We start from the raw sequence: 110,225 nt of genomic DNA, 5'->3' as shown, positions 1-110,225 counted from the left end.
CCGCCCACCACGATCACCCGTTCCCCGGCGAACTCCTGGGGCCCCGGGTAGTTCGCGGTGTGCAGCTGTCGGCCGCGGAACGTCTCCTGGCCCGGGTAACGCGGCCAGAACGGCCGGTCCCAGGTTCCGGTGGCGTTGATCAGGGCCCGGGCGGACCGGGTGCCGGCCGAGGACTCGACCAGCAGCCGCCCGTCGGCGCCGTCGCGGACCGCCGAGACGTCCACGGGCCGCCGTACGCGCAGGCCGAAGCGGTCCTCGTAGGCGGCGAAGTATTCCCCGATCACCTCGGAGGAGGGCCGCATCGGGTCGGCGCCGGTCAACTCCATGCCGGGCAGGGCGTGCATCCCGTGGACCCTGCCGTAGGTGAGCGAGGGCCAGCGGAACTGCCAGGCCCCGCCGGGACGGGGCGCGTGGTCCAGGACCACGTGGTCGATCCCCGCCCGGGCGAGGTGGTAGGCGCTGGACAGCCCTGCCTGCCCGGCCCCGACCACCACCACGTCCACGTCTGCGTCCGCATTCCGCGTCACCACATTGTTCACGGTTCTACTAACTACGGGGCGTCGCCGGATCTTCCCCGCCCGGCCGGGCGCAGCGTCGCCCGCACCGGCCCGGCGGGCTGCAGGGTGAGCCCGGGGAACACCGGGGCCCGCCCGCTCCCGCTGTCCAGGTGGAACCGCTGTGCCAGCACCGCCAGTACGAGTGCGGCCTCCACCAGGGCGAACCGCGCGCCCAGGCAAGCCCGCGGGCCGCCGCCGAAGGGGAACCAGGCGTGTTCCGGCACCGGATGCGGGGCGTCCGCGTCCCACCGCTCGGGGCGGAACGCCTCCGGATCCGGGAACCACCGCTCGTCCCGGTGCATCGACCACGGGCTGGTCCACACCGCGGTCCCCGCGGGAACCGGCCGCCCGCCGATGCTCGCGCCCTCCGCGGCCACCGCGGAGATCAGCCAGATCGGCGGATAGATCCGCAGCGCCTCCTTGACCACCTGGCGGGTCCAGGGCAGCCGGTCGTAGTCCTCGTACGCCGGCAGCCGCCCGCCGAGCACCCGGTCCAGCTGCTCGGTCAGCCGGGCCCGCGCCCCGGGCGCCCCCGACAGCAGCTGCCAGGTCCAGGTCAGGGTGGTCGAGGTGGTCTCGTGACCGCCGATGTAGAGGGTGATCGACTCGTCCCGGAGCTCCTTGCGGGAGAGCGGTGCGCCGTGCTCGTCACGGGCGGCGAGCAGCCGGCTCAGCAGGTCGTCCCGCTCGGCCCCGGCCGCCGTGGCCGCCTCGTGCTCGGCTATGACGTGCGCGATCTCCCGGTCGAGGACCGCCACCGCCTCCCGCATCCGGCGCCGCCCGGGCGTCCGCACCCACGGCGGCAGGAACAGCGTGAGCCCCCGGAACTCGGCCCCCAGCTCCCGCTGGGCCGTGGCCATGGCCTCGCTGATGGGCGCCTCCCGGCCCGCGGCGTCACTCCCGAAGAGGGTGCGCACCGCGATCCGCTGGGTGAGGCCGGCCATCTCCCGGTGTACGTCGATCCGTTCGCCCTCGCGCCAGCCGCCGGCCAGCGCGTCCGCGCACTCCACCATCGTGGCGGCGTACGAGCGCACCTGGCGCGGCCGTACGGCGGGCTGGACCAGCGCCCGCTTGCGCCGCCAGTCGTCACCGGTGGCGACGACGACCCCCTCGCCGAGCAACTGGTGGAAGGCCCAGCCCAGTTCCATCGGCTTGAAGGTGCCCTCCACGGCACCGAGCAGCTCACCGGCGTGCTCGGGCCGCGAGACGAGCACGTTGCGCTGCGGGCCGAGCGCCCACGGCACCCAGTCGCCGTACTCGTCGCGCAGGGACTCGAAGAAGGCCAGCGGGTCACGGGCGAAGGCGGGCAGGTTCCCGAGCAGGGGCCAGGGGCGCGGCCCGCCGGTCCGGGTGCCCGGGCGCAGGGTCGAGGTCACGCAGGCATGGTGACAGCCGCCCCGACAGGGCACCAGGGGGCCGGCGGACCGCGCGTTGGAGCGGGCGGTCCGTCAGGCCGCGCGGCGCGCGGTCAGCCAGTCGTACGCCGCGTCCGCAGTGAACTCCCGCTGCCCGCCCGCGAAGAGGAGCCCGGCGTCCGCGAAGGCCGGATCGTGCGCGGTGTCCGTCACGTACGGGATCGCCACACACGCCATGCCCGCCGCGTGGGCGGCCCGTGCACCCGGCGCCGCGTCCTCGACGACCACGCAGTCGGCGGGCCGGGCGCCCAGCCGGCGGGCCGCCTCCAGGAACACGTCCGGGGCGGGCTTGCCGTGTGCGACCTCCTCGGCGGAGACCGCCGTCGTCAGCAGGGCGTCCAGACCGGTGCCGGCCAGCACCGCGTCGATCGCCTCGCGAGAGGAGCCGGAGGCCACCGCCATCGGCACGCCCTCGGCGTGCAGCCGCTCCACGAACTTCCGCATCTCGGGGAAGGCCTCGGTCCCGGCGCGGGCCAGCTCCAGGTAGGCGGCGTTCTGCTCGGCGAGCAGCTGCTCCACCGGCGCCCGGATCCCGTACCGGGCCTTGAGGATCTCCAGCGTCTCCAGCGTGCCGATGCCGATGAACCGGGAGTGCTGCTCCCAGGTGAAATCGGGAACCCCGTGCCGCTGAAGCGTGCGGCGCCCCGACTCGTAGTAGTTCGGCTCGCTGTCCACGAGGGTGCCGTCGAGATCGAATATTACGGAAATCATCCGTTACGCCCGTCCTGCCGGTCCTGTCCTGTCCCGACCATCCTGTCAGGATGTGCGGGCAGCCCGTCCCACGGACTCGACCAGCGGCAGCAGCCGGTGCGGTACGCGCTCGCGCAGGGCCACCTCCGTACGCGTGCGGACCACCCCCGGGAGCTGGATCAGCCGCTGGATCACGTCCTCCAGGTGCGCGTTGTCCCGGGCCGCCACCCGCGTCAGCAGATCCCCGCCGCCGGTGATCGAGAAGGCCTCGATGATCTCGGGCACGGCGGCCAGCGCGTCACCCACGTCGTCCAGGTGCCCCTGGGTCACCTCGATGTGCACGAAGGCCAGCACCGGATGCCCCAGCGCGGCGGGGGAGAGGACCGGCCCCGTCCCGGTGATCACCCCGGTGCGCTCCAGCCGGTCCAGCCGGGCCTGGAGCGTGCCGCGCGCGACCCCGAGGAGCCGGGCGTACTCGCGGACGCTGGTGCGCGGCTGCTCGATCAGCAGGCGCAGGATTCGTGTGTCGAGCTCGTCCACCGCCATGCCGCGACTGTACCAATGGCCCGGTTCACCCGGATCGTGCCCGCCCACCCGGCCGCCCGGCCGGCCGCCCACCCGGCCGCCCACCCGGACGGGGCGCCGTAAGTGTGATCGGGTGGAGGTACATCGGTTTTCCGCCGGGACACGTCATCCGTGGCGGCCGCCGAGACGATGCGCCTGACGGGCGAACGGCGGGCTGCGCCCGGCCGAGGCGGCCGCATCCGATCGCACGGCCGCACGGGAATCCCGTACGTGACCCACAGCGGCCCACACGGAGCGGAGAGAGCCATGACAGGTCTGAACTGCCTGGTCACCGGCGCCACCGGCTACATCGGCGGCCGGCTGGTGCCCGAGCTCCTCGACGCCGGACACCACGTCCGCTGCCTGGCCCGCTCCCCGGAGAAACTCCGCGACCACCCCTGGGCCGGACAGGCCGAGACCGTCCGCGGCGACGCCACCGACCCGCGCTCCGTGGCCGAGGCCATGCGTGGCATCGACGTCGCCTACTACCTCGTGCACGCCCTCGGCGGCGGCTCCGGATTCGAGGACCGCGACCGCGCCGCCGCCCGGATCTTCGCCGAGCAGGCACACGCAGCCGGGGTCCGCCGGATCGTCTACCTCGGCGGGCTGACCCCCGCCGGCATCCCCGTCCGCGAGCTCTCCCCGCACCTGCGCTCCCGCGCGGAGGTCGGCGAGATCCTCCTCGCCGGCCCCGTGCCGGCCACCGTCCTGCGCGCCGCCGTCATCATCGGCTCGGGCTCCGCCTCCTTCGAGATGCTGCGCTACCTCACCGAGCGGCTGCCCGTCATGGTGACCCCCAGCTGGGTCGGCACCCGCTGCCAGCCCATCGCCGTCCGCGACGTCCTGCGCTACCTCGTCGGCAGCGCCGCCATGCCGCCCGAGGTGAACCGGGCCTTCGACATCGGCGGCCCGGACGTGGTCACGTACGAGGAGATGATGCGCCGCTACGCCGCCGTGGCCGAGCTGCCCCACCGGCTCATCCTGCGCGTCCCGATGCTCACCCCCGGGCTGTCCAGCCTCTGGATCGGCCTCGTCACCCCCGTCCCGCGGGCGCTGGCCCGGCCGCTCGCCGAATCCCTGCGCCACGAGGTGGTCTGCGCGGAGCACGACATCGCCCGGTACGTCCCCGACCCGCCCGGCTCGCCGGTCGGGTTCGACCGTGCCCTCGCGCTGGCCCTGCGGCGGGTGCGGGAGGCCCGGGTGACCACCCGCTGGTCCTCCGCCTCCGTGCCGGGCGCCCCCAGCGACCCGCTGCCCACGGACCCCGACTGGGCGGGCGGCAGCCTGTACACCGACCGGCGGGAGAGGGACGTCGACGCCCCGCCCGGCGCGCTGTGGCGCGTGGTGGAGGGCGTCGGCGGCGAGAACGGCTGGTACTCCTTCCCGCTGGCCTGGTCCGTACGGGGCTGGCTCGACCTCCTCGTCGGCGGAGTCGGCATCCGCCGCGGCCGCCGCGACGCGGCCCGGCTCCGGGTGGGGGACTCCCTCGACTTCTGGCGGGTGGAGGAGATCGAACCGGGCCGGCTGCTGCGCCTGCGCGCCGAGATGCGGCTGCCTGGCCTGGCCTGGCTGGAGATGTACGCGGACCCCTGCCCCGAGCCCGGCCGGGCTCGGTACCGGCAACGGGCGCTGTTCCACCCGCGCGGACTGCTCGGCCACATGTACTGGTGGAGCGTGTCCCCCTTCCACGCCGTGGTCTTCGGCGGGATGGCCCGCAACATCGCCCGCGCCGCCGAGCGCCTGGAGCCGGGCCCCGCCGAAGACCCCGCATCCGCCGCGGCCCCCGTGGCCGAAGTACCGCACGACAGCCGTCCTCCCCAGCCTGACGCGGAGCGAGAGCCATGAACGTCGCGGTGGTCCTGTACACCTCCGACCTGCGCCTGCACGACCATCCGCCGCTGCGCGCGGCCCTCTCCTCGTGCGACCGGGTGGTCCCGCTCTTCGTCCGGGACCGGGCCCTCGCGGCCACCGGATTCGCCCCGCCCAACCGGCAGGCCTTCCTCGCCGACTGCCTGGCCGACCTGGACGCCGGACTACGCGAGCGCGGCGGCCGCCTCGTGATCCGTTCCGGTGACCCCGTCGCGGAGGTCTGCGCCCTCGTGCGGGAGACCGACGCCGACGAGGTCCACATGGCAGCCGGGGTCAGCGCCTACGCCCATGCCCGGGAGGAGCGGCTGCGCACCGCCCTCGAAGCCGAAGGCCGCCGGTTCCACGTGCACGACATGGTGGTCACCGCGGTCGCCCCCGGGGCGGTCACGCCCGCCGGATCCGACCACTTCGCCGTCTTCACGCCCTACTTCCGCCGCTGGGCCGAGCTGCCGCCGCGGGCCGTCACCGCGGCCCCCCGCACCGTCCGGCTCCCCGAGGGCATCGGCTCCGAGCCGCTGCCCGTGCGCGGCGCCCTCACCGGGGTCTCCCCGGGCCTCGCCAAGGGCGGCGAGACCGAGGCGCGCCGCCTCCTGGCGAACTGGCTGCGCTCCGGCATCACCCGCTACGAGGACGCCCACGACGACCTGGCCGGCGACGCCACCTCCCGGCTCTCCCCGCACCTGCACTTCGGCACCCTCTCGGCCGCCGAGGCGGTCCACCGCGCACGCGCCGCCGGCGGGCCGGGCGCTGCGGCATTCGTCCGCCAGCTGTGCTGGCGCGACTTCCACCACCAGGTCCTCGCCGCGCGCCCCGAGACGGCCGCCGAGGACTACCGCGCCCGGCAGGACCGGTGGCGCACCGGCCCCGCCGCCGAGGAGGAGACCGAGGCCTGGAAGGAGGGCCGCACCGGCTACCCGGTGGTGGACGCCGCGATGCGCCAGCTGCGCCACGAGGGGTGGATCCACAATCGCGGCCGGCTGCTCGCCGCGAGCTTCCTGACCAAGACCCTGTACGTCGACTGGCGGACCGGTGCCCGCCATTTTCTGGACCTCCTGGTCGACGGGGACCTCGCCAACAACCAGCTCAACTGGCAGTGGGCCGCGGGCACGGGCACCGACACCCGCCCCAACCGGGTGCTCAACCCCGTCCGGCAGGGCCTGCGGTACGACCCGCAGGGCAGGTACGTCCACCGCTGGGTGCCGGAGCTCGCCGGGCTCCCCGCCCCGGACGTGCACGAGCCGTGGCGGCTGCCGGGCCCGGAGCGGGCGCGGTTCGACTACCCGGAACGGCTGGTGGAGCTCGCCGACGGGCTCGACCGCTTCCTGCGGGGGCGGGGCACCGGGTGAGCGCCCCGCGCGAGCGGCCCGTCGTATCGTGAGCGGGTGCAGACCGTGCCGCAGCCCGAACCACCGCAGGACCTCCCGGCCGCCGCGCTCAGCACCGGAGCCGTCGCCCGGAGCCTGGGGGTCTCACCGACCACGCTGCGCTCCTGGGAGCGCCGGTACGCGATCGGCCCGGCCCACCGCGAGCACGGGCGGCACCGCCGCTGGACCCGGCAGGACATCGCCCGCCTGGAGCTGATGTGCCGGCTCACCGCGCGGGGCGTGCCCCCGGCCGAGGCGGCCCGGGCCGCGCGGGACGGAGCCCCCGCCGCCCGCGCCGGCGCCCGCCCGGCGGGGAAGGCACCGGGCGGGCCCAACTCCCTTCCGCTGGGGGAGGTCCGCCCGGAGTGCCGAGGGCTCTCACGGGCCGCCGTACGACTGGACGCGCCGGCCGTGGAGGAACTGCTGGCCGCGGCCCTCGCGGAACACGGCCTGGTCACCACGTGAGAAGAGGTCATCGCGCCGGCCCTGCACGCGGTGGGCCGCAAATGGGCTTCGGCGGGGGAGCGTTACGTGGATGTGGAGCACCTGCTCTCCTGGCACGTCTCCTCGGCCCTGCGCCGGATCCGGCAGGGCCCGGTAACCCAGGGCCACCGCGAGGACCACCGCCGCGGCGGGCAGCAGCAGGGCGCCCACCGTCCACCCGGCCCGGATCAGCAGGGCGCCGGTCAGTCCGCCCACGAACATCGCCAGCACCGCCACGGCGCGGGGCTCCCAGGCCCCCGTCCCGTATCCGAAGGCGCTGTCCCGCCCCAGGGCCGAGCTGCCGATCAGCGCGGTGATGGACCGGGTGACCAGGGTCGTCGGCACACCGGGCACGTTCACCCGCATGCTCGTCACCGTGCGGATGCCCATCGCCGCCGCCAGCATCCCGGTCACCGCCAGGTGTTCGGCGGTCGGGTGCCCGTACCGGGGCGTCACACCCCATCCGGTGGCCGCACCGGTCAGGAGCAGCGCGGCCTCCGCGTACAGGCCGAGCCCGACCCAGCGCCGCCCCCGGGCCTCCGCGGCCGACTCGATCCGCGCCCCGCACACGGCTCCGGCGGCGAACGCCGCCAGCGAGGCCGCCGCCGACAGCGCGGGCAGGTTCCCCGCCCGCGCGAGCCCGAACGCCAGGAAGAGCACGTTGCCCGTCTGCATCGCGGTGAACACCGGTCCGAGGGCGAGCAGGCTCACCGCCTCGATCAGCCCCGTGACCGCGGTCAGGACGATCATGAGCGCGGTCGGGGACGGCCGCACCGGGTGGGCACCCACGTTCATGAGGCCCGGCAGTGACACGCCCGCCCCGGTCCTCCGGCGCCGACATGCCGGAGGGTTTAGGGTCCGGAGGATGAGCGACCTGCTGCTGGTGAGGCACGGCGAGACGGCGTGGAGCGCGGACGGGCGGCACACCGGGCGCACCGACATCCCGCTGACCGCGCGAGGGGTCGAGGAGGCCATCTCCCTCGCTCCCTTCTTCCACGAGCAGCACCCGGCGCTGGTGCTGACCAGCCCGCTGCGCCGGGCCGTGGCCACTGCCGAACTCGCGGGGCTCACGGACGGAGTCACCGACCCCGACCTCTACGAGTGGGACTACGGCGGCTACGAGGGCGTCACCACGGCGGAGATCCTGCGGAGCACGCCCGACTGGTCCCTGTGGACCCACGGCGTCCCGCCCGGCGACGCGGCGCACCCCGGCGAGGGCGCCGCCCAGGTGGGCGCCCGCGCGGACCGGGCCCTGGCCCGGATCGCCCCGGTGCTGCGCGCGGACGGCGGGAACGTGGTGATCGTCGCCCACGGCCACTTCCTGCGCGTCCTCACCGCCCGCTATCTGGGCCTGGAACCCGAGGAGGGCCGGCTGTTCCTGCTGCGCACCGGCACGGTCAGCGTCCTCTCCACGGAGCACGGGCTCCCGGTGATCGCGGGCTGGAACACCCGCCCGTAGGGGGCATCCCGCCTCGCGCGGCGGCCGGGGGCGGGCGACGATGCGTACATGGCCGACGACGGTGTGAGCGGCGAGCGCAAGGGCGACGAGAACGGCAACGGCGGACCGGAGAACGGACTCGCGGAGCCGGGGCTCAAGGCCGACGCGATCGGGTTCCTCGACGCGCTCGTCATCGGCCTGAACTCCACCTCGCCCGCCTACTCCCTGGCTGCCGTCCTCGGGCCGATCGTGGCGCTGGTCGGGATCTACGCACCGGGCGTGATGCTGGCCTCCTTCGTACCGATGCTGCTGATCGCCGCCGCCTTCTACTACCTCAACAAGGTCGACCAGGACTGCGGGACCACCTTCTCGTGGGTCACCCGGGCCATGGGTCCCTGGGCGGGCTGGCTCGGCGGCTGGGCCATCACCATGACCGGCGTGCTGGTCATCGGCTCACTGGCGGACGTCGCCGTCCACTTCGGCCTGCTCGCCGCCGGGCTCGACAGCTGGGCCGCCAACGACGTGATCCGCCAGACCCTCACCGTCGTCGTGATCCTGGTCATGACGGCCATCTGCGTCATCGGCACCGAGCTGTCGGCCCACCTCCAGGACATCCTCATCCTGGCCCAGGTCTTCTTCCTGCTGACCTTCGCGGTGGTCGCCTTCTACCGCGTCTACGCCGGCACCAGCACCCTCGACTCGATCGAGCCGTCCCTCACCTGGCTCAACCCCTTCGGTGCCGGTGGCGCCGCGCTGACCGGCGGGCTGCTGCTCGGCGTGTTCATCTACTGGGGCTGGGAGTCCGCGGTCAACCTGACCGAGGAGGTCGAGAACTCCGCCACCGCGCCCGGCAAGGCCGGCATCTGGTCGACCGTCGTGCTGCTGGTGACCTACCTGTCCGTGGGCTTCGCCGTCGTCGCCTACGCCGGCACCGCCTTCCTCGCCGAGAACGCGGGCGAGGAGGAGGCCATCTTCGCCGTACTCGCCCACGAGGTCATGGGCGGCTGGGACTGGGTGGTGCTCCTCGCGGTCTGCACCTCCGCGCTCGCCTCCACCCAGACCACGATCATCCCCGCCTCCCGCACCGCCCTGTCCATGGCCCGCCGCCACGCGCTGCCGCCCGCGCTCGCGCACATCCACCAGCGGTTCAGGACCCCGGACGTGAGCACGTGGTGGGTGGCGGGCATCGCGATCGGCTGGTACCTCGTCGTCAACCAGATCAGCGAGAACGCGCTCCTGGACTCGCTGACCGCCCTCTCCCTGCTCATCGCCTTCTACTACGCGCTCACCGGCGTGGCCTGCGCCGTCTACTACCGCCGTCACCTGCTGGAGAGCGCGCACAACTTCCTGCTCATCGGCCTCGGCCCGGTCCTCGGGGCGGGGCTGCTCGGCTGGCTGCTCGTGGAGTCGATCGGCGACATGTCGGACCCGGAGAACTCGGCCAGCGGCGTCTCGTGGTTCGGGCTCGGTCCACCGCTGGTCATCGGGATCGCGATCGCCGTCGTCGGCGTCCTCGTCATGTGCTACTGGCGGCTGCGGGACCACACGTTCTGGCAGGAGCGGCGTGGCGTGGCCGACCCGGATCTCGTCCACGGCGTCCACGGCGTCCACGACGTCCACGGCGGGAAGAACTGAGGAGGCCCGATGTCCGTCGTCCTCGGCTACGACGAGTCGCCCGGCGCGGAGCGGGCGCTGCGCGTGGCACTGGAGGTCGCCACCGCCTTCGGCGAGCCCCTCGTCCTCGTCTACGGAGCGGCCGCCCCGGGCGCCGCGGGCGAGGAGTACCGGGCCCACCGCGAAGCCGTCCGCCAGGCGGGCCGCAGCGCCCTCGCGCACGCGGTCCGGGCCGCCGACGAAGCGGGCGTGCCGTCGGCGGTGGAGGTGGTCGACGAAAGGCCCGCGCAGGCGCTGCTCGACGCGGCCCGGCGCCACGACGCCCGCGTCATCATCGTGGGTACCTGGGGCGACAGTCCGATCCGCGGCGCCCTGCTGGGCTCCACCCCGCACAAGCTCCTGCACCTCTCCCCGGTGCCGGTGCTGTGCGTACCGACGGAGACGGCGACGGAGTACGGCGCGAGGTCATAGGCCGCCGCCTCCCGTCGTCAGGATGCCTCCGGGGTCACGGCGAGGGAGTGGAGGTAGCGCATCAGCGTCATCAGGACGTCACGGCTGGATTCGCGCTGCCGTGCGTCGCAGAGCACCAGCGGTACCGAAGCGGGCAGGTCGAGGGCGCTGCGCAGGTCCTCGACGGGGTGCTCGGGCGCGTCGGGGAAGGAGTTGACGGCGACCACGAAGGGCACCCCGCGCTCCTCCAGCCGGCCGATCACGTCGAAGCTGACCTCCAGGCGGCGCGTGTCGACGAGGACCACCGCACCCAGCGCGCCCTCGAACAGGCCGTTCCAGAGGAACCAGAAGCGCTGCTGGCCGGGGGTGCCGAAGAGGTACAGCACCAGCTCCTCGTTGATGCTGATCCGGCCGAAGTCCATGGCCACGGTGGTGGAACTCTTGCGCTCCACGCCCGCCGTGTCGTCGACGCCGACCCCGGCCTGGGTCATCGTCTCCTCGGTGGTCAGGGGCCGGATCTCGCTCACCGAGCCGACCAGGGTCGTCTTGCCGACCCCGAAGCCGCCCACGATCACCACCTTGACCGCGGCGGCGGCCGTGGCCGGCAGTACGTCCTCGCGCCGCGGCCCGGCGGGCCGCTCAGAGCTTTCGAAGTCCATCGATCACTGCCTCAATCAATGCCAGGTCGGGGAGTTGGGCGCGGGCGACGGGTGCGCGGGAGAGCACCTGGCCCGCGGTGATCAGATCGTCGACCAGTACGGTGACCACGCTCACCGGCAGGCCGAGATACGCGGAGATCTCGGCCACCGAGAGGGGTGCCTGACACAGCCGCATGATGGCCGCGTGCTCCGGCTGCATGCCGGGCCTGGGACCCGACCTGGCGACGATCAGCGTGACCAGGTCGAGGCCGGTGGGAACTAACGGTCCGCTGCGACCGCCCGTGATGACGTAGAGCCGCTCGGGACTGCCGTCTTCCCAGTCGTGGCCCGGGTCGCTCACGCGGTCTGCCTGTCGCTGCGCGGCGGGCTGCTGAGGTGCTCTCCGATCCGCGCCACGAGGTCACGCATCCGCTGGCCCATCAGCCCGGCGTCGACGCCCTCGTCGGCCAGCACCGCGAGATAGGCTCCGGCGCCGGCCGCCATCAGGTAGAAGAACCCGCCGTCCATCTCGATCACGACCAGCCTCATCCGGCCGTTGCTGTTGGGGAGTTCGGAGGCGACCGCGCCGGCGAGGCTCTGCAGGCCGGCGCACGCGGCGGCGAGCCGGTCGGCCGTGTCGGTCTCCGCGCCGTACTGGGCCATCCGCAGGCCGTCGGCGGAGAGCACGATGACGTGCCGGGTCTGCGGAACGCTCTCGGCCAGGTCCTTGAGCATCCAGTCCATATTGGTCTGCTGCTGACTCACGGCTGTTCCCCCTTGCTCGCCGAGGCCGGCGAGACGTCTGCTGTGTTCTGGCTTGCGCCGGCCTGGCTGTCCCCGGACAGGCCGCTCTGGAAGGCGGCCAGCCACATGCCGGGCTGTGCTTCGGTCTGCGCCGGGACGGCGGCGGTCCGCTCGACGGCCGCGGGCTCGTCCGGTGCCGTCGCGCGGGTCTTGCGGCGCCGCTGCGGCAGCCCGTTCGGTGCCCGCTCGGTCACGACCGGCACCTCTTCCTCGGTCACCGGGTGCCGCGGGCCCGTGGCCGGGCGCGGAGGCTGCGACGCCTGCGACGGTGCGGAGGCCGGCTCAAGGGCCGCCCGGGGCCCCGACGACGTACCGATGCCGTGGGCGACGCCGGTCGCCGTCGAGACGGTGGTGATCAGGTTCTGCGGGATGACGAGGACGGCGCGTACGCCGCCGTACGCCGAGGAGCGCAGCGACACCCGGAAGTCGTACGCCTGCGCGAGCCGGCCGACCACGGCGAGGCCCAGTCGGGGAGTCTCGCCCAGGTCCGTGAGGTCGATGCCCTCCTGCGCCTCGCGAAGCATGCGCTCGGCCCGCTTGCGGGCCTCCTCGGTCATGCTCAGGCCGCCGTCCTCGATCTCGATGGCGATGCCCGAGTTCACGTCGACGGCGGTCAGATGGACCTTGGTCTGCGGCGGGGAGTAGCGGGTCGCGTTGTCGAGCAGCTCGGCCAGCGCGTGGATGAGCGGCTCGACCGCGGGGCCGACGACGGCGACCTGGGAGACGGAGTGGAGCTCCACGCGCTGGTAGTCGATGATCCGGGACATGGCGCCGCGCAGCACGCTGTACAGCGGCACGGCCTTGCTCCACTGGCGGCCGGGCCGCGCACCGCCGAGCACGGCGATGGAGTCGGCGAGCCGGCCGATGAGCGCGGTGCCGTGGTCCAGCCGCAGAAGATCGCCGAAGACGGCCGGGGTCTGGCCGTGCCGGTCCTCCATCTCCCGCAGTTCCTGGGCCTGTTGGTGCACGATCGCCTGGACGCGGCGGGCGATGTTCACGAAGGCCCGTTGCGCGGAGTCGCGCAGGTCCTCCTCGGCGATCACGGCATCGAGCACCGAGCGCAGCACCGCGTGGTGGGCCGCCCTGAACTCGGGTGTCAGCCCGGGCTGGTAGGTGCCCGGGTCCTCCAGGGACGTGAGCACGTCCTCGGGGAACTCGCCCTTGCGCAGGCGCGCCACGACATCGGGCAGCAGCGTCTCGGCCAGCCGTACCGTCTCGGCCTGCTGCCACCACAGCGCCTCGTCCTGGGCGGCGACCCTGGCCCGGAGCGCCGTCACGGCCTTGCCGCGCCGGGCGGCCTCACCACAGGAAAGCGCGACGGCGACGAAGGCCGCGGCACCGACCCAGGCCACGGGGGTGCGCGCGGGCGCGGACACCAGTGCCACGGCGACCGCCGACAGCGCGGCGGTCAGCAGGGCGGGCAACGCCCATACGACGGGTGAGGTGGGCCCTGGACTGCCGGGCGACGATCCCTCTCGAACCATGAACCCTCAAACGATCGAAAGCGAAAGATCATTGGACAACAGCCCGGGATCTTATCTGCTCTGTGTACGAGCCTTGACAACAGGTCATGATGCGGACGGGCCAGCCCGGTTGGCCCGATGAGACGTGACCTGAAACGGACCGCGCTCCCGACCGGCCGCCCCGGTGGGCCGGGACGATCGTCCGCGCCGTCAGGGCCCGGTGGTCGCCTGTCGCGGGCCCCGGCGCGAGGCCGCGCGAACCGACGCGGTGCCCCGCCCGATTCGGCTGGTTTCCGACGGCGCTCCCGACGGCGCTCCCGACGGCGCTCCCGACGCCGCATCCGACGCCGCGCGGCGTGGCCCGACCGGTACGGGGGCGCGCGGCACGGAGGCGGGAGCGCGCCGTGGCGGAATGAGCCGTCTTCCACGGCGGGTCAGCCGGTGCGCGGCGCGGTTCGCGCCGGAGGGACGCTGGTCTGGACCGCCCCCGGGTCCGCCCCGGTTCTTCCGTGGATTCGAGGACCTCGACTCGCACCGCCGGGCCGACCGGACCGTACTGGCCCGAAGTCTCATGGGCATGGCGGGAGGTGAGCTCCACCGGAGCCACCGGCAGGTCATTTCACCGGCGTTGACGCATCAGGAAGTCAGCTTCCGAGCCTTCCACCCCTTCTACGTCAGATGGATCTTCCCGAGGCGGCGGCGCCGGGTCAGGGCAGGAAGTCGATCGAGGCGGCCGAGGCCGACGCCGAGGCCGAGGCCGACGAGGACGACCTGACCCCCGATCCCTACATCAGGAGCATCGTCCACGAGACGCTGCGCCTGTTCCCACCGGTCCCCTTCAGCGCGAAGTTCACGAACGAGCGGGCCCTGGAGGAGGACGGGCAGAGAATCCCGCCCGGCACGGCGGTCATGGGGATGAAGAACGCGGTCGGAAGGAATCCGACCGTCTTCCGCGAGGCCGACCGGTTCCACCCCGACCGGTTCTCGGCGAACGGCGCGGAACACGACACCATCACCGGTTTCCTGCCCTTCGGCGCCGGTCCCCGGCACTGTGTGGGAAACCGGCTCGGCGAGCAGAGTTGCGCCGTCATGCTGACCGAGATCCTGAAGAACTTCCACATCGTCCACGTCGAGGACATCGACGTCGAGTTCCGTTCGACGATCTCCGTGGTGCCGTCGGCCGTGCCGGTGAGGCTGGTCGAGCGATAACAGGACCTGAGATGCCGGAGACCGCCAGGACCGCACCGATCGCGTTGCGGAGAGGCGAAGGCGAGGCGCTCTGGTTGCTCGACTTCCTGGCCACCGCCAAGGGTTCCTCGGCGGAGATGAACGGGGCGGCGTCCGTCATCGAACACCTCGGCCGCCGCGGTTCCGGATCGCCGCCGTCCCCCCGGTGTCCGGCGGCATCACCCCCGTCTTCCACCGCTACTACGACGACGCCGACCAGTGACCCGACTTCTACCCCGACCACCACCACGACCCCGAGGCGGAGCCGCCCCGGCCGGGATGCCCCCACCGGCAGGCCCCGCCCTGAGGGGCACCCCCGCCGGGCCGGTCCGTTGGCACCCTCCTGGCCTAAGACCACGGGCCTGTACTGGGCCAATGGCCCAGTGATCCGAGGCCGGGTTGAGCCAGCGGCCCCCGGATGCTTATCTGTGTCGTATCCATGTACTTTCGGCGCCGCGCAGCGCCGGACGGCAACGAGGCCGATCCGGACCGCGGCGCCTTCGCCGTGCCCGTACGCCGCCCACCACCCCCGGGCGGCCGCCGGACCGGCGCGCACCATCGCAAGGGGGGCGGCACACCGCCGTGAAGAGGATGTTCGTGGCTCCGGATCCGGGGCGTCTCAGGCTCAGGAACTCGGCTCGCGCAGTGATCGGCGTCGCCGCCGCCGTGGCCCTCGCCGAGCTGTGCGGTCTCTCCCTGACCGCGTCCATCACCGGGGGACTGGCGGCCCTGCTCGCCCTCTTCACCGTGCTCGATGCCGATGTCCGCGCCCAGCGCGTCACCACCGCCATGCTGCCCGTCGCCGGCTTCCCCGTCCTCGCGCTGGCCACCACCCTGCACGGGGTGCCCCTCGCCCGTGACGCGGCCTTCCTCGCCGTCGTGTTCGCCGGGGTCTACGCCCGCCGCTTCGGCCCGCGCGGACACGCCCTCGGGATCTTCGGCTTCATGATGTTCTTCGTCACCCAGTTCCTGCACGCCCAGCCCGGCCAGCTGCCCGAGCTGTACGCCGCCGTCGGGCTGGCCCTCCTGGCCGCCGGTACCGTGCGCTTCGCGCTGTGGCCCATCGAGCGGCGCACGCCGCCCGCCGCCGCGCCGCCCGGGCTGCCGGGCGCCGGCCTCGCGCGGCTCACCACCCGCCAGGCCTTCCAGGCCACCGCCGCCTGCGGCTTCGCCCTCGCCATCGGCCAGGTGCTCTCCGAGGACCGCTGGTACTGGGCCGTCGGCACCGCCTGGTGGATCTTCGTCAACACGGCCTCCCGGGGCGAGACCCTCGTCCGCGGCTTCCGCCGGGTCGTCGGCACCGTCACCGGCATCGCCGCCGGGCTGCTGATCGCCGTACCGCTGCACGGCGCGCCCGTGCCGACCGCCGCGCTGGTCGCCGTATGCGTCTTCGGGATCTTCTACACCGCGGCCCCCTCGTACTCCTGGATGATGTTCTTCGTCACCGTCATGGCCGGGCTGCTCTACGGCCTCCTCGGCGTCCTGCACCCCGGGCTGCTGCTCCTGCGCTTCCAGGAGACCGCGATCGGCGCGCTCGGCGCCGCCCTCGCCGTCGTGATCATCCTCCCGGTGACCACCCACGCCGCCAACGACGCCTGGATCCAGCGCGCCCTGCACTGCGTACGCGCCTCCACCGCGGCCTCCCTGGACCGCCTCGCCGGGAACCCCGAGGCCGACCCCGCCCCCCACGCCGCCGAGCTGGAACTGCTGCTGGGCCGCGTACGGATGGCCCTGGCGCCCCTCGTCCACCCGCTGAGCCCGCTGCGCGCCCGCAAGGCCCGGGCCCGGCAGGTCCTGGCGCTGCTCGACGACTGCGCCCGGGAGGTGCGCGGCCTGGTCGCCGTGGCCGCCGACCCGCAGGCTTCGCACGACGCCCGGCTGGCCGCCGCCTGCTGGCGCGTCGAGGCGGCCGTCGAGGCGCTGACCGCTCCACAGGGCGCCCCGGAGCCCACCGTACGGACGACGCCGGCCCGGCCCGCGCCCGCGGAGCCGGCCCTCGCGCACCTGCACGGCATCGAGCACGCCCTCGTCGCGCTCGCCGCCCCGCTGCGCACCGACCCCCGGGCGCCGCTGGTCATCAGCGCCTGAGCAGCCCCTCCAGGCCCAGCCCCGTCGGCAGCCGCCCCTCGGTGTGGACCACGCCGAGGGTCTGGGTGGCCCGGGTCAGCGCCACGTACAGGTCGCTCGGCTGGAAGTCGGCCGGCTCCACCACGATCACCGTGTCGAACTCCAGGCCCTTGGCCTGGCGCGGGTCGAGGAGGACCACCTGCCGGGTCAGATCCGGTTCCGCGCCGGCCTCCACTCCCGGCAGCTCCGCGGCCAGCGAGGCGTGCAGCACCCGCGGCGCGACCACCGCGAGCCGCCCCTCGTCCGGCAGCTCACGCCGGGCCGCGTCCCCGACCGTCTCCGCCAGGTCCCCGGCCGCCCGCGCCCACGGCCGGACCCCGGTGGTCCGCACCGAGCTCGGCGGCTCGAAACCGGGGTCGCGGGCCCGCAGTACGGACGCCGCCACCTCCATGATCTCGGCGGGCGTGCGGTAGTTGACCCCCAGCCGGACCAGCTCCCAGCGCTCGCCCACGTACGGACCGAGGATGCGCTCCCACGATCCGCAGCCCGCCTCGTCGGCGGTCTGGGCCGGATCGCCGACCAGGGTCATGGAGCGGGTCGGGCAGCGCCGCATCAGCAGCCGCCACGCCATCTCCGAGAGCTCCTGCGCCTCGTCCACGATGACGTGCCCGAAGGCCCAGGTACGGTCGGCCGCGGCCCGCTCGGCCGCGCTGCGGTGGTCGGCCTCCTCGTAGCGCTCGGCCATCCGCTCGGCGTCGATGATGTCGTGCGCCGCGAGGTACTCGTTCTCCTCGTCCTCGAACTCGTACGACTCGGAACCCTGCGACAGGTCCAGCACGCCCTGCGCGTACGCGATCCGCCGCTGCCGCTCGCGCTCCTCGGCGGCGCGCCGGGCGCTGTCGTCCTCCCCGAGCAGTTCGGCCGCCTCGTCCAGCAGCGGCACGTCGGCCGGGGTCCAGTCCGGGCGCGCCGACGGTGCGCGCCGGATCAGCTCCGCCTCGTGCGCGGGCAGATGCGTGGGCTCCGCCAGGAAGTCGGCGATCAGCCCTTCCGGCGTGAGGGAGGGCCACAGCGAGTCGATCGCGGCGTGCACGGCCGGGCTCATCGCGATCTCCTTGCCCAGCTGGGCGACGTCGTCCGAGCCCAGCAGGTTCGGGCCGCCGTACGGATCCGCCCCGAGCCGGTCGGCGAGCTGGGCCGTGAGCGCGTCGATGATCCGGAAGGCGAAGGAGGGCCTCGCCTGGTTGTGCGGCAGCCCGGTGGCCCGGGCGCGGTCCCGCGCCTCGTACGCCATCGTGCGGTCCAGCAGCAGGGTCCCGTAGTCGTCGTGGTCGATCTCCAGCGCGGGCTCGGGGACCGTGTCGTACTCCTCGCCGCTGTCCGCGGGCACGGCCTCCGGCAGGCACTGCCGGTCGGCGACGACCCGGGCCAGCACCTCCGCCATCGAGGCCCGGCCCTTCACCGCGGCCGCCCCGGGGCGGTCGGTGCCCCTCGCGTGGACTCCGGGGAAGAGCTCGCCCGGCGTCGCGAGCAGCACGCCCGTCTCGCCGAGCGCCGGCAGCACCCCGCCGATGTAGCGCAGGAAGGCCGGGCCGGGGCCGACGATCAGCACCCCGCGCTTGGCGAGCAGCTCGCGGTGGGCGTACAGCAGGTACGCGGCGCGGTGCAGCGCCACCGCCGTCTTTCCGGTGCCGGGACCACCCTCGACGACCAGCACCCCGCGGTGCGTGGAGCGGATGACCCGGTCCTGCTCGGCCTGGATGGTGCGCACGATGTCGTGCATCCGGCCGGTCCGGGCGGCGTCGAGCGCGGCGAGCAGCACGGCGTCCGCGTCGGCGCCCTCGTACCCGGTGCGCTCCGCGTCGGTCAGGTCGAGGATCTCGTCGTGCAGGGCGGTGACCACCCGCCCCCGGCTGCTGATGTGCCGCCGGCGCCGCAGCTCCATGGGGGTGTGGCCGGTGGCGAGGTAGAACGGGCGGGCCACGTCCGCGCGCCAGTCCAGGACCAGCGGCGTGCGCTCCGCGTCGTCCGCGCGGATTCCGATGCGGCCGATGTGATGGTCACGGCCGTCCGAGAACTCCAGACGGCCGAAACACAGACCGTTCTCGCCCGCATTCAGCGCGGAGAGCAGACCGGACTGCTCGGCGACCAGGACATCGCGCTCCAGACGTGCCTGAGCACCGTTCCCGACCTCGCGCAAAGCCCCCTCGACGGCACGTTCGGCCTGGTCACGCAGGTGGTCGAGGCGACCATAGAGGTCGGTGACGAATTGCTGCTCATTCCGGAATTCCTCGGTTGACAATTGCACTCCTGCCGCGATACAGTGTCCTCGAAAGCTTCTTTATGTCTTCGTTTTCAGCGAAGTCATGAATTATTGAATATACGCTCTCCCCTCCCTCGGCAGCGAATTCCGCCGGGGGATTTTTTGCGTACCGTGGATCTCATGACCACCGCACACGGCTCCGCCGCCGGCATCGTCTACCGCCTCGCCCGCCCCGAGGACGCGGGAGCCATCGAGGCACTGGACGGCTCGTTCACCACCGACACCGTCTTCGAGGTGGCCGCCACCGACACCGGCTTCGGATTCCTGCTCCGCGAGGTCCCCGCCGACCCGCCCCTGTACAAGGAGTTCCCGCCCGAGGAGCACGACGAGCAGGGGATCGGCCGCGGCCCGGACACCGCCGGGGACGCCCGGACCTATGTGGCCCTCGACGGCGGCCGGGTGTGCGGCTTCGCCGCCGTCGGCTACGCCGCGTGGAACCGGCGGCTGACGATCGAGGACATCGAGGTCGCGCCCGGCCACCGCGGCCGCGGCATCGGCCGGGCCCTCCTGGAGTGCGCGGACGGATTCGCCCGCGAACGCGGCGCCGACCACCTCTGGTTGGAGGTCAGTACGGTCAACGCCCCGGCCGTGCACGCCTATCGGCGCATGGGATTCACGCTCTGCGGCCTCGACACCACCCTCTACGGCGGCACCCCCGCCGCCGGGGAACAGGCGCTGTTCATGAGCCGGCCCTGCCGCTGACCCGCCGTGCGGAGGTCAACTCCCGGATTGCGGCGGATCGTACGCCGCCCTCCGGCCCGCCCGCAGTTCGATCCCTGAAGATCACTCGGAGGGGTGTTCCGTATGGGCCTGGCGCACGCCGCTGACCTGCGGCATGTACAACGGGTGATGGTTCATTGCACATGCATCCAGCATGTACAGGGTGGATCTGTCCGGACAGGGGGTAACCGCCCGGAATGGAAATTCTTCAACAGCGCTCCACCACCGCTCAGGTGTGGGAAGCGGCCGAGGAGTTCATCCGACTCTTCCACAGGGAGAACCAGGGCGCAGGTGATCCGCGTGCCCGGCTCGCCGCCGTGCGGGACGAGCTCGCGGAGACCGGCACCTACCGGCACACCCCCGAGGAGCTGGTCCACGGGGCGCGTGTGGCCTGGCGCAACAGCAACCGCTGCATAGGCAGGCTCTATTGGAACTCCCTGCGGGTCCGTGACCGCCGGGAGCTCACCGAAGCCGACGAGATCGCCGCCGAATGCTTCGGGCACCTGCGCGAGGCGACCAACGGCGGCCGCGTCCGGCCGGCCATCACGGTCTTCGCCCCCGACGCCCCGGACCGGCCCGGACCGCTGATCTGGAGCGAGCAGCTCGTCCGGTACGCCGGCTACGGGGACCACCCCTCCGTCACCGTCGGCGACGCGCGCAACGCCCCGCTCACCGAGGCCCTGCTCCGGCTCGGCTGGGAGGGCGGCGCCGGCACCCCCTTCGACCTCCTCCCGCTGGTGGTCCAGGGCGTCGACGACAAGCCCCGCTGGTTCGACACCCCCGCGGACGCCGTCCTGGAGGTGCCGATCGGCCACCCCGACGACGAGGGCTGGGCGGACTGGGGACTGCGCTGGCACGCCGTACCCGCGATCTCCAACATGTGCCTGGAGATCGGCGGCATCCACTACCCGGCCGCCCCGTTCAACGGCTGGTACATGGGCACCGAGATAGGTGCCCGCAACCTCGCCGACACCGACCGGTACAATCTCCTGCCCGCCGTCGCCCGCCGCCTCGGCCTGGACACCTCCAGCGACCGCTCGCTGTGGAAGGACCGCGCGCTCGTCGAGCTCAACCGGGCGGTCCTGCACTCCTTCGACCGAGCCGGGGTCACCATCGCCGACCACCACTCCGAGTCCCGGCGCTTCCTGTCCCACCTGGCACGGGAGGAGCGCAAGGGCCGCGTGGTGGGCGCGGACTGGTCCTGGATCGTGCCGCCGATCTCCGGTTCCGCGACCCCTGTCTTCCACCGCACCTACGAGGACCGGCCCAGCAGTACGGCGTACGTCCACCACCCCGGCGCGCAGGAACGGGCCCAGGGACGGGACTTGGTCTAGACCCTTCTGTTACCGTCGCCTCCGGACGGATCCGACAGCGGAGAGGGGCCTCCCGTGGGCGGCGCGGACAGCACGGACCGGAACGGCGGACACCGGGCCTACATCGGCTCGTTCACCTCCGGGGGCGGCCGCGGTGTCACCACCGCGGCCGTGGATCCGGCCACGGGAGCCCTGACCCCGATCGCGGTCACCGGCGCCGCCGTCGCGGACCCCTCGTACCTCGCCCTCGACCGGGACACCGGCGCGCTCTACGCGGTGAGCGAGACCGAACAGGGGGCGGTGGCCGCCTTCACGCCCACCGCCGCGGGCCTGGCACCCCTCGGCCCGCCCGTCGGTGTCGGCGGCTCCGGGCCCACCCATCTCAGCCTGACCGGGCGCCGGCTGCTCACCGCCAACTACACCTCCGGCAGTGTCAGCAGCCTCCCGCTCGCCGCCGACGGCAGCCCGGGCGAGCCCGCCGCCGTCCTCGCGCACCACGGTTCCGGCATCGACGCCGACCGCCAGGAGCGCCCGCACGCCCACCAGGTGCTGCCCGACCCGAGCGGCCGCTGGGTGCTCAGTGTCGACCTCGGCACCGACTCCGTACGGGTCTGCGCGCTCGACCCGGCCACCGGCGAGCTCCGGCTGCACACCGAGACCGCCCTGCGGGCCGGGACCGGCCCCCGCCACCTCGCCTTCCACCCGGACGGCACGGTGGCCTACGTCCTGCACGAACTGGAGCCGCAGCTGACCGTCTGCCGGTGGAACGCGGCCTCCGGGCGACTGGAACCGGTCGGGGAGGTTCCGGTCGCCTCCACGGGCCCCTCAGGGGCCGTACGGGCCTACCCCTCGGCGGTCGTCGCCTCGGCCGACGGGCGTTTCGTCTGGGCCGCGATCCGCGGCACCGACTCCATCGCCACCCTCTCCCTCGCCGGAGGGGCCGAGAAGCCGCAGATCACGAGCATCGTGGGCTGCGGCGGCAGCTGGCCGCGCGATCTCGCCGCCGACCCCTCGGGGCGCCGCCTGTACACGGCCAACGAGCACTCGGGGGACGTCACCTGGTTCGACGTCGACCCCCTGACCGGGCAGCCGCGCGAGGCCGGCTCGGTGGCCGTGCCCGCCGCCACCTGCGTGGTCTTCGGCCCGGCCGTGTGAGGTCGGCGGACGCGAAGGGCCCCCGCCGACCGGCGGGGGCCCTTCATGTCATGGCAGGCGGTCAGTGCGTGGCCGCGCCCAGGGTGATCCCGAGAGCCGCGGAGTACTGCGCTACGGCGAGCTTGCCGAGCGCCGGGTAGGCGCCGAGCACCTCGGCGGCGCTGCAGTCGGCGTCCTTGCAGGCGCTGTCCAGCAGCCCGTCGGCGGCCTCCGGGCCGATCAGGTACGGGGCGAGCGCGAGGTGCGTGGAGCCCTCGCGGCGCAGCTGCTCGGCGACCGCGGCCACCGAGCCCTCCTCGTCGAGCGCGGCCGCCTTGACCGGCACGGCGAGCCGGGCGGCGAGCAGCATCCCGGTGATCCCGGCGGCCTGTACGGCCTCCTCGCCACCGGTGGTGGCCAGGACGATGCCGTCGGCGGCGGTGGTCACGGTGAAGAGCCGGGCGCGGTCGGCGCGGGCCAGACCGGCCTCGGACAGCCGCACGTGCAGGCCCTCGGCGAGCAGCGGGTGCGGACCGAGTACGTCGGCCAGCTCGGCGGCGGCCGAGGAGTCCATCAGCGCCTGGCGGATCCGGCGCAGCAGGTCACCGTCGGGACCGGCCAGCAGCGGGACCACGACGGCGTCCGGGCCGGTCGGCGCGGGCACCTCGTGGCCGGCGGCGCGGGCGAACTCCGCGCGCGCGGCACGCTCGGTCGCGACGGCGGTCAGCACACCGGACAGGGACGGGAAATCGGAGGCGTCGTCACCGTCGAGGAAGCCGATCCGGGCGTCGAGGCCCGGCAGCTCGGAACGGCCGATGCTGATGATCTCTTCCGCCAGCCCCCGCGAGGCGGCCGAAGGGGCACCGGGCACGGCGAGCACCAGCGCGGGCGCGCCCTCGGGCGCCGCCGCGGGCTCGGGCCGGCGGTGCCGTCCGGTCTGGCGGGGTCGCGGCATTCGTACGGGCAGGCCATTTGCGGGCCCAGTGGGGGAGCTCATGGCGCCGCATGCTACTGGCTTATCGGAACCGGGTGTTCGGGCAGGGCCTTCTCCAGTGGCATCTGTCCGTATTTATCCGGTGAATAGCAGATACCGTCAACTGACGGACGGCAAGCGCCAGTCCACAGGCTGTGAACCCTGGCCCACCAGCAGCTCGTTCGTCCTGCTGAACGGCCTGGAGCCGAAGAATCCGTAATCGGCGGACTTGGGGGAGGGGTGGGAGGACTCGACCACCGGCAGCTCGCCGAGCAGCGGCCGAAGGTTGCGGGCCGCCCGGCCCCAGAGGATGGACACCAGCGGCTTGCCGCGCGCGGCGAGGGCCCGGATGGCCTGGTCGGTCACGGCCTCCCAGCCCTTGCCCTGGTGCGCGTTGGATCTGCGGGGCGCGGTGGTCAGCGAGCGGTTGAGCAGGAGCACGCCCTGCCGGGTCCACGGGGTGAGGTCGCCGTTCGCGGGCCGGCCCGTGCCGAGGTCCCGGTGCAGCTCCAGGAAGATGTTGTCGAGGCTCGGCGGCACCGGCCGCACCTCGGGCGCGACCGAGAAGGACAGGCCCACCGCGTGCCCCGGGGTGGGGTACGGGTCCTGGCCCACGATCAGCACCTTGACCTCGTCGAAGGGCTGTTGGAAGGCGCGCAGGACGTTCGCCCCGGCCGGGACGTAGGTCCTGCCCGCCGCGATCTCGGCGCGCAGGAAGTCGCCCATCGCGGCGATCTGCCCCGCCACCGGCTCCAGAGCCCGGGCCCAGCCCGGCTCGACGATCTCGTTCAACGGTCGTGCTGCCACGGTGGATCACTCTACTGGCCGATCGTCGCCGCCCGCACACACAGCACGTCGGGCAGGTGCTCGGCCAGCAGCTGCCAGCTCTCGCCGTCGTCGTGGCTGGCGTACAGCTCGCCGTTGCGGTTGCCGAAGTAGACGCCCGCCGGGTCCGCGTCGTCCGTGCACAGGGCGTCGCGGAGCACCGTGCCGTAGTGGTCCCCGGCGGGCAGGCCGTGCGACAGCGGCTCCCAGCTGGCGCCCGCGTCCCGCGTACGGAAGACCCGGCACCGGTGCTCGGCCGGGACCCGATCGGAGTCGGCGTTGAGCGGGAAGACGTAGGCGGTGTCCGGCCGGTGCGGATGGGCGGCCACGGCGAAGCCGAAGTCGGAGGGCAGTCCGTCGCCGATGTCGGTCCACCGGGCCCCGGCGTCGTCGCTGCGGTAGACGCCCCAGTGGTTCTGCAGGTACAGCCGGTCGGTGTTCCCGGCGTCCTGGGCGATCTTGTGCACGCACTGGCCGAACTCGGGGTGGGGATCGGGCAGGAAGACCGCCGACACCCCCTCGTTGGACGGCTCCCAGCTGGACCCGCCGTCCTTCGTCCGGAACACCCCGGCGGTGGAGACGGCCACGGTCACGGCGTCCGCGTCGCGCGGATCGGTGATCACCGTGTGCAGCCCCTCACCGCCGCCGCCCGGCTGCCAGCCGCCCCGGCTGGGGTGCTCCCACAGCGGTCGGACCAGCTCGAAGGACTCGCCGCGGTCCGTCGAGCGGAACAGCGCGGCCGGCTCCGTCCCCGCGTAGACCACGTCCGGGGCCTCGGGCCCGGCCGGCTGGAGCTGCCAGACGCGCTCCAGCGAGGCGCCGGTGTCCTTGGGGAACTTCACCGCGGCCTCGGCGGGCTCGTTCCAGGTCGCCCCGAGGTCGTCGGAGCTGAAGACCGACGGCCCCCAGTGCGAGCTGTCCCCGGCGACCAGCAGCCGGGGCGCCGGGCCCCGCCGGTCGACGGCGACCGCGTAGACGGCCTGGGCGTTGAAATGGGGCCCGTCGAACGCCCAGGGCCCCTCGCCCCGGCGGCGGCCGATGAAGAGTCCCTTGCGGGTACCCACGAGCAGCAGTACGTCGGCCATGGCCGGCACCTCCGGACTTCGTCGTCCATGTCTTCGGGGCTATCCGTGATTTCCGAGCTGTCCGTCTCTTTCCGGACAGTCTGCACCCGCCCACTGACAGCGGCCCGGCGGGCGGCCTGGGGTCCGGAGGGCTCGATTAATACAGATCATTTACCCGCAGGAAACGATCGCTGCTTGCATGTAGATGTTCTGAATAGGTTGACTTCACGCCACCACTGCCGCACGCGAGAGGACGTACGTGGCCACGGAGCACTTGTCCCCGCTCGACCTCGCCTTCTGGCGGATCGAATCCGCCGCCCACCCCATGCACCTCGGCGCCCTGGCCGTCTTCCGGGCCGCCGGGCCCGGGGCGGCCGAGCACGCCGCGGAACTGCTCACCACCCGCTGTGCCGGCGTGCCCGGCCTGCGCCGCCGGATCCGGGACGTCCTGCTGCCGGTCGGCGCGGCGGCCTGGTCGCCGGACCCCGGCTTCGACCCGGCGCGGCACGTCTTCCTGGTCCGGACGCCGGCCTCGCCGCACGAGGCCGCGGGACCGCTGATGGCCCGGCCGCTGGACCGGAGCCTGCCGCCCTGGGAGGCGTACGTGCTGGCCGGGCCCGACCCGGACTCCTTCGCGGTGCTGTTCAAGTTCCACCACGCCCTCGCCGACGGGCTCGGCGCGCTCGCCCTGGCCGCGGCGCTGTTCGACGAGGGTCCGTCCCTGCGCCCGTCGCCGCGTCCGGCCGCGCGTCCGTCCCCGCCGCCGGCCGCGCACCCCGTCTCCGGACGGCAGGCCGGTCCGGCCCTGCGCCGGCTCTCCGGAGTGCTCGCGGCCCGGGTCCAGGACGTCGGCCAGGCCCTGGAGATCGGCGCCGCGGTGGCCCGCGCCGGGCTGCCCCTCGGGGTCCCCGCGGTCCTCACCGCGGGCGCCGACCGTACGGGATCCCGTACGGTCGCGGGCCTCGCCCTCGACCTGGACGAGGTCAACCTGGTCCGCAAGGCCGCCGGCGGCACCGTCAACGACGTGCTCATCTCCGTGGTCGCCGGCGCGTTGCGGCGCTGGATGGAGGGCCGGGGCGATCCCGCGCCCAGCGGACCGGGCCCGCGCGCCCTGATCCCCGTGTCCCGCCGGGGCAGGCCCGGGACCGGCGGGGGGAACCGGCTCTCCGGCTACCTGCTGCGGCTCCCGCTCGCCGAGCGCGACCCGCTGCTGCGCCTGGACCGCGTACGGGCCGCCATGGACCGCAACAAGGACGCCGGGCCCGCCCGCGGCGCCGGGGCCGTCGCCCTGCTCGCCGACCACGTCCACCCGCTCGGCCACCGGCTCGGCGGACCGCTCGTGGCCCAGGCCGCCCGGCTCCTCTTCGACATCCTGGTCACCAGCGTCCCGCTGCCCGGCCTGACCTTCTCGCTCGGCGGGAGCCGGGTCGGCGAGGTCTACCCGCTCGCCCCGCTGGCCCGCGGCCAGTCCCTGGCCGTCGCGGTCTCGACGTACAAGGGGACGGTCCACTACGGCCTCGTGGCGGACGCGGCCGCCGTCCCGGATCTGCCCGCGCTGGCCGAGGCGCTGCGCGCGGAGCTCGACGCGCTTGTACGAGAGGTCTCGTAGTACGAAGGAATTCGTAGTACGGTGAGTCTCGTACTTAGCCGCCGATCCCCGGCGCGCCCGGTGATGTCCTGGAGAGCCCTGATGAGTGCTGCCCCCGCTGGTTTCGCTGCCCTGTTCGCTCCCTACACCCTTCGCTCGGTCACCCTCCCGAACCGCGTGTGGATGGCCGCGATGTGCCAGTACAGCGCCGAGGCCTTCGGCCCGAACGCGGGCGTGGCCCACGACTGGCACTTCGCGCACTACGCCGCCCGCGCCGTCGGCGGCACCGGCCTGATCATCCAGGAGGCCACCGCCGTCTCCCCGGAAGGGCGGATCTCCCCCTACGACCTCGGCATCTGGAACGACACCCAGGTCGAGGCGCTGCGCCGGATCACCTCCTTCCTCAAGGCCCAGGGCACCGTCCCCGGCATCCAGATCGCGCACGCCGGACGCAAGGCCTCCACCGACCGGACGTGGAAGGGCGGCGGCCCGGTCGGGCCCGAGGCGCACGGCTGGCTGCCGGTCGCCCCGAGCGCCGTGCCGTTCGACGAGGACCGTCCGGCGCCGCACGAGCTGACGGCCGATGAGATCGAGGAGATCGTCGGCCAGTTCGCCGCCGCCGCGGAGCGCGCGCTCGCTGCGGGCTACGAGATCGTCGAGATCCACGGCGCCCACGGCTACCTCATCGGCGAGTTCCTCTCCCCGTTCAGCAACAAGCGCACCGACGCGTACGGCGGCTCCTTCGAGAACCGCACCCGCCTCGCCCTCGACGTCGTGGACGCCGTACGGGCGGTGTGGCCCGAGGAGCTCCCGCTGTTCTTCAGGATCTCCGCCACCGACTGGCTGGAGGAGGACGGCTGGACCGCCGACGAGACGGTCCGGCTGGCCGGGCTGCTCCAGGAGCACGGCGTGGACCTCCTCGACGTCTCCACCGGCGGCCTCGCCCCCAGGGTGGAGATCCCGGTCGGCCCGGGCTACCAGGTGCCGTTCGCCGCCCGGGTCAAGGCGGAGACCAGCCTGCCCGTGGCCGCCGTCGGTCTGATCACCGAACCGGAGCACGCCGAGAAGATCCTGGCCAACGGCGAGGCCGACGCGGTCCTGCTGGGCCGGGAACTGCTGCGCGACCCGTACTGGGCCCGCCGCGCGGCCGTCGAGCTCGGCGCGGAGCTCCGTACGCCCGACCAGTACCACCGGTCCTGGTGAAGCCGGTGCGGCTCCGGCGCCCCCATGCCGGAGCCGCACCCCGCCCGGCTCCTACGACGACTCTCGTACGATGGGGACCCGGGCAAGCCGAGCGAGCGGAGCAGGGACATGACGGAACGTGACACGGCCCGCGCCCTCGCCCACCCCGAGGCGGCCGCGATCCGCCTGGAGGGCGTGCTGCACGCGCTCTCCGACCCGGTCCGGCTCTCCATCGTCCGGGACCTGGCCGGCTCCGCCACGGAACTGGCCTGCTCGTACTTCGACCTGCCGGTCACCAAGTCGACGACCACCCACCACTTCCGCGTCCTGCGGGAGAGCGGCGTCGTACGCCAGACCTACCGCGGCACCACCAAGCTCAACGCGCTGCGCCGCACGGAGCTGGAGGACCTCTTCCCCGGCCTCCTCGACAGCATCCTCACGGCGGCGGCCGCGGAGGAAGCGCGACTGGCCTAGGACGGGGACGTGGCGTCCCGGCGGTGGAGCAGTCGCCCGTCGGGGCCGAAGACGTCCATCAGGTAGCCGCCGCGCAGGGAAAGCCCCTCCCGGTCCGCCAGGTAGGCGGTGACGGACGCCGCCTGCTTCTGGAAGAGCGCGTCCCCCGCGTCCGGATTGCCCGTGCGGACGACGATGAGGGGCGCCGCCCCGGACCCGGTCTCCCACTGGATGGCGTACACGTCCGCGTCCCCGCCGGCCTGCCGGTAGCGCTCGGCCAGGGCCGTCGCCTGCGGGGGTGCGGCCGTACTCGTCGCCGTGGGGCCGGCGGCCGGGCGGTGGCCGCCGTCGGCCGTGCAGGCCGACAGCGTGGCGACACAAGCCGTCAGTGCCGGCACCGCCGCCAGGCCGGAGCGGTGCCTCGCCGTTCGTCTCATGCCGACAACCTAGGCGAGGCCGGCGGCGTCCAACAGGCCTTGCCAGTCCGGGATCTTGACCGAGCGGCGGCCCAGGGAGCGACCCAGTTCGGCCTCGGCCGATTCGATGGCCTGCCAGCCCGGCCATTCCACCGGCCGCAGGCCCGCGGCCCGCATCGCGTCCAGCGGGTCGTCGGGCAGCTCGCGCCGGGCCAGCGTCCCCGCGTCCTGGAGCAGCGAGGACGCCGTCTCCTTGGCGCAGGGCCGGTTCGTGCCGATCACCCCCGTCGGTCCGCGTTTGATCCAGCCCGCCACGTACTCGCCGACCGAGGCCCGGCCCGCGCGGACGACCCGGCCCGCCGCGTGCGGGACGGTGCCCCTCGCCGGGTCGAACGGCAGCCCGGCCAGCGGGACGCCCTTGTACCCCACCGAGCGCAGGACCAGCTGCGCCTCGATGTCCTCGTACACGCCCGTCCCGGTCACCCCGCCGAGGCCGTCCGGGGCGGTCCGCTCGAAGCGCATGCCGGTCACCCGGCCGTCGGGCCCGCCCAGCACCTCCACCGGCCGCAGGTAGAACCGCAGGGCGATGCGGCGCGGCCCGTCGCACGGTCCGGCCTGCGCCCAGCCGCGCAGCACCTCCAGGTTCCGCCGCGCCACCGCGGGCAGCGCCGCGGCCGCCGCCGGATCGTCGTACACCGGGTCGAGGGCAGCCTCGGCGGGGTCCACCACCGCGCCCACTCCCGGCAGCGTGCCCAGCTCCCGCAGCTCCTTGGTGGTGAACTTGCCCTGCGAGGGGCCGCGCCGGGCCACCATCGCCACCCGGCGCACCCCGCTGTCCGCGAGCGCGCCGAGCGCGGGCTGCGGCATGTCCGTCGGCTCCAGCTCCGCCACGCCCCGGGCCAGGATCCGCGTCACGTCCACCGCGACGTTGCCCGCGCCGACCACGACCGCCGAGTCCACCCCGGCCAGGTCGAAGACCTCGGCGGCGGCATCCGGGTGCCCGCTGTACCAGGACACGAAGGCCGTCGCGGAATGCACCCCCGACAGGTCCTCGCCGGGGATCCCCAGCAGCCGGTCCCGCGCCGCGCCCACGCAGTACACCACCGCGTGGTAGAGCTCCGACAGCCGCTGCGTGGGCAGCTGCTCACCGCCGACCTCGACGTTCCCGAGGAAGCGGATGCGCTCGTCCTCCAGCACGGTGCGCAGGCTGCCCTGCAGCGATTTGATCTTCTCGTGGTCCGGCGCGACCCCGTACCGTACGAGCCCGTACGGGGCGGGCAGCCGGTCGAGCACATCGACCCGTATCCCGGGCACCTCGCGCTGCTGGACCAGCGTCTGGGCCGCGTAGACCCCGCTGGGGCCCGATCCGACGACGGCGACACGAAGCACGGCGGAGCTCCTCCCGCAGGTGGTCCCAGCATGACACCGGCTTCCCCGGCAGTCAGCCCATCGCGCGCATCCGGTGGATCTCGGCGCTCTGCGTGGCCACCACCTCGGTGGCCATTTCCTCGACCGCCACGTTGTTGCCGCCGGTCAGCGCCTCGCCGGCCATCTTCAGGGCGCCCTCGTGATGGGCGGTCATCAACTTCAGGAAGAGCCGGTCGAAGTCGGCTCCCGCGGCTTCGGACAGCTCCTTCAGCTGCTGCTCGGTCGCCATGCCCGGCATCGCGCCGTGGTCGTGTCCGTGGCCGCCGGAGGCCGCCGGCGGCGCCGGATGGAGGGCCAGCCACTTCTCCATCGCCCCGATCTCGGGCTGCTGCGCGGCCGTGATCCGCTGCGCCAGCCGTTTGACGCCGTCCGCCGAGGCCCGCTCCGGCGCCAGCGCGCTCATCGTCAGGGCCTGCCGGTGATGTTCGATCATGTTCTGGACGTACGCGTGGTCGGCGGCGTTCGGGCTGTCGTCGGGCTTTTCCTTCGCGGCCTGTTCAGGGGTGAGCGTGCGCGCCTTCTCACCCGGCTTGCCCGGTGCGACGACCATGGCGCGTCCGTCCTCGGACCCGTCCTCCCGGTCGTCCCCCTGGCAGCCGGCGAGTGCCAGCAGGAGCCCGGCGGCCGCGGCCGCTCCGGCGAATCGGCCGAGCCGCGCTCGTAAGACCGTGCGGCCCCGGGGGGCTTTTGCCATGTCCATGAAAAGGAAGATACTGCCGGGGTCCTGGTTCCGTTCCCCCAGTGACCGGAACCGACCGGACTCCCATGGGAGGGCACGTGAGCTCGTTCCACACGAGAGTGCGCAGCGGAAGGGTGGGAGCGGCCGTCGCGGCGGCCGGGCTCCTCACCGCACTTCTGACCGCCGGACCGGCGGCCGCCACCCCGGACCCGGGTGACTTGACACCCGGAAGCGGCAACCAGCAGGGCGCGGGCCTCGCCGACGGCAGGGAGCTCGCCCCCGGCGAGATCCCCGGCCAGGACGAGATCGTGCACAGCGCCAACATCAAACCCCTGGCCAACATCCCCAGCGCCGACCCCGCCGCCATCAACTCCGACCTGGCCTTCCAGGGCAGGTACGCATACGCGGGCAGCTACAACGGCTTCACGATCTACGACATCGCCGACCCGAAGGCACCCAAGACCGTCACCCAGGTGCTGTGCCCCGGCGGCCAGAACGACATCTCCGTCTACGGGGACCTGCTCTTCCTCTCCACCGACTCCTCCCGCAGCGACGACTCCTGCAACAGCGTCTCGCAGCCCGCGACGGAGAAGTCCTCGTGGGAGGGCATCAAGATCTTCGACATCAAGGACAAGAAGAACCCCAGGTACATCAAGTCCGTCGAGACGAACTGCGGCTCCCACACCCACACCCTGGTGCCGGGCGGCCGCGACATCTACCTCTACGTCGCCTCGTACTCCCCGAACGAGGCCTTCCCCGACTGCAAGCCGCCGCACGACGGCATCTCGGTGGTGAAGGTCCCGAAGAAGGCGCCGACGCAGGCCTCGGTCGTCGCCTTCCCGATCCTCTTCCCCGACGGCGGCAACCCGGGCGCTCCCACCAACCCCGGCGTCTCCAAGACCACCGGCTGCCACGACATCACCGTGCTGCCGTCGAAGAACCTGGCCGCCGGCGCCTGCATGGGTGATGGCATCCTCTTCGACATCAGCAGGCCCGAACAGCCGCGGGTCATCGACCGGGTGCAGGACAACGTGAACTTCGCGTTCTGGCACTCGGCCACCTTCAACGAGCGGGCGAACAAGGTGGTGTTCACCGACGAACTCGGCGGCGGTGGCGGCCCCACCTGCAACGAGGCCACCGGCCCGAACCGGGGCGCCGACGGGATCTACGACATCACCGGCCGTGGGGACCAGCGCAAGCTCGCCTTCCGCAGCTACTTCAAGATCCCGCGGCACCAGGCCGACACCGAGAACTGCGTGGCCCACAACGGCTCGCTGATCCCGGTCGGCGGCGGCCGCGACATCATGGTGCAGGCCTGGTACCAGGGCGGTGTCTCGGTGTGGGAGTTCACCGACTCCGCGCAGCCCAAGGAGATCGGGTACTTCGAACGCGGCCCGCTGACCACGGACCAGCTCGGACTCGGCGGGTCCTGGTCTGCGTACTACTACAACGGGCACATCTACTCGAACGACATCGCCAAGGGCCTCGACGTGCTGCGGCTGGACGACTGGCGCACCGAGAGCGCGAAGTGGGTGCGGCTGGACCGGCTCAACGTGCAGAGCCAGCCCGAGTACCGCTGACGCCCTTGACGCACAGGGGCTAAGGGTGTGAAGGAAACGTTCCGCCGGGCGGCCCGCCGGCCGGCGGAACGCCGAGCTCCCAGTCCAGCCCGTAGCGCTGGAACAGCTCGGCCCGCAGCCGGGCCGCCGGCATCGGCGCGCCCGGCAGCAGGACCGCCACCACGGCGCCCATTAGCAGCGCCCGCAGAAGCGGATAGTCCACGTCCACGTCCGTCGAGCCGTACCGGGCGACGGTGTCCCGCAGCAGTTCGGCGAGCCGCTGCTGCTCCTCGCACTGGACGAAGCCCTCGGCCTGGAGGATGCCCGCCATGTGCGTCCGCATCAGCCGCGGCTCGTCCCGGGCCAGCCCGAGGATCGCGTCGATGGCCCGCGCCAGCCGCTCGCGCCCTTCGTGCTCGCCGGCGGGCAGCGGCTCGCGCTCCAGGGCCGCCTGCAGGGTGAGGTGCATCAGCCGGTGCACCGCCGACTGCAGCAACTGCCGTTTGCCCGGGAAGTAGTACGAGACCAGGCCGCGCGCGGCGCCCGCCCGGTCGGCGATGTCGCCGAGCGTCGTGGCCTCGTAGCCCCGCTCGGCGACAAGCTCGACCGTGGCCTGGAGCAGCCGCTCCCGGGAACGTCTGCGCAATTCTTCATTGACCGATGCGCTGCGCGGGGACATGCTTACTCCTGCGTTGACTGGCTCAGAGCCAATATACTCAGCGCGTGGGATCGCCTGCTCTGGGTGAAACGGGGGATCGCCCAGAGCAGGCACACAAACAGGTACACCGGGCAGGCCACACCGGGCAGGCCACACCGGGCAGGTGCACCGAACGGGCGCGCCCCCTCACGGTCCGGCCGTGCCGGATCCCCGCCGGCGGACGGAGCCGGACGCCGCGAGCGCCACCAGGACCACGCCCAGCAGCCAGCCCGCCAGCACGTCCGACATCCAGTGGACGCCCAGGTAGAGGCGGGTGAAGCCGACCCCGATCACGGAGACCACGGCGACCGCCCACGCGGTACCCGCCCACCACGCGGGAGCCCGCCGGGGGAGCAGCCAGAGCAGCAGCCCGCACACCACCGTCGCCGTCATCGCGTGGCCCGACGGGTAGGCCGAGAAGTAGGCGGAGTCCACCGGGTCCGGCCATACCGGGCGCTCCCGTCCCACCAGCCCCTTCATCCCCTGCTGCACCACAACGGACACCAGCGTGACAACGCCCACCCGCAGCGCCCGCTCCCCGTCTCCGCGCCACCACAGCGTCACGCACGCGACGGAGGCCAAGGCCCGCATGGTCCACGGATCCCACACCCAGTCGGACAGGATCCGCATCGCATGGGTGACTCCGGGATGGGTGACGGCATGGCCGTGCAGATCCCGGGCGACCTGGTCGTCGTACGACAGGAGCGGCTGCCACCCCGCCACCACCAGCACGGTCAGGACGGCCGCGAGCAGCGCGCAGCCGATACCCGCCCCACGCAAGTGATCGTTCCGCATACGGGGATCCTGCCACCGGCGGGCGGGGCGGCGCCGGACGGGCGCGCTACGCCAGGGCGCTCAGCCCCGGCACGAAAGCCACCAGCAGCGGCACCGCCGGGACCAGCGTGGCCAGCGCCGTCAGCCGGAGCCTGTGCATCGCGGACAGCCGGGGCACGGCCGACAGCAGCCGGCGCACCCGCTCCTGGACATGCGCCTGCGGAGCGACGGAGGGCCCGAACGCCCCGCGGTCCTCGTTCAGTCCGACCAGGGCCAGCGCGATCGTGAGGCGCCCGTACCGCCGCGAGGCCACGTCGTCGGCGGCCAGCTCGACGAGGCGGTGCATCTCCGCCTCGAAGGCCGCGAAGACGGGCACCTGCGGGAACCCCCCGGCCAGCGCCCGCGAGCAGTGCAGCAGCCAGTCGTGCCGGGCCGCCGCGTGCCCCTGTTCGTGGGCGAGCACGGCATCGAGCTGGCTCCCCTTCAGCCGGCCCAGGGCCGCCGTCGTCACCACCAGCTGCGGGGCCGCCCCCGGCAGCCACCAGGCGTCCGGCCGCCGGCCCTCCAGTACGACGAGCCGTGCGCCCGCGGGGTCCTCCCAGGGCAACAGCGGGGCCCGCTCCAGCAGTTCGGTGCCCTGGGCGCGCCGCCGGGCCCGCGCCCGCAGCACCTCCCGGGCCAGCATCGTCCCGGTCCACAGCGCCCCGCCCGCCAGCGCGAGCGCCGTGCCGGCGGCCCAGGGACCGCCGGACGCGCCCAGGGCGTACGCGTCGACCACGCCGTGCGGGGCGGAGGCGAACAGCCGGCCCCGGACCGCCTGCCAGGCGGCCGCCGCGCTCAGCAGCATCGACAGCCCGAGGCACAGGAGCACCGCGCCCACCACGCACTGCCACACCCACAGGGCGACGACCGGTTCACGCTCGGGCCATCGGGCCCGGCCCAGCAGACGGGGCGCGAGCACCGCGGTCAGTGCGCCGAGCATCAGGAGTGCGGCGGGGACCATCATGTCCACCAGCCTATGAGCGGGGGGCTACCCACGGGTACGGCCGCGGGGCATTGGTGACGCAGGACACGTGGGCCGCCGCCGGTCACATCGTGAGCAGCATGGCCAACATCCCCATCCCCATGGCCAGTCGGCACGCCCGGGTCAGCTCGGCCGTCCGCCGGGGACCCGGAAGCGGACCGCCCGCGGCCGTCGCCACCGGGTGGGCGCCCCCGCCCGCCGTCACCAGCCGGGCCCCGCCCAGCAGGACGTAGCCCGCGAAGTAGAGGAGCAGCGCCCCGGTGACCAGGGGCAGCCCCGCGCCGTGCCCGTACCCCGCGGCCGCCGTCAGCGCCATGTACGCCATGGCCAGCGAGCCGACCAGGTGGTGCGCGTGGTGCACCCCGCCGCGCAGCATCCACACGGCGTGCAGGGCCGCGGCGCAGAAGACCGTCCCGAGCGCGAGCGCCTGCCACCCGTCCCGGACCCCGACGGGCACCGCCATCAGCGCCATGCCGAACCCCATCACGGCCTCCCCGGCGGCGCCGCCGCCCGATCTGCGCACCTGCCCGAGGCAGTACGCGCCGCTCACCGCGCACAACAGGACGAGCAGCCAGGAGGAGACGGCGGCGGATGCGGACATGGTGGAACCGTGCACGGCGGAACCTCCCGGTTCGTCGGCGTCACGGGAAGAGATGCCCGGCCCGGGCCGCCCGCACGCCGCACCGGGTTGGTTCTCCGTGTGCCGCCCCGGGATAGGCTCTTCGGAGCCGTACCGGGCATGTCATATGCCACCGCGCAGAACGGAGCCCCCCGATGTCGACCGCCAACCCCGCAGCCCTGAGCTTCCGCAGCGCCGTAGAGGCGGACGTGAGGGAGCTGGTGGCACTCGTCGAGTCGGCGTACCGCGGTGACGCCAGCCGCGGCGGCTGGACCACGGAGGCCGACTACCTGGAGGGGCAGCGCACCGACGCGGACGGGGTCCGCCAGATCATCGAGGCGCCCGACGGCACCCTGGTGGTCGTCGAGCGCGCCGGTGAGCTCGTCGCCTGCTGCCAGCTCGAACACCGGGGAGACCACGCCTATTTCGGGATGTTCGCGGTCCGTCCCGGGCTCCAGGGCGCGGGCCTCGGCAAGGAGATCCTGGCCGAGGCCGAGCGCCGCGCCCGTGACACGTGGGGCGCCAAGGAGATGCGCATGACGGTGGTGAACGTACGGGAGGAGCTCATCGCCTACTACGTGCGCCGCGGCTACCGGCGCACCGGCGAGCTGAGCCCCTTCCCCTACGGCGACGAGCGCTTCGGAGTCCCGCTCCGCGACGACCTGGCCTTCGAACTGCTGGTCAAGTCGCTCTGACCGGACGGGCGCGGCGGCCGGTGGCGGGCGCCCTCACGCGGTGAAGCGGCCCGTGCTGCGGATCTCCGGGAAGTCGGTGGCCGCGCCGTCCAGGCCGAGCGCCCGCGCGAGCCGCAGCTGGTCCAGGGTGTTGACGCCCAGGCCGGTCACCCGCAGCCCGGCCGCGTGGGCCGCCTCCACGGTCTCCAGGGAGAGCCGCCGGATGTCCACGGCGATCGTCGCCGCGCCCGCGGTCCGCGCCCGTGCCACGAGGTCCCCGGCCGTGTCGTCGGCGGAGTCGGCGTGGAGCACGGTCCGCACGCCCGGCACCTGCCGCGCCGTCCCGGCCAGCAGCGCCTCGTCGGAGGAGGCCACTTCCACGCGGGCGGTCAGGTCGCGGCGCAGGAGCAGTTCCGCGAGCACCCCGGCGGCGGCCCGGTCCCGTACCGACACCCGGAGCGGGACCCGGACCGCGTCCAGGACGTCCTCGAAGACCGGCACCCGCTCGCCCTCGCCGGCGTCCAGCCCGCTCAGTTCGGCCAGCGTCAGGTCGGCGACGGCGCCCGAGCCGTCGGTGGTCCGGTCCACCTCGGGGTCGTGCAGGGCGACGAGGGCGCCGTCCTTGCTCAGTCGGAGGTCCAGGGCGATGGCGTCCATGCCGGAACGTTCCGCTCGGAGATACGACCGCAGGGTGTTCTCCGGTTCGACACCCATGACCCCGCGGTGACCGATGGTGAGGAAAGTCAAGGTTCTCTCGCTTCCGTCGACGGCGGCTCCCCGCGCGGTCGCGGTGTCCCGACCGGCCGCGCGCGATGAGGACGCATGCTAGTGCGCCGAGGGCGCGAAGGGACCGGTCGTGCAAGGCCTCGCGGGGGCCCACCGGCCGCTTCTCGCCGGGGTTGTGAGCCCGGGCGCGGCCGGGGGCGGTCCCGCCGCGTCACCCGGGCGTGGGCGCGTCCCCATCGGCTTGACGGCCCCCGCTCCCGGTCTCGGCGCCGGTCTCGGCCCCGGCCCCGGTCTCGGCCCCGGCCTCCGCCCCGGCCCCGGTCTCGGCCCCGGCCTCCGCCCCGGCCCCGGCCCTGGAGACCGCAGTGGCGGTGGGGTCCTCCCGGCCGGCGCCCAGGTCGGCGAGGTCCTCGAGGAGGGCCTGCGCGAGCTCCAGTTCCGCCAGGTGCTGCCGCTCGCTCCAGCGCAGCGCGAGGGCCGGGAAGGTCCATTCCGGTACGCCGCCCGCGTGCTCCATCGCCTCCCGTACGGCGGCCAGCTCGGCCCGGGTGCGCTCCAGGTGCTCGCCGACCATCGCGCGCAGCCGCTCCGGCTCGGCGAGGTGCCCGAGCCAGACCCGCAGCAGCAGCCCGTGCTTGAGCACCGGGGGACCGGCCTCGGCGGTGTCGGCGGCCCAGCCGGCCAGGGCCTCGCGCCCGGCGTCGGTGATGGCGTAGCGCCGCTTGGCCCGCGCCTCCTCGGGCCCCGAGCGCGCGGAGGCCGCGTACCCCAGATCCTCCAGCCGGCGCAGCTCCGCGTAGATCTGGCTGATGGCCGGTGACCAGTAGAAGAAGCGCAGCGAGGAGTCCGCCCACTTCTTCAACTCGTAGCCGGTGCGCTCCCCCGGGAACGAGAGCAGTCCGAGAACCGCCCACGCGGTCGGCGGCAGCTCTTGCTTCTTCGCCTTCTGACTACTAGTCATATTCCTAATTGAAGTAAGACCGGGCACGGGACGCAACCCTGGAGGCACCGTGAAATTCTCCGTGATCTTCGAAGCCCAGCTGGCCGACCCGACCGTGGAGCGGGAGCACCAGGTCATCCGAGACAGCGTCGAGCAGGCCGTGCTGGCCGAGCGGATGGGATTCGACCGGATCTGGGCGGTCGAGCACCACGCGCTGAAGTGGTACGCACACATGTCCGCCCCGGAGGTCTTCCTGACCTGGGTCGCCGCCAAGACCAGCACCATACGCATCGGGCACGGCGTCGTGTGCATGCCCTTCCACTTCAACCACCCGGTCCGGGTCGCGGAGCGGGCCGCGATGCTCGACCTGCTCTCCGGCGGGCGGCTCGACCTCGGGGCCGGGCGCGGGGGCACCGAGCAGGAGACCTCGCTGTGCGGGGTCGACCGGGAACGCACCACGGCGGAGGTCGAGGAGGCCCTGCGGATCATCGGCAAGGCATGGCAGGAGGAGGAGCTGGAGTACCACGGCGAGCTGATCGACATCGACCCGCACCCGATCCTGCCGCGGCCGGAGCAGACCCCGCACCCGCCGCTGTTCCTGGCCTGTAGCCGGGGCGAAACCCTGGTCCAGGCGGCCGAGCTGGGGATCGGGGCCCTGGTGATGGGCTTCGCCGGACCCGAGTCGATCGCGGGGATGCGGTCCGTCTACGACGCGGCGATCGCCGGGCGGGACGGCAGCCGGTTCGTGTCCACGGTGGTCAACGACCACTTCTCCGTGCTCTGCCCCACGATCGTGCTGGACGACCGGGAGGAGGCGCGGCGGATCGGCATCCGCGGGCAGCGGTTCTTCGCCCAGTCCATCGGCCACTGGTACGGCGGGGCGGGCATCCCGGACGAGGCGGTGGTCGCGGGCGCCGACGAGGCGGCGCGGATGCGCGAGGCGGCCGAGCAGGTGGTGGCCCGGCTGCACGAGCTGGACATCCCGGTCCGGCCGAGCTCGACGGCCACCTTCAACGCCGACCACGCCTACGGCAGCGCCGACGACGCCATCGCCTACGTGGAACGGCTCCGGGCGGCGGGCGCCGACGAGGTCATGTGCCTGATCCAGATGGGCACCGTGGAGCAGGAGGCCTGTCTGGAGACCCTGCGCCAGTGGGGCGAGAAGGTCATCCCGCACTTCCGGGGCCTGTGATGAGCGGACCCGCATACCGCCTCGACCCCGCCGCCCGGCCCTTCCTGGACGCTCTCGCCGCCGTCTTCCCCGATGTGGGCGGGAGCGTCACCGACGCCGACGAGGCCCGGCGGATCCTGTCGGCGGCACCCCGCCCGGACGCGCCGCCCCCGCGCGTCGGAGCCGTCGAGGACCGGACGGTTCCCGGTCCGCCGGGGGCCCCGGCGCTCCCCGTACGGATCTACCTGCCCGACCCGGAGCGGTGGCCCGGGCCGCGCCCGACGGTGGTGTTCTGCCACGGCGGCGGCTGGGTGCTGGGCGACCTGGACACCTACGACACCACCGCCCGGAACCTCTCGCGGGCGGCCGGCGCGGCCGTGGTCTCCGTCGACTACCGGCGGGCTCCCGAGCACCGTTTCCCGGCGGCCGCGCAGGACGCGTACGCGGCCCTGTGCTGGGCCGGCGGGCACCTCGCCGAGCTGGGCGGCGACCCGGGCGCCCTGGTCGTCGCGGGGGACAGCGCCGGGGGCAACCTCGCCGCCGCCTCGCTGCTGCTGGCCCGCGAGCGCGGGGGACCGGCCGTCGCCCTCCAGGTCCTGGCCTATCCCGCGCTGGACGCCGCCCAGGACGCCGCGTCGTACCGGATCAACGCCGAGGGCTGCTTCCTCACCGCCGCGCACATGGCCTGGTTCTGGGAGCAGTACCTCGGCCCGGGCGCGGGCGGCGGGCACCCGACGGCCTCGCCGCTGCGCGCGGACCTGACCGGGCTGCCGCCCGCCCATGTGGTCGTCGCCGGGTGCGATCCGCTGCGGGACGACGGGCTGGCGTACCACCGCCGACTGCGGGAGAGCGGAGTTCCCTCCGTCCTCGACAGCCGTCCCGGGATGTTCCACGGCTTCCTGGCACTGTCGGCGGTACTGCCCGAGGCCCGCCAGGCCATGGAGCGACTGGGCGGAGCCATCCGTTCCACGCTGAAGAACGGGAAGACTTTCGGTGAATCGGGGGGTCGCGCAGGATAATTTCCCGACTTACCTCTTGAGTAGGAGAGCCTCGTCCGTTTACGCTGCCTTGACGTGAGGTTCTCCTGTGGAGGAAGTGACATGACGGAAACTCTTGTGCCGGGTGTCGGCGGTGCCGTGATAACCGCCGGGACGCGGGTGGTCGACGACCCCGCGTGGCCCGAGCTCAAGGCCGCCGTGGAGGAGATCCGTCCTTGGCAGTCCAAGGACGGCTCCATCGACTTCGAGGCCGCGGGCGCACCCGCCCAGCACACCGCCGAGGCCGCCGTCGGGCGCGTGATCCGCGCCGTCGAGACGCTGTCCCCGCTGCTCCCGCACGCCACGGCGTACCACGAGGCGCTCGTCGGGGACCTGCGCAAGTGGGCCGCGGGCGGCTTCCAGGTGCCGGACTTCCTCGACTCCCTGCTGGCCTTCCAGCCGGCCGCCGAGCGCGCCGACGGGCTCCAGCACCTCGTCGTGTTCCCGATGTACACCCAGAACGGCAACCCGGACCGCAATCTGGAGGCCGTGGCGCTCAAGATGGTGTGGCCCGAGTGGCTCTCCGAGCTGGAGCGCACCCGGTACGACAACCCGCTCTTCCTCGGCATCACCTTCGAGGACTTCACCGCGGGCTACGACACGCACTCCGCCGTGCTGTTCCCGGAGACCATCGCCGTCCGCGAGGCCCCCGAGCGCTTCACCTGGGGCGGCATCTTCTGCGACCGCGAGGCCGCCCGCTTCCGCAAGGTCACCGAGGCCGCCGTCGACATCCTGGGCATCGAGCTGCCCGCCGACATCGCCGCCATGGTCACCGACCAGGGGCGCTGCGAGAAGGCGTTCGTCCTGTGGGACATGGTCCACGACCGCACCCACAGCCACGGCGACCTGCCGTTCGACCCCTTCATGATCAAGCAGCGCCAGCCGTTCTGGATGTACGGCCTGGAGGAGCTGCGCTGCGACCTCACCGCCTTCAAGGAGGCCGTGAAGCTGGAGTCCGAGGGCAACGAGCACGGCCGTGACGTGCAGTACGCCGTCCTCTTCGACCGGATGTTCCGCTTCCCCGTCTCCGGCGACCGCAACCGCAACTACGACGGGCTCGGCGGCCAGCTGCTCTTCGCGTACCTCCACAAGCACGACGTCGTGCGCTGGACGGACAACAAGCTGAAGATCGACTGGATGCGTGCCCCGCAGGTCACCAACCAGCTGTGCGGCGAGATCGAGGACCTCTACCGGGCCGGCATCGACCGCCCGAAGCTCGTCCACTGGTTCAAGGCCTACGAGCTGGTCTCGACGTACCTCGCCCCGCACCCCGGCTCCAAGTGGGCCAAGGGCCCCGACGCCCTCGACATGACGCAGCCTCCGCGCAAGCTCGTGGACGACGTGCTTCCGGACGAGTTTCCGCTCAGCATGTTCTATGAGGCCCTCGCCAAGAAGCTCAAGGGCGTGATCGCCTCGACGAAGGGCATTACGGCCCGTAACGCGGAGCACGCCGGCCGGGTCGCCGCGTGAGCACTCGCCCTCAGGAGGCTGCACAGATGAACGGCTCCGGGAACGGCAACGGAAAGCTGCACGGAGCGGTGGTGGCGGTGGCCGGGGCCGGCGGGCCCGCCGGCCGCGCCACCCTGCTCCGCCTCGCCGAGGCGGGTGCGGTGGTCGTGGCGTCCGACGCCGATCCGACGCGCCTCGCCGAGGCCGTGGACGCGGCGCGGTACGCCCACGGCGGTGCCACCGTCACGGGTGACACCGTGGACCTTCTCGACCTCGACGCCACCAAGGCGTGGGCCGACCGGACCGAGAAGGAGTTCGGCCGGATCGACGGTCTCGTCCACCTCGTCGGCGGCTGGCGCGGCAGCACCACCTTCACCGACACCGACCTCGCGGACTGGGCCTTCCTGGAGAAGCTCCTCATCCGCACCGTCCAGCACACCTCGCTCGCCTTCCACGACGGACTGCTGCGCAGCGACCGCGGACGCTTCGTCCTGATCAGCCAGTCCGGCGCGCACAAGCCGGTCGCCAACAACGCCGCGTACAACGCGGGCAAGGCGGCGGCCGAGGCCTGGACCCTGGCCCTCGCGGACTCCTTCCGCAAGGCGGGGGGCGACGAGGGGCCGGGCGCGGCGGCTGCGATCCTGGTCATCAAGGCACTGGTGCACGACGCGATGCGCGCCGAGCGTCCCAATGCGAAGTTCGCGGGCTTCACCGACGTCAAGGAGCTGGCCGAGGCCATCGCCGGCGTCTGGGAGCGGCCCGCCACCGATGTGAACGGACAGCGTCTGTGGCTCACTCCGCAACCGTGAGAACCGATGCCGGGAAGACCGACGCCCGGCGGCACCACGATCCGGCGGTGCGCGGTTTCGCGAGCGACAACTACGCGGGGGTGCACCCCGAGGTCCTGGCGGCCGTCGCGCTGGCCAACGGCGGCCACCAGGTCTCGTACGGCGAGGACGAGTACACCGAACACCTGCAGAAGGTCATCCGCAGCCACTTCGGGCCGTACGCGGAAGCCTTCCCGGTCTTCAACGGCACGGGCGCCAATGTCGTCGCCCTGCAGGCCATGACCGACCGGTGGGGCGCCGTGATCTGCGCCAAGACCGCCCACATCAACGTGGACGAGGGCGGCGCGCCCGAGCGGATGGCGGGCATCAAGCTGCTCGCCGTGCCCACCCCGGACGGCAAGCTCACCCCTGAGCTGATCGACCAGGAGGCCTGGGGCTTCGAGGACGAGCACCGGGCCATGCCCCAGGTCGTCTCGATCACCCAGAACACCGAACTCGGCACGGTCTACACCCCGGACGAGATCAAGGCCATCTGCGAGCACGCCCACGGCCTCGGCATGAAGGTGCACCTCGACGGTGCCCGGATAGCCAACGCCGCGGCCTCGCTCGACGTGCCCATGCGCAGCTTCACGAACACGGTCGGCGTGGACGTGCTGTCGTACGGCGGCACCAAGAACGGCATGATGTTCGGCGAGGCCGTGGTGGTGCTGAACCCCGACGCGGTCCGGCAGATGAAGCACATCCGCAAGATGTCGATGCAGCTCGCGTCGAAGATGCGGTTCGTGTCGGTGCAGCTGGAAGCGCTGCTCGCCAAGGACCTGTGGCTGCGGAACGCCCGGCACGCCAACGCGATGGCGCAGCGGCTCGCCGCGGGCGTGCGCGAGACGGACGGCGTGGAGATCCTCTACCCGGTGCAGGCGAACGCGGTGTTCGCGCGGCTGCCGCACGAGGTGTCCCGGCGACTGCAGAAGCGTTACCGCTTCTACTTCTGGGACGAGTCCGCCGGTGATGTCCGCTGGATGTGCGGCTTCGACACCCAGGAAGAGGACGTGGACGGCTTCCTCCAGGCGCTCAAGGAAGAGCTCGCCCGATAATTTCATAGGTATGCAATCGGTCGCATAGATATGCTCCTGGATCATGGAACTGATCCAGGAGCAGCCCGACCTTGCCGCCTACCTGGTGGCCGACGACGCCGTCGACCACCACCATCCGCTCGTACGAGAAACCGCCGACGCGCTCCGGGCGGCCACCGGCGGCGACGCATCCGCGTACGCCGAGGCCGCCTTCGCGTTCGTCCGCGACACGGTCCCGCACTCGGCGGACTCGGGCGACACCCGCGTCGCCTGGCGTGCCTCCGACGTCCTGGCCACCCGCAACGGCATCTGCTACGCCAAGTCCCACGCCCTGGCCGCCCTCCTGCGCGCCCAGGGCATCCCGACGGCCCTGTGCTACCAGCGCCTCGCGGACGACGACGGCACCAACCCCGTGATCCACGGGCTGATCGCGCTGCGCCTGCCCGGCGGTTCGCGCTGGTACCGGCAGGACGCGCGCGGCAACAAGCCCGGCGTGGATGCCCGGTTCAGCCTCGACGGCGAGCAACTGGCCTTCCCCGTCCGGCCCGAGCTCGGCGAGATCGACTACCCCGAGCTGTACGCCGCCCCGCACCCCGCCGCGCTCAAGGCCCTCCAGGAGTCCGCCGACCGGCCGGAGCTGTGGCGGAACCTTCCGACGGCGCTGTAACCACCGACTGTGCCGATGACGGGCCGGTCCCCCGCGTGGCCGTCAGTGCGTGCAGCAGGGCCGCCACGAGCTGCAGTCCGGCGATCCCGGCCAGCAGCGTCCACGCGGGCGCGTCGGCCGCGAACCCCACCAGGGCCGCCCCGGCCGACGCCGCCGTCACCTTCAGCCCCGCGCCCAGGGTGAACACCTGCGTCCGCACCTCGGCCGGGGCGTGCTCCGAGCGGATCCGCAGCGTCGCCGTGAGCAGTGGTCCGTCGCACACTCCGGCCACCGCGAACAGCGCCGCCGCGGCGGCGACCGACGGCGTGAACGCGGCCGCCACCAGCGCCGCCCCGGTCCCGGCCAGTGCCCACCGCACCAGCAGGCCCGGCTCCACGGCCGTCATCCGGCCCAGCGTCAGCGAACCGGCCAGCGCGCCCACCGCGAACGCCGTCATCAGCACGCCCCCGGCACCCGGGCTGCCCAGCTCCCCGGCCAGCAGTACCGAGGTCGTGGTGAGGGCGCCCACGCCCACGAAGGCCACGGTCGTCGCCGAGGTGACCGCCCGCAGCTCCCGGACCCGCCACAGGGCGGCGAGCCCCGCGCCCAGCCCGGCCCGGGGTCCGTCCTTCGGTGCGCCCGCGCCCGGGTTCTCGTACGGGAGCGTGGCCGCGAGCCCCGCCGCCAGTGCGCCGGAGGCTGCCAGGACAGCCATCGCCGGAGCGGCGGAACCCAGTGCCGCGGCCAGGCTGACCGCGGCGGGCGCGGTGACCGCGGCGCCGTTGTAGGTGGAGGCGTCCCAGCCGTACGCCCGGTCGCGCCCGGCGCCCGCCGGGACCAGCCCGGTGACCAGGCTGGACAGCCCGCCCGTGACCATCGGCCCGCAGCTGCCGCCGAGCACCGCCACCGCGAGCACCAGCGGCACCGGCGCGCGGCCCAGCAGCAGGGCCAGCGCCGCCACGGCGGTCGTGAACCCGGCCAGGGCGCCGACGTGGAAGAGCCTCGGCCGGCGGGCCCGGGCCGCGGCGGCGCCCGCCAGCGGAGCCGCCAGCACGTGCGGCGCCAGCCAGGCCGTCAGTACGAACGCCCCGTACGCCGCGCTCCCGGTGCGCTCCAGGGCGAGCAGCACCACGGCCATGCCCATGCCCTCCGAGGCGAACCGTGCGGCCAGTGCCGCCGCCAAGTACCGCCCGAACCCGCTCATCCCCGGACCCTCCCCGCAGTGTGTAACGTGATAGGCGGACAAGACGTTACGTCATGAGGGTGTATGGGGAAAGGATCCGGGCATGGCGGACATCCGAGAGGGCTTTTCGGCGGCCCGTCGGCTGATCGACCTCGCCGAGGCGGTCCGGGCGGACCCCGAACTGCCGCGCGCCGCCCTCGCGGAGCTGCTCGCCGCGCACGGCGAGCGCCCGGCGGACCTCACCGGGCAGGCGTTCTCCGAGGCGGGCGCCGCCGAACTGCGCGCCGCCGCCCGGCGGATGGCGGGGGTGCTCGGCGAGCGGGACGAGGACCGCGCCGCCGACGACCTCAACGCCCTGCTGGCGGAGTGCGCCACCCGGCCCCGGCTGACCCGGCACGACGGCCACCCCTGGCACCTGCACGTGGACCGGGGGGAGGAGGCGGGCTGGAGCGACTGGTTCCTCGCCTCCGGCGCCCTCGCGCTCGCCCAACTCCTCACCGAGTACGGGCGGATCGCCTGGGGCGCGTGCGCCGCCGCGGGCTGCGGACGGTTCTTCCTCGCCACCGGGCCGGGCAGCGCCCGCCGGTACTGCTCCACCACGTGCGCCGGCCGGGCCCGCGTCGCCGCCCACCGCCGCCGCAAGCGCGAAGGCCAAGGGGGCGAAGGCCGAGACGAAGGCTGAGGCGAAGGCTGAGGCGAAGGCCGAGGCGAAGGCCGAGGCGAAGGCCGACGTGACGGTCAATAGGAAAGTTTCTTGTCGGACATCGTTGTCAGCTTGGCATGGGCATGAGTACCTTCGGGTGCGCCGGAACCCCTCCCACCGGAAGGCCCCCCATGCGTTTCGGATTACCCGCCGCGCTCACCGCCCTGGCCCTCGGCCTGGCGGCGGCCGTGGTCCCCGTCCCCACCCTCGCGGCGCCCGCCGCGCCCGCCGCCGCGCCCGCCGCTCCCGCGCAGTTCGCCCACCCCGGAGTCCTCAACAGCCGCGCCCAACTGGACTTCGTACGGGCGAAGGTGCAGGCGGGCCAGCAGCCGTGGAAGTCGGCGTTCGACTCCATGCTCGCGAGCAGGTACGGCTCGCTGTCCCGCACGCCCAAGCCGCGCGCCGTCGTCGAGTGCGGCTCGTACTCGAACCCGAACATCGGGTGCTCCGACGAGCGCGAGGACGCCATCGCCGCCTACACGCAGGCGCTCGCCTGGTACATCACCAGGGACGGCAGGTACGCGAAGAAGTCGATCGAGCTGATGGACGCCTGGTCCGCGACGATCAAGGACCACACCAACAGCAACGCGCCCCTGCAGAGCGGCTGGGCGGGCTCGACCTGGCCGCGCGCCGCCGAGATCGTCAAGCACACGTACACCGGCGGCTGGGCGAACCAGGGCCGCTTCGCGACCATGCTGCGCGAGGTCTACCTGCCCGAGGTGATCAACGGAAGGCCGAACACCAACGGCAACTGGGAACTGATCATGATGGACGCCGCCGTCGGCATAGCCGTCCACCTCGACGACCGCGCGAGCTACGACAAGGCGATGGGGATCTACCTCGGCCGCGTCCCCGCCTACTTCTACCTCGCGTCCGACGGGGCGCAGCCCGTCTACCCGCCGCGCTCCACCATCGACACCAGGAGCGAGCTGGTGCAGTACTGGCACGGCCAGAGCACCTTCGTGGACGGCCTCGCCCAGGAGACCTGCCGGGACTTCGGCCACACCGGCATGGGGATCGCGGCGGCCATGCACGTCGCCGAGACCTCGCGGATCCAGGGGCGCGACCTGTACCCGCAGTTCAAGGACCGGTTCCGGCACGCGCTCGGCTTCCACGCGACATACGAACTCGGCGCGGCGGTGCCGTCCTGGCTGTGCGGCGGCAGCCTGGCCAAGGGCATCGGCCCGGCGACCGAGGTCGGCTACAACGCCCTGCACACCCGGCTCGGCGTGAGCATGGAGAACACCCGCAGGCTCACCGAGGGGCGGCGCCCGGCGGGCACCGAGAACCACTTCGAGGCGTGGGAGACCCTGACCCACGCCGACAACCCCAACTGAGCCGGACCCGCGAGGCCGTGCGGCGCCGCCCCGGAGGGCGCGGCCGCACGGCCCCGGTCACGACCGACGCGGGCGGGTCAGCCCGCTTCCTTCACCTGGGCCGGCGTCGGGGCGGTCCCGCCCAGGTGGGCCGGCAGCCACCAGGAGTCCTCGGTGCCCTTGGGCTTGTCCGGGTAGGCGCGCTGCGCCGCGTCCAGCAGTTCCTGCACCCGCTCGCGCAGCCGCCGGGTGATGGCACCGGCGTACTGGTCCGTCGGCGCCTCGAGCGGCTCGCCGACCCGCATCGTCACCGGGATGTGGCTGCGCTTCAGGTTCTTCGGGCGGCCCTTGGTCCACAGCCGCTGGGTGCCCCACAGCGCCACCGGGATCAGCGGGACACCGGCCTCCTGCGCCATGCGCGCCGCACCCGACTTGAAGCTCTTGAGGGTGAAGGACTGGGAGATCGTCGCTTCCGGGAACACACCGATGATCTCGCCGGCGCGCAGCGAGTCGAGCGCGTGCTGGTACGCCGACTCACCCTGCGAGCGGTCCACCGGGATGTGCTTCATCGCGCGCATCAGCGGGCCGGACACCTTGTGCCGGAACACCGACTCCTTCGCCATGAAGCGCACCAGGCGCTTCTGCGGCCTCGCGGTCAGGCCGGCGAAGATGAAGTCGAGGTAGCCGATGTGGTTCGACACCAGGACCGCCCCGCCCTTGCGCGGGATGTTCTCGGTGCCCTTCATGTCGATACGGATGTCCAGCGCACGGAAGAGCGTGTGCGCGGCGCCGATCACCGGGGGGTAGACGAACTCAGCCATGGTGCGGAGACCCCGCTTTCTGCCTGGGGAGGTGCTCCCGGCCGGAAGTTACGGCAGCGTAGGTACGCGCCATTGGGGATCGTGCCCCATGCGCGCGCTGCTGGCCAGCCCAGACGCCCGTGCCCGGAGAGATTCTCGTCACGCCGGGAATCACGCAGGTCCGGCGGGCGCTTCGTTCGCCGTACGAGCGTACGGCGATGATGTACGTACACGAAGGCGACGGCAGAGCGAGGACGGGAGCGCGGGTGCGCGGGCAGCGAGAGGCGGCGGGCCGGCTGGGCGCGGCGGAACTGGGCGCGGAGCCGGGGGAGCGGGCCAGCCCGGTGCAGTTCTCCAGCGCCTTCTGCCAGCCCTGCCGGGCCACCCGGCGGATCCTCGCCGAGGTCGCGGCGATGGTCGAGGGCGTCGCGCACATCGAGATCGACGCCGAGGACCGGCTCGAACTGGTCCGCGCCCTGGGGATCGAGAAGACCCCGACCGTGCTCGTCCTGGACGGGGCGGGCCGGATCGTCCGGCGGGCGGCCGGCATGCCGCGCAAGGCGGATGTGATCGCCGCCCTGGGGGCCGCCGTATGAAAGGCGCACAGGTGCGGGCGCGGGTGCGAGTACCGGTGTCCGCGCCGGTACACGCGCCGTCGCGGGCGCCCGCACGCAGCGTGACGCGCCTGACATCTGCCGGATCCCGCTTGACTGTGTACACGCGGGATCGCCAGGCTGGCCGCATGCCGTATGAACTCCTGCTCTACGGACGGGTCCATGTGGACCTCGTCCGCCACGCGAGCGCGCGCTGTTGGGATCGCTGAACGTCCCCGGTCCCCGATCCCCGACAGCGCCCGCGTGCTCCGCGGCAGAAGGAAGTACCCCGATGACCGCTCCTGCGGCCCCGACGGCTCCGTCCCCCCGATTCCACGCCGGGCTCCCCGGCTCGCCCGACCTCCTGCGCTCCGTGTTCCGGCAGCACGCCGCCGGAGTCGCCGTGATCACCGCCGAGACCGGCGGGCGGCCGGCGGGTTTCACCGCCACCTCGCTCAACTCCGTGTCCGCGGAGCCCCCGCTGCTCTCCTTCACCATCGGCACCGGGTCCTCCAGCTGGCCCGCGGTGCGCGACAGTGATCACCTCGGCGTCCACATACTCGGCGAGCACCAGCGGGAGCTGGCCGGCCTCTTCGCTCGGAGCGGAGCCGACCGCTTCGGCCCGGGCACCGACTGGAGCGCGGGGCCCCACGGGGTTCCCGTGCTGGACGGCGTGCTGGCGTGGCTGGTGTGCAGGGTGGTGGCCCGTGTGCCCGCCGGCGAGCATCGTGTGATCATCGCGGAGGCGGTCGCGGGGGATCCGGCCGGGGAGGGGCGTCCCCTGCTGTACCACCAGGGTCGCTTCAACGCGCTGCGCGACTGAATCGTCCCTGCTGGGGCGGGTTCGGGCGGCGTTGGACAGATCACAGTTCACCGGCCTTGCGAGTTCGTGGCACCCACGGTGTACTGACGAGTAACATTCCCTTCGGAGCGCGGGCCGCCCCGACCGGGATCCGCCCGACAAGGCGCCTATGCTGCCTGCACAAGGCGGTACCAGAAAAGACGATGCGGTAGGAGAGCCGGCGTGAGCCTGAGGATCGTTGTCTGTGTGAAGTACGTGCCCGACGCCACCGGCGACCGGCAGTTCACCGAGGACTTGACCGTCAACCGTGACGACGTCGACGGCCTGCTGTCGGAGCTCGACGAGTACGCCGTCGAGCAGGCGCTGCAGATCGCCGAAGAGGCGGACGACGCGGAGATCACCGTCCTGACGGTGGGCCCCGAGGACGCCAAGGACGCGCTGCGCAAGGCGCTGTCGATGGGCGCCGACAAGGCCATCCACGTCGAGGACGACGACCTGCACGGCACGGACGTCATGGGCACCTCGCTGGTGCTCGCCAAGGCCATCGAGAAGGCCGGCTACGACCTGGTCATCACGGGCATGGCGTCCACCGACGGCACCATGGGCGTGCTCCCGGCGATCCTGGCCGAGCGCCTGGGCGTCCCGCAGGTCACCCTGCTCTCCGAGGTCAAGGTCGAGGACGGCACCGTGACCGGCCGCCGCGACGGCGACACCGCGAGCGAGCAGCTGGAGGCCTCCCTCCCCGCGCTCGTCTCGGTGACGGACCAGTCGGGCGAGGCCCGCTACCCGTCCTTCAAGGGCATCATGGCCGCCAAGAAGAAGCCGGTGGAGTCCTGGGACCTGGAGGAGCTGGAGATCGAGGCCGACGAGGTCGGTCTGGAAGGCTCCTGGACCAAGGTCGACTCCGCGGCCCAGCGTCCGGCCCGCACCGCCGGCACGATCGTCAAGGACGAGGGCGAGGGCGGCAAGCAGCTGGCCGAGTTCCTGGCCGGCCAGAAGTTCATCTAAGAACTTCGGTCATCCCTCTTAGCCCCCAGACACTTCGCAATAGCAGGAGAGCAGTCCCATGGCTGAAGTTCTCGTCTACGTCGACCACGTGGACGGCGCCGTCCGCAAGCCCACCCTCGAGCTGCTGACGCTGGCCCGCCGCCTCGGCGAGCCCGTCGCCGTCGCCCTGGGCGCCGGTGCCGAGGCCACCGCCGCCGTGCTCGCCGAGCACGGTGCCGTCAAGGTCCTCACCGCCGACGCCCCCGAGTTCACCGAGTACCTCGTCGTACCGAAGGTGGACGCGCTCCAGGCCGCGTACGAGGCCGTCTCCCCGGCCGCCGTGCTCGTCCCGTCCTCCGCCGAGGGCAAGGAGATCGCCGCACGCCTGGCGGTCCGCATCGGCTCCGGCATCATCACCGACGCCGTCGACCTGGAGGCGGGTGACGAGGGCCCGGTCGCGACGCAGTCCGCCTTCGCCGCGTCGTTCACCACCAAGTCCCGTGTCTCCAAGGGCACCCCGGTCATCACCGTGAAGCCGAACTCGGCCCCGGTCGAGGCCGCCCCGGCCGCCGGCACCGTCGAGGCGCTCGCCGTCACCTTCGGCGCCCTGGCCACCGGCACCAAGGTCACCGGCCGCACCCCGCGCGAGTCGACCGGCCGCCCCGAGCTGACCGAGGCCGCGATCGTGGTCTCCGGCGGCCGCGGCGTCAACGGCGCCGAGAACTTCCACATCATCGAGGAGCTCGCGGACTCCCTCGGTGCGGCCGTCGGCGCCTCGCGCGCCGCCGTCGACGCCGGCTGGTACCCGCACTCCAACCAGGTCGGCCAGACCGGCAAGTCGGTCTCCCCGCAGCTGTACATCGCCTCCGGCATCTCGGGCGCGATCCAGCACCGGGCCGGCATGCAGACCTCGAAGACCATCGTGGCCATCAACAAGGACGCCGAGGCCCCGATCTTCGACCTGGTCGACTACGGCGTGGTCGGCGACCTCTTCACGGTCGTCCCGCAGCTGACCGAGGAGATCAAGGCGCGCAAGGGCTGACCTGCGCGTAAGTGGTCTCCGGGGCCGTGTGGTGATTGTCACCGCACGGCCCCGAGTCGTTTGTCCAGGACGGGAGAGGGACCATTGACGGAGCGGAACCCCCGTGACTAAATTCTGCTATGCGGATCTAAGCTTCCGTGAAGCGGAAAAGAGGAGAGTGCACGATGGGTCAGCAGGAGAAGGTGGCGACGAGCCTCGCAGGCGCGGTCAGCGAGGGCATCAGCGCCTCCCTCGCGCCGGTGGACGCGGAACTCGCGCGCCACTACCCGGGCGACCCCGGCACCCGCCAGCCCATCCACACGGTCTACGTCCCCGGTGACGTCTTCGCCGCCGACACCATCCGCTCCTGGGGCGACCAGGCCCTCGCCGCCCTCGACGAGCACGCCCCGGACGCCGCCACCTTCGCCAAGGTGCTCGGCATCTCCGACGAGCTGGCCGTCCCGGTCTACGACCGCGTCCGCGCCAAGCTGCTGAGCGAGCCCGTCGAGGACCTCCGCGTCGACTTCGAGGACGGCTTCGGCGTCCGCTCCGACGAGGAGGAGGACCAGGCCGCGGCCCGCGCCGCCCGCCTCGTCTCGGAGGCGTTCTCCAACGGCACGAACGCCCCGTACATGGGCATCCGCATGAAGTGCATGGAGTCCAACGTCCGCGACCGCGGCATCCGCACCACCGACATCTTCCTCTCCGGCCTGCTGGCGAACGGCGGACTCCCCGAGGGCCTCGTCCTGACCCTCCCCAAGGTCACGTACGCCGAGCAGGTCAGTGCCTTCGTCAAGCTGCTGGAGGCCTTCGAGACGGCCCGCGGCCTGCGCCCGGGCCGGATCGGCTTCGAGATCCAGATCGAGACCAGCCAGTCCATCCTGGCCTCCGACGGCACCGCCACCGTGGCCCGGATGATCGAGGCCGCCAAGGGCCGCGCCACCGGCCTGCACTACGGCACCTTCGACTACAGCGCCTGCGTCGGCGTCTCCGCCGCGTACCAGTCGAGCGACCACCCGGCCGCCGACCACGCGAAGGCGATCATGCAGGTCGCGGCCGCCGGCACCGGGGTACGCGTATCCGACGGCTCCACGAACGTGCTGCCGATCGGCACCACCGAGCACGTCCACGAGGCCTGGAAGCTCCACTACGGCCTGACCCGCCGCGCCCTCGCCCGCGCCTACTACCAGGGCTGGGACATGCACCCGGCGCACCTGCCGACCCGCTACGCGGCCGTCTTCACCTTCTACCGCGAGGGCCTCGACGCGGCCGCCGCGCGCCTGAAGGCGTACGTCGCCAAGATCGAGGGCGACGTGATGGACGAGCCCGCCACCGCGAAGGCGCTGGCCGGCTACCTGGTCCGCGGCCTCGACTGCGGCGCGGTCGGCGCCGAGGAGGTCACCGCCCTGACCGGCCTGACCCGTGCGGAGCTCGACGCCTTCGCGATCCCGCGCCGTTCGGCGACGCTGACGGCGACCGCCTGAGCCGGTCGCCCGACCTGCGCGAGGCCCGGCCGGAACCGCTTCCGGCCGGGCCTTCGCGGCAGTACACGCCCGTCCGACGATCCAACGGCGCAGGACCCCCACCGTCGGCGCCACGGGACCAGTTCCGGGGTGCTGTGCGGCGGCGGCACCGCGATCTCCTGGCCGTACTCGTCGTAGGCGTACAGGATCCGGACCGGCCCTTGCCGTTGAAGGCCTCGCTCCGGGTGGCGGGCGACAGCTGGATGCCGCTCCCCGAGCGCGCCGCGCGCACCGTCAGCCGGCCGGCGGGAGTTCGCCCGAGCCGCGGGGGATGAGGCGGGTCGGGAGTTCGATGCGGGTCGGGGGGAGGTCGGTTCCCGCGAGGCGCTGGAAGAGGCGGTCCGTGGCCACCCGGCCCAGCATCGCCGGGTCCTGGGCGACCACCGTGACGCCGGGCCGGAGCAGGTCGGCCAGCTCGAAGTCGTCGAAGCCGACCAGGGCCACCGGGCGCTCCCGGTCGGCGAGGACCCGTACCACCGTGACCGTCACCCGGTTGTTGCCGGCGAAGACGGCCGACACCGCCTCCGGGCCCACGAGCATCGCCCGGGCCGCCGCGGAGACCCGCTCGGGCGCCGTGGAGCCGAGGGAGACCCAGGATTCGGCCACCGGCAGGCCCGCGTCCGCCATCGCCGCACGGTAGCCGCGCAGCCGCTCCGCCGCCGTGTGGATGCGCGGATGGTCGCCGATGAAACCGATCCGGCGATGGCCGTGCGCGATCAGGTGGGCCACCCCTTCCAGGGCGCCGCCGAAGCTGTCCGACAGCACCACGTCCGCGTCGATGCGGCCGGCCGGGCGGTCCACGAACACGGTGGCCACACCCGCCCGCATCTCCGGCTCCAGGTAGCGGTGGTCGTCGCCGGCCGGGATCACGATCAGCCCGTCGACCCGGCGCGCGCACAGGGCGAGCGCCAACTCCCGCTCCCGGTCCGGGTCCTCGGCGCTGGAGCCGTTGATGAGCAGCGCCCCGTGCGCGCGGGCCACCTCCTCCACCGCCCGGTTCAGCGGCCCGTAGAAGGGATCGGCCAGGTCCTCAAGGACCAGTCCCACGGTGGCGGTTCGGCCCTTGCGCAGGACACGGGCGCTGTCGTTGCGGCGGAAACCGAGGGCGTCGATGGCCTCCTGGACCCGCTGCTCGGTGTCGGGGGTGACTCCGGCCTCCCCGTTGACCACCCGCGACACCGTTTTCAGGCCGACGCCCGCCCGGGCCGCCACGTCCTTCATGGTCGGCCGGTTTCCGTAACGGGGGTCGGACGGGCGGCGGCTGTGAGGCACGGCGGCGAAACCTCCGGAGGTATCGGACAGGGGCTGTGACCTTGAGGATAAGCACTCGGCCGAGACTGAGGTTTCCGTGGCAGGGTGAGGCGGGCAAGCCACTGGGGGCTCCGGACGAGCCATGGGGAGAGGGGTAGACGTGATTGTCTGGATCAACGGCACATTCAGCGCCGGGAAGACCAGCACGGCCCGAGAACTGACCGGAATCCTGCCGGACAGCACCCTGTTCGACCCGGAGTTCATCGGTGACGCGCTGCGCGTCCTGTTGCCGCGCAAGCGTTTGGCGGAGGTTTCCGACTACCAGGACCTGCCGAGCTGGCGGCGCCTGGTGGTGGACACGGCGGCGGCGATGCTCAGCGAGGTGGGCGGAGTGCTCGTCGTGCCGATGACGCTCCTCAGGCAGGAATACCGGGACGAGATCTTCGGCGGTCTGGCGGCTCGGCGGATTCCGGTGCGCCATGTGCTGCTGGCCCCTGCGGAAACGATCCTTCGCCGGCGGATCGCGACCCGGGAGGAGCCGGGCCCGGCGGCGGAGGTGGACCTCCACGTCCGACAGTGGGCGTACGACCACATCCCGGCCTATCAACAGGCGCTCGGCTGGCTCACCGCGGACGCGCACGTCATCGACAACGGCGCCCTGAGCGTGCGGGAGACCGCGGAGCGGATCGCCGAAGCGGTGCGCACCGAGCAGGCCCAGGTCTGCGACATCGTGCAGACCCCCGAGCCCACGCGGGAGACGGTGGCATCCGGGGTGCTGCTCTTCGACGAGCAGGACCGGGTGCTGCTGGTGGATCCGACGTACAAGGCGGGCTGGGAGTTCCCGGGCGGCGTCGTCGAAGCCGGCGAGGCACCCGCGTGCGCCGGCGTACGGGAAGTCGCCGAGGAACTGGGCCTCCTCCTGGACCGGGCGCCCGGGCTGCTCGTCGTCGACTGGGAGCCCCCGAAGCCGCCCGGCTACGGGGGCCTGCGCCTGCTCTTCGACGGCGGCCGCCTCGCGGACGGGGCGGCGGCCCGGCTCCGGCTGCCCGGCCCGGAGCTGAGGGCCTGGCGCTTCGTCACGGAGGCCGAGGCCGCGGGCCTGCTCCCGGAGCACCGCTACGAGCGCCTGCGCTGGGCCCTGCGTGCCCGGGAGCGGGGCCGCCCCCTGTACCTGGAGGCGGGTGTCCCGGTGGGCTGACCGGCCCCTCAAGAAGCCGCGGCGGCCCGGGCGAGGGCCGCCGCGGTGTCCTCCGTCAGGGGATCCCCGTGCCCGAAGCAGGCCGTCGAAGGGGCGAGCGCGGCCAGCCGCCGGAACGATGCGACGGCCCGGGCCCGGTCCACGTTGAAGACGCCCAGCATCAGCGGGCCGACGGCGGCGACGCAGTCCCCCGTGAACAGCACGCCGTGGCGCGGCAGATGGACGCCGATGCTGCCGTCCGTGTGGCCCGGCGCGTGGACCGCGTACGCCCCGTCCCCGAAGCCCAGCGCATCGCCGTCCTCCAGCTCCTGGTCGACCGGCGTGGGCGGGGCCTCGGGGACGGTCAGGCCGTGCGCGTACAGCGGGAGCTCCCAGTCCAGCAGCACCGGTTCGGGCACGGGCGACTCGCCCCGGATCACGGGCGCGTCCAGCCGGTGCGCCAGCACCCGCGCGCCCCAGCGGGCGGCGAGCTCACCGGCCGCGCCGACGTGGTCGCGGTGGCAGTGGGTCAGCACGATCCGCTCCAGCCGCTCGGGGAGCAGCCCGAGGGACCGTACCGCCCCCTCGATCGCGGCGGCGGACCCGGCGTGACCCGCGTCGATCAGGGTGAGCGCCTCGCCGTCCTGCCAGAGATACGCCTGGCCGATGGGGAAGCGGAGCATGTGGAGCCGGTTCGGAAGTACTTCGACAAGATCCATGCCACGAACGTACGAACACGTCCTCGCCCCGGGCACACGAGTTCGCCGGGAGCGCAGTACGCCCAGGGCGTACTGCGCCCTGGGCGTACTGCGCCCTGGGCGTACTGCGGGACCCGCGGCGGATCAGCCGCGCTTGGACTCCGCGTAGTTGACGAGGAAGAGGGCCTCCGCCACCGACAGGCGCTCCAGTTCCTGCGGCGACACGCTCTCGTTGACCGCGTGGATCTGCGCCTCCGGCTCGCTCAGACCGATCAGCAGCATCTCCGCGTCGGGGTACAGCTCCGTCAGCGTGTTGCACAGCGGGATCGAGCCGCCCATGCCAGCGACCTGCATCTCCTCGCCCGGGTACGCCTCCTGCAGCGCCGCCGCCATCGACGCGTACGCCGGGCTGCTCGTGTCCGCCTGGAACGGCTGGCCCTGGCCCACGATCTCCAGCTCCAGACGCGCCTTCCACGGGGTGTGCGCCACCATGTGCGCCTCCAGCAGCTTGACGGCCTCGGTGGTGTTCACGCCCGGCGGCACCCGCAGGCTGATCAGCGCGCCGGCGCTCGCGTGCACCGACGGCGTCGCGCCGACCACCGGCGGGCAGTCGATGCCGAGGACCGTCACGGCCGGCCGGGCCCACAGCCGGTCCGCGATCGTGCCCTCGCCGATCAGCTCGACCCCGTCCAGCACCCGCGCGTCGGCGCGGAAGTCCGCCTCCGGGTACTGCAGGCCCTCCCACACCGCGTCCGAGGCCAGGCCGTCCACGGTCGTCGAACCGTCCGCCGCCCGCAGCGAGTCCAGTACCCGGATGAGCGCGGCCAGCGCGTCGGGGGCGACCCCGCCGAACATGCCGGAGTGCAGGTTGCCGCCCAGCGTGTCGATCTTCACCTTGAGCAGGCACATGCCGCGCAGGGTGGCCGTCACCGTCGGCAGCCCGAGGCGGAAGTTGCCCGCGTCGCCGATGACGATGGTGTCGGCGGTCAGCAGCTCCGGGTGCGCCTCGGCGTACTGCTGGAGACCGCCGGTGCCCTGCTCCTCCGAGCCCTCGACGATCACCTTCACGCTCACCGGCACGCCGCCATTGGCCTTCAGGGCGCGCAGCGCCAGCAGGTGCATGATGAACCCGCCCTTGCAGTCGGCGGAGCCGCGCCCGTACCAGCGGCCGTCGCGCTCGGTCAGCTCGAACGCGGGGGAGATCCAGGCCGCGTCGTCCAGCGGCGGCTGCACGTCGTAGTGCGCGTAGAGCAGTACGGTCGGCGCGCCCTCGGGGCCGGGCAGGAAGCCGTACACCGACTGGGTGCCGTCGGGGGTGTCGAGCAGCGCCACGTCCTGGAAGCCCTCGACGCGCAGCGCGTCGGCCACCCAGTCCGCCGCGGCCCGGCTCTCGCTCTGGGGGAACTGTGCCCAGTCCGCCACCGACTGGAAGGCCACCAGCTCGGTCAGCTCCTGCTTGGCGCGGGGCATCAGCGAGGCGATGGTCTCGGCGATCGGATTCTGGGACATGGGCACGCTCCTTTTGGGTGCGACGTTGTGCTCTGTAGTACGCCACCCGCATCCGCGGGGTGTGCGTATGCCGGGTACGGCGAAAGACAGTCCGATCCTCGCACAGCGGGGCGAGGCGGCGTCGCGCCGTAGGATTTCCCCGGCATCGGAGCAAACCGGGTGATCAGGAGCAGCAGCACATCGTGAGCAGCGACGACGACGTACGCGACGCAAGCGCAGGACACGACGCGCAGGGGGCGGACGACGAGGTGGCCGGGGGGATCGGCGAAGTGGGTGAAGTCTGGGACGTGGTCGTGGTCGGGGCCGGACCGGCCGGGGCCTCCGCGGCGTACGCGGCGGCGACGGCGGGCCGGCGCGTCCTGCTGCTGGAGAAGGCCGAACTGCCCCGGTACAAGACCTGCGGCGGTGGCATCATCGGCCCCTCGCGCGACGCCCTGCCCCCGGGCTTCGTGCTGCCCCTCAAGGACCGCATCCACGCGGTCACCTTCTCGCTGGACGGGAAGCTGACCCGGACGCGGCGCTCGAAGCAGATGCTGTTCGGGCTCATCAACCGGCCCGAGTTCGACGCCGGGCTGGTCGCCGTGGCCGAGAAGGCCGGCGCGACCGTCCGTACGGGCACGGCCGTGAGCCGCGTCGAGCAGCACGGGGCGGCCGTGCCGGACCGGCGGACCGTCGCCGTGGTGCTCGCCGACGGGGAGACCGTCCTGGCCCGCGCGGTGGTCGGGGCGGACGGCAGCGCGAGCCGGATCGGCGCGCACGTCGGGGTCGAGATGGAGCAGGTGGACCTCGGGCTGGAGGCGGAGATCCCCGTACCGGCCACGGTCGCCGAGGACTGGAAGGGGCGGGTGCTGCTCGACTGGGGTCCGCTGCCCGGAAGTTACGGCTGGGTCTTCCCCAAGGGCGACACCCTCACCGTCGGGGTCATCTCGGCCAAGGGCGAGGGCGCCGCGACCAAGCGGTACCTCGACGACTTCATCGCCCGGCTCGGACTCGCCGGCTTCGAACCGGCGGTCTCCTCCGGGCACCTGACCCGCTGCCGCAAGCCCGATTCGCCGCTGTCGCGCGGGCGGGTGCTGGTGGCGGGCGACGCCGCCGGACTGCTGGAGCCGTGGACCCGGGAGGGCATCTCCTTCGCACTGCGCTCGGGGCGGCTGGCGGGGGAGTGGGCGGTGAAGATCTCCGAGGCGCAGGACGCGGTGGACGCGCGCCGCCAGGCGCTCAACTACGCCTTCGCCGTGAAGGCGGGGCTGGGCGTGGAGATGGGCGTCGGCAGGCGGATGCTGTCCGTCTTCGAGGCCCGGCCGGGGCTGATGCACGCGGCGGTCACCGGGTTCCGCCCGGCGTGGCGGGCCTTCGCCCGCATCACGCGGGGCTCGACGACCCTGGCCGACATGGTGCGTACGTACCCGCTGGCGCGCAGGGCGCTGCACGCGCTGGACGCCCGGCAGGCGGCCCGCGGCGCCGGTAGCGGTGGCGCTGGCGGTAGCGGCGCCGGTGGTGGCGGGCAGGAGCCGGCGTAGGCGTCGACGTCGCGCGCGGGGGTGAGGGCGGGGGTGAGGGCACAGGCGGGGACGGCGGCCTGGACCGGCGGGGCGGCTCGAACCTGAACGAGGTGGACCGGCCGGAACAGGTGGTCGCGGCCTTCGCGCGCGGCGAGAGTTACGTCGGGGTGGCGGTGATCGCTCCGGCGCTCGACCACCCCGGCCCGGCCGCGGTATTGCCCGTGGCCGCCAGGGCGCCGGCGTCGGCGCACCCGGAGGTGCGACGGCAGGGTGTCGTCGCGCTTGCGCACGTCGCGCGGCTCCACCGGACGGTGGACCGGCGCTGTGCGGAGCTGCCGCGTTCCTGCCCGCGCGGCAACGAGGCGGATGGCGGCCTGTGGTCGTTCGCGCCCCATCGGGAGCTGCCGCTCCGGTTGCGGCGGCACCACCTGGGGGAACGGACGGCCCGACTGCCGCCCGCCCGCGTCCGCGGCCGTGGCCACCCCCGCGTCCGCGGCTCCCGGCGCGGCTGACCGGCCGGGCCCTCGCCGCTGCGCGGGTCCGCGCCCGCGCCGGAGGCGGCCGGTCAGTTCGACACCGTGATCCGGAAGACCGGGTGGTCGCCGGCGGCCACCTGGAGCTCCGCGTCGGAGGACTTCGCGGTGACCCCCTGGAAGAAGCGGTTGACCTCCCAGCCCCACTTCTCCAGGTAGGTGCGCAGGACGGCGGCCTGCTGGGCCGGGTCGGTGATCTCGGTGGCGGTGAAGGTCCGCACCTTGCGCCCCACGCGCAGCTCGCCGCCGCCCGCCTCCCGCATGTTGCGGACCCACTGGGAGTGGCCGCGGGCCGAGACCAGGTACTGCGTGCCCTCGTACGTGTGCGGGTTGACCGGGATCCGCTGCAGCTGGCCGGACTTGCGGCCGCGGACCGACAGCTCGGCGGTGCCGGCCAGGCTGATGCCGAGCCGGGCGAGCTTGCCGAAGAACGCGTTGAAGCGGACGCCGAACGGGCTGGCCTTGACGTAGTACGGCTCGGGCGACGCGTTCATGGTGACCTCCAGGACCGATTTCCTCGTTGGGAGAGCACTGCTCTCGCTTGAGAACAGTGTGCACGGATCGGCGCACCAAAACAAGAGCAGTGCTCTCTGAATAGTGCGGGGATCCGATTCTTGGGCAGTGCTCCACGTGCATGGCACACTGACACGCATGAACACCGTGCGAGGGGCCAGGGAGCGGGCCCGCATCGAGGTCACCGCCGCCATCAAGGACGAGGCGCGCCGCAGACTCGCGGCCGAGGGCGCCGCCAAACTCTCCCTGCGCGCCGTCGCCCGCGAACTGGGCATGGTCTCCTCCGCCCTCTACCGCTACTTCCCCAGCCGCGACGAGCTGCTCACCGCGCTCATCGTCGACGCGTACGACAGCGTCGGCGCGGCGGCCGAAGAGGCGGACGCCCGCGCCCTCGCCGCCGGGCACCCGCCCCGGGCCCGGTGGATCGCGGTCTGCGAGGCCGTCCGAGCCTGGGCGCTGGAGCACCCGCACGAGTACGCCCTCATCTACGGTTCCCCGGTTCCCGGCTACAGCGCCCCCCTCGACACGGTCGGCCCCGCCTCCCGCGTGGGGAACACCCTCATCGCCATCGTCCGCGCCGCCTACGCGGGCCGCGGCCTCGCACTGCCGCCGCTGCCGGACGCCCTGCGCCCCGAGGCCCTCCGGATGACCGCCGACTTCGCCGAAGGGCTGCCCCCGGAGGTCACGGCCGCGCTCGTCGCCGCCTGGGCGCAGCTGGTCGGCCTCATCTCCTTCGAGCTGTTCGGCCAGTTCAACAGGGTGGTCGAGGACCGGGCCGCCTTCTTCGCGCACGCCGCCGGCCAGCTGGCCCACGGGGTCGGACTGCCCGCCGTATGACCGCGGTCCTCCACGGAACGCCGCCGGGGCCCTGACGGGGGCCCTGACGACGATCCTGACGGGGATTCACGTGATGAGGCGACAGGTCGCTTGTCTGTTCCTCGTACGAATGCGGGCGGTTCAGCCTTGAACCAAGGCCCGCCCGTCTAGTGTTCCTCGGGTCGAACCCCCTGCCGCCGCCGGAGGAACAGTCATGCCCCGCGCCGTGAAGGCCCTGTACGCCGTCCTGGTGACCGTCTTACTGGCCGCGCCGGCGCCCGCGGTCACGGCGCCGGCGCACACCGCCGAACCGGCGCCCCCCGGGCGGTCGGCGGCCGCGCTCCCACCGGACCCGGCCCCCACCGCGACCCCCGCACCGCCCGCGCCCCGGATGCCCGGCGTGCGGGGCCTGGACATCGGCGTCCCCGCGTACGTCTGGGCGAACGACGAGATGCTGACCGACCTCACCGCCACCGGCCCGGCCGCCTCCGTGGTGGTCCTCAACCCCGGCAACGGCGACTCCCCGTTCGACGGCCCCTGGCGGGCCCGCGCCGACGCCCTGCGCCGCGGCACCACCGCCACCGGCGAGAGGACCAAGGTCCTCGGCTACGTCCACACCGACCACGGCAACCGCGCCGCCGCCGCCGTCAAGGCCTCCGTCGACAACTACCTCAAGACCCCCGACGGCCGCCTCCACGTCGACGGCGTCTTCTTCGACGTCGTCAGCCGCGACTGCGGCCCCGGCGACACGACCCGCGACCACTACGCGGAGCTCCGCCGCCACGTGGAGGACACCATGCGCGCCGTCGACACGGCCGCGTCCCCGCTCGTCGTCAACAACCCGGGCACGGCCATAGCCGACTGCTACCTGGAGCCCGGCCGCCGGACCGCGGACGTCTTCGTCACGTACGAGGACACGTACGCCGCGTACACCGGCGGCGGCTGGCTCGGCGGCAACGTCTTCGACCCGCTCACCGGCTACCGCGCCGGCACCGAACTCGACCCGAGCGGCACGGCGTTCTGGCACCTGGTCCACGACGTCCCGGACGCCGGGGCGATGCGCACGACCCTGCGCACGGCCTTCGACCGCGGCGCGGGCTACGCGTACGCGACCAGCGCGGCCATGCCCAATCCCTGGAACACGGGCCCGGCATGGAAGTACGGCGCCCAGACCGCCTACGCCGCCGGCCTCGGCTGAGGTTCCGCGTTTCAGGCCGGTGCGGCGAAGCAGTGCACGGTCACGGTCCGCGACGCGCTCCACCGCTGATCGACGGTGTCCAGCAGGCTCCAGCCCAGGCGTTCGTACAGCGCGACCGCGGCGGTGTCGTGGGCGAGGACGTCGAGGACCGGATGCAGACCACGCTCCCGCGCCTCCCGTACGGCCCGCGCCACCAGCAGCGCGCCGAGCCCGAGGCCGCGCGCGGCGGGTGAGACGAACAGGCGGCCGACCACGGCGGCCCGTTCGACGGGCACACCCGTACGGCCGCTCCACAGGGCCGGTGCGAGGTCCCCCGCACCGCTGCGCGCCAGGCCGACGTGACCGGCGACCCGCCCGTCCGCCTCCGCCACCCAGGCCGCCACCGGGGAGGGCGGCGTCAGCCACTCGGCGGGACGCCCCGGCCAGTCCACCGGATAGCCGTCGCGGTCGTGGACCGCGCGGAGGAGGCCGACGCAGGCGTCGAGGTCGGCGGCCGCGCGCCGCCGGATCAACGGTAGTCGTCCGGGTGGCCCTGCATCCAGGTGTTGATCTTGTCCCGGGTGGCGATGAGGGACGTCTGGTGCTTCTTCAGGTTATCGAACGAGCGGTCCCCGCCGAGTTCCTTGTCGAGCTTCGCGATCAGGTCGATCGGCTCGGGGAAGTGGCCGGGCCCCTTCGGGTCGGCCTTCATCGCGCGGTCCATGCGGTGGAGTTCGTCGTGGACCCGGCCGAGGAAGTACGCGCAGTTGCCCGGGGTGCACGAATCGTTCAGCGTCGCCTGGAGACCGGCGAACGCGTCCCGCACCTTCTCGGCCGGGAGGGCGGTGGAAGACGACGAGGCCGCCGAGCTGCCGGCCGCCGGGGTCGAGGCCGCCGAGCTCGGGGCCGCCTGGGACGCGGACGCGGAGGGCGCCGCGGCGGCCGCGTCGGCGGGCGGAGTCGCAGGCTCCGCGCTGCAGGAGACGGTGAACGCCGCCAGGGCGACGGCGAGCACCGCGGCGGACCGCGCTGAGGATATGAACATCGACTGACCCCCATGATCGATTGAGGCAGCCGACCTTACCGCCTGCCCCCTCGCGCCCGCCGCCGCCCTCGTCAGATCCCGGCGGTCTCGGTCCACAGCCGGGCCAGCGCCAGGTCCCCGGTCACCCCCGGACCCGCCAGCGGCAGCCGGTTCCACAGTGCCGCGTACAGCCAGGCCGCCTCCCCGATCACCTCGCAGTCGACCGGGTCGTCCGTGGCACCCAGCACGGTCCGCGCCGGCTCCGACGACAGGTGTACGGTCCACATCGCGCCCGTGTCCGCGGCCCTGACCCGCAGCACCCGGGGCTCCGGGGTCCGCACCCGGCTGCGCGGCCGCGCGTGGAAGCCGGTCAGCAGCTCGTCCACCCCGTCCTCCGCGAACTCGGCCGCCACCGGCGAGAACGCGACGCCGAGCGCCGCCTCGGCGTCCATCCGGTGCACGGCCGTCTCATGGGCCTGGCGCCGCGCCCAGAACGCCAGCGGCGACGGCGGGGCGGTCGGCAGGAAGGTCCAGCACTGCAGATCGTCCGGGGCCTCGCCCAGGGCGCGGACCAGGGCCGCGTGCCCTTCGCGGAACCAGGCGAGCAGCTCCGCGCCCGCCAGCTCCGGGGCGTCCGGGAACGGCACCCGCTCCAGCAGTCCCTCCTCGACGTACCCGGCCGCCCAGCGGTGCACCGAGCCGGTGTGCCGCAGCAGATCGGTGACGTGCCACCCCGGACAGGTGGGCACACGGGCGTCCGTACCGGCCTGTTCCGCCAGCTCGGCGAGCAGCTCCCCGTCCCGTTCCAGCGTCTTCACGAATGTGGTGATCTCCATGCGGGAAGTCTGTCAGCAGGCCCGCGACAATGGAGGAATGGAAGGGGAACTCTTCCCGCGCGAGCGGACCGTGATCGCCCCCGGTGCCGTGCACGTGCCCGACTGGCTCGCACCGGCGCGGCAGCGGGAGTTGCTGGCCGCCTGCCGCGAGTGGGCACGCCCGCCCGCCGGCCTGCGCACCGTGCACACCCCGGGCGGCGGCACGATGACCGCCCGGCAGGTGTGCCTCGGGCTGCACTGGTACCCGTACGGCTACGCCCGCACCGCCGTCGACGGCGACGGGGCCCCCGTCAAACCGATGCCCGGATGGCTCGCCGAGCTGGGGCGGGAAGCGGTGGCCGCCGCGTACGGGGAGCTCCCGGGGAGCGAGGTCGCGTACGACATCGCCCTGATCAACTTCTACGACGGCGACTCCCGCATGGGCATGCACCGCGACGCCGAGGAGCGGTCCGGGGCGCCGGTGGTCTCGCTCAGCCTGGGCGACGCCTGCGTCTTCCGCTTCGGGAACACCGTCTCGCGCGGACGGCCCTACCGGGATGTCGAGCTGCGCAGCGGGGATCTGTTCGTCTTCGGCGATGCGAGCCGACTGGCCTATCACGGGGTGTCGAAGGTCCTGCCGGGCACCGCCCCGCAAGGGCTCGGGCTGACCGGCCGGCTGAACATCACGCTCCGGGTCGGCGGCCTCGGCCCGGCCACCACCTGACGGCGGCGTCCGGCGCCCTCCGATCATGCGAGGATCGATGCCATGAACGGCAACGGGGCCCCGCCGCGGGTGGGGGATGTGACCACGGTGTCCACGGCTTCTTCGGCTTCTTCGGCTTCCACGAGGACCAAACTGGAGCGGGGCCGCAGCGCGCTCGGCCCCGCGCTGGAGCTCGTCCACACCGGCCGCGCCCCGACCCGGGCCGTGCTGACGGCCGAGCTCGGGGTCACCCGCGCGACGGCCGGAGCGGTCGCCGCCGAGCTGGAGGCGCTCGGGCTGATCCGCGTCGACTCCCGCCCCGGCGGCGCGGGCGGCACCCAGGGCCGCCCCTCGCACCGCCTCTCGGTCGACGAGAACGGCCCCGTGGCGCTGGCCGCACAGGTGCACGCGGACGGCTTCCGGGCCGCGCTGGTCGGTCTCGGGGGCCGGATCGTGGCCACCGCCCCCGGCAAGCTCACCGTCTCCGCCGACCCGGCGCAGGTCCTCGGCGCCGTGGTGGAGGCCGGGGCCGCGCTGCTCGCGGAGACCGGCCGCCGCTGCATCGGCGCGGGGCTCGCGGTCCCCTCCGCGGTCGCCGAGCCGGAGGGCACGGCGCTGAACCCGCTGCACCTGGCCTGGCCGCCCGGTTCCCCCGTACGGGCCGTCTTCGCCGAGTGCGTGAAGGCGGCCGGGATCGACGGCCCGGCCCTGACCGGGAACGACGTCAACCTCGCGGCCCTGGCCGAGCACCGGCACGGCGCGGGGCGCAGCGCGCAGCACCTGCTGTGCGTGGCCACCGGGCACCGCGGGGTCGGTGGGGCGCTGGTGCTGGACGGCCGCCTGCACAGCGGGAGTTCGGGCCTGGCCCTGGAGGTCGGCCACCTCACGGTGAATCCCGAGGGGCGGCCCTGTCACTGCGGGAGCCGCGGCTGCCTGGACGTGGAGGCCGACCCGCTGGCGTTCCTCACGGCCGCGGGGCGCACGCCCGGCCCCGAGGTGTCACTGCTCCAGCAGGCCCGCGACCTGCTGAGCGCGGAGTACGCGGAGCCGGCGGTACGGGCGGCCGCCGAGGAGCTCATCGACCGGCTCGGGCTCGGCCTCGCGGGCCTGGTGAACATCCTGAACCCGGACCGGATCATCCTGGGCGGGCTGCACCGGGAGCTCCTGCACGCCGACCCGGAACGGCTGCGCGCGGTGGTCGCGGACCGCAGCCTGTGGGGGCGCAGCGGGGGTGTCCCGATCCTGCCGTGCACCCTGGACCACAACAGCCTGGTCGGCGCGGCGGAGCTGGCGTGGCAGCCGGTGCTCGACGACCCGCTGGGGGCGCTGGGGGCCGCGGCCTAGAGCGGCCGGCTGCGGCTGGGTCCCCCCATCCGGCCGGGCCGCCCCCGGCCATCCCGGCCCCGCCTGGCCGCACTGGTCGGGGCCCCGGGTCGCGGCTCCCGCCGCCGTGCGCTACCCGGGCGTGACGCCGACCGACGCCGGTACCGACAGGCCTGTCGAGACGGCCACCGGGTCCACGGCGACGATCGCGGTCCGGGCGGGTTCTCGTACGGGCTTGGTCCGGATCCGTACCGGATGCGCCGGAGCCGGCGGCGCGGGGGCCGCCGTGAGCGAGAACCACACCACCTTGCCCGGACCGTCCGGCTGGTGCCGGGCACCCCAGGCCTCGCTGACCGCCTCCACGAGCGCGAGTCCGCGCCCGCAGGTCTCCAGTGAGTCCGCCTCTCCCGCCCGGAGCACCGGGAGCCGCGGATCGCTGTCGATGACCGAGACCGTGAGCCGCCCGAGGCGGAACTCGATCTCGACGGTGCAGGTCTTGTCCGGTTGCGCGTGGCGGTGGACGTTGCTCAGCAGTTCCGTCACGCCGAGCGCGGCCCGGTCGATGAGCGGATCGAGCTGCCAGTGGCGCAACTGCGCAGAAACGATTCTGCGGATCTGACCTATGCGCGACGGCAGCGCCTGCAGTTCGACGACGCAGTGCCTGCGGGAATGACTGATCACGGCTGCGACTCCCCGACATGAGTGTTACGGGTGCTGCACCCTCGGTAATGCTCCACCAGGGTCACCCACGGTGCTCCACAGTGCAACCGAACGCGATCGAAAGCGATTCGCATGGAACCCCAAAGTGACTGTTTGTGCAGGTGGGGGAGGTACATTGCGAAAGCAGGGGGCGAATACACGCACAAAGGAGCACGGCGCATGAGCACCACCGGTACCAGCGGTACGACTGCCACGACCATCGACGTCGACCGCAGCGACGCGGATTACCGCGCTTGGCTCAAGGAGGCCGTCCGCAAGGTCCAGGCGGACGCCAACCGCTCCGCGGACACCCACCTGCTGCGCTTCCCGCTCCCCGAGGCCTGGGGCATCGACCTCTACCTCAAGGACGAGTCCACGCACCCGACGGGCTCCCTCAAGCACCGTCTCGCCCGCTCGCTGTTCCTCTACGCCCTCTGCAACGGCTGGATCCGCCCAGGCCGCCCGGTCATCGAGGCCTCGTCCGGCTCCACCGCCGTGTCCGAGGCGTACTTCGCCAAGCTGATCGGCGTCCCGTTCATCGCGGTCATGCCGCGCACGACCAGCCCGGAGAAGTGCCGCCTCATCGAATTCCACGGCGGCGAATGCCACTTCGTGGACGACTCGATGAAGATGTACGAGGAGTCGGCGGAGTTGGCCGCCCGCACCGGCGGCCACTACATGGACCAGTTCACGTACGCGGAGCGGGCCACCGACTGGCGCGGCAACAACAACATCGCGGAATCGATGTACCAGCAGCTGCGGCTGGAACGTTTCCCCGAGCCCGCCTGGATCGTGGCCACCGCCGGCACCGGCGGCACCTCCGCGACCATCGCGCGGTACGTGCACTACATGCAGCACGACACCCGCATCTGTGTCCCGGACCCGGAGAACTCCTGTTTCTTCGACGGCTGGACCCTGGGCGACCCGCACGCGAGCAGCGATTGCGGCTCGCGCATCGAGGGCATCGGCCGGCCGCGCATGGAGCCGAGCTTCGTACCGGGCGCCATCGACCGGATGATGAAGGTCCCGGACGCGGCGAGCGTCGCCGCCTGCCGCGCGCTGGAGACGGCCATAGGGCGCAAGGCGGGCGGCTCGACCGGCACCGGCCTGTGGAGCGCGCTGAAGATCATCTCGGAGATGGTGGCCGAGGGCCGTACGGGCAGTGTCGTCACCCTGCTGTGCGACCCGGGCGACCGCTACCTGGACAAGTACTACTCCGACGCGTGGCTGGCCGCGCAGGGGCTCGACATCGCCCCGTACGCGCAGACGATCGAGACGCTGCTGACCACGGGCGTCTGGCGCGAGCCCGCGGCCTGACCGCGCCGCGCCGGCCCGGGCGCACCGGGTGACGGGACGGGCGGCTACTGATCCGCCCGGCGCCGTACGGTGAGGCGACCGTCGAGCGTACGGACCGCCGTGCGGAAGGAGTGGCCCAGGCCCGGGCGGGCGGCGGCGAGGGCCAGCCGGAAGGCGGCCGGCCCGTCCGCGGCGAAGGTCCACCGGACGTGGGTGCCCGAGCCGGCGGGGGTCAGCCGCCACTCCTCCAGCAGGGCGCGGATTCCCGGGGCGTTGGTTTCGTCGACCCGGTACGCGTAACGCTGTTCGGGGTCCGCGGCCATGATCGTCTCCTGGAAGCGCACCCCGCCCATCAGCTTGACCTCGCGCCCCGCGCCGCCGTGTGTGGGGCGGGCCAGGGTGACCGCCCTGAACCACCGCGGCCAGCCCTCCACCTCCTCCGCCAGTGCCGCGTACACGGCCTCGGGCGCGGCCGCGGCCCGCGCGGCGAAGACCAGCCGCACCGGCGCGTCCTCGATGAAGTCCAGCCCCACCGGGCGGAGTCGGCGCAGAGCCATGGCGTTACCCCCTGGGGCGGTGGACGGAAGGCGGGTGCGGAACACGGGTGTGGAACACGAGTGCGGCGCGGCGTCACCATAATTGACCATCGGTCAGATGTCTTCCCCGGGCCCCGAAACCCGCGGCGCGGGGGCTGGGCAGGCGGCAGGCGGCGCGGGATGCTGGAGCCGCGCCGATCACGCCCCGCGAGCGGAGGCCACCTTGCCGGAAGCCCCCAGCCCCGAACCGCCCCTGGCTCCCGAACCGCGCCTCGTTGCCGAACCGCCCCCGGCCCCCGAACCGCCGCTCGCCCTCGAACTCCTGGTCCACGGAGTCGCCGGCGCCGCCCCCGCCGAGCTGCTCGGCGACCCGCGTACGGTGCGCGTCACCGGCGACTCCACCGCGGCAGTCTTCCGCCGCACCGAGGACGCCGACGCCGAAGCCCACCCCGGGCGCTACCGGGGACGGCCCGTCCCCGAGGCCTACTGCTGGTCCCGGCTCACCTCCGGCAACGGCGCCCGCGCGCTGTGGCTGCTGCTCCTGCCCTTCATGGTGGCCAACCTCGCCCACTGGGCCCGCCCGCCCACGCCCGCCGCCGACCCCGCGCCCCGCACGGTGCGCACGTACGGGGTGCTCGTACGGATCCTCGCGCTCAGCCTGACCGTGCTGCTGATCGCGGCCGCCTGCGAGGTCGCGCTCGACCTGTTCGCCTGGCAGTGCGCGGGCTCCGGCAGCTGCACCGGCCGCCGTACCTGGCTCCGGTTCCTCGAGCCCGGCGGCGGCTGGTGGGCCCGGCCCGGGCGCCGGCTCGCCCTCGCGGCGCTGGTCCCCGCCGCGCTGACCGGGCTGCTCTGGTTCCTGTCGAACCGCACGTGGAGCGCCTACGAATCCCAGCCGCCGCCCGCCGGCGCCGCCGACCCGGACACCGCGTCGGACACCGCGCCCGCGCTCGGCCGTCCCGGATTCTGGTACGGGCGACGGCTCGTGGCCCGGCTGCGCGCCGCGCACACCGCTGCCGGGCTGCTCACCGTGGCCGCGGCCGTCGCCGCACCCACCGCCCGTTACGACCGCCGCGCCGGTTCGCCCGTACTCGAAGTCCTGGGCTGGGCGGCCCAGTCGCTGCTCGTCGCCGGGGGACTCACCGTGGCCTGGGTCGTCTGCCGGCGCGGCCGCACCGAGGCCCGGGCCGACCACCGGCTCGACCGGGCCGCCGTCACCCTGCTGCCCGGCGCCGCCCTCGCCCTCCTCGCCGCCGTCCTCCTGTACGCCTGTTGGCCGCGCCCCGGCTGGACCTCCGCCGGGCGGCTCCCCGGGGACTTCGCCTTCGGGGTCCTCATGCTGGGCCAGGGCGTCTGCGTGCTCGCCCTCACCGGCGTCGCCGCGTACCTCCACCGCCGGGCCCCCGACCCGGCCGCCGCCCTGCACGGCCTCGGCGGGCCCGCCGTCGCCATGCTCGGCTGCGCGCTCGGCGGGGTGATGTCCGGCGGGGTCGCCCAGCGCGTCGCCGACTGGCTGGACGGGGGAGCCACCCCGGGGATGGCCGGGGCGCCGCTGCCCGGGCCGCCCGTACTGCTGTCCTGGCAGGCCGCCGTGCTGCCCCCGCTGCTCCTCGTACTGGCCCTGCTCGCCGCCTGGTTCGCGGGGCGCGGAGCCCGGGCCCGGCGCCGGCTCGCGGCGACGGTCGCCGCCGAGTACCCGGGGGAGGCGCCGGACCAGGCCCGCAGTCGCCGGATCGCCGGGGCCCGGGCCGCCGCCGCCCTCACCGACTCCGCCCCGTGGTTCGTGGCGGCCGTCTCCGGGATCACCCTGCTGCTCGGCGCGGGCGCGCTCGCCGGAGCCTGGATCAGCGGGCGGGTACCGGGCGAGGCGGCCCGCGGCACCGGGTCGCTCCTGGAGAGCGCCGCGCGCGCCGCCCAGGACACCGGGTCCTGGCTCATCGGCTTCGGCTTCGTCCTCTTCGTCACCTGGGGCCGCCGCGCCTACCGGGACCCCGCCGCCCGCCGCACCATCGGCATCCTGTGGGACGTCGGCACCTTCTGGCCGCGCGCCGCCCACCCGTTCGCGCCGCCCTGCTACGCCGAGCGCGCCGTCCCCGACCTGACCTGGCGGATGACCGGCTGGACCGGCCGCACCGGCGGCCGCCTGGTGATCTCCGGCCACTCCCAGGGCAGCGTGCTCGCCGCGGCCGCCGTCTGGCAACTGCCGCCGCCCGTCCGCCGCAGGGTCGCCCTGCTCACGTACGGCTCCCCGCTCGGCCGCCTCTACGGCCGCTGGTTCCCCGCCTACTTCGGCCCCGGCCCGCTCACCGCGCTGCACCGGGAGGTCGACTGCTGGCGCAACCTGTGGCGGGCCACGGACCCCATCGGCGGCCCCGTGCTGCCCGGCACCCGGGAGGGCGTGGACCGCGGACCGCTGGCCGACCCGCTCGCCTACGGCCGCAGCGCCGGCCACCCGCTGCCCGCGCCGATCCTCGGCCACTCCGACTACCAGGCCGATCCGGCCTTCGCCGCCGAACGCGACGCCCTGCTCGCGCGCCTGGGCGCGGCGGCACGGGCCTCGGAGCCCCGTCCTGGGGGTCCCTCAGGACGGAGTCCGGGGGAGGTGGCCGGGGGGGTGCCGGGTCAGCGCCTCAGCAAGGCGCGGGCTGTCCCGGCAGATCCGCCGGGAACAGCAGGGTGAGCTCGTCCTTGCTCGGCTCCGACAGCTGGGCCACCCGCCCCGCGTGCCGCTCCACCATCGACTCGAAGGTCTGGCGCGCGGTGCGGCCGTTGCCGAAGGCCGGTCCCTTGGGCAGCTCCGTGAAGTACGTCAGCAGCGCCTCGGCGGTGCCCTCTCCGAGCCGGTACTCGTGCTCCTCCGCCTGCTGTTCCACGATCCGCAGCAGTTCCTCGGGCCCGTAGTCGCCGAAGGTGATGGTCCGGGAGAACCGAGAAGCCACTCCGGGGTTCACGGTGAGGAAACGGTCCATCTCCGCCGTGTACCCGGCGACGATCACCACCACCGCCTCGCGGTGGTCCTCCATCAGCTTGACCAGGGTGTCGATCGCCTCGCGGCCGAAGTCCCGGCCCGAGTCCTCCGGCGCCAGCGCGTACGCCTCGTCGATGAACAGCACCCCGCCACGCGCCCGGTCGAAGGCCTCTTGCGTACGGATCGCGGTGGATCCGATGTGCTCGCCGACCAGGTCCACGCGGGACACCTCGACCAGATGCCCGCGCTCCAGCACCCCGAGGGAGGCGAGGATCTCCCCGTACAGCCGGGCGACCGTGGTCTTGCCCGTGCCGGGGGAGCCGGTGAAGACGAGGTGCCGACGCACCGACGCGGCCTTGAGGCCCGCCTGTTGCCGCCGCCGGCCCACCTCGATCATGTCGGTGAGCGCGCGCACCTCGCGCTTGACGCTGTCGAGGCCGACCAGTGCGTCGAGCTGGCCCAGCACCTCCCCCGAGCCCCGGGCCGCCGCAGCGGTCGGCGCGGTCGCGGTCGCCGTCGCCACCCCGCCGTCCGGCCGGTCGGCGGGCCGCGCCGCCGGTACCTCCGCCGCCCGGAGTACGGGGCTCTGCCCGGCCGCGACCGTACGGACCCCCGCGTGCGCCCCGGCGAACGAGCCGCCCGAGGCCGCCCGGGCCGCCGGCCGGGCGGCGGACTCGTCGCCGGTGCAGTCCTCGGCGACCGGCCCGTCCTCCGGGAACTCGTAACCCCCGCGCGCACAGCGCTCGGTGTGACAGCGCGCCAGGGTGGTGCGGCAGCCGTCGAGGATGTGGAAGCCGAAGCCGGAACTGCCCGTCACACGGCAGGCCGTGAAGGTGCCGCGGCCGCCCGCCGACACATAGAACCCGGCCTCGGCGGGGGAGGTGACCGTGCACCGCTCCAGGGTGGGGTCGGCGCCCTTCGTGACGATCACGCCGGTCTGTACCGCGTCGATGGTGCAGTTGGCGAGGGTGCCCCCGCTGCCGTGGTCGCGGAACCAGGCCCCGGTGGCCGCCTCGCGGATCCGGCAGTCGTCGAGCTGCGCGGTGGCCCCGTCGCTCACCGACACCGCGGTGTTGCGCACCTGGGACAGATCGCTGTCGACCACGTCGACGCGCGAACCCCGGTCCAGTACGAACAGCGCGTCCGGCACGTCGTGGACCCGGCAGGAGTCGAGCGAGACGGCGGCCCCGTCACTGATCCACACCGCCGGATAGTCGCCGGTGCTGTCGTGGATCTCGCAGGAATCGGCGTCGACCCTGGTCCCCGGGTCCCACACCGACAGCCCGTTGCGGCCGAAGCGGCGGACCGTGGTGCGGCTGAGCGTGAGTACCGAACGGGACCGCAGGTCGACCGCGTTCTCCGGGATGTCGTGGATGTCGCAGCCGGCCAGGGTGAGCACCGCGTCGGTGTCGAGGGTGACCCCGTCGGCCGTGGTGCGGTGCACCGCGCAGTCCGTGAGCCGGGCCGTGGCGCGGGCCGCGATCTGCACACCGGTGCCCTTGATCTCGTAGACCTCGCAGCCCAGCGCCTCCAGGCCCGAACCCTCGCCCGTGACCCCGATGCCCGCGCCCGTGGCGTGGTGGATCCGGCAGCGCTCCAGCCGGGGGCGGGCGCCGCCGCGCACCGAGATCCCGGTCTGCCCGGCGGCCAGGACCTCGCACTCCTCGAACACTCCGCCGCCGCCGTCCAGTACGGCGATCCCGACGCCGCTCGGATTCTCCACCGTGCACCGCCGTACCAGGGGCCGGGCCCCGGTGCCGCGAACCTCGATGCCGGCCGCGGACCGCGTGCTCACCCGCAGATCGGTGAGCTCGGGCGCGCCGTCCTCCACGAGCAGCGCGGGAGCGGCCCGGTCCTGGCCCTCCAGGTGCAGGTCCTGGACCACGGCCGAGGCGCGCACGGTCAGTGCGACCCCGTCGAGCGGGGCGATCCGCACCGACCCCAGCCCGCCCTCCGGCCCGCGCAGGGTGACGGCATGGTGCAGCACCAGGTTCTCCCGGTAGGTGCCGGGGGAGATGGACAGCACGTCCCCGTCGCCCGCGACGGCCAGAGCCGCCGCCAGCGTCGGATACTCACCGGAGCGGCGCCGCCATCGCGAAGCCCCGCCGTGCGTCACCTGGACCGTGCCCTGAGCCATGGTGCTGTCGTGCCCCCACCCTCGTACTCGCCGCGCCGCCGATGCGGACGGTCTGGTCTGGCCGGTCCACCGTAGCGCGCGCGGGGCCGGTGAGTTGCCAGGTCAACTGCCCGCGCCCGCCCGGCCCCAGTCCGGCCCGGCCGCCGCCCACGCGCGGTCCAGCCGTATGTACCGCCGATGCATGAGCCGCCGTACGACCAGCCGGCGGACCGTCTCGACCAGTACGGCGGCCGCCATCGCCGCTGCCAGGCCCGCCACCCCCGCGTGGACGGCGGCCGAGGACGGGTCGAGCGGCTGCCCCACCAGCCGGCCGTGCGCATCGGTCCATATCCGGAACCGCTCGCCGGGGCGCGGCGGTTCCTCCGCGGCCGGCACCGTGCCCTCGTGGCTGCTGCCGTCGGGAGCGGTCCACGAGGCCACGATCTGCGTACGGTGCGGGGCCGTCTGCTGCGTGGAGGGATCGGCGGACCCGTCCGCCGCCGACTCCGGGGCCGGCCGGACCACCACCGCCGGAACGAGATGCCGCTCCTGCCGCTGCTCGCGCGCGGCCCGCTGCAGCGTCCCGTCCACCTGTACACCCGCGACCCAGCCGATGGCCGGAGCCACCAGCAGGACGCACACCAGCGCGGCGAACGCCACCCACGCCTCGAAGAGATCGGTCGGCCGGCGCAGCGGATTGCGCCGCCAACGCCACACACCCATTGCTGTCCACACGGTCCGGCACCCCCTTTGCCTCCGTCTGCCTGCGCGTCCAAGCCTTCCGCATGCCCCGGGGACGCGCATTCCGGGACGCGCGGGACCTGTGTCACCCGATCCGGTGCTGATTCCCGGCGCTGGTCATGCGCCGGTCGCCTGTGCCGAACCTCGCGGGTTTCCACCTGTCCTGACTGCTCCAACGGCGTGGTCGCACCGGTTGGTTCCAGCCCGGGGCCGGAGCCCCTCGAAGGTGTCATTCCGGCGGCCTTTCGAGGCTCCGAGGCCGCACGACAGGTCATTCGCGACAGGTCATTCGCGACAGGTCATTCGCGACGGGTCATTCCTGCCAGGTCGTTCGGGACACGTCGTTCCCGCCGGGTCGTTCGCGGCGCGTCATTCCAGGATTCGGACCTCGTCGCCGACGCGCACCGTACCCAGCCGCACCGGCACCAGCTGCCGCCCGAACGCCAGCGACTTCCCGATCCGCCGGTGCACGGCCAGGGTCTTCAGCGGCTCCTTGCCCCGTTCCGCCGTCCGCTGGTCGGTGGTGGTGATGACGCACCGCCCGCACTCCCGGACCCCGCGGAAGACGGCGTCGCCGATCGCGATGCGCCGCCAGCCGTCCTCGGCCCAGGCCTCGGCCCCGGAGACCACCACATTGGGGCGGAACCGGTTCATCGGCAGCGGGCCCTCCTGCGGATGGTCCCCTCGCGCGATCAGCGCGTTGAGCGCGTCGAGCGAGGCCAGGGTCGTGATCAGCAGCGGATAGGCGTCGGCCAGGCTCACCGTCTCGCCCGGCAGCGCGTAGTCCGGATCCACGGGCCGCCGTACGGCCGGATCGTCCAGGTGCACCAGCCGCGCCGGCACCCCGAGGTACGCGCTGAACCAGTCGGCCGCGGCGCTCGCCGCGACCACGGTCTCGACCTTCTTCCCGAACAGCACGACCGGCTCCAGCGGCCCCGGTCCGGGCAGCTCCACGACCAGTTCCGCCATGCCGGGCGCCGACACCGCGATCCGGCCGCCGCCCGCCGGACGGGCCGCGGCCAAGGCCAGCCGCGGCTGCTGACGTTGGGTTATGACCGTTCCCCCGGAGTCGACCAGCGCCCACCGCCGGTCCCCGGACAGCCCCCAGGGCTCCACGGCCACCTCGTCGGGAGCGGTCCCCGCTACCGATTTGACGGGATGGACGTGAAGCGCCTGGACATACAAGTTCGACATGGGGGGCATCCTGCCAGCCGCCCCCTCCACCGCCCCAGCGGATTGATGCTCCTCCGTCAGTAGCCGCGCCCCTGGTACGGGCGGCCGTACGGGTCCTCGTACGAGGCGGCAGGCACCGGCGCGGGAGCCTGCATCGGACGCGGCGCGGCCGGGCGCATGGCCTCGTACCCGGTGGCCGCGGCGACCGGACGGGGCTGTTGCGGCTGGGGCTGCGGCATGTATCCCGTGCGGGCCGCCATCGGCTGCTGCTGCGGGATGTAGGGGGCGGGCGCGTTCTGCAGCGGCATCGGCTGCGGTGCGCCCTGCTGCTGGTACGGGTAGCCGTACGCGGGGGACTGCTGCTGCGGCATCGCCGGCGGCAGCGCCGGCAGCGACGACGCGAGGGCCGGCAGGTACCCACCGCTCGAATACCCGGCGCTCGGGGAGTCGTAGGCGGCCGGGACGCGGATCGGGGCGATCTGCGGAGTGCCGCGTTCGGCGACGAGGGAGTCGTAGATGGGGGTGTCCGGGAAGGAGGGCGCGGAGTAGTAACCGCCGCCATAAGTGGAGCGGGGGGAGGTCATGGGACCTAAGTTAAGCCCACGACTTCACGGGGTCCATAGCGAGGTGCTCCGAACACCGCCCTGACCTGCATATTCGCAGGTCAGGGCCACAGCTTTCACTTGGCGTTCACGTGCACGATTTCGCCACTTCCACCCCAGCTTGTTCCCACTCGTACTCACCGGTTGTGCACTGCACCGACTTGGTGCTGACGCAGCGTCACAAGCCGGTGACCTCGGATGACGCTGTTTCGGGCAGCAGTTCGCCGTTTCAGGCGTCGCTGGGCCGGGCATAGGTTCGGCCCTTCCACGCCGCGCCGCGCCCCCGGTAGTGCTGAACGGCCGAGTCGACGGTCATCAGGAGGTACAGCAGCGCGGTGAACGGAAGCAGCGGCGCGAGCGCGGCGGGCTGCCCGTAGTAGCGGAGCATCGGGAGGTAGGTGCCGGCCATCAGCAGCCAGGCGAGGCCCCCGGCCCCGGCGATCGCCGGGTGCCCGGTCGCGAGCCCCGCGAGGAGGGCGGCCGGGGGCACGAGGTAGACGAGCGCCAGGCCCGCGACCGTCCCGGCGAGCAGGAGGGGCTGGTGGCGCAGTTGGGCGTAGGCGCTGCGCGAGACCATCCGCCACAGGTCGCCGAGCACGGGGTACGGGCGCACGCTGTCGACCCGCTCCGCCAGCCCGAGCCAGATCCGGCCGCCGGAGCGCTGGACCGCGCGGGCGAGCGAGACGTCGTCGATGACGGCCTGGCGGATGACGTCGGGCACGCCGGCGCGCACGGCGGCATCGGTGCGCAGCAGGACGCAGCCGCCGGCGGCGGCCGCGGTACGGGCGGTGGGGCGGTTGATCCAGCGGAAGGGGTAGAGCTGGGCGAAGAAGTACACGAAGGCGGGTACCACGAGCCGCTCCCAGAGGCCGGCGACGCGGAGCCGGGCCATCTGGGAGACGAGGTCGAGGTCTGCGGAGGTCGCGGCGGCGACCAGCTCGCGGAGGCTGTCGGGCTCGTGCGCGATGTCCGCGTCGGTGAGGAGGAGGTAGTCGGGCTCGGTGGCGGGCGCGGTGCGGGCCAGCGCGATGCCGTGGCGCAGGGCCCAGAGCTTGCCGGTCCAGCCGGGGGCGGGGTCGCCGGGGGAGGTGACGGTGAGCGGGAGCCCGGGGTGCTCGCGGGCGAGGAGCCGGGCGAGGGCGCCGGTCCCGTCGGTACTGCCGTCGTCGACCAGGATGACCTCGGCTTCGCCGGGATAGTCCTGGGCGATGAGGGAGGGCAGGCTGCGGGGCAGCACCTCGGCCTCGTCCCGGGCCGGGACGACGATGGCGACGGAAGGCCAGCGGGCGGGGGCGGTGCGCGGGGGGAGGCGGACGTCGGTACGCCAGAACATGCCCTGGGCGAGGGTGAGCCAGAGCCAGGCGGCAAGGGAGGCGTAGGCCGCGCAGGCGGCGGTGAGGAGGCCCATGGCGGCAGTGTGCCGGGCCGCGCGGGGCGTGTCGCGCATCCGGCGGCCCCGGGTGCGGCGGGCCTCGCCGGCCGGGCCGCGGTCGCCGGCGCGCGCGCTGCCTTGCGGACAACGGGGTGGGGCCGGGGGCGCGGCGCGGCCGGGGCTGCGCTCGGGGCCTGTGGTGCGCGGCGCGGTGTGGGCGGCGGCTCGGGGCCGGCCGGCCCGGCGCCGGCCGGCCCGGCGGCGTCGCACCCGGGGACCGTCGCCGTTCCGTCCGCACCCGACGGTGCGGGCCCCGAGCTCACGGCCTTCCGGTGGCACATCGGCAGGCGGGGCGGGCAGGTTCGGCGGACGCGGCAGACCGGGCCGGGCCCGCTCCGGGAGGCCTTGGTGCCGGGGCACGGGAGGGTGTGGGTGGTCCGCGGCGCGGCGCGGCGCGAAGTGGAGTTGGTGAGCCGAGGCCGGCTGAACCGGCGCCGTCCCGACCGGGCCCGCGGCCTTCCGGCGGCACATCGGCAGGCGGGGCGGGCAGGTTCGGCGCGCGGCGGGCCCATGCGGGCGGGGCCCGCTCCGGGATGGCCTCGGTACCGGGCTGCGGTCGTCGTGGTCGGGGCCGGGCGCGTGGAGCGGGCGGGTCGCCGTCGGGGCCCGTGGTCCGCGGGGTGGGCGGGTGCACACCGCCCGGCTGCTGGACTCGGTGGAGCCGCGGGTCGATTCGGTCTGAACCGGACCGGTCCGCGAGGCCTGAGGCGTCGGGCGGGTGGTCGGTGGGGGCAGCGGGCCCAGCCCGGCCCGTCCCGCCCGGGCCCGTCGTCGTCCCGGCCGGGGCTGGTGTGTCCGCCGTGCCTGCCCGCTGGCGATGCGCTGCCGGGAAGCCGTGGGGTCGGGGACCGGGCGGGGAGGGTGTCGGGGGTTGGGGCGGGAGGGGTCCGGCGGGGGTGTCGACTAAGGTGGGCGGGTGAAGATCGCGCTCATGGACTCCGGAATCGGCCTCCTCGCGGCGGCCGCGGCGGTGCGGCGGCTGCGGCCGGACGCGGATCTGGTCGTGTCCAACGACCCCGACGGGATGCCCTGGGGGCCCCGGACCCCGGCCGACCTCACCGGGCGGGCCCTCGACGTCGCCCGGGCCGCCGCCGCGCACCGCCCCGACGCGCTGATCGTGGCCTGCAACACCGCCTCCGTGCACAGCCTGCCCACCCTGCGCGCAGAGCTGGAGCCGGGGATTCCGGTCATCGGGACCGTACCGGCGATCAAGCCCGCCGCGGCCGCCGGCGGGCGCGTGGCGATCTGGGCCACCCCCGCCACCACCGGCAGCCCGTACCAGCGCGGCCTGATCCGCGAGTTCGCCACCGGCGCCCGCGTCACCGAGGTGCCCTGCCCCGGGCTCGCCGACGCCGTCGAGGCCGCCGACGACGCCGCCGTGACGGCCGCCGTCGCCGCGGCCGCCGCCCTGACGCCTGCCGATGTCACCGACGTCGTGCTCGGCTGCACGCACTACGAGCTGGTCGAGGCAGCCATCCGAGCCGCCCTGACCGCCCGGACACAGGGCGCGGAGCTGGTGTTCCACGGATCCGCCGAGGCCGTCGCCGTCCAGGCGCTGCGCCGGATCGGTGCCCGCCCCGAGCCGGCTCTGCCCGCCACCGGCGGCCTGACCGTCCTGCGCAGCGGGCGCCTCGGGACCCTGCCCGCCGCCGCCCTCGGGTACGCCGAGGGGCGGCTGCTCGCGGGACAGGGCGCGGCCGTCGGCTGACCCTCAACAGGGCCCGGCCGACGCCAGCCGACGGGCCAGCCCGCGCAGATCGTCTGCGCTGAGGACCCGGCCCCCGAACCCGGGCAGCGGCACGTGCAGCGCGGCAGTCCAGTGCTCCGGGACCGACCGCTCCCCGTAGCGGGCCCCGGCAAGCGCTCCGGTCACCGCCGCCACGGTGTCGGTGTCCCCGCCCAGGTCCACGGCGGCCCGTACCGCCTCCGCGAATCCGCCGGTCGTCCGCAGCGCCCACACCGCCGAGCCGAGGCAGGGCCACACCGCCCCGTTGAACTCGGTGGCCAGGCCCGGGTGCCACGCGGGATCGAGTACACGCCCGTACCGCTCGCGGTGGTCCGGGTGGACCGCGGCGAGCGTCGCGGGCAGGGCGGCCAGCGGATCGGCGCCGTCCAGGGCCACGCGCACGAGCTCGTGCAGGACGGCCGTGCCCTCCCAGGCGGCCCGGTCGCCGTGGGTCAGCGCCGCGATCCGCCGGGCGGCGTCCATGGTCTCCTCGCGCCCGGCGCCCGCGAAGTAGACCGCCGAGGTGGCCGCGCGCATCAGCGAACCGTTGCCCGCCGCCCGGGCGTTGATCTGGAAGTGCAGGGCGGCCGCGAGGTCCCAGGGCTCGCCGTTCGTCAGTACGTCCTCCGTCTGGAGGCCGATGTCCTTCGGCTGACCGGCCGCCCACCGCTGGAACCGCCCGAAGACGTCCGGGAGTTCGAGGCCCCCGCGCTCCAGCAGGGACTCGCCGACCAGGACCGCCATCTGCGTGTCGTCCGTCGCCTCGCCCGGATCCCATCCGCCGCCGCCCCGCATCTCCTCGCCGCGCGCGCCGAGTTGCCCCGGCGGTCCGAACTCGTACGGCGCGCCCAGCGCGTCGCCCACCGCCGAGCCGAGTACGGCGCCCACGGCCCGGTCGAGTCGGGTGGTCACCGCGCCTCCTGGGCGCGTACGGAGGCCAGCAGATCGCGGGTGAAGAGGTCGAGGTCGTCCAGGCCGGCCGCCGCCAGGGTGGCCGGAGCGCCCGCCAGCAGGTGGGGGATCGCGCCGTGCAGGGCGAGGGTGAGCGCCCGCGCCTGCTCGGGCCCGGCCGGCAGTCCGGCCGCGCGCAGCAGGTGCGCGTGCGCCGCGAAGTCCGACGCCGCGATCGGGTCCAGCAGCGCGGCCAGCCAGGGCCGCCGGGTCGCCTCGGTCTGGAGCTCCAGATAGGCCAGTACGCGCGGCCGCCCGGGGCCGGCCACATCCCGCAGCAGCCCCGCGAGAAGCGCCGCGAGCTCCCGCGCGTCGGCCGGTCCGGGGCCGGCCCCCGCCAGGGCGGCGGCCAGTGCCCGGTACTGCTCCAGGCAGCGCTCGGCCACGGCCCGCAGCAGTGCGTCGCGGGTCGGGAAGTAGTTCTTGGCCGTGCCCGTGGGCACGGCGGCGGCCGCGTCGACGGCACGGTGCGTCAGTCCGCGCCCGCCCGCCTCGGCCAGTACGGCGATGGCCGCGTCCCGCAGCCGGTCCCTCCGGTCCTGATTCACGTTGCCAGCATAACCACGGCCGTGGTACCACAGATGTAGTACCACGGCTGTGGTGATCACCTGGTCGTGAGGACGGCGAGAAGTCGTGAGGACGGCGAGAAGGGGTTGGCCATGGCCAAGGGGACAGCGGCAGGCGCAAGGGCAGGCGAAACGGGAGCGGCCGTCGTGGTCGGGGCGGGCGTCGGCGGCCTCGCCACCGCCATCGGCCTGCGCCGCGCGGGCTGGACGGTGACCGTCGTGGAGGGCCGGGTCGCCCTCGAACGCTACGGAACGGCCTTCGGGATCCACCCCACCGCCCAGACCGCGCTCGACCGGCTGGGCCTAGGCGACGCGCTGCGGGCCCACGCCGTCCCGTACCGCGACGCCCGGATCCGGCGCCCCGACGGCAAGGTGCTGGCCGCTCTGCCGCTGGAACGGATCGAGCGCAAGGCGGGCCGTCCCGAACTGCTCATATCCCGGCCCCACCTGATCGACGCGCTGCTCGCCGAGCTCGGCCGGCTCGGCGGCGCGGAGATCACGTACGGACGCCGCCTCGCCGACCCGGCCGGTCTCCCGGCCGACCTCGTCGTCGGCGCCGACGGGATCAACAGCGTGGTCCGCACCGCGTACTTCGGCCGGCGCAGCGGCCCCCGGGAGATCGGCACGGTCGCCTGGATCGGCATCGCAGGATTCGAGACCGGCGTGTACGGCGAGACCTGGGGCGAGGGCCGCTTCTTCGGGATGACCCCCGTCGAGCCCGGCCGCACCAACTGGTACGCCACCGTCCCCGAGGCCACCACCGCCGACGAACTGCGGGACGCCTTCGCCGACTGGCACGACCCGGTCCCGCGCGTCCTGGCCGAGACGGACCCCGCGACCTGGATCCGGTACGAGATGCGCCACCTCCACCCGGCGCTGCCCGCCTTCGTCGCGGGCGGCCGGGTGGCCCTCGTCGGCGACGCCGCCCACGCCATGACCCCCAACCTCGGCCAGGGCGCCTGCACCGCCCTCCTCGACGCCGAGGCGCTGACCCGCGCCGTCGCCGCCGGCGGACCGGCCGGGCTGCCCGCCGCCCTGCGCGCGTACGACGCCGAGCGCCGCCGCAGCGCCCAGCGCGTCGCGTTCGCCTCCCGGAACCTGCACCGCTTCACGACCGGCCGCCGCCCGGCCCTGCGCGACGCGCTCGTCCGCCTGCTCCCGGGCGCCGGCTGAGGCCACGTCCGGGTGAGGCCACGTCCGGCCGAGACCCACGTCCGGCCGAGACCCACGTCCGGCCGAGACCCACGTCCGGCCGAGACCTGCGTCCGGGTGAGGCCTTCGTCCGGCCGAGACCTACGCCTCGGCGAGCCGGCGCTTCAGCTCCTCCTCGGAGACCTCCTCCAGGTGGGTCAGGAAGACCCACAGGTGCCCGGACGGATCCTGCAGGATGGCGGTCCGGTCGCCGTGGAACTGGTCCGCCGGCTCCTGCACCAGCTCCGCGCCGGCGGCCACGGCGACTGCCTGGTGAGTGGTCATACCGGGGACCGTAGAACCTCAAGTTTGGTTCAGGTCAAACGCGGGCAGACGCGCGATGCGGCGAGTCGTCGAAGCGGCGCAGCGAGCGAAGTGGGCGAAGCGGGTGAGAGGCGGTGGCGCGCATGCGGAACGTGAGTACGCTGCTACTCATGACGGGTCACCCTCCGGGTCCGCTCTGGACAGGCCGGGCCTCCAACCGCGCACAGTGGCTGCTCGCAGCCGCCGGTGCCGCCTGTCTGGCGCTCGGCATCGAGCTCGCCGTCGACAACGCCTGGACCTCTGGCATCGTCCCGCTGCTCATGTCCGTGATCGGCTGCCTCGCCGTGGGGCTCCTCATCCTCTACGGCACCCTCGCCTTCGTCCACGTGGCCGTCACCGTCGACTCCGAGGCCCTCGAAGTCCGTTGCGGCCACATCGGACTGCCGCGCCGCAAGATCAGGCTCGCGGACGTGACGTCCGCCGAGTTCATCCCCCGGATCACCCCCCAGCAATGGGGCGGCTGGGGCTACCGCTGGCGGCCCGAGAAGGGCACCGCGATCATCGTCCGACGCGGCGAGGGGCTGGAGGTGAGGCTCGGCGACGGGAAGCGCTTCACGGTCACCGTCGACGACGCCGAGAACGCCGTCTGGGTCATCCGCACCCACCTGAAGGCCCTCGCACGATAGTCGCTTACCGGCCCCCGGCGCGTGGGGACGTACACTCCGCCAGATGAGCAGCAGTGTCACCCGCGCGGCCGGGAACGAGCCCGCGCACCCCGTCGCCGGAGCCCGGACCGAAGTCGCGGAGCGCCCCGCCCCCACCCGGAAGCGGAAGGGCGCCGTGTTCGCGCGCGCCGTGCTCGCCGCCGTCGCCGGCGTGCTGCTCTACCTCAGCTTCCCGCCCCGCCCGCTGTGGTGGCTGGCCCCCCTCGCGCTCGCGCTGCTCGCCGGCTGCCTCCACGGCCGCCGCGCCCGGGCCGGCTTCGGCCTCGGGTTCCTCGCCGGGCTCGGCTTCCTGCTGCCGCTGCTCGTCTGGACCGGTGAGGAGGTCGGCCCGGTGCCGTGGCTGGCGCTGGCCGCCGTCGAAGCCCTCTTCATCGGACTCACCGGCCTCGGCATCGCCCTCGTCAGCCGGCTCCCGGCCTGGCCGCTGTTCGCCGCCGCCGTCTGGGTCGCGGGCGAGGCACTGCGCGCCCGGGCCCCCTTCGGCGGATTCCCCTGGGGCAAGCTCGCCTTCGGCCAGGCCGACGGCGTCTTCACCCCGCTCGCCGCCCTCGGCGGCACCCCGCTGCTCTCCTTCGCCGTGGCCCTCTGCGGATTCGGCCTCTACGAAGCGCTGCGCGTCGCCCTCGACCACCCCCGGCGCGCCACCGCAGCCCTGGCCGTGTTCACCGTCGTCGTCCCCATCGGCGCCGGCCTCGCCGCCCGGCCCCTCGTCTCCGACGCGGCCGAGGACGGCACCGCCGTGGCCGCCGTCATCCAGGGCAACGTGCCCCGCCTGGGCTTCGACTTCAACGCCCAGCGCCGCCAGGTCCTGGACAACCACGTCAACCGCACCATCCAGCTCGCCGAGGACGTCAAGGCCGGCCGCGCCCCGAAGCCCGACTTCGTCGTCTGGCCGGAGAACTCCTCCGACCTGGACCCGTACTCCCAGCCCGACGCGTACGAGGCCATCGACAGGGCGGTCAAGGCCATCGGCGTGCCCGTCGCCATCGGCGCCGTCGTGTCCCCCGAGACCGGCCCGCTGCGCAACACGATGATCCTGTGGGACCCGGTGGCCGGCCCCACCGCGACCTACGACAAGCGGAAGATCCAGCCCTTCGGCGAGCGCATCCCGATGCGCTCCTTCGTCCGGCTCTTCAGCTCGGACGTGGACCGGGTGCGCCGCGACTTCGGCCCCGGCAAGGACCCCGGCGTGTTCGACATGGACGGCAGCGGCGTCGGCATGGTCACCTGCTTCGAGGCCGCCTTCGACGACGCCGTCCGCTCCACCGTCCGGGACGGCGCCCAGGTGATCGCCGTACCCAGCAACAACGCCACCTTCGGCCGGACCCAGATGACCTACCAGCAGCTCGCCATGGACCGGGTCCGCGCCGTCGAGCACAGCCGTACCGTCCTCGTACCCGTCACCAGCGGGGTGAGCGCGGTGATCCGCCCCGACGGGACGATCGTGCGGCAGACGGAGATGTTCACCGCCGACGCGCTGGTCGCCGAGATCCCGCTGCGCTCCACCCGCACCCCGGCCACCGTCGTGGGGCCGCTGCCCGAGTACGCGCTGCTCGTCCTCGCCGCGGGCGGGATCGGCTGGATCCTGACCCGCCGGATTCGCGCCCGCCGGGTGGTCTGACGCGGGGCCGCCGCCCCGGCCTCGTAGGGTCGGGGGATGACCACACCCGATTTCATCCGCGAGATCCGCGCCACCGCCGGGCACCGGCTGCTCCTGCTGCCCGGGGTCACGGCCATCGTCCTCGACGACCGGGGCCGGGTGCTGCTCGGCCGGCGCTCCGACACCGGGCTGTGGTCCGTGGTCGGCGGGATCGCCGAGCCGGGGGAGCAGCCCGCCGAGACCGCCGTGCGCGAGGTGTACGAGGAGACGGCGGTGCGGTGTGTCCCCGAGCGGGTGGTCCTCGTCCAGATGCTGGAGCCGATCACCTACCCCAACGGCGACGTCTGCCAGTTCCAGGACATCACCTTCCGCTGCCGGGCGACCGGCGGCGAGGCCCGGGCGAACGACAGCGAGTCGCTGGAGGTGGCCTGGTTCGAGGTGGACGCGCTGCCCCCGCTGGAGCGCTTCGCCCTGGACCGCATCCACCGGGCCCTCCGCGACGAGCCGACCTGGTTCGAGCCGCCCGCCACCGAATTCGCCGCCGAGCTCGCCACGGACACGGACGGGCAGTCCGCCGATGCCTGAGCGCCTTCGGGAAGACCGCCCGGACGGCTTCGCGGAAGGTGCGCACACGCTGGAGCCGCGCTGAGGACGGTGGAGGGGCGTCAGCCCGCGTCCGACGCCTCGCGGTAGAGCTCCACCGCCTGGTCGCCCATCACCGCGCTGTACGAGACCTCCGGGACGGTGCCGCCGCCCTCGTGGCCGCCGAGGACACCGGCCAGTGCCCCGTCCACCAGCCAGGGGCTGCCGCTGGTGCCGCCGCTGAGGTCCGGGCAGTCGATGCGGCGCTGGGTGTCCGAGAACAGGGCCGTGGTGTTGGAGCAGCGCAGCGGGATCTCGTCGGTCCCCGGGTACCCGATGACCGTCACCGTGGCGTCGGCGGGCTGCAGGGCGGCGACCGGGAAGCCGCCCACGAGGTCCTCGACCGCACCGGACCGGCCGCCGTCCACCGGGGCGACCGTCGCGAAGGCGATGTCGTCGTCCGGGTTCTCGCCGTCCGTCCAGCCCCGGGCGACGTGGACACCGGTGACCTTCCACACGCCGTACGGGGCCTCGCCGTCCCGGTAGCCCGGCGCGAAGAAGGTGGTGTCCGGCTCCCCCAGGCAGTGCGCGGCGGTGGCGATCACATCGCGGTCGTCGCTCCGTACCACCGCGGCGGTGCAGAAGTGCCCGCCGTCGAGCCCGCCCGAGAAGAGTGCGCCGACCCGGTCCGCCGTGGCGCCGGGCAGGGCCTGAGCGGTGACGCCGAGCGGCGGCCGGGCCGCGGCGTCGGGCACGTCGACGCTGATCAACGCGGCCATGGCGGCCAGCGCCAGCAGGATCCTGGACGCCCGCCGCGCACGGGTGCGGCGGGCCGGTCGGGGGAGCATCCGGTGGATCATGTTCCGACCCTGCCCGCCGAACCTGTGTCCGGAGGGAGGTATTCCGTATGAATCCCCTGTGAATCCCGTGAACCCGATGTGAAACTCGGGCCACGGCCGGACAAGTTCCACGGCTCGGGGCGTAGTCGGAAGCCACCGGTCTATGGACGACCCGGACGGTTTCCGGACCGGGTGTTGTGCACTGCGGAGCGTGATCGTCCGGCCCGGCCGCCCCTAACCTCGCCGCAGGAGCACGAACGAGGGGCGGTACCCGGTGAACTGGCTCATCCACGACTACCGCGAGAGTGATCTCGCGGCGGTCGTCCATCTGATCGACACCACGGCGGAACTCGGCCAGGAGTCCGTCTTCTCGCTCGCCGAATGCATCAGCGCCCTCACCGGCCGGCAGCCCTGCGTGGTCGCCGTCCACCAGGGCGTCCCGATCGGCGCGGCCCTGGCCTGCGTCACCGGTGAGCGCGCCTGGGTGATGCGCATCGCGATCGCCGCGGGCTGGCGCGGCCGGGGCCTGGCCAGCGCCCTGCTCGTCGAGCTGGAGCGACGCCTCGTCGCCGCCCGCGTCGGCCGGATCGCGTACGTCCTGCCCGAGGAGGACCTGCTCGGCGAGGGCCTCCTCAACGCCGGATACACGCGGCAGCCGGCCGTCGCCTACTTCGAGAAGACCGAGCCGCTGCACGGACCGGCGGCCGGTCTCCTCGACGACCTCGGCGGCCGCTTCCTGCCCAGCGACCTGTGGGCCAAGGTCGCCGGCATGGAGAAGGAGAAGGACCTCATCGAGCGGCGCGTGGTGCTGCCGCTCGCCGAACCGGAGCGGGCCGCCTCGCACGGCGTGCGGCCGCCGCGCGCCATCACCCTCTTCGGACCCCCCGGCACCGGCAAGACCACCTTCGCCCGGGCCATCGCCTCCCGGCTCGGCTGGCCCTTCGTGGAACTGCTGCCCTCCCGCCTCGCCGACGAGGGCAACCTGGCCGCCGCGCTGCGCGACGCCTTCGCCCGAATAGCCGAGCTGGAGCGGGTCCTCGTCTTCATCGACGAGGTCGAGGAGATCGCGCCCGTACGCTCCGAGCCCGCGCAGCCCGGCGGGATCCACGGGGTGACCAACGAACTGCTCAAGCTGATCCCGGGCTTCCGGGAGGGCGACGAGCGGCTGCTGGTGTGCGCCACCAACTCCATCCGCTCCCTCGACCCGGCCTTCCTGCGGCCCGGGCGCTTCGACTACCTGATCCCGATCGGTACCCCGGACGCCGGGGCACGCGCCGCGATCTGGTCCCGCTACACGGCGGGGCGCGCGGACGTCGACGTATCGGCCCTGGTGGCGGCGACCGAGCTGTTCACACCGGCCGACATCGAGCACGCGGCGCGGATCGCGGCGCAGGTGTCCTTCGAACGGGACCTGGAGGCGGTGGGCGCGCGGGGCGCGGCGGCCGCGCAGCTCGGCGCGGGCACGGAGGACTACCTGGCGGCCGTCGCGCAGTGCCGGCCGACGGTGACCCCGGCGATGACGGGGGAGTTCGAGGCGGACATCACCGCGCACGCGCGGTTCTGAGCCGGCAGCCTCCTTGAGCTCCGTCCCCCGGTTGCGGCGGGGGACGGGTTGGTGTGGTGCCCGTTGGAGGAAGGCCCGCAGCCACTCCCCGAGCGGCTGCGGGCCTCCCCGCGCGGACTTGGCATCCGTGCGCGAAGGCCTACGGGCGGCACCGGTACGTGAACTCCACCGCGGCCGTGCGCCGCTCGGGCGAGAGCAGTTCGAGTTCGGCCTTCGCGGGGTAGGTCCCGGCGCCCCGGAAGGTCCACAGCAGGTGCAGCCTGGCCTCCCGCTGCCCGCGCGGCACCCGCTCGGTCAGCCGCTCGGAGTGCGTGCCGTCGCTGCGGAGCCAGCGGTACGTGAGGGTCCCCGGGCGCCCGTCGGTCCGTACGACGGCCACCACGTCGGCCGCCGCGTTGCAGGCCGGTCCCCCGGGATCGGTGGTCACGGCCACGTCCCGGACGACGAGGGCGGGCCCGTACCGCTGCCACCCGAGGTACGCGAGGACCGCGAGCAGGACGACCGCGGCGAGGGTGTACCGGCGCAGCCCGGCGCCGCGCCGCCGCCGTGCGCCGCGTACGGCGGTGGCGGAGACGGGGAACGGCGCGGGCATGGCCGCCGTGACCCCGGGGCCGAACCGGAGCACCGATCCCTCGACCCGGTCGGGGGCCACCTCCGCGGCCACCGGGGGCCCGGAGAACCAGTGGCTGCCGAGCACGGTGGCGCTGTAGTCGTCGCCCTGCGGGGCGTGGGGATCGCTCATCGGGGTGCCTCCTGGCACCGCAGCAGGTACTGCGAGTCGGACGCGGACTTGTTGCCGGCGGCGGGCTTGGTGGTGACCCTGACCCCGCCGTAGCAGCCGCGACCGCGGGTGAAGGTGTGGGCCTGGACCACGGGGGCCACCGAACCGGACCGGACGACGACCGTGTCCGTGCCGTCGGGCACGGAGTAGGCGCCCTGCTCGCCGCCCAGGAACCACTCCAGTACGACGGTGACCGGCCCGGTGCCCTGGGTGGCGAGCGTCACGGTCGCCTCGCCCCGGTAGACGCCGGGCTTGAGCGAGACGTCGACCTTCGTGACCTTCAGGGTCGGTGTGGGCGTCGGGGTGGGAGTCGGCGACCAGCTCACCGTCGGCTTCGGGGTCGGGGTCGGGGTCGGCTTCGGGGACGCGGTGGGCGTGGGAGCCGGGGACAGCGACGGCGAGGCGCTCGGGGACGGCGAGGGGCTCGGGCTCGCGGACGGTGAGGCCGAGACCTGCGGGGCCGGGGCCGGGGTCGGCGTGCCCGGCCCGGGCGGGGCCGCGCTCGTCGTGGCGAACGCGCTCAGCGCCGAGGCCCCGCCCGGGGCCGCGCCGATCGCGTCCGTCGTGAGCACCAGCACCGTTCCCAGGACCAGCGCCACCCCGGCCGCCAGCCAGCCGCGCCGACCGGGGGCCCAGCCGGAGCCGCTGCTCAGCGTGGTCGTGGCCACCGCGGTGGTGCCCTCCGCCGCGGCACCGGCCGAGGGGAACAGCAGCGGCAGGAGCGCGGCCAGCGCCGCCAGCTTGCGCTGGCCGCGCTCCTCCCATTGGGGCCCGTACGCGGCGAGGGCCACGCCCTCCAGTTCCGTGACGAAGGCCTCGGCGTTCTCCGGCCGTTGCTCCGGCTGCTTGGCCAGACCCCGCCGGATCAGCGGGCGTACGGGCTCGGGAGCCTCGGTCTCCGGCACCGGCGCCTCTATGTGCTGGACCGCGAGCTCCGCGAAGTTCTCCCCGTCGTACGGCTTGCGCCCGGTGAGGCACTCGAAGAACGTCGCGGTCGCCGCGTACACGTCGGCCGCGGGAGAGGCCGGCCGGCCCTGCCACTGCTCGGGCGCCATGTAGGCGGGGGTTCCGGCCACGCCCGGTGTGGTCCCGCGGCCCGCCGCGATTCCGAAGTCCACCAGCTTGGACGAGCCGTCCGCCGCGACCAGCACGTTCTCCGGCTTGTAGTCGCGGTGGACCACGCCCTCCCGGTGCGCGGCCGCCAGTCCGAGGAGGGAGCCCTTCAGCACCACCAGCGCGGCCTCGGCGTCCGCCCGCCCGGCCTGCTTCAGCAGCGCGCGCAGGGAGATGCCGTCCACCAGCTCCATCACGATGGCCGCGCCGCCGGGCGACTCCACGTACTCGTACAGGCCCACCACGTACGGCGAGCGGAGCCCGCCGAGCAGGCGGGCCTCGGCCCGGAACTCGCAGACGAAGGCCGGGTCCTGGCGCAGCCGGTCGCTGAGGTACTTCACCGCGACCGCCGTGCCCGTACCGTCGTGCACGGCGAGCACGACGCGGCCGCTGCCGCCCGAGCCGAGTTCCCGGACCTCCGTGTAACCGGGGACCGACCATGCCGTCCGCGTGTCGTTCATCGCTTCCCGCCCCCTGTCGACCGCGCCCCTCGGGCGGCCGGTCGTCGACCGGCCAACCCCAGGGACACGGTTTCCGCCAGGGCCGGTTCCCAACCGTGCGGGCGTGTCTCAGGCGGCGGCCGACTCCGCGCCGATCATGGCGTGCAGCCGGTCGGCCGCCGCCCGTCCGAAGTCCGGGTCGTTGATGTGGGTGTCGTAGTCGTAGAGCCGGGCGGCGCTGCCCCGCAAGCCGTCGCGCAGCGCCGAGAACAGGGCCCGGTCCGCGCCGGGGTCGTGGTAGGGGCCGCCCGGCGCGCCGAGCGTGGACAGTCCGCGCAGCGGCACGCAGACCGCGGTGGGGCCGGTGGCCGCACGGAGTTTGGCGGCGACCCTGCGGCCCAGTTCCGCGCACTCGGCCTCGGTCGTACGGATCACGGTGATGGACGGGTTGTGGACGCGGACCCGCCGGTAGCGGGCCTGTTCGGGGAGGGTCTCCAGCGGGCCGAACTTGACCATGTCCAGCGCGCCCAGGCTCACCACCTGCGGGATCCCGGCCCGCCCGGCCGCGCTGAGCCGGTCGGGGCCGGCGGTGAGGATGCCGCCGCACAGGTCGTCGGCGAGCTCGCTGAGGGTGAGGTCGAGGACCCCCGCGAAGACCCCCTGTCCGGCCAGGGTCTCCAGGGTGCGGCCGCCGGAGCCGCTGACGTGGAAGACCAGTACCTCGTAGCCCAGTTCGGTCAGCCGCTCGCGGGCCGCGTCCACCCCGATCGTGGTCACGCCCGCCATGCTCGCCGCGATCAGCGGGCGGCCGCCCGCACCCAGCCGCGCCGGGCGCGGGGTGTCCAGGGAGGCGCGGGCGAAGGCCTTGGCCATGGCGGCGACCGCCTCCACCCCGTTGGCGAGGACGGGCGCGGAGATGCTGTTGATCCCCGCGATGTCCACGACGCTGTACATCATCGTGATGTCCGCGGAGCCCACGTACGGCGCGACATCGCCGGACGCCATGGACGAGACCATCAGTTTCGGTACGCCCAGCGGCAGGGCGCGCATCGCCCGGGTGGCGATGGAGGTGCCGCCGCTGCCGCCGATCGCGAGCACCGCGTGCAGCCGGCCTTCGGCGTGCAGGCGTAACAGGGTCGCCTCGGCGCCCTGGGCCATCGTGGTGACGGCCGCGCCCCGGTCGGCGGCCGCGCGCAGTTCCGACAGTTCCGTTCCCGCGGCCCGGGCCACCGCTTCACGCGGTACGTCCGCGGGCACCCGGGGTTCGCCCATCACTCCCGTGTCGACCAGTATCACTTCGACGCCGGTGCGCAGCAGCCTCTCGCGCAGCCAGCCGTACTCCACACCCTTGGTGTCCAGGGTTCCCACCAGCACGACGTTCGTCATATGTGCAATGTCCATGCAGGTGGGGTTTGCTGGCAAGTAAAGGTCGAGTCAACCCTTCAGGAGTACCAACAGCCGCTCCAGAAACGGGACTTGAGACGGAATCAGCTTGCTTTCCGCCATCGCTGGCGTGAACCAGGACACCCGGTCCAGCTCCGGGAACTCCTGTACGGTCCCGGAGTGCGGCGGCCATTCCATGGAGAAGGTCCCGGGCACCATCAGCGCGGGGTCGAGGTCCGCCTCCACCGCCCAGATGGTCACCAGCTTCCCGCTGGTCAGCCGCACCTCGCCCAGCGGCAGGTACTCGCCGTCCGGGGGCGGCAGCCCGATCTCCTCGGTGAACTCCCGGCGGGCCGCGTCCCGCGGCGTCTCGTCCGGCTCGTATTCGCCCTTCGGGATGGCCCAGCCCCCGGCGTCCCGTCCGGCCCACAGCGGACCGCCCATGTGGCCGAGCAGAACCTCGACCCCCGGGTCCGAACCCTCACCCGTACGGCGGAACAGGAGCAGTCCGGCACTGCGCTTGTGCGTCATGCGCCCATGTATGCCCCGCGCGGCGGGGACTCAGTGATCCCCGCGTTTCAGTGGTCGTGCGGGCCCTGCCGGTGGACCGGACCGTGCGCGTCCGCGCAGTGCGGGTCCTCCGGCGCCTCGCCCGCGCGGCCGACGGTGAGGAGGGAGTCCTGTACGTGGTCCACCTGGAGGGTGGTGTGCGTGATCCCGTACTCCTTGGCCAGCAGCCGCTCCAGGTCCCGGCGCACCGCGTGGCAGTCGCCCGCCGGCTCGACGAGGACGTGCGCGGAGAGCGCCGCCTGCCCGGAGGTGATGGTCCAGATGTGCAGGTCGTGCACCTCGGTGACCGGCGGGTGCCCGACGAGCCGGTCGCCGACCGCGTCCGGGTCCACATGGGCCGGGGCCGCCTCCAGGAAGATCCGGCCGGACTCGCGGACCAGCCCGTAGCCCGCCTTCACCATCAGCACCACCACCACGAGGGTGGCGATCGCGTCGGCCTGCCGGAAGCCGGTGGTGAGCACGATCAGACCGGCCACCGCCGTCCCGATGAACGCGAACAGGTCGTTCAGGATGTGCTGGTAGGCGCCCTCGACGGCCAGCGAGGACCGGTTCGCCTTCGAGATGCACCAGGCCGCGGCCACGTTGACGACGATGCCCGCGAGTGCGGTCACCAGGACCAGGCCGCCCTCCACCGGGGGCGGATCCATCAGCCGCCGCACCGCCTCGTACGCCAGCCAGACCGCCAGCAGCAGCAGGGTCAGGCCGTTGGCCTGGGCGGACAGTATCTCCGCCCGCTTGAGGCCGTACGTGAAACCGCCGCGCGCCGGACGGGCCGCGAGCCGCATCGCGATCAGCGCGAGGACGATCGAGACGGCGTCGGTCAGCATGTGGGCGGCGTCGGAGATCAGGGCCAGCGAGTGGGCCACGATGCCGATGACCACCTCGACGGCCATGAACGCGCCGATCAGACCCAGCGCGATCGCCAGCCAGCGCCGGTCGGCGTCGGCGGCCACGCCATGGCTGTGCCCGCCGTGGCCTCCGTGCCCGCCGTGGCTGTGGCCGTGGCCGTTGTCGTCGTGCGCGTGGTCGTGCGCGCTCATCGCGTCCCCCGTCTCATTCGCGGCGCCCGTTTGTTCGGTTCCGACGCGTGAAGTGAAGCGCACCGCGACGCGATCGGCAAAGGCTGCAACGGGGACCGTTGTCATTACCCATAAGCCGCCTCTGACCTGCGGTTATGTTCGACCGGTGCCAGGCCTGTCGGATCGTGGGAAAATCTGCTCATGGTCCAGCGCCCCGGTGTGCCGACCGCGCCCGTGCTCGTCCCGGAGACCGACCTGGGCTCCACGGAGATGAGCCCGGGCCGGACCCACCACGTCGCCGGCGTACTGACCGGGGCCGCCGACGCCGTCCGCGAGCTCGTCGAGGAGCCGCCGGCATGCGGAAGTGGGAACGGCCCATGACGAACCTGGACGACGACCTGGACTTCCGGCCCACCCATGTCGTGCCGCAGGCGGGGCTGCCCGCCTGGGAAGAGCCCGACGTCTCCCGGCCGACGGAGCCCCTCGACCCGTTCCTGCCCGTGCAGCTGCTGTCCCGGCGCGGGGAGTGGGGCGAGGTCCTCTGCTCCAACGGATGGTCCGCCTGGGTGGACGGGCGGCTGCTGGTCGCCGTGCCGCAGCCGCCGCCGACCACCGGAGGGCGGTCGCCCGGGCGGACCGAGGACCCGGGCCCGCAGCTCGCGCGCAGCGCCGACGCCGTGGACCGCTACCGGCGGGCGGTCGCCGACCTCGCCTCGGGGCGCGCGGACGGCGCGGCCTTCCGGCGCGCCGTGAAGGGACTGCGGGCCGGCGTCGTGCTCGACGGGGAGTCCGTGTGGCTCTACGACGAGGCGGCGGGACGGTGGATGTACGGCGACGGGGCCCGCCTGGCGACCTTCGCGGTCGTCGCGGGACCGGGCGCCCCGTCCGGGCCGGAGCCCCTGTCGGCGCCCTCGGATCCGGGCGGTGTGGCCGACGTACGATCCGGTCCGCCACCGACCGATCCGGCCGCGGACCGGCATGACGCGGAGCCCGGGCGGGCGGTGGCGTACGACCCGACCCGGATCGTGGACACGCCCGGGGCCGGAGACGGGTGATGGAGCCGGACCTGGTCGGCGGGCGTCCCTCCGACCTGCGGGGCAGGCGCATCGCCGGGTACGAGGTGGAGAGCGAGATCGGGCGCGGCGGGATGGCCGTCGTCTACCGGGCGCGGGACCTGCGCCTGGACCGGACGGTGGCGCTGAAGCTGCTGGCCCCCGAACTGGCCCGGAACGACACCTTCAGGCAGCGCTTCGCCCACGAGTCGCGGGTGGCCGCGGCCATCGAGCACCCGCACATCGTGCCCGTGTTCGAGGCGGGGGAGACGGACGGGCTGCTGTACATCGCGATGCGGTTCGTCGCCGGGCGGGACCTGCGGGCGATGCTGGACAGCACGGGCCCGCTGCCGGTGGACACGGCCGCCCGGATCGCGGGACAGATCGCCTCGGCGCTGGACGCGGCGCACGACCACGACCTCGTCCACCGGGACGTGAAGCCGGGCAACATCCTGATCGCGGAGGGGACGGACATCGACTACCCCGAGTACGCGTACCTCACGGACTTCGGGCTGACGAAGAAGTCGCTGTCGCTGACCGGGTTCACCAGCGTGGGGCAGTTCGTCGGCACGCTGGACTACGTGGCCCCGGAGCAGATCTCCGGGAAGCCGGTGGACGGCCGGTGCGACGTGTACAGCCTGGGGTGCGTCGTCTACGAGACCCTGGCCGGCGGCCCGCCCTTCGAGCGGGACGACGACATGGCCCTGCTCTGGGCCCACCAGTACGATCCGCCCCCGCCGCTCACCTCGCGGCGGCCCGGGCTGCCGGACGCGCTGGACGAGGTACTGGCGAAGGCGCTGGCCAAGTCGCCGGAGGACCGGTGGAGCACCTGCCTGGAGTTCACCGGGGCGCTGCGGCGGGCCGGGACGGCCGCCCGCCCGCGGACACCGGCGGCGCACGTGCCGGGGCCCGCGGACCCGCCGCCCCCGCCTCCGCGGTGGGCGCTGCCGGTGTTCGAAAACCCGTACGGCCCCTAAGGGTCTAGGGGGGTCGCGGTGGGTGCGTCGACGCGGCCGTGGTGGCGGAGGGGGCGGGCCAGGAGGGCACCCAGGAAGCCCGCCACCGCGCCCCAGAGGAGGGCGAGGCCGACCGTGCGCCACAGGACGGGTTCGAACAGGACCTCGCCGCCGAGGCCGTCCACGTCGCCGACTCCGATACCGAGCAGGGTGAGCCCGAACCGCGCCTGGACCCGGGCCAGCAGGCAGACCGTCAGCGTGGCGAGGGCCAGGGCCGCACAGAGACGCAGCGCGTGCTGCCAGGGGCGGACGTGGGCGGGGGACCGTACGGCCGCCAGGACGCCCGCGGCGAGCAGCAGGACGGCGGCCACCGCCACCAGCCACCAGGCCCGGGAGTCCTGTGCCGCGAGCGAGGCCACGTCGACCGTGGACCGGTCGGGGCCGCGCACCACCTGGTCCAGCATGTGCGGCATGGGCAGCCCGAAGGGGCCCTCGGCCTTGCCCTCCCAAGCACCGCCGAAGCCCAGGGTGAGCGCGGGCCAGGCGAGGTTCGGCAGGCCCAGCAGGACCACGGCGAGGGTCCGGGCGGCATGGCCCTGGGTCGCGGCCACGACCACGCCGACCCCGATGCCGAGGACCACGTACGCGAGCAGCAGCGCGACCGTGGCGGAGGCCGCCGGGCGCACCGCCGTGTGGAAGCGGACCAGCCCGGCCGGGAGCGGTGCGCGGCGCGAGACCAGCAGGACGACCAGCAACAGGCCCAGGATCCACAGCAGTCCGAAGAACAGGGTGGCCGGAAGAGCCGCCCGGAAGCCCACCGTCGGGGCGGCGTCGAGGAGTTCGGCGATCTCACCGATGGGGGAGTCGCCGGTGGAGATGCCGAAGGTCCGGCGGGCGAGCAGTGCGGCCCCCGCGAGCGCCAGCAGCCAGAGCAGCACCAGAGGGGCTGCCCTGGCCAGTAGTTCACGGGGCCGGGCCACGGCCCGGTGGTGCAGCGGCCGCAGGAAGCAGTACGCGGTGGTGAGGGCTCCCGCCAGGCTCACCGAGAGCGGGAGCACGGACAAGCTCGCGTCGGCCCCGGCCAGGAAGCCGGCGCCGCCCGACACCTCGACCGAGCCGCCCGCCGCCAGCACGACGACGGCGGCGACCACCCGCGGGAACGCGCCGTCCGGCAGCTCGCCCGCACCGGCACAGGCCAGTCCGGCCGCGGCGACGGCGGTCATCACCAGGAATCCCGCCAGCACCGCGATCACGGCGTCACGCCAGGAACGGCTCACACGCCACCGTAGGCAGCGCCGGCATACGGGCACCACCTGAACGGCGCACCCGATGGTGCGCTGGAGTGACGGATGTCCGGAGACTGCCAGGTATGGGCCCGTGTGCGCTGGTTCATTGTGCGGAGCATCCAGGAGGCATCGGTGACCACGCAGCCTTTGGACGCACCGCCGCCGGAACGTCCCACCGGCCCGCCGTCCGGGCCGCTCTCGGGTGACCGGCAGGACCCGCCGCCCCCGCCGCCTCCGCCGCCCCCGCCTCCCGGGGGCTCGGGCGGCGGGGGCGGGTCGCACGACGAGCCCGCCCGGAAGCCCTGGTGGCGGTCCGCGTCCCGGCTGGCGATCGCGCTCGTGGCGGTGGCCGCGGCCGTGGCGCTCGCCGTGGTGCTGACCCGGCCCAACGGTGCCCCGGGCACGGGCAGCGAGGTCTTCCTGCAGCCGGCCGGCTCCGCGGGGCAGGACCCGTTCACCGAGTCCACGGCGAGGACCCAGGGCGTCCCGGAGCCCCAGCCGACTTCCGGCAGTGCCGCGCCCACGACGGGCACCATCGCCACCCGCTCCGTCAGCGGCGCCCAGCCGGGCCTGTACGGCGGAACCCAGGACGTGGCGAGCTGCGACGTCGAGCAGCAGATCAGTGTGCTCGCGGCGGCGCCCGAGAAGAACAGCGCCTTCGCCTCGGTCCTGGGCATCCAGCCCGGAGGCGTCGCCGGCTATCTGCGGTCGCTCACGCCGGTCAACCTGCGGCTGGACACCCGGGTCACCAACCACGGCTACAAGGACGGCAGGGCGACCGGCTACCAGGCCGTGCTCCAGGCGGGGACGGCCGTGCTGGTGGACGACAGAGGGGTACCCCGCGTGCGGTGCGCCTGCGGGAACCCGCTGGCGCAGCCGGTTCCCCTGAAGCCCGGCTCGAAGCGGTACGGACAGCCGTGGACCGCGTACCGCCCGCAGAACGTGGTGGTGATCGCGCCTTCCGTGACGATCGTCAACAAGATCGTGATCTACGACCACGAGGACCACCGCTGGTACGAGCGCGACCGCGGCGCGAAACCGGAGCGCGACAAGCCCGTCGCACCTCCGGTGGCTTCGCACCCGCCGGTGACCACCCCGCCGGTGACCACGTCTCCGCCGGTCACGTCGCCCGACGAAACCCCCACCGACCGAGACACCGGCACGCCTTCCGACGGCACCGTTGTGCCGCCGGGGCTGACCGACGGAAGCGGTGCACCGAGCGGGAGCGAAACCACGACGTCCAGCCCGCCGGCCCCGCCGTCCACTCCCGGCACGGGGCCGACCTCGCCTTCCCCGTAGCCGGTCGAGCAGCGGTCCTGTGGCTTTCGTGCCTCAGCGGCGGCCGGTGCGGCAGAACTTGTCGAAGGCGCTCTGGGCGCCGGCGATGAAGCCCTGCTGGAACGCGTCCTCGACCGCTTGGTCCTGCGCGGTCAGGCCGGGCCTCTTGTGCGGCTTGGGCTTGGAGTTGTCGCAGTTCTCCTCGGCCGCGGCCTTGCCGGCCTTGGCGCCCTCCTTGAAGCCGTCCGCACGGGCCTTCCTGACGGCGTCCCTGTCGGTCTCCTTGTCCCCCTTGAGCACGGTGCAGTTCTTGAAGCCACCGCTCGCGGGCAGGATGGTGAAGTCGGTGCTCTTCTGGAAGCGGACCACCGAGAAGGACCCGTCGGGCTGCACGCCTTCCAGCTCTCCGACGCCCTCACCGCCGTCGATCTTCAGGGGCATGTCCTCGGGAGTCCAGCCGGACCCGCTGATGGTGATGCTCAACCCGTTGTCGGCCGGCTTCACCGTGCAGGTGCCGATGGCAGGGACCGCGGTCGCCGCCGGAGCCAGGGCGGCCATGCTCCCGGCGAGGAACGAGCAGGCGATCAGAGAGGTGACTGTGGTGCGACGGCTGCGCCGATTCATGGTGGAGTTCCTCCCTCACGGAGTCACGGAGGGAGAGGAGTTGGGGAAACGACCGTAGTGGCGACGCTGTGGTCGCGCGAGATCGCCACGGGCGCACCGCGGCCTGCGGGGCTGCCGGGCCGGCGCACCGGACCCGCGCCCCGGGACTCTCCCTCCGGCCGCCGCACGAGTGGCGGCAGTCTGGGCTGCTCGGAAGACGCCCGTCCTTTTCATCGTCCCCCGTGCGGGCCGGGGTGTCGACCGGGACGGCGGCCGTCACGACGTGCGCGGGACCCGACCGGGCCCGGCGGACCCGGCCGTACGGGGTGCCGGTGCGGGTGCCCGATGAACCCGAGCCGGTGGAACCGCCGTCCGAACAGCCCGTGTTGCGTTCGTACTCGTCCCGGCGGCCGGACCAGCGCCACCAGTCCGTCGCGTCCTGGTACCCGTACACGCGGTCGCGGAAGGTCGGCTCCGAGGTACACGACGTGGACGTGGAGGGGGAGTTGTCGGCCTCGGGGGTCCCGGCGGGTATGCCGCACCAGCAGGGCCGCGCCATGTCGCAGAGCAGCACGGCGGCCAGGGCGCACCAGCCTCGGCAGGCCCGGGCGGGGGGTTCGGCGAGCTCGGGATCGAGTACGGCCGGCGGCGTCCGCCGCGCGGGCACCGATGCGGCCGGGGCGGCCGACGCGGCGGCGCCGGGCTGTACAAGGTGGGGGAGGGTGAGACCCTGGCTGCATGGCCCAGAGGGGACAGAACCCCGAGGTCGACTGGCCCGCGCGGCCGGATACGAGCCTTGCGCTCAACCGCATGGGCACGTTCGACTGGGACCTCGACAGCGGGCGGATGTACCTGGACCCGACCGCCCTCGAGGTCCTCGACCTGCGCCCGGACGAGTTCGACGGGACCAGCGCGGGGCTGCGCCCGCGCGTCCCGCCCTCCGAGGCGGCCCGGCTCGACGCCCGGGTCGCGCAGGCGCTCAAGGACGGCCGCAGCCACTACGGGGCGTACGTCCGCACCCGCCGCCGGGACGGGACCCGGACCTGGACCCACATCCAGGGCCACATCATGCGGGACCCGCAGGGGCGCCCGTACCGCGTCATCGGGATCCTCCGCGACGCCGCCCACGACCCCGGGGAGCCCGGCGCCGCCGGGGGCGAGGCCGAGGGCCGGCGCCGGATGACCGGTGTCGTCGAGCGGACCACGGCCATCCTCGCCCACGCCCGCACCGTCAACGACGTGACCGACGTCCTCAAGGACCCGCAGGCCCTCGGACACCTCGGTGCGGTCAGCGTGATGCTCGGCATCGTGGACGGCGGGCGCATCCACCTGGTCGCCGAGGGCCAGCTGGGCTCGTACGTACCCGAGATCGAATACACGCGGATCGACGCGGAGTTCCCGATGAGCGAGGCCGTACGCGGTATGCAGCCGGTCTTCCTGGCCTCACGGGAGGAGTTCCGTGAGCGCTACCCGCTGCTGTGGCCGTACATCGAGCCGCTGTCCGTCCGCAGCGGGGTCTACCTGCCGCTGATCGCCCAGGGCCGGCCCATCGGAGCTCTCGGGCTGCTCTACGCGCGCGACGGCCAGTTCACCACCGAGGAGCGGAACCTCCTGATGGCGCTCGGCAGCGGCATCGCGCAGAGCCTCCAGCGCGCCATCCTCTTCGAGCAGGAGCACGACCTCGCGGAAGGGCTCCAGCGGGCCATGCTGCCGCGCCGGATCCCCGAGGTGCCGGGTGCGCGGATCGCCGTACGGTACCGGTCCGCCCGGATGGGGCGGGACATCGGCGGCGACTGGTACGACGTGATCCCGCTCGGCGAGGGCCGGGTCGGGGTGATGATCGGCGACGTGGAGGGGCACGACACGGACGCGGCCGCCGTCATGGGCCAGCTGCGCATCGTGCTGCGCGCCTACATCACGGAGGGGCACACCCCCGGCACCGCGATGGCGCGGGCCTCGGTCTTCCTGCGCGAGCTGGAGACGGAACGGTTCGCCACGTGCACGTACGCCGAGGTGGACCTCACCACCGGCATGCTCAGGATGGTCCGCGCCGGCCACCTCGACCCGGTCGTGCGGCGCGGGGACGGCAGCTGCCACCGGATCCAGGTGGCCGGCGGACTGCCGCTGGGGCTGCCGCCGCGCGAGCAGTCCGGGACCGGCTCGGGCTACCCGGTCACCAGCCTCGAACTGCACCCCGGCGACACCCTGCTGCTGTGTACGGACGGCCTGATCGAACGGCCCGGCGCGGACCCCGACGGCGGCATGCGGGAGCTCATGGCCGCGGTCCACAGCGGCCCGGTCGACGTGGAGGAGCTCGCCGACGTGCTGTGCGACCTGGTCGGCGACGCGGGCGGCGGGGACGACATGGCCCTGCTCGTACTGCGCCGCCGCGGCACGCCCACCGGGCGCGGCGGCGGTCCGCTGCGCCAGCGGCTGGAACCGGGCGACACGGAGGCCCCCGCGATGGCCCGCCACCTGATCCGGGCCGCGGTGGCCGCCTGGGGAGCGGGGGACAGGGCCGACGAGATCGAACTGGCGGCGGACGAGCTGATGACCAACGCCCTGGTCCACACGGAGGGCGGCGGCGACGTCGGCATGCGGCTGACGGCGGACGGGCGGATCCGGATCGAGGTCGACGACTCCAGCAGCGCCCTGCCCCGCCCGCGCGATGCGGGGGACTGGGCGGTCTCGGGGCGCGGGCTGCTGCTGGTGGACCGGCTCGCGGACGCCTGGGGCGTGGAGCCCCGGGGCGGCGGGAAATGCGTGTGGTGCGAGTTCGCCGTCGCGGCCCCGGAGCACGAGATCGCCGGCTGAGCCGTCCGCGTCGGACCCGATGGGCGTCGGACCCGCGTGCGCGTCGGACCGCCGGCGCGTCAGACCGCGGCGTACGGGCCCTGCGCGGCCTTGGTGTTCTGCAGGGCCGTGAGCTTGCGGACGAAGAGGACGGCGAGCACGGCTGCCGCGACCATGAGGAGGTCGGAGGCGATGCCGACGGCGGAGGCGTCGCGCACGGCCTCGGGGGTCTCGGCCCGCTTGTACATCTGGGAGAAGACGCGGTCGACGCACAATGCGACGACCCAGACCACCCACCAGGCCGTGAGGGGAGCGGTGGAGACGTGGCGGTAGGAGCCGTCGGGCCCGAGCTGGGTGCTCGCCGTCCAGATCTGCCGCGCGGTCCGGAACGGGAGGAACAGGTTGCCGACGGGGATGAACCAGCCGCCGATGGCCCAGCCGCGACCCTGGGAGAAGGCATCGGGGCGGAAGATCTCGCCGTTGACGCGCACGCGGTAGAACCAGACGATGAAGACGGTCGCCGTGCCGAGCATCGCCAAGAGCTGGAGGCCCCCGGCGAGGCCGGTGAGGATGTCCGACAGATCGAGCGTGTCGTCCGGCACCTGGCCGGGTTCCGCGATGACGTCCTTCATCAGCGACCAGGCGAACATGTTGGCGCCCGCCGAGAAGAGGTCGATCGCGGCCGCGACGGACAGCAGGACGGTCAGCGCGGTCGCGAGGCCCTGCGGTGAGCGCAGGACGTCGACGGGCGGCGGCGGACCGGGGTACACGGGCTGCCCGGGGTACGGCTGCCCGGGGTGCGGCTGGCCCTGGTAGGGCTGAGCCGGGTACGGGGCGGCCGCGGTGTACGGCGGCTGCCCGGGCGGCGGTGGTGAGCCGGGCGCGCTGAAGGACATGACGGAGTACCCCCCACGGGAACGTGTGAACATGCGGATGGCCCGCTGACCGGCGCGGACACGGCTGAACATATGCCAGCCGCGCGACCGGAGTCCAAACGATTCGCCGGGGCGCCCGGCCGCCACCCGGCGCCGTCGCCGCCGGTCAGGACCCTGCCTCGGTGAGCAGGATCCGCGCCAGCTCCCGGGGGCGGGAGAACATCGGCCAGTGGCCGGTGTCCATCTCGACCAGCCGCCATCGCTCGCCGGTCAGCAGCTCGGCGACCGCCGGGCTCGGCTCGGGGCCGTCGAGCAGGCATTTGACGTACGTGGCCGGGAGCTCGCCGAGCGGGCGGGCCAGCACGGCGGGCTCGGTCAGCGTGGCCCCGGGGTGCGGGGTCGAACCGGTCACGATCCGCGCGACCTGCTCGGCGTCGAGGTCCTGGCCCGCGTAGTCGGACGCGGGTCGCGGCGCCCAGAAGCCGTCGTTCTCGGAGATCGAGCCCTCCACCATCGCCCGCCCGTCCGGCCAGCCGTCGAGGAACGACTCCCCGTCGGCCGCGACGTTGGAGTCGACGAAGACCACCCGGGCCAGCCGGTCGCCGATCCGCTCGGCGGCCTGGCCCACCGGTATGCCCGCGTAGCTGTGCCCGACCAGGACGACATCGCGCAGACCGAGGCGCTCGACCTCGTCCACGATGTCCTGGACGTGGGTCTGCTGCCCCGCTGCCATGCCCTGCCGCTCGGCCAAGCCGGACAGCGTCACGGCATGGGCGCCGTGGCCGGCCGCGCGCAGCTCCGGAACCACCTCGTCCCACGCCCACGATCCGAGCCAAACACCTGCCACCAGCACGAAGTTCACCATGGCCGTACCGTAGCCGAGGGGACTGACATCACAGCGGGCCGACGGCATTCCCGGGGGCCGAGGCGGGAGGGCAGGCCGGGGCGTCGGCTATGGTCCCAGCCGTGAAGCTCATACCCCTCCGCACCCGGCGGACGCCCGCCCCGCCGGCCGCCGCGCCCGGTTCCCGGCTCGGCTGGCTGGACGCTCTCCGCGGCATCGCCGCTCTGATCGTGGCTCTGCACCACTTCGACGTGCTGCGCATGCTGCCCTTCGGGGGCATGGTCTGGCGGAACTTCGACATGGGCCTGTTCGGCGTCATGCTCTTCTTCATCGTCAGCGGCTACATCATCCCGGCCTCGCTGGAGCGCAGGGGCGACGTCCGGGGCTTCTGGATCGGCCGGCTCTTCCGGATCTACCCGGCCCTGATCGCCGGCCTGGTCCTCTCGATCATGATGCTGCCGGACGGGGACGGCTCGGTCGCGCTCCTGCGCACCGGCGACAACCTGGCCTCGCTGGTCGCGAACGGCCTGATGCTCCAGGACCTGCTCAACGTCATCAACGGCATGAACGTCACCTGGACGCTCTGCTACGAGATGGTCTTCTACTTCTTCGTCACCGCCCTGTTCACGCGCGGCCTGCACCGGCACAGCGGGCCGATCGCGGTGGCGCTCGCCGGCGTCGCCCTGGCGACCGGGACGGCCGTCGGCACCCAGCTTCTGAGCGCGGAACTCGGCTCGACCCGGCTGCTCCTGCTGATCGTGACGCCGATCGTGCTCGTGGGCCTCGCGGGCGTGCTCAGCGGCCGGCGGATGCTGACCGCGACGGGCGCCCTGCTGCTCGCCGGCATCGGCCTGGTGCTGGTCACGCTGAACAGCCGGGCCCCCGCGTTCGAGACCTGGATGATCTTCGCGACCATGTTCGCCGGTACCGTCGTGTACCGGGCGCAGCACGGTCAGCTCGCCCGGGTACCGGCCCTGCTCTCCTGTGGCTTCGTCGCCGTGGCGGGCGTGCTGGTCGGCTGGCTGTACAACCGGGGCGAGGCCCTGGACCGGACCTGGTCCTCGGGCTGGAAGGCCTGGTCGATCGCCTACCTCGCCGCCTGGGCGCTCTTCGGCATCGGCTTCCTCCTCCGGGGGCGCCGCTTCCCGAAGGTGCTGACCTGGCTCGGCGCGATCAGCTTCTCGGTGTACCTGCTGCACATCCCGCTGCTGCGCACCGTCGAACCGCTGGTGGGCGTGCCGCCGCAGCCGTCCTCGACGCTCGGCCGGATCGCCTGGACAGCGATCTTCCTCGGCGTCGTGGTGGCCGCGAGCTACTTGATGTACCGCCTGGTCGAGATGCCGATGCAGCGCCTCGGCCGACGCGTGCAGAAGGCGGCGGACCGCCGGTGGCCGCGCACCGCGCCGGCGGCCCCGTCGCGGCTGCCGGAGGAGTCCGAGGCAGCCGACCGCGAGCGGGCACCCGCCGCGACGGGCTGACCGGAGCGACGCGCCCTGGCGGCCGGGCCCTGACGACACGACGTAGTAGTGCTTTGTCGGGTCTGGGCTTCGGCCCCCGGCGCCCTCACTCGGCGGCGCCGGGCTATGCCCGCGACCTGCGGCTGAGGGCGTCGGCCCGCCGCTGCCAAAGCGCCAGCCCCGTCGCATCGCCCCTGGTCAGCGAAACCCGACAAAGCACTAGTAGGGGGTGTCCTGCCGATCAGGCCGGGCTCGCGGCCTGAACGGCAGGACACCCCCTAGAGGCGTACCAGCGTGACCTCGGTGGCCTTCACGCTGGTCCACACCTCGGCGCCGTCGACGATGCCCAGTTCGGCGGCCGCGTCGGGGGTGATCTCCGCGACCAGGTCGGGCGCCTCGGCCGAGGCGATCAGCACGCGCAGCCGGCTGCCGACCGCGGTGATCTCCCGTACGGTCCCGGGCCAGACGTTACGGGGGCTGCCGCCCGGGCGGTCCCGGTGCACCGACACCGCCTCCGGGGCGATGATCGCGAGCGCCTGCGCCCCCTCGGGCAGCGCCTCGGCGACGACCAGCCGGCCCCCCGCCGCCAGTGCGAACCCGTCCGCCGACGCCGTGCCCGGCCAGGCGTTGCGCCCCAGCATCCGCGCCACCCACGGGGAGCGCGGGTGCCGGGTCACCTCGGCGGGCGGCGCGTCCTGGAGGGTCTTCCCCTCGGCGAGTACGAGGACCCGGTCGGCCAGCGACACCGCCTCGACGGGATCGTGCGTGACGATGAGGCAGACCCCGCCGAAGCCCGCCAGATGCGTGCGCAGTGTGTGCCGGACATGGGCCCGTGTCGTCTGGTCGAGGGCGGCGAGCGGTTCGTCCAGCAGCAGCAGCCGGGGCCGGGCGGCCAGGGCGCGGGCGAGGGCCACGCGCTGGGCCTGGCCGCCGGAGAGCTGGGCGGGCCTGCGCTGGGCGAGGTGCCCGACGCCGAGCCGGTCCAGCCAGGCCTGCGCCTCCCGGCGGGCTTCGGCGCGCGGCACCCGGCGCGCGCGCAGCCCGTACGCGGTGTTGGCCAGGGCGCTCAGGTGCGGGAACAGCGCGCCGTCCTGCGGGACCCAGGCGACCTGCCGCTTGTGCGGGGGCAGCGCGGTGACGTCGGTGTCGCCCAGTCTGAGGTCGGCGTGGGCCCGCGGTGTCAGGCCGAGCAGGGCACGCAGCAGGGTGGTCTTGCCGGCGCCGTTCTCGCCGACGACGGCGATGGTCGTGCCGGGCCCGGCGTCGAGGGTGAGCCGGTTGAAGCCGGTGACGGTGGCGTGCAGAGGCCAGCGGCCGGCCCCGTCCGGCGCGGCCCGCGCCGGTTCCGGGGCCGGAGCGGGTACGGACGGGCTGTCGTTCGCCGGCTGCGCCTCGGCGGGCTGGGGGGCGCCGGGGGCGGGGGCGGGCGAGCCCGTCCAGCGGCCGCGCAGGGCGATCAGTACGGCCATGGCGATCGCGAGGAGCAGCAGGGACACGGAGGTGGCGGCCTCGGGCTCGTCCTGGAGCAGCAGGTACACCTGGAGCGGAAGGGTCTGGGTGGTGCCCGACAGGTTTCCGGCGAAGGTGATCGTCGCGCCGAACTCGCCGAGCGCGCGGGCCCAGGTGAGCGCGGCCCCGGCGATCAGACCGGGGGCCACCATGGGCAGGGTCACCGTGAAGAACACGCGGACCGGCGAGGCGCCGAGGGAGCCCGCGGTCTCCTCGTAGCTCTGCCTGAGCCCGCCGAGGGCGCCTTCCAGGCTGATGACGAGGAACGGCATGGCCACGAAGGTGGCCGCGACGACGGCGCCCGACGTGTGGAAGGGAAGGGTGACCCCGAAGGTGTCCTCCAGCCAGGGCCCGAGCAGACCGCGCCGGCCGAAGCCGAGCAGCAGGGCCACACCGCCCACGGTCGGCGGCAGCACCATCGGGAGCAGGACGAGCGAGCGCACGAAGGCCTTGCCCCTGAACTCCACGCGGGCCAGCAGCCAGGCGAGCGGTACGCCGAGGAGGAGCGAGAGGCCGAGGGCCCAGAAAGACACCACGAGCGAGAGGTTCAGGGCCTGGACCACGCCGGGGCTGCCGAGGTGGGTGCCGAGTTCGCTCCACTGCGTGCGGGTGAGGATGCCGACCAGCGGCAGCAGCAGGAACGCGACGGCGAGCAGCGCCGGGAGCGCCAGGGTCACGGGGGGCCGGGTGCGGGTGCGGAGTCTGCTCATCGGGAGTTCCTGGCTCGGGAGGCGGCTGCGGGGGAAGCGTACGTGGGCCGCCCTGCCGTACGGGCGCCCGTACGGCAGGGAGCGGCGCGGGCACGCGAAGGGGCTGTTCGTCCCCCCGGACCGGACAGCCCCTCTCGGCAGGCGGCGGGCGGGCTCAGTCCCCCCTGCCTGTCGCCCGCTACGCCTGCTGGAAGCCCGCGTCCTGGAGGATCTTCTGGGCCTCCGGGGTGCTCAGCCAGGCCACGAACGCGGCCGCGGCCTCGGGGTTCTTGGACTGCTTCAGCGTGGCGGCCGGGTAGGAGGCCACCGCGTTCTGCTCGTCCGGGATCTCCACGGCGACGACCTTGTCGCCGGACTTGGCGGAGTCGGTCTTGTAGACGAGGCCCGCGTCGGCCTCGCCCAGCTCGACCTTGCTCAGCACGGCGCGGACGTTGGGCTCCTGGGAGACGGGCTTCACCGTGACGCCCTGCTTGTCCAGGATCTCCTTGCTGTAGCGGCCCACCGGGACCTCGGGCGCGGCCAGCACGACCTTGATCTTGGTGTCGGCGAGGTCCTTGAGGCCGGCGATCTTGAACGGGTTGCCCTTGCCGGTCGCGATGACCAGGCGGTTCTTGGCGATGACCTTGGCGTCGCCCGTTTCGGCCTTGACCCCGCCCATGGTCCTGGTGTCGGCGGTGACCAGGGCGTCGGCGGGCGCGCCCTGCTTGACCTGCGCCGCGAGCTCCTGCGAGCCGGCGAAGGAGAACGTGACCTTCGTACCGGGGTGGGCCTTCTCGTACGCGGCGCCCGCGGTCTTGAAGACGTCCGTGAGGGAGGAGGCGGCGAGGACGGTGAGGCCGGCGGCCTTGGGCGCGGCGGAGTCCGATGCCGAGGCTCCGGCGGAGGCGTCGGCGGCGGGCTTCTTGTCGCCGCCGTCATTGCCGCAGGCGGCCAGCGGGACGAGCAGGGCGGCGGTCAGCGCGGCGGCGGCGGCACGGCGACGGGTCAGGGGCAGGGTCGGGGACATGGGCTGATGCTCCTCGGTCGGGTCGGCGGCCGGCGCGGTGCCGGGACCGGCGGTCCCGGTGCAGGTGCGGTGAATCTGCACGTATGGGGACCGCATGTGCGACAAGGTAGGGGCACCGTTGGCGCATTTGCAATTCTCTTGGGATCATCTCCATGGCAGATGCCGTGGATGTTGTGGCATCCGCCAAAAGTCGTTCCACGGTCACGGGCTCGTCTCGCTAAAGTCGGGGCATGGCTGATGAGGCAACGGGCACTGGGGCGGAAACGGGATCCGTGCGCGTGGACGCGTGGATCTGGTCCGTGCGCCTGACGAAGACCCGCTCGACGGCGGCGACCGCCTGCCGGGCGGGGCATGTGCGGGTCAACGGGGAGCGCGCCAAGCCGGCGCAGCCCGTGCGCGCGGGGGACGAGGTGCGGCTCTTCCACGCGGGGCGCGAGCGGATCGTCGTGGTCCGCCGACCCGTGTCCAAGCGGGTGGGCGCGCCGGTCGCCGCCGAGTGCCTGATCGACAAGAGCCCGCCGCCGCCGACTCCCGTCGAGGCCGCGGTGGTCGGCATCCGCGACCGCGGCGCCGGCCGCCCGACGAAGCGCGAACGCCGGGAGATCGAAACCTTGCGCGGCCGCCAGTAGCCTCCGGCGGACCCAGGCGATACGGCGTCGGCCCTGGCGGCCCTGGCCCACGGGGTCGGGCCTGGCGGCCCCGGCCCAAGGTCCCGGGCTTGGGCACCGGCGGGCTTTCGGGCCTGGCGGCCCCGGCCACGCCCTCGGCCCTGGCGGTACGGGCCCCCAGCCCACGGCCTCGGCCCTGGCGGTACGGGCCCCCAGCCCACGGCCTCGGCCCTGGCGGTACGGGCCCCCAGCCCACGGCCTCGGGCCTGGCGGTACGGCCTGCGGCCTCGGGTCACGGCCCCAGGCCACGGCCTCCGCCTGACGGTGCGGGCCCCGGCCCACGGCCTCGGGCCTGGCGGCCTCGGGCCTGGCGGCCTCGGGCCTGGCGGCCTCGGGCCTGGCGGCCTCGGGCCTGGCGGCCCCGGGCCTGGCGGTACGGCCTGCGGCCTCGGGCCTCGGCCTCCGCCTGACGGTGCGGGCCCCGGCCCACGGCCTCGGGCCACGGCCCCGGGACCGCCCCTGGCCTATGGCCTCGGCCCACGGCCTCGGCCCTGGGGGCCTGGCTTACGGTCCAGGCGAGACGGCCTCGTGCCTGACGGCCCCGGGCGTGACGGTACGGCTCATGGCCTCGGCCTGACGGTGCGGCCTACGATCCCCGGCCCCGGCCCACGGTCCGGCCCACGGTCCGGCCCACGGCCCCGGCCCACGGCCCCGGCCCACGGTCCGGCCCACGGCCCCGGCCCACGGTCCGGCCCACGGCCCCGGCCCACGGTCCGGCCCACGGCCCCGGCCCACGGTCCGGCCCACGGTCCGGCCCACGGTCCGGCCCACGGCCCGGCCCCCGGCCCCGGCCCACGGCCCGGAGCCTGGCGGCGCCGGCCCAAGGTCCCGGGCGGGATGGCCTCGGGCTTGGCTGCACCCGGCTTGGGTGCCGGCCGGGCCTTTGGTCTGGTGGGTCCGGGGGTCAGGTCTTGTGGTAGGTGTATGCCTCGGCTGCGGCCGATTCGACTGCGGGGAGGGGGGCTCCCGCGGAGGCGGCGACCACCGCCGCCACCGCGCCCTCCAGGAAGGGCGCGTCCACCAGACGGGATCCCGCGGGGAGTTCGTCATCCGCCAGCAGGGCTTTGACCGTCAGTACGGAGCTGCCGAGGTCCGCCAGGAGGGCGATCCCGGCGCCACGGTCCACCTCGCGCGCGGCCGCGAGGATGCTCTCCGCGCTCGTGCCGAGGCCGCCGTCGGCCGTTCCGCCCGCCGCCGCCACCGGGGCCATGGGGGCATGTGGGCCGCCCACCGCGAGGCCCCGCGCCAGCTCGGCCACCGCCTCGGCGACCCGTGCGCTGTGCGAGACCAGCACGATGCCGACCAGGCCGGGCTCCGCGTCCCGCTCCGCGCCCGTCACCGCGGACCGTCCGACGCGTCCGCCACGTCCGCCAGCGCACCCAGGATCAGCGCCGACGAGGTCGCGCCCGGATCCTGGTGCCCGATGCTCCGCTCGCCCACGTAGCTGGCCCGCCCCTTGCGCGCCCGCATCGGTACCGTCGCCTGCGCCCCGTTGTCCGCCGCGTCCCCCGCCGCCCGGTACGAGGTGCTCAGCGCGGCGACCCCCGGCACCAGGGCGTCCAGCATCGTCTTGTCGCCGGGCGCGGCCCCGCCGAGCTGGGCCACCGCGCCCACCCCCGCGTCCAGGGCCTCGCGCAGCTCGTCGTCGGAGACCTCGGCGGCCTCTCCGAGCTCCTTGCCGGTGCGCCGCAGCAGCGTCCCGTACAGCGGCCCCGAGGCGCCGCCGACGGTCGAGATCAGGGTCCGTCCGGCGAGCTGCAGCACCGCGCCCGGCGTCGCCGGAGCGTCCGCCTCCAGGGCCGCCCGTACGGCGACGAAGCCCCGCAGCATGTTGCTGCCGTGGTCGGCGTCCCCGATGGGCGAGTCGAGCTCGGTCAGCCGGTCCGCCTCGCGCTCGACCGCCGCCGCGGCGGCCGCCATCCAGCGCCGGAAGAAGTCTGCGTCACGCACCGGATCTCCTCGCCTCGCGAACGTCTGGCCGGTCCCACCGCCACCTTAGGGGGTGACCGGCGGATCACGGCCGAGCCCGGCCCGCCCGGCACCGCGGCTCGCCGCGTCGACCCCCCGGTCAGCGGCCCCAGCGCAGTGCGGCGGTCTGTACGGGTGCGTCCCACAGCCGCAGGAGTTCTTCGTCTGCCCGGCAGAGGGTGACCGAGCAGCCGGCCATGTCGAGGGAGGTGACGTAGTTGCCCACGAGGGTGCGGGCGACGGGCACGGCGCGTGCGTCGAGTACGCGGGCGACCTCGGCGTGGAATCCGTACAGCTCCAGGAGGGGGGTGGCGCCCATCCCGTTGACCAGGGCGAGTACCGGCCGGTCGGCCGGTCCCGTCTCGGCCAGGTCGTCCAGTACGGCGGCCACCGCGATCTCGGCGATCTCCCGGGCGGGCATCATGGCGCGCCGTTCCCGGCCGGGTTCGCCGTGGA

At 73.9% G+C, this 110,225-nt stretch carries 105 protein-coding genes and 2 pseudogenes (1 of these 107 running past the window's edge); 51 read left to right on the top strand and 56 right to left on the bottom strand.

Features of this window, described 5'->3' with window-relative positions; genetic code table 11:
• The 4 genes from ACGFYQ_RS21410 to ACGFYQ_RS21395 form a co-directional block, all read right to left on the bottom strand.
• Positions 1-530 carry the 5' portion of an FAD-dependent oxidoreductase gene (locus ACGFYQ_RS21410; RefSeq protein WP_393746143.1) on the bottom strand. It extends 553 nt beyond the left edge of the window, so 530 of the gene's 1,083 nt are visible here — the first part of the coding sequence; its start codon is at positions 528-530; its stop codon lies off the left edge, out of view.
• 20 nt (positions 531-550) lie between these two features.
• Positions 551-1,933 (bottom strand): cytochrome P450, encoded by a 1,383-nt coding sequence (locus ACGFYQ_RS21405; protein WP_393746141.1) that lies wholly within the window; start codon positions 1,931-1,933, stop codon positions 551-553.
• A 72-nt stretch (positions 1,934-2,005) separates the two neighbouring features.
• Positions 2,006-2,683, bottom strand: coding sequence for an HAD family hydrolase (locus ACGFYQ_RS21400; RefSeq protein ID WP_393746139.1), 678 nt, complete (start codon positions 2,681-2,683; stop codon positions 2,006-2,008).
• 45 nt (positions 2,684-2,728) lie between these two features.
• A complete protein-coding gene (locus ACGFYQ_RS21395; protein ID WP_393746137.1) occupies positions 2,729-3,208 on the bottom strand; it encodes an Lrp/AsnC family transcriptional regulator in 480 nt (159 codons plus the stop codon).
• Positions 3,209-3,493: 285 nt separating this feature from the next.
• On the opposite strand from ACGFYQ_RS21395, the gene ACGFYQ_RS21390 reads away from it, so the two are divergent.
• The 3 genes and pseudogenes from ACGFYQ_RS21390 to ACGFYQ_RS21380 form a co-directional block, all read left to right on the top strand.
• Complete coding sequence (locus tag ACGFYQ_RS21390) at positions 3,494-5,071, top strand: SDR family oxidoreductase (protein ID WP_393746135.1); 1,578 nt, start codon at positions 3,494-3,496, stop codon at positions 5,069-5,071.
• Positions 5,068-6,441, top strand: coding sequence for a cryptochrome/photolyase family protein (locus ACGFYQ_RS21385; RefSeq protein ID WP_393746133.1), 1,374 nt, complete (start codon positions 5,068-5,070; stop codon positions 6,439-6,441). The genes ACGFYQ_RS21390 and ACGFYQ_RS21385 overlap by 4 nt, the downstream gene beginning before the upstream one ends.
• A 36-nt stretch (positions 6,442-6,477) precedes the next feature.
• Positions 6,478-7,068: pseudogene (locus ACGFYQ_RS21380) on the top strand (MerR family transcriptional regulator); the annotation flags it as partial.
• A gap of 57 nt (positions 7,069-7,125) precedes the next feature.
• Here the strand turns inward: ACGFYQ_RS21380 and ACGFYQ_RS21375 are convergent.
• Positions 7,126-7,692: pseudogene (locus ACGFYQ_RS21375) on the bottom strand (YoaK family protein); the annotation flags it as partial.
• A 115-nt stretch (positions 7,693-7,807) separates the two neighbouring features.
• Here ACGFYQ_RS21375 and ACGFYQ_RS21370 point away from each other — a divergent pair.
• The 3 genes from ACGFYQ_RS21370 to ACGFYQ_RS21360 are packed head-to-tail and all read left to right on the top strand — an operon-like array spanning position 7,808 to position 10,465.
• Complete coding sequence (locus tag ACGFYQ_RS21370; RefSeq protein WP_393746131.1) at positions 7,808-8,401, top strand: histidine phosphatase family protein; 594 nt, start codon at positions 7,808-7,810, stop codon at positions 8,399-8,401.
• A 48-nt stretch (positions 8,402-8,449) separates the two neighbouring features.
• The gene (locus tag ACGFYQ_RS21365; RefSeq protein WP_393746129.1) at positions 8,450-10,015 is read left to right on the top strand and encodes an APC family permease; all 1,566 of its coding nucleotides are present in this window, start codon (positions 8,450-8,452) and stop codon (positions 10,013-10,015) included.
• 9 nt (positions 10,016-10,024) lie between these two features.
• Entirely contained in the window at positions 10,025-10,465 is a 441-nt protein-coding gene (locus tag ACGFYQ_RS21360; protein ID WP_393746127.1) for a universal stress protein, read from the top strand.
• A 17-nt stretch (positions 10,466-10,482) separates the two neighbouring features.
• Here the strand turns inward: ACGFYQ_RS21360 and ACGFYQ_RS21355 are convergent, their stop codons facing one another.
• Genes ACGFYQ_RS21355 through ACGFYQ_RS21340 form a run of 4 tightly spaced genes read right to left on the bottom strand, consistent with a single transcriptional unit; the run spans position 10,483 to position 13,370 of the window.
• On the bottom strand, positions 10,483-11,103 hold the full coding sequence (locus tag ACGFYQ_RS21355) for an ATP/GTP-binding protein (protein WP_393746125.1): 621 nt from the start codon (positions 11,101-11,103) through the stop codon (positions 10,483-10,485).
• A complete protein-coding gene (locus tag ACGFYQ_RS21350; RefSeq protein WP_362397578.1) occupies positions 11,084-11,443 on the bottom strand; it encodes a DUF742 domain-containing protein in 360 nt (119 codons plus the stop codon). Before ACGFYQ_RS21350 ends, ACGFYQ_RS21355 begins: the two co-directional genes overlap by 20 nt.
• Entirely contained in the window at positions 11,440-11,826 is a 387-nt protein-coding gene (locus tag ACGFYQ_RS21345; protein ID WP_393746541.1) for a roadblock/LC7 domain-containing protein, read from the bottom strand. The genes ACGFYQ_RS21350 and ACGFYQ_RS21345 overlap by 4 nt, the downstream gene beginning before the upstream one ends.
• 17 nt (positions 11,827-11,843) lie before the next feature.
• The gene (locus tag ACGFYQ_RS21340) at positions 11,844-13,370 is read right to left on the bottom strand and encodes a sensor histidine kinase (RefSeq protein WP_393746122.1); all 1,527 of its coding nucleotides are present in this window, start codon (positions 13,368-13,370) and stop codon (positions 11,844-11,846) included.
• Between the two features lie 657 nt (positions 13,371-14,027).
• Here ACGFYQ_RS21340 and ACGFYQ_RS21335 point away from each other — a divergent pair.
• Positions 14,028-14,558 (top strand): cytochrome P450, encoded by a 531-nt coding sequence (locus ACGFYQ_RS21335; protein WP_393746120.1) that lies wholly within the window; start codon positions 14,028-14,030, stop codon positions 14,556-14,558.
• A 609-nt stretch (positions 14,559-15,167) separates the two neighbouring features.
• A complete protein-coding gene (locus ACGFYQ_RS21330) occupies positions 15,168-16,664 on the top strand; it encodes an FUSC family protein (RefSeq protein WP_393746539.1) in 1,497 nt (498 codons plus the stop codon).
• Here ACGFYQ_RS21330 and ACGFYQ_RS21325 read toward each other — a convergent pair.
• A complete protein-coding gene (locus ACGFYQ_RS21325) occupies positions 16,654-18,951 on the bottom strand; it encodes a HelD family protein (RefSeq protein ID WP_393746118.1) in 2,298 nt (765 codons plus the stop codon). The genes ACGFYQ_RS21330 and ACGFYQ_RS21325 overlap by 11 nt on opposite strands.
• 135 nt (positions 18,952-19,086) lie before the next feature.
• On the opposite strand from ACGFYQ_RS21325, the gene ACGFYQ_RS21320 reads away from it, so the two are divergent.
• The 3 genes from ACGFYQ_RS21320 to ACGFYQ_RS21310 all read left to right on the top strand — a co-directional run bounded on the left by ACGFYQ_RS21320 (position 19,087) and on the right by ACGFYQ_RS21310 (position 22,154).
• Positions 19,087-19,668 carry a GNAT family N-acetyltransferase gene (locus ACGFYQ_RS21320; protein WP_393746116.1) on the top strand — a complete coding sequence of 194 codons (582 nt, stop codon included), beginning with the start codon at positions 19,087-19,089 and terminating at the stop codon, positions 19,666-19,668.
• 215 nt (positions 19,669-19,883) lie between these two features.
• Positions 19,884-21,020 carry a nitric oxide synthase oxygenase gene (locus ACGFYQ_RS21315; protein WP_393746114.1) on the top strand — a complete coding sequence of 379 codons (1,137 nt, stop codon included), beginning with the start codon at positions 19,884-19,886 and terminating at the stop codon, positions 21,018-21,020.
• A gap of 54 nt (positions 21,021-21,074) precedes the next feature.
• Complete coding sequence (locus ACGFYQ_RS21310) at positions 21,075-22,154, top strand: lactonase family protein (protein WP_393746112.1); 1,080 nt, start codon at positions 21,075-21,077, stop codon at positions 22,152-22,154.
• Positions 22,155-22,215: 61 nt separating this feature from the next.
• On the opposite strand, the gene ACGFYQ_RS21305 is transcribed toward ACGFYQ_RS21310, so the two are convergent.
• The 3 genes from ACGFYQ_RS21305 to ACGFYQ_RS21295 all read right to left on the bottom strand — a co-directional run bounded on the left by ACGFYQ_RS21305 (position 22,216) and on the right by ACGFYQ_RS21295 (position 25,016).
• Positions 22,216-23,130 carry a sirohydrochlorin chelatase gene (locus tag ACGFYQ_RS21305; protein WP_393746110.1) on the bottom strand — a complete coding sequence of 305 codons (915 nt, stop codon included), beginning with the start codon at positions 23,128-23,130 and terminating at the stop codon, positions 22,216-22,218.
• A gap of 96 nt (positions 23,131-23,226) precedes the next feature.
• Positions 23,227-23,913: a uracil-DNA glycosylase gene (locus tag ACGFYQ_RS21300; protein WP_393746108.1), complete on the bottom strand. Its 687-nt coding sequence runs from the start codon at positions 23,911-23,913 to the stop codon at positions 23,227-23,229.
• Positions 23,914-23,924: 11 nt separating this feature from the next.
• Entirely contained in the window at positions 23,925-25,016 is a 1,092-nt protein-coding gene (locus ACGFYQ_RS21295) for a WD40/YVTN/BNR-like repeat-containing protein (protein WP_393746106.1), read from the bottom strand.
• A 238-nt stretch (positions 25,017-25,254) separates the two neighbouring features.
• On the opposite strand from ACGFYQ_RS21295, the gene ACGFYQ_RS21290 reads away from it, so the two are divergent.
• From ACGFYQ_RS21290 to ACGFYQ_RS21280, 3 genes are all read left to right on the top strand, one after another.
• Positions 25,255-26,604, top strand: a complete 1,350-nt coding sequence (locus tag ACGFYQ_RS21290; protein ID WP_393746104.1) for a wax ester/triacylglycerol synthase family O-acyltransferase — start codon at positions 25,255-25,257, stop codon at positions 26,602-26,604.
• Between the two features lie 81 nt (positions 26,605-26,685).
• Positions 26,686-27,786, top strand: a complete 1,101-nt coding sequence (locus tag ACGFYQ_RS21285; RefSeq protein ID WP_393746102.1) for an NADH:flavin oxidoreductase/NADH oxidase — start codon at positions 26,686-26,688, stop codon at positions 27,784-27,786.
• A gap of 108 nt (positions 27,787-27,894) precedes the next feature.
• On the top strand, positions 27,895-28,239 hold the full coding sequence (locus tag ACGFYQ_RS21280; RefSeq protein ID WP_393746100.1) for an ArsR/SmtB family transcription factor: 345 nt from the start codon (positions 27,895-27,897) through the stop codon (positions 28,237-28,239).
• On the opposite strand, the gene ACGFYQ_RS21275 is transcribed toward ACGFYQ_RS21280, so the two are convergent.
• From ACGFYQ_RS21275 to ACGFYQ_RS21265, 3 genes are read right to left on the bottom strand one after another with little or no spacing between them, the layout of a single operon-like run.
• Positions 28,236-28,655 (bottom strand): hypothetical protein, encoded by a 420-nt coding sequence (locus ACGFYQ_RS21275; protein WP_393746098.1) that lies wholly within the window; start codon positions 28,653-28,655, stop codon positions 28,236-28,238. The genes ACGFYQ_RS21280 and ACGFYQ_RS21275 overlap by 4 nt on opposite strands.
• Positions 28,656-28,664: 9 nt before the next feature.
• Positions 28,665-30,023, bottom strand: coding sequence for an FAD-dependent oxidoreductase (locus ACGFYQ_RS21270; RefSeq protein ID WP_393746096.1), 1,359 nt, complete (start codon positions 30,021-30,023; stop codon positions 28,665-28,667).
• 52 nt (positions 30,024-30,075) lie between these two features.
• Entirely contained in the window at positions 30,076-30,756 is a 681-nt protein-coding gene (locus ACGFYQ_RS21265) for a DUF305 domain-containing protein (RefSeq protein ID WP_393746537.1), read from the bottom strand.
• 71 nt (positions 30,757-30,827) lie between these two features.
• Between ACGFYQ_RS21265 and ACGFYQ_RS21260 the strand changes: the two genes are divergently transcribed.
• Positions 30,828-32,321, top strand: a complete 1,494-nt coding sequence (locus tag ACGFYQ_RS21260) for an LVIVD repeat-containing protein (protein ID WP_393746094.1) — start codon at positions 30,828-30,830, stop codon at positions 32,319-32,321.
• A gap of 19 nt (positions 32,322-32,340) precedes the next feature.
• Here ACGFYQ_RS21260 and ACGFYQ_RS21255 read toward each other — a convergent pair whose 3' ends face one another.
• From ACGFYQ_RS21255 to ACGFYQ_RS21240, 4 genes are all read right to left on the bottom strand, one after another.
• Positions 32,341-32,979, bottom strand: coding sequence for a TetR/AcrR family transcriptional regulator (locus ACGFYQ_RS21255; protein WP_393746092.1), 639 nt, complete (start codon positions 32,977-32,979; stop codon positions 32,341-32,343).
• 165 nt (positions 32,980-33,144) lie between these two features.
• Positions 33,145-33,792, bottom strand: coding sequence for a phosphatase PAP2 family protein (locus ACGFYQ_RS21250; protein ID WP_393746090.1), 648 nt, complete (start codon positions 33,790-33,792; stop codon positions 33,145-33,147).
• 46 nt (positions 33,793-33,838) lie between these two features.
• Positions 33,839-34,777: a M56 family metallopeptidase gene (locus ACGFYQ_RS21245; protein ID WP_393746088.1), complete on the bottom strand. Its 939-nt coding sequence runs from the start codon at positions 34,775-34,777 to the stop codon at positions 33,839-33,841.
• 82 nt (positions 34,778-34,859) lie between these two features.
• Positions 34,860-35,396 (bottom strand): DUF5134 domain-containing protein, encoded by a 537-nt coding sequence (locus ACGFYQ_RS21240; protein WP_393746086.1) that lies wholly within the window; start codon positions 35,394-35,396, stop codon positions 34,860-34,862.
• Between the two features lie 173 nt (positions 35,397-35,569).
• Here ACGFYQ_RS21240 and ACGFYQ_RS21235 point away from each other — a divergent pair, with 173 nt between their 5' ends.
• On the top strand, positions 35,570-36,109 hold the full coding sequence (locus tag ACGFYQ_RS21235; RefSeq protein WP_393746084.1) for a GNAT family N-acetyltransferase: 540 nt from the start codon (positions 35,570-35,572) through the stop codon (positions 36,107-36,109).
• Positions 36,110-36,142: 33 nt separating this feature from the next.
• Here ACGFYQ_RS21235 and ACGFYQ_RS21230 read toward each other — a convergent pair whose 3' ends face one another.
• Together ACGFYQ_RS21230 and ACGFYQ_RS21225 are read right to left on the bottom strand one after the other, a co-directional pair.
• Entirely contained in the window at positions 36,143-36,835 is a 693-nt protein-coding gene (locus tag ACGFYQ_RS21230; RefSeq protein WP_393746082.1) for a glycerophosphodiester phosphodiesterase, read from the bottom strand.
• Between the two features lie 190 nt (positions 36,836-37,025).
• Complete coding sequence (locus tag ACGFYQ_RS21225; RefSeq protein WP_393746080.1) at positions 37,026-37,775, bottom strand: helix-turn-helix transcriptional regulator; 750 nt, start codon at positions 37,773-37,775, stop codon at positions 37,026-37,028.
• 49 nt (positions 37,776-37,824) lie between these two features.
• On the opposite strand from ACGFYQ_RS21225, the gene ACGFYQ_RS21220 reads away from it, so the two are divergent.
• The 6 genes from ACGFYQ_RS21220 to ACGFYQ_RS21195 all read left to right on the top strand — a co-directional run bounded on the left by ACGFYQ_RS21220 (position 37,825) and on the right by ACGFYQ_RS21195 (position 43,939).
• Positions 37,825-38,946: an LLM class flavin-dependent oxidoreductase gene (locus ACGFYQ_RS21220; protein WP_393746079.1), complete on the top strand. Its 1,122-nt coding sequence runs from the start codon at positions 37,825-37,827 to the stop codon at positions 38,944-38,946.
• Complete coding sequence (locus ACGFYQ_RS21215; RefSeq protein WP_393746077.1) at positions 38,946-39,944, top strand: alpha/beta hydrolase; 999 nt, start codon at positions 38,946-38,948, stop codon at positions 39,942-39,944. Before ACGFYQ_RS21220 ends, ACGFYQ_RS21215 begins: the two co-directional genes overlap by 1 nt.
• An 81-nt stretch (positions 39,945-40,025) precedes the next feature.
• Positions 40,026-41,432, top strand: coding sequence for a DUF6421 family protein (locus ACGFYQ_RS21210; protein WP_393746075.1), 1,407 nt, complete (start codon positions 40,026-40,028; stop codon positions 41,430-41,432).
• Positions 41,433-41,458: 26 nt separating this feature from the next.
• The gene (locus ACGFYQ_RS21205; RefSeq protein WP_393746073.1) at positions 41,459-42,220 is read left to right on the top strand and encodes an SDR family NAD(P)-dependent oxidoreductase; all 762 of its coding nucleotides are present in this window, start codon (positions 41,459-41,461) and stop codon (positions 42,218-42,220) included.
• A complete protein-coding gene (locus ACGFYQ_RS21200) occupies positions 42,199-43,293 on the top strand; it encodes a threonine aldolase family protein (protein ID WP_393746071.1) in 1,095 nt (364 codons plus the stop codon). Before ACGFYQ_RS21205 ends, ACGFYQ_RS21200 begins: the two co-directional genes overlap by 22 nt.
• Positions 43,294-43,336: 43 nt before the next feature.
• A complete protein-coding gene (locus ACGFYQ_RS21195; protein WP_393746069.1) occupies positions 43,337-43,939 on the top strand; it encodes a transglutaminase family protein in 603 nt (200 codons plus the stop codon).
• Here the strand turns inward: ACGFYQ_RS21195 and ACGFYQ_RS21190 are convergent.
• Positions 43,875-45,122, bottom strand: coding sequence for an MFS transporter (locus tag ACGFYQ_RS21190; RefSeq protein WP_393746067.1), 1,248 nt, complete (start codon positions 45,120-45,122; stop codon positions 43,875-43,877). The genes ACGFYQ_RS21195 and ACGFYQ_RS21190 overlap by 65 nt on opposite strands.
• A gap of 82 nt (positions 45,123-45,204) precedes the next feature.
• On the opposite strand from ACGFYQ_RS21190, the gene ACGFYQ_RS21185 reads away from it, so the two are divergent.
• Both ACGFYQ_RS21185 and ACGFYQ_RS21180 read left to right on the top strand, forming a co-directional pair.
• On the top strand, positions 45,205-45,783 hold the full coding sequence (locus ACGFYQ_RS21185; protein ID WP_393746065.1) for a CGNR zinc finger domain-containing protein: 579 nt from the start codon (positions 45,205-45,207) through the stop codon (positions 45,781-45,783).
• A 152-nt stretch (positions 45,784-45,935) separates the two neighbouring features.
• The gene (locus ACGFYQ_RS21180; protein WP_393746063.1) at positions 45,936-47,141 is read left to right on the top strand and encodes an alginate lyase family protein; all 1,206 of its coding nucleotides are present in this window, start codon (positions 45,936-45,938) and stop codon (positions 47,139-47,141) included.
• A 77-nt stretch (positions 47,142-47,218) separates the two neighbouring features.
• Here ACGFYQ_RS21180 and ACGFYQ_RS21175 read toward each other — a convergent pair whose 3' ends face one another.
• Positions 47,219-47,941 carry a lysophospholipid acyltransferase family protein gene (locus ACGFYQ_RS21175; protein WP_393746061.1) on the bottom strand — a complete coding sequence of 241 codons (723 nt, stop codon included), beginning with the start codon at positions 47,939-47,941 and terminating at the stop codon, positions 47,219-47,221.
• 200 nt (positions 47,942-48,141) lie between these two features.
• Between ACGFYQ_RS21175 and ACGFYQ_RS21170 the strand changes: the two genes are divergently transcribed.
• The 5 genes from ACGFYQ_RS21170 (at position 48,142) to ACGFYQ_RS21150 (ending at position 52,807) form a co-directional block, all read left to right on the top strand.
• On the top strand, positions 48,142-48,516 hold the full coding sequence (locus ACGFYQ_RS21170; protein WP_393746535.1) for a thioredoxin family protein: 375 nt from the start codon (positions 48,142-48,144) through the stop codon (positions 48,514-48,516).
• 289 nt (positions 48,517-48,805) lie between these two features.
• Entirely contained in the window at positions 48,806-49,336 is a 531-nt protein-coding gene (locus tag ACGFYQ_RS21165; protein ID WP_393746059.1) for a flavin reductase family protein, read from the top strand.
• Between the two features lie 201 nt (positions 49,337-49,537).
• Positions 49,538-50,323: an electron transfer flavoprotein subunit beta/FixA family protein gene (locus ACGFYQ_RS21160; protein ID WP_393746057.1), complete on the top strand. Its 786-nt coding sequence runs from the start codon at positions 49,538-49,540 to the stop codon at positions 50,321-50,323.
• A gap of 58 nt (positions 50,324-50,381) precedes the next feature.
• Positions 50,382-51,344 carry an electron transfer flavoprotein subunit alpha/FixB family protein gene (locus tag ACGFYQ_RS21155; RefSeq protein WP_393746055.1) on the top strand — a complete coding sequence of 321 codons (963 nt, stop codon included), beginning with the start codon at positions 50,382-50,384 and terminating at the stop codon, positions 51,342-51,344.
• A gap of 164 nt (positions 51,345-51,508) precedes the next feature.
• Positions 51,509-52,807: a DUF6986 family protein gene (locus ACGFYQ_RS21150; RefSeq protein WP_393746053.1), complete on the top strand. Its 1,299-nt coding sequence runs from the start codon at positions 51,509-51,511 to the stop codon at positions 52,805-52,807.
• A gap of 273 nt (positions 52,808-53,080) precedes the next feature.
• Here ACGFYQ_RS21150 and ACGFYQ_RS21145 read toward each other — a convergent pair whose 3' ends face one another.
• On the bottom strand, positions 53,081-54,067 hold the full coding sequence (locus tag ACGFYQ_RS21145; protein WP_393746051.1) for a LacI family DNA-binding transcriptional regulator: 987 nt from the start codon (positions 54,065-54,067) through the stop codon (positions 53,081-53,083).
• A gap of 190 nt (positions 54,068-54,257) precedes the next feature.
• Here ACGFYQ_RS21145 and ACGFYQ_RS21140 point away from each other — a divergent pair, with 190 nt between their 5' ends.
• Positions 54,258-55,295 carry an NUDIX domain-containing protein gene (locus ACGFYQ_RS21140; RefSeq protein WP_393746049.1) on the top strand — a complete coding sequence of 346 codons (1,038 nt, stop codon included), beginning with the start codon at positions 54,258-54,260 and terminating at the stop codon, positions 55,293-55,295.
• Between the two features lie 8 nt (positions 55,296-55,303).
• On the opposite strand, the gene ACGFYQ_RS21135 is transcribed toward ACGFYQ_RS21140, so the two are convergent.
• Positions 55,304-55,993, bottom strand: coding sequence for an MBL fold metallo-hydrolase (locus tag ACGFYQ_RS21135; RefSeq protein ID WP_393746047.1), 690 nt, complete (start codon positions 55,991-55,993; stop codon positions 55,304-55,306).
• Between the two features lie 123 nt (positions 55,994-56,116).
• The gene (locus ACGFYQ_RS21130) at positions 56,117-57,481 is read right to left on the bottom strand and encodes a dipeptidase (RefSeq protein ID WP_393746045.1); all 1,365 of its coding nucleotides are present in this window, start codon (positions 57,479-57,481) and stop codon (positions 56,117-56,119) included.
• A gap of 182 nt (positions 57,482-57,663) precedes the next feature.
• On the opposite strand from ACGFYQ_RS21130, the gene ACGFYQ_RS21125 reads away from it, so the two are divergent.
• On the top strand, positions 57,664-59,001 hold the full coding sequence (locus ACGFYQ_RS21125) for a geranylgeranyl reductase family protein (RefSeq protein ID WP_393746043.1): 1,338 nt from the start codon (positions 57,664-57,666) through the stop codon (positions 58,999-59,001).
• Positions 59,002-59,093: 92 nt separating this feature from the next.
• Positions 59,094-59,495, top strand: a complete 402-nt coding sequence (locus ACGFYQ_RS21120) for a hypothetical protein (protein WP_393746041.1) — start codon at positions 59,094-59,096, stop codon at positions 59,493-59,495.
• A gap of 53 nt (positions 59,496-59,548) precedes the next feature.
• Here the strand turns inward: ACGFYQ_RS21120 and ACGFYQ_RS21115 are convergent, their stop codons facing one another.
• Positions 59,549-60,010 (bottom strand): nitroreductase/quinone reductase family protein, encoded by a 462-nt coding sequence (locus tag ACGFYQ_RS21115; protein ID WP_393746039.1) that lies wholly within the window; start codon positions 60,008-60,010, stop codon positions 59,549-59,551.
• A gap of 157 nt (positions 60,011-60,167) precedes the next feature.
• Between ACGFYQ_RS21115 and ACGFYQ_RS21110 the strand changes: the two genes are divergently transcribed.
• Together ACGFYQ_RS21110 and ACGFYQ_RS21105 are read left to right on the top strand one after the other, a co-directional pair.
• Positions 60,168-60,866, top strand: a complete 699-nt coding sequence (locus ACGFYQ_RS21110) for a TetR/AcrR family transcriptional regulator (protein ID WP_393746037.1) — start codon at positions 60,168-60,170, stop codon at positions 60,864-60,866.
• Positions 60,867-61,059: 193 nt separating this feature from the next.
• Positions 61,060-62,043 carry a spherulation-specific family 4 protein gene (locus tag ACGFYQ_RS21105; RefSeq protein ID WP_393746035.1) on the top strand — a complete coding sequence of 328 codons (984 nt, stop codon included), beginning with the start codon at positions 61,060-61,062 and terminating at the stop codon, positions 62,041-62,043.
• A gap of 11 nt (positions 62,044-62,054) precedes the next feature.
• On the opposite strand, the gene ACGFYQ_RS21100 is transcribed toward ACGFYQ_RS21105, so the two are convergent.
• From ACGFYQ_RS21100 to ACGFYQ_RS21090, 3 genes are all read right to left on the bottom strand, one after another.
• The gene (locus ACGFYQ_RS21100; RefSeq protein WP_393746533.1) at positions 62,055-62,552 is read right to left on the bottom strand and encodes a GNAT family N-acetyltransferase; all 498 of its coding nucleotides are present in this window, start codon (positions 62,550-62,552) and stop codon (positions 62,055-62,057) included.
• Positions 62,552-63,067 carry a hypothetical protein gene (locus ACGFYQ_RS21095; protein WP_393746033.1) on the bottom strand — a complete coding sequence of 172 codons (516 nt, stop codon included), beginning with the start codon at positions 63,065-63,067 and terminating at the stop codon, positions 62,552-62,554. Before ACGFYQ_RS21095 ends, ACGFYQ_RS21100 begins: the two co-directional genes overlap by 1 nt.
• A 71-nt stretch (positions 63,068-63,138) precedes the next feature.
• On the bottom strand, positions 63,139-63,882 hold the full coding sequence (locus tag ACGFYQ_RS21090) for a maleylpyruvate isomerase family mycothiol-dependent enzyme (protein WP_393746031.1): 744 nt from the start codon (positions 63,880-63,882) through the stop codon (positions 63,139-63,141).
• Between the two features lie 37 nt (positions 63,883-63,919).
• On the opposite strand from ACGFYQ_RS21090, the gene ACGFYQ_RS21085 reads away from it, so the two are divergent.
• Together ACGFYQ_RS21085 and ACGFYQ_RS21080 are read left to right on the top strand one after the other, a co-directional pair.
• Positions 63,920-64,585, top strand: coding sequence for an alpha-ketoglutarate-dependent dioxygenase AlkB family protein (locus ACGFYQ_RS21085; RefSeq protein WP_393746029.1), 666 nt, complete (start codon positions 63,920-63,922; stop codon positions 64,583-64,585).
• Between the two features lie 42 nt (positions 64,586-64,627).
• Entirely contained in the window at positions 64,628-65,908 is a 1,281-nt protein-coding gene (locus ACGFYQ_RS21080; protein ID WP_393746027.1) for an ROK family protein, read from the top strand.
• A 111-nt stretch (positions 65,909-66,019) separates the two neighbouring features.
• On the opposite strand, the gene ACGFYQ_RS21075 is transcribed toward ACGFYQ_RS21080, so the two are convergent.
• Entirely contained in the window at positions 66,020-66,568 is a 549-nt protein-coding gene (locus ACGFYQ_RS21075) for an ATP-binding protein (protein WP_393746025.1), read from the bottom strand.
• Between the two features lie 198 nt (positions 66,569-66,766).
• Here ACGFYQ_RS21075 and ACGFYQ_RS21070 point away from each other — a divergent pair, with 198 nt between their 5' ends.
• Entirely contained in the window at positions 66,767-67,903 is a 1,137-nt protein-coding gene (locus ACGFYQ_RS21070; RefSeq protein ID WP_393746023.1) for a PLP-dependent cysteine synthase family protein, read from the top strand.
• 44 nt (positions 67,904-67,947) lie between these two features.
• Here ACGFYQ_RS21070 and ACGFYQ_RS21065 read toward each other — a convergent pair whose 3' ends face one another.
• Positions 67,948-68,439, bottom strand: coding sequence for an SRPBCC family protein (locus ACGFYQ_RS21065; protein ID WP_393746021.1), 492 nt, complete (start codon positions 68,437-68,439; stop codon positions 67,948-67,950).
• A 97-nt stretch (positions 68,440-68,536) separates the two neighbouring features.
• Here ACGFYQ_RS21065 and ACGFYQ_RS21060 point away from each other — a divergent pair, with 97 nt between their 5' ends.
• Positions 68,537-71,098 carry a hypothetical protein gene (locus ACGFYQ_RS21060; RefSeq protein WP_393746019.1) on the top strand — a complete coding sequence of 854 codons (2,562 nt, stop codon included), beginning with the start codon at positions 68,537-68,539 and terminating at the stop codon, positions 71,096-71,098.
• Here the strand turns inward: ACGFYQ_RS21060 and ACGFYQ_RS21055 are convergent.
• The 5 genes from ACGFYQ_RS21055 to ACGFYQ_RS21035 all read right to left on the bottom strand — a co-directional run bounded on the left by ACGFYQ_RS21055 (position 71,049) and on the right by ACGFYQ_RS21035 (position 77,426).
• Positions 71,049-73,523: a right-handed parallel beta-helix repeat-containing protein gene (locus ACGFYQ_RS21055; protein ID WP_393746017.1), complete on the bottom strand. Its 2,475-nt coding sequence runs from the start codon at positions 73,521-73,523 to the stop codon at positions 71,049-71,051. The genes ACGFYQ_RS21060 and ACGFYQ_RS21055 overlap by 50 nt on opposite strands.
• A 102-nt stretch (positions 73,524-73,625) precedes the next feature.
• On the bottom strand, positions 73,626-74,225 hold the full coding sequence (locus tag ACGFYQ_RS21050; protein WP_393746015.1) for a hypothetical protein: 600 nt from the start codon (positions 74,223-74,225) through the stop codon (positions 73,626-73,628).
• A 387-nt stretch (positions 74,226-74,612) separates the two neighbouring features.
• Entirely contained in the window at positions 74,613-75,437 is an 825-nt protein-coding gene (locus ACGFYQ_RS21045) for an MOSC domain-containing protein (RefSeq protein ID WP_393746014.1), read from the bottom strand.
• Positions 75,438-75,493: 56 nt separating this feature from the next.
• The gene (locus ACGFYQ_RS21040; protein WP_393746012.1) at positions 75,494-76,000 is read right to left on the bottom strand and encodes a DUF6643 family protein; all 507 of its coding nucleotides are present in this window, start codon (positions 75,998-76,000) and stop codon (positions 75,494-75,496) included.
• 247 nt (positions 76,001-76,247) lie between these two features.
• The gene (locus ACGFYQ_RS21035; protein WP_393746010.1) at positions 76,248-77,426 is read right to left on the bottom strand and encodes a glycosyltransferase; all 1,179 of its coding nucleotides are present in this window, start codon (positions 77,424-77,426) and stop codon (positions 76,248-76,250) included.
• A gap of 940 nt (positions 77,427-78,366) precedes the next feature.
• Here ACGFYQ_RS21035 and ACGFYQ_RS21030 point away from each other — a divergent pair.
• Entirely contained in the window at positions 78,367-79,158 is a 792-nt protein-coding gene (locus ACGFYQ_RS21030) for a glutamate racemase (RefSeq protein ID WP_393746008.1), read from the top strand.
• 3 nt (positions 79,159-79,161) lie between these two features.
• Here ACGFYQ_RS21030 and ACGFYQ_RS21025 read toward each other — a convergent pair whose 3' ends face one another.
• Both ACGFYQ_RS21025 and ACGFYQ_RS21020 read right to left on the bottom strand, forming a co-directional pair.
• Positions 79,162-80,088 carry an ADP-ribosylglycohydrolase family protein gene (locus ACGFYQ_RS21025; RefSeq protein WP_393746006.1) on the bottom strand — a complete coding sequence of 309 codons (927 nt, stop codon included), beginning with the start codon at positions 80,086-80,088 and terminating at the stop codon, positions 79,162-79,164.
• On the bottom strand, positions 80,085-80,675 hold the full coding sequence (locus ACGFYQ_RS21020; RefSeq protein ID WP_393746004.1) for a TetR/AcrR family transcriptional regulator: 591 nt from the start codon (positions 80,673-80,675) through the stop codon (positions 80,085-80,087). The genes ACGFYQ_RS21025 and ACGFYQ_RS21020 overlap by 4 nt, the downstream gene beginning before the upstream one ends.
• Positions 80,676-80,786: 111 nt before the next feature.
• Between ACGFYQ_RS21020 and ACGFYQ_RS21015 the strand changes: the two genes are divergently transcribed.
• The gene (locus ACGFYQ_RS21015; protein ID WP_393746002.1) at positions 80,787-81,866 is read left to right on the top strand and encodes an FAD-dependent oxidoreductase; all 1,080 of its coding nucleotides are present in this window, start codon (positions 80,787-80,789) and stop codon (positions 81,864-81,866) included.
• Positions 81,867-81,986: 120 nt separating this feature from the next.
• On the opposite strand, the gene ACGFYQ_RS21010 is transcribed toward ACGFYQ_RS21015, so the two are convergent.
• On the bottom strand, positions 81,987-82,169 hold the full coding sequence (locus ACGFYQ_RS21010) for a VOC family protein (RefSeq protein ID WP_393746000.1): 183 nt from the start codon (positions 82,167-82,169) through the stop codon (positions 81,987-81,989).
• 149 nt (positions 82,170-82,318) lie between these two features.
• Here ACGFYQ_RS21010 and ACGFYQ_RS21005 point away from each other — a divergent pair, with 149 nt between their 5' ends.
• The 3 genes from ACGFYQ_RS21005 to ACGFYQ_RS20995 are packed head-to-tail and all read left to right on the top strand — an operon-like array spanning position 82,319 to position 85,058.
• Positions 82,319-82,834, top strand: coding sequence for a hypothetical protein (locus ACGFYQ_RS21005; RefSeq protein WP_393745998.1), 516 nt, complete (start codon positions 82,319-82,321; stop codon positions 82,832-82,834).
• 43 nt (positions 82,835-82,877) lie between these two features.
• Complete coding sequence (gene lnt, locus ACGFYQ_RS21000) at positions 82,878-84,494, top strand: apolipoprotein N-acyltransferase (RefSeq protein WP_393745996.1); 1,617 nt, start codon at positions 82,878-82,880, stop codon at positions 84,492-84,494.
• A gap of 36 nt (positions 84,495-84,530) precedes the next feature.
• Positions 84,531-85,058 (top strand): NUDIX domain-containing protein, encoded by a 528-nt coding sequence (locus ACGFYQ_RS20995; protein ID WP_393745994.1) that lies wholly within the window; start codon positions 84,531-84,533, stop codon positions 85,056-85,058.
• A gap of 80 nt (positions 85,059-85,138) precedes the next feature.
• On the opposite strand, the gene ACGFYQ_RS20990 is transcribed toward ACGFYQ_RS20995, so the two are convergent.
• Positions 85,139-85,903 carry a trypsin-like serine peptidase gene (locus ACGFYQ_RS20990; RefSeq protein ID WP_393745992.1) on the bottom strand — a complete coding sequence of 255 codons (765 nt, stop codon included), beginning with the start codon at positions 85,901-85,903 and terminating at the stop codon, positions 85,139-85,141.
• A gap of 265 nt (positions 85,904-86,168) precedes the next feature.
• Between ACGFYQ_RS20990 and ACGFYQ_RS20985 the strand changes: the two genes are divergently transcribed.
• Positions 86,169-87,458 carry an ATP-binding protein gene (locus ACGFYQ_RS20985; RefSeq protein ID WP_393745990.1) on the top strand — a complete coding sequence of 430 codons (1,290 nt, stop codon included), beginning with the start codon at positions 86,169-86,171 and terminating at the stop codon, positions 87,456-87,458.
• Between the two features lie 139 nt (positions 87,459-87,597).
• Here the strand turns inward: ACGFYQ_RS20985 and ACGFYQ_RS20980 are convergent, their stop codons facing one another.
• The 5 genes from ACGFYQ_RS20980 to ACGFYQ_RS20960 form a co-directional block, all read right to left on the bottom strand.
• Positions 87,598-88,200: a hypothetical protein gene (locus tag ACGFYQ_RS20980; RefSeq protein WP_393745988.1), complete on the bottom strand. Its 603-nt coding sequence runs from the start codon at positions 88,198-88,200 to the stop codon at positions 87,598-87,600.
• A complete protein-coding gene (locus ACGFYQ_RS20975; protein ID WP_393745986.1) occupies positions 88,197-89,813 on the bottom strand; it encodes a serine/threonine-protein kinase in 1,617 nt (538 codons plus the stop codon). Before ACGFYQ_RS20975 ends, ACGFYQ_RS20980 begins: the two co-directional genes overlap by 4 nt.
• A 108-nt stretch (positions 89,814-89,921) precedes the next feature.
• Positions 89,922-91,178 carry a Tm-1-like ATP-binding domain-containing protein gene (locus tag ACGFYQ_RS20970; protein WP_393745984.1) on the bottom strand — a complete coding sequence of 419 codons (1,257 nt, stop codon included), beginning with the start codon at positions 91,176-91,178 and terminating at the stop codon, positions 89,922-89,924.
• A gap of 48 nt (positions 91,179-91,226) precedes the next feature.
• Entirely contained in the window at positions 91,227-91,706 is a 480-nt protein-coding gene (locus tag ACGFYQ_RS20965; protein ID WP_393745982.1) for an NUDIX domain-containing protein, read from the bottom strand.
• Between the two features lie 47 nt (positions 91,707-91,753).
• The gene (locus ACGFYQ_RS20960) at positions 91,754-92,785 is read right to left on the bottom strand and encodes a cation diffusion facilitator family transporter (protein ID WP_393745980.1); all 1,032 of its coding nucleotides are present in this window, start codon (positions 92,783-92,785) and stop codon (positions 91,754-91,756) included.
• A 180-nt stretch (positions 92,786-92,965) separates the two neighbouring features.
• On the opposite strand from ACGFYQ_RS20960, the gene ACGFYQ_RS20955 reads away from it, so the two are divergent.
• The 3 genes from ACGFYQ_RS20955 to ACGFYQ_RS20945 are packed head-to-tail and all read left to right on the top strand — an operon-like array spanning position 92,966 to position 94,793.
• Entirely contained in the window at positions 92,966-93,145 is a 180-nt protein-coding gene (locus ACGFYQ_RS20955) for a hypothetical protein (protein ID WP_393745978.1), read from the top strand.
• Positions 93,121-93,819 carry a hypothetical protein gene (locus ACGFYQ_RS20950; protein WP_393745976.1) on the top strand — a complete coding sequence of 233 codons (699 nt, stop codon included), beginning with the start codon at positions 93,121-93,123 and terminating at the stop codon, positions 93,817-93,819. The genes ACGFYQ_RS20955 and ACGFYQ_RS20950 overlap by 25 nt, the downstream gene beginning before the upstream one ends.
• Entirely contained in the window at positions 93,819-94,793 is a 975-nt protein-coding gene (locus tag ACGFYQ_RS20945; protein WP_393745974.1) for a serine/threonine-protein kinase, read from the top strand. Before ACGFYQ_RS20950 ends, ACGFYQ_RS20945 begins: the two co-directional genes overlap by 1 nt.
• On the opposite strand, the gene ACGFYQ_RS20940 is transcribed toward ACGFYQ_RS20945, so the two are convergent.
• Positions 94,790-96,049 (bottom strand): streptophobe family protein, encoded by a 1,260-nt coding sequence (locus ACGFYQ_RS20940; RefSeq protein ID WP_393745972.1) that lies wholly within the window; start codon positions 96,047-96,049, stop codon positions 94,790-94,792. The two genes, ACGFYQ_RS20945 and ACGFYQ_RS20940, sit on opposite strands and share 4 nt — an antisense overlap.
• Before the next feature lie 141 nt (positions 96,050-96,190).
• Here ACGFYQ_RS20940 and ACGFYQ_RS20935 point away from each other — a divergent pair, with 141 nt between their 5' ends.
• Complete coding sequence (locus ACGFYQ_RS20935; protein ID WP_393745970.1) at positions 96,191-97,357, top strand: DUF6777 domain-containing protein; 1,167 nt, start codon at positions 96,191-96,193, stop codon at positions 97,355-97,357.
• 33 nt (positions 97,358-97,390) lie between these two features.
• On the opposite strand, the gene ACGFYQ_RS20930 is transcribed toward ACGFYQ_RS20935, so the two are convergent.
• On the bottom strand, positions 97,391-97,960 hold the full coding sequence (locus tag ACGFYQ_RS20930; RefSeq protein WP_393745968.1) for a hypothetical protein: 570 nt from the start codon (positions 97,958-97,960) through the stop codon (positions 97,391-97,393).
• 717 nt (positions 97,961-98,677) lie between these two features.
• Here ACGFYQ_RS20930 and ACGFYQ_RS20925 point away from each other — a divergent pair.
• Entirely contained in the window at positions 98,678-100,753 is a 2,076-nt protein-coding gene (locus ACGFYQ_RS20925) for a SpoIIE family protein phosphatase (protein ID WP_393745966.1), read from the top strand.
• A 59-nt stretch (positions 100,754-100,812) separates the two neighbouring features.
• On the opposite strand, the gene ACGFYQ_RS20920 is transcribed toward ACGFYQ_RS20925, so the two are convergent.
• Positions 100,813-101,628, bottom strand: a complete 816-nt coding sequence (locus tag ACGFYQ_RS20920; RefSeq protein ID WP_393745964.1) for a DUF4328 domain-containing protein — start codon at positions 101,626-101,628, stop codon at positions 100,813-100,815.
• A gap of 145 nt (positions 101,629-101,773) precedes the next feature.
• Positions 101,774-102,472, bottom strand: coding sequence for an alpha/beta fold hydrolase (locus ACGFYQ_RS20915; RefSeq protein WP_393745962.1), 699 nt, complete (start codon positions 102,470-102,472; stop codon positions 101,774-101,776).
• Between the two features lie 101 nt (positions 102,473-102,573).
• On the opposite strand from ACGFYQ_RS20915, the gene ACGFYQ_RS20910 reads away from it, so the two are divergent.
• Entirely contained in the window at positions 102,574-103,929 is a 1,356-nt protein-coding gene (locus ACGFYQ_RS20910; protein ID WP_393745960.1) for an acyltransferase family protein, read from the top strand.
• A gap of 257 nt (positions 103,930-104,186) precedes the next feature.
• Here the strand turns inward: ACGFYQ_RS20910 and ACGFYQ_RS20905 are convergent, their stop codons facing one another.
• Positions 104,187-106,127 (bottom strand): ABC transporter permease, encoded by a 1,941-nt coding sequence (locus tag ACGFYQ_RS20905; RefSeq protein WP_393745958.1) that lies wholly within the window; start codon positions 106,125-106,127, stop codon positions 104,187-104,189.
• 178 nt (positions 106,128-106,305) lie between these two features.
• Complete coding sequence (modA, locus tag ACGFYQ_RS20900) at positions 106,306-107,133, bottom strand: molybdate ABC transporter substrate-binding protein (protein ID WP_393746531.1); 828 nt, start codon at positions 107,131-107,133, stop codon at positions 106,306-106,308.
• Positions 107,134-107,363: 230 nt separating this feature from the next.
• Here modA and ACGFYQ_RS20895 point away from each other — a divergent pair, with 230 nt between their 5' ends.
• Positions 107,364-107,762: an RNA-binding S4 domain-containing protein gene (locus ACGFYQ_RS20895; RefSeq protein ID WP_393745956.1), complete on the top strand. Its 399-nt coding sequence runs from the start codon at positions 107,364-107,366 to the stop codon at positions 107,760-107,762.
• 943 nt (positions 107,763-108,705) lie between these two features.
• Here ACGFYQ_RS20895 and ACGFYQ_RS20890 read toward each other — a convergent pair.
• The 3 genes from ACGFYQ_RS20890 to ACGFYQ_RS20880 all read right to left on the bottom strand — a co-directional run.
• A complete protein-coding gene (locus ACGFYQ_RS20890) occupies positions 108,706-109,140 on the bottom strand; it encodes a PTS-dependent dihydroxyacetone kinase phosphotransferase subunit DhaM (protein WP_393745954.1) in 435 nt (144 codons plus the stop codon).
• The gene (gene dhaL, locus ACGFYQ_RS20885) at positions 109,137-109,751 is read right to left on the bottom strand and encodes a dihydroxyacetone kinase subunit DhaL (protein WP_393745952.1); all 615 of its coding nucleotides are present in this window, start codon (positions 109,749-109,751) and stop codon (positions 109,137-109,139) included. Before dhaL ends, ACGFYQ_RS20890 begins: the two co-directional genes overlap by 4 nt.
• Positions 109,752-109,869: 118 nt before the next feature.
• Positions 109,870-110,225, bottom strand: a 356-nt coding sequence (locus ACGFYQ_RS20880) for a dihydroxyacetone kinase subunit DhaK (RefSeq protein ID WP_393745950.1), incomplete at its 5' end; no start/stop codon positions are given.

The sequence above is a fragment of the Streptomyces sp. NPDC048258 genome (assembly GCF_043201995.1).
GTDB lineage: Bacteria > Actinomycetota > Actinomycetes > Streptomycetales > Streptomycetaceae > Streptomyces.
Note: the sequence above shows the minus strand (reverse complement) of the source record. Positions and strands in the feature narration are given on the sequence as shown.

Excerpts from the sequence above, each read along its gene's own strand:
- ACGFYQ_RS21400 (WP_393746139.1), bottom strand. The coding sequence starts at position 2,683 with ATGATTTCCGTAATATTCGATCTCGACGGCACCCTCGTGGACAGCGAG.
- ACGFYQ_RS21395 (WP_393746137.1), bottom strand. The coding sequence starts at position 3,208 with ATGGCGGTGGACGAGCTCGACACACGAATCCTGCGCCTGCTGATCGAG.
- ACGFYQ_RS21390 (WP_393746135.1), top strand. The coding sequence starts at position 3,494 with ATGACAGGTCTGAACTGCCTGGTCACCGGCGCCACCGGCTACATCGGC.
- ACGFYQ_RS21385 (WP_393746133.1), top strand. The coding sequence starts at position 5,068 with ATGAACGTCGCGGTGGTCCTGTACACCTCCGACCTGCGCCTGCACGAC.
- ACGFYQ_RS21370 (WP_393746131.1), top strand. The coding sequence starts at position 7,808 with ATGAGCGACCTGCTGCTGGTGAGGCACGGCGAGACGGCGTGGAGCGCG.
- ACGFYQ_RS21365 (WP_393746129.1), top strand. The coding sequence starts at position 8,450 with ATGGCCGACGACGGTGTGAGCGGCGAGCGCAAGGGCGACGAGAACGGC.
- ACGFYQ_RS21360 (WP_393746127.1), top strand. The coding sequence starts at position 10,025 with ATGTCCGTCGTCCTCGGCTACGACGAGTCGCCCGGCGCGGAGCGGGCG.
- ACGFYQ_RS21355 (WP_393746125.1), bottom strand. The coding sequence starts at position 11,103 with ATGGACTTCGAAAGCTCTGAGCGGCCCGCCGGGCCGCGGCGCGAGGAC.
- ACGFYQ_RS21345 (WP_393746541.1), bottom strand. The coding sequence starts at position 11,826 with ATGGACTGGATGCTCAAGGACCTGGCCGAGAGCGTTCCGCAGACCCGG.
- ACGFYQ_RS21340 (WP_393746122.1), bottom strand. The coding sequence starts at position 13,370 with ATGGTTCGAGAGGGATCGTCGCCCGGCAGTCCAGGGCCCACCTCACCC.
- ACGFYQ_RS21335 (WP_393746120.1), top strand. The coding sequence starts at position 14,028 with ATGGATCTTCCCGAGGCGGCGGCGCCGGGTCAGGGCAGGAAGTCGATC.
- ACGFYQ_RS21330 (WP_393746539.1), top strand. The coding sequence starts at position 15,168 with ATGTTCGTGGCTCCGGATCCGGGGCGTCTCAGGCTCAGGAACTCGGCT.
- ACGFYQ_RS21320 (WP_393746116.1), top strand. The coding sequence starts at position 19,087 with ATGACCACCGCACACGGCTCCGCCGCCGGCATCGTCTACCGCCTCGCC.
- ACGFYQ_RS21315 (WP_393746114.1), top strand. The coding sequence starts at position 19,884 with ATGGAAATTCTTCAACAGCGCTCCACCACCGCTCAGGTGTGGGAAGCG.
- ACGFYQ_RS21305 (WP_393746110.1), bottom strand. The coding sequence starts at position 23,130 with ATGAGCTCCCCCACTGGGCCCGCAAATGGCCTGCCCGTACGAATGCCG.
- ACGFYQ_RS21295 (WP_393746106.1), bottom strand. The coding sequence starts at position 25,016 with ATGGCCGACGTACTGCTGCTCGTGGGTACCCGCAAGGGACTCTTCATC.
- ACGFYQ_RS21285 (WP_393746102.1), top strand. The coding sequence starts at position 26,686 with ATGAGTGCTGCCCCCGCTGGTTTCGCTGCCCTGTTCGCTCCCTACACC.
- ACGFYQ_RS21280 (WP_393746100.1), top strand. The coding sequence starts at position 27,895 with ATGACGGAACGTGACACGGCCCGCGCCCTCGCCCACCCCGAGGCGGCC.
- ACGFYQ_RS21275 (WP_393746098.1), bottom strand. The coding sequence starts at position 28,655 with ATGAGACGAACGGCGAGGCACCGCTCCGGCCTGGCGGCGGTGCCGGCA.
- ACGFYQ_RS21265 (WP_393746537.1), bottom strand. The coding sequence starts at position 30,756 with ATGGCAAAAGCCCCCCGGGGCCGCACGGTCTTACGAGCGCGGCTCGGC.
- ACGFYQ_RS21260 (WP_393746094.1), top strand. The coding sequence starts at position 30,828 with ATGGGAGGGCACGTGAGCTCGTTCCACACGAGAGTGCGCAGCGGAAGG.
- ACGFYQ_RS21255 (WP_393746092.1), bottom strand. The coding sequence starts at position 32,979 with ATGTCCCCGCGCAGCGCATCGGTCAATGAAGAATTGCGCAGACGTTCC.
- ACGFYQ_RS21250 (WP_393746090.1), bottom strand. The coding sequence starts at position 33,792 with ATGCGGAACGATCACTTGCGTGGGGCGGGTATCGGCTGCGCGCTGCTC.
- ACGFYQ_RS21245 (WP_393746088.1), bottom strand. The coding sequence starts at position 34,777 with ATGATGGTCCCCGCCGCACTCCTGATGCTCGGCGCACTGACCGCGGTG.
- ACGFYQ_RS21240 (WP_393746086.1), bottom strand. The coding sequence starts at position 35,396 with ATGTCCGCATCCGCCGCCGTCTCCTCCTGGCTGCTCGTCCTGTTGTGC.
- ACGFYQ_RS21235 (WP_393746084.1), top strand. The coding sequence starts at position 35,570 with ATGTCGACCGCCAACCCCGCAGCCCTGAGCTTCCGCAGCGCCGTAGAG.
- ACGFYQ_RS21225 (WP_393746080.1), bottom strand. The coding sequence starts at position 37,775 with ATGACTAGTAGTCAGAAGGCGAAGAAGCAAGAGCTGCCGCCGACCGCG.
- ACGFYQ_RS21215 (WP_393746077.1), top strand. The coding sequence starts at position 38,946 with ATGAGCGGACCCGCATACCGCCTCGACCCCGCCGCCCGGCCCTTCCTG.
- ACGFYQ_RS21210 (WP_393746075.1), top strand. The coding sequence starts at position 40,026 with ATGACGGAAACTCTTGTGCCGGGTGTCGGCGGTGCCGTGATAACCGCC.
- ACGFYQ_RS21205 (WP_393746073.1), top strand. The coding sequence starts at position 41,459 with ATGAACGGCTCCGGGAACGGCAACGGAAAGCTGCACGGAGCGGTGGTG.
- ACGFYQ_RS21195 (WP_393746069.1), top strand. The coding sequence starts at position 43,337 with ATGGAACTGATCCAGGAGCAGCCCGACCTTGCCGCCTACCTGGTGGCC.
- ACGFYQ_RS21190 (WP_393746067.1), bottom strand. The coding sequence starts at position 45,122 with ATGAGCGGGTTCGGGCGGTACTTGGCGGCGGCACTGGCCGCACGGTTC.
- ACGFYQ_RS21185 (WP_393746065.1), top strand. The coding sequence starts at position 45,205 with ATGGCGGACATCCGAGAGGGCTTTTCGGCGGCCCGTCGGCTGATCGAC.
- ACGFYQ_RS21180 (WP_393746063.1), top strand. The coding sequence starts at position 45,936 with ATGCGTTTCGGATTACCCGCCGCGCTCACCGCCCTGGCCCTCGGCCTG.
- ACGFYQ_RS21175 (WP_393746061.1), bottom strand. The coding sequence starts at position 47,941 with ATGGCTGAGTTCGTCTACCCCCCGGTGATCGGCGCCGCGCACACGCTC.
- ACGFYQ_RS21170 (WP_393746535.1), top strand. The coding sequence starts at position 48,142 with ATGTACGTACACGAAGGCGACGGCAGAGCGAGGACGGGAGCGCGGGTG.
- ACGFYQ_RS21165 (WP_393746059.1), top strand. The coding sequence starts at position 48,806 with ATGACCGCTCCTGCGGCCCCGACGGCTCCGTCCCCCCGATTCCACGCC.
- ACGFYQ_RS21155 (WP_393746055.1), top strand. The coding sequence starts at position 50,382 with ATGGCTGAAGTTCTCGTCTACGTCGACCACGTGGACGGCGCCGTCCGC.
- ACGFYQ_RS21150 (WP_393746053.1), top strand. The coding sequence starts at position 51,509 with ATGGGTCAGCAGGAGAAGGTGGCGACGAGCCTCGCAGGCGCGGTCAGC.
- ACGFYQ_RS21145 (WP_393746051.1), bottom strand. The coding sequence starts at position 54,067 with ATGAAGGACGTGGCGGCCCGGGCGGGCGTCGGCCTGAAAACGGTGTCG.
- ACGFYQ_RS21135 (WP_393746047.1), bottom strand. The coding sequence starts at position 55,993 with ATGGATCTTGTCGAAGTACTTCCGAACCGGCTCCACATGCTCCGCTTC.
- ACGFYQ_RS21130 (WP_393746045.1), bottom strand. The coding sequence starts at position 57,481 with ATGTCCCAGAATCCGATCGCCGAGACCATCGCCTCGCTGATGCCCCGC.
- ACGFYQ_RS21115 (WP_393746039.1), bottom strand. The coding sequence starts at position 60,010 with ATGAACGCGTCGCCCGAGCCGTACTACGTCAAGGCCAGCCCGTTCGGC.
- ACGFYQ_RS21110 (WP_393746037.1), top strand. The coding sequence starts at position 60,168 with ATGAACACCGTGCGAGGGGCCAGGGAGCGGGCCCGCATCGAGGTCACC.
- ACGFYQ_RS21105 (WP_393746035.1), top strand. The coding sequence starts at position 61,060 with ATGCCCCGCGCCGTGAAGGCCCTGTACGCCGTCCTGGTGACCGTCTTA.
- ACGFYQ_RS21095 (WP_393746033.1), bottom strand. The coding sequence starts at position 63,067 with ATGTTCATATCCTCAGCGCGGTCCGCCGCGGTGCTCGCCGTCGCCCTG.
- ACGFYQ_RS21090 (WP_393746031.1), bottom strand. The coding sequence starts at position 63,882 with ATGGAGATCACCACATTCGTGAAGACGCTGGAACGGGACGGGGAGCTG.
- ACGFYQ_RS21085 (WP_393746029.1), top strand. The coding sequence starts at position 63,920 with ATGGAAGGGGAACTCTTCCCGCGCGAGCGGACCGTGATCGCCCCCGGT.
- ACGFYQ_RS21080 (WP_393746027.1), top strand. The coding sequence starts at position 64,628 with ATGAACGGCAACGGGGCCCCGCCGCGGGTGGGGGATGTGACCACGGTG.
- ACGFYQ_RS21070 (WP_393746023.1), top strand. The coding sequence starts at position 66,767 with ATGAGCACCACCGGTACCAGCGGTACGACTGCCACGACCATCGACGTC.
- ACGFYQ_RS21065 (WP_393746021.1), bottom strand. The coding sequence starts at position 68,439 with ATGGCTCTGCGCCGACTCCGCCCGGTGGGGCTGGACTTCATCGAGGAC.
- ACGFYQ_RS21060 (WP_393746019.1), top strand. The coding sequence starts at position 68,537 with ATGTCTTCCCCGGGCCCCGAAACCCGCGGCGCGGGGGCTGGGCAGGCG.
- ACGFYQ_RS21055 (WP_393746017.1), bottom strand. The coding sequence starts at position 73,523 with ATGGCTCAGGGCACGGTCCAGGTGACGCACGGCGGGGCTTCGCGATGG.
- ACGFYQ_RS21050 (WP_393746015.1), bottom strand. The coding sequence starts at position 74,225 with ATGGGTGTGTGGCGTTGGCGGCGCAATCCGCTGCGCCGGCCGACCGAT.
- ACGFYQ_RS21045 (WP_393746014.1), bottom strand. The coding sequence starts at position 75,437 with ATGTCGAACTTGTATGTCCAGGCGCTTCACGTCCATCCCGTCAAATCG.
- ACGFYQ_RS21040 (WP_393746012.1), bottom strand. The coding sequence starts at position 76,000 with ATGACCTCCCCCCGCTCCACTTATGGCGGCGGTTACTACTCCGCGCCC.
- ACGFYQ_RS21035 (WP_393746010.1), bottom strand. The coding sequence starts at position 77,426 with ATGGGCCTCCTCACCGCCGCCTGCGCGGCCTACGCCTCCCTTGCCGCC.
- ACGFYQ_RS21015 (WP_393746002.1), top strand. The coding sequence starts at position 80,787 with ATGGCCAAGGGGACAGCGGCAGGCGCAAGGGCAGGCGAAACGGGAGCG.
- ACGFYQ_RS21010 (WP_393746000.1), bottom strand. The coding sequence starts at position 82,169 with ATGACCACTCACCAGGCAGTCGCCGTGGCCGCCGGCGCGGAGCTGGTG.
- ACGFYQ_RS21005 (WP_393745998.1), top strand. The coding sequence starts at position 82,319 with ATGACGGGTCACCCTCCGGGTCCGCTCTGGACAGGCCGGGCCTCCAAC.
- lnt (WP_393745996.1), top strand. The coding sequence starts at position 82,878 with ATGAGCAGCAGTGTCACCCGCGCGGCCGGGAACGAGCCCGCGCACCCC.
- ACGFYQ_RS20995 (WP_393745994.1), top strand. The coding sequence starts at position 84,531 with ATGACCACACCCGATTTCATCCGCGAGATCCGCGCCACCGCCGGGCAC.
- ACGFYQ_RS20990 (WP_393745992.1), bottom strand. The coding sequence starts at position 85,903 with ATGCTCCCCCGACCGGCCCGCCGCACCCGTGCGCGGCGGGCGTCCAGG.
- ACGFYQ_RS20980 (WP_393745988.1), bottom strand. The coding sequence starts at position 88,200 with ATGAGCGATCCCCACGCCCCGCAGGGCGACGACTACAGCGCCACCGTG.
- ACGFYQ_RS20975 (WP_393745986.1), bottom strand. The coding sequence starts at position 89,813 with ATGAACGACACGCGGACGGCATGGTCGGTCCCCGGTTACACGGAGGTC.
- ACGFYQ_RS20970 (WP_393745984.1), bottom strand. The coding sequence starts at position 91,178 with ATGACGAACGTCGTGCTGGTGGGAACCCTGGACACCAAGGGTGTGGAG.
- ACGFYQ_RS20965 (WP_393745982.1), bottom strand. The coding sequence starts at position 91,706 with ATGACGCACAAGCGCAGTGCCGGACTGCTCCTGTTCCGCCGTACGGGT.
- ACGFYQ_RS20960 (WP_393745980.1), bottom strand. The coding sequence starts at position 92,785 with ATGAGCGCGCACGACCACGCGCACGACGACAACGGCCACGGCCACAGC.
- ACGFYQ_RS20955 (WP_393745978.1), top strand. The coding sequence starts at position 92,966 with ATGGTCCAGCGCCCCGGTGTGCCGACCGCGCCCGTGCTCGTCCCGGAG.
- ACGFYQ_RS20950 (WP_393745976.1), top strand. The coding sequence starts at position 93,121 with ATGCGGAAGTGGGAACGGCCCATGACGAACCTGGACGACGACCTGGAC.
- ACGFYQ_RS20945 (WP_393745974.1), top strand. The coding sequence starts at position 93,819 with ATGGAGCCGGACCTGGTCGGCGGGCGTCCCTCCGACCTGCGGGGCAGG.
- ACGFYQ_RS20930 (WP_393745968.1), bottom strand. The coding sequence starts at position 97,960 with ATGAATCGGCGCAGCCGTCGCACCACAGTCACCTCTCTGATCGCCTGC.
- ACGFYQ_RS20925 (WP_393745966.1), top strand. The coding sequence starts at position 98,678 with ATGGCCCAGAGGGGACAGAACCCCGAGGTCGACTGGCCCGCGCGGCCG.
- ACGFYQ_RS20920 (WP_393745964.1), bottom strand. The coding sequence starts at position 101,628 with ATGTCCTTCAGCGCGCCCGGCTCACCACCGCCGCCCGGGCAGCCGCCG.
- ACGFYQ_RS20915 (WP_393745962.1), bottom strand. The coding sequence starts at position 102,472 with ATGGTGAACTTCGTGCTGGTGGCAGGTGTTTGGCTCGGATCGTGGGCG.
- ACGFYQ_RS20905 (WP_393745958.1), bottom strand. The coding sequence starts at position 106,127 with ATGAGCAGACTCCGCACCCGCACCCGGCCCCCCGTGACCCTGGCGCTC.
- modA (WP_393746531.1), bottom strand. The coding sequence starts at position 107,133 with ATGTCCCCGACCCTGCCCCTGACCCGTCGCCGTGCCGCCGCCGCCGCG.
- ACGFYQ_RS20895 (WP_393745956.1), top strand. The coding sequence starts at position 107,364 with ATGGCTGATGAGGCAACGGGCACTGGGGCGGAAACGGGATCCGTGCGC.